Raw genomic sequence first — 114566 nt, forward strand, 5'->3', positions numbered from 1 at the left:
GGGGCGCCCCCGGGGGGCTTCGCCGGGGCCGCGGGCGCGGCGCACCCGCCGGCGGGGGGCCGCGGGACACCGACACCCCGGGGGGGGGGGCCCGCCCCCCCCCGCCCCCCCCCACCCCGGCGGCAACGTTTCTTCTCAGTTCTCCTCGTGAGCGACCGCGCGGCGCGCGTCCGCGTCGAGGACGCCCCAGCTGATCAGCTGCTCGGTCAGCACCGAGGGCGACTGGTCGTAGATGACCGCGAGCGTGCGCAGGTCGTCCTGGCGGATCGACAGCACCTTGCCGTTGTAGTCACCGCGCTGCGACTGGATCGTCGCCGCGTAGCGCTGCAGCGGGCCGGCCTTCTCCTGCGGGACGTGGGCAAGCCGCTCCAGGTCGAGGACGAGCTTCGGCGGCGGCTCGGCGGCCCCGCCCGGGGTCGTGCCCGGCAGGAGCTCCTGCACCGGGACGCCGTAGAAGTCCGCCAGCTCGGCGAGGCGCTGCACCGTCACGGCGCGGTCACCACGCTCGTACGAGCCGACCACGACGGCCTTCCAGCGGCCCTGGGACTTCTCTTCCACACCGTGGAGGGAAAGGCCCTGCTGGGTGCGGATGGCACGGAGCTTGGCCCCGAGCTGCTTTGCGTATTCGCTGGACATATAGCTCCCCGGACGCTGGACGCTGTAGACAACGTGCGGCTCCGCCGCCTGGCTGGTAACTCACTGTGAGGTTACGCAGCGTTACTCTCCTCCGTCAAGCCGAATGGTCCGTACCGCCCCCTCCCGGGGGACGGCGCCCGGAGTGGCGGCAGGGTGGTGAGCAGGGCAGTCACCCGCCCCTGGTAGAGTCGAGGGCGCAAATCCGACGTCCTTTAAGGTCCGTCCCGTGAGGCGGAGAAGGAGGTCCGTTTCATATGGACGCACAGCAGCACACCGATGCGGCACGCCCTGTTCTCGAGGGCCCCGACATCGCGCGGGTCCTGACCCGCATCGCCCACGAGATCGTCGAGCGCGCCAAGGGCGCCGACGACGTGGTCCTCCTCGGCATCCCGACGCGTGGCGTCTTCCTCGCCCGTCGACTGGCCGACAAGCTCGCCGAGATCACCGGACGCAAGATCCCGGTGGGCTCGCTCGACATCACCATGTACCGCGACGACCTGCGGATGAAGCCCGCCCGCGCCATCGGCCGCACCGAGATCCCCGGTGACGGCATCGACGGCCGGCTGGTCGTCCTCGTCGACGACGTGCTCTTCTCCGGCCGTACGATCCGCGCCGCGCTCGACGCGCTCGGCGACATCGGCCGCCCCAGGGCCGTCCAGCTCGCGGTCCTCGTCGACCGCGGCCACCGCGAACTTCCGATCCGCGCCGACTACGTCGGCAAGAACCTCCCCACGTCGCTGCGCGAGACGGTCAAGGTCCAGCTCGCCGAGGAGGACGGTCGCGACACCGTGCTGCTCGGCAGCAAGACCTCCGCCTAGCCGGTCCGGCTTTACGACGGGTCCAGGGCACACCCCTGCGCGCCCGCACCCGACGGGGTCTCCCGGAACACCCCCGGACCCCCCACCTCCCGACCACGGAGAACACCCCGATGATGCGCCACCTCATCTCGGCCGCCGACCTCACGCGCGACGACGCCGTCCTCATCCTCGACACCGCCGAGGAGATGGCGCGGGTCGCCGACCGGCCGATCAAGAAGCTGCCCACGCTGCGCGGCCGGACCATCTGCAACCTCTTCTTCGAGGACTCCACCCGTACCCGGATCTCCTTCGAGGCCGCCGAGAAGCGCCTCTCCGCCGACGTGATCAACTTCGCGGCCAAGGGCTCCAGCGTCTCCAAGGGCGAGTCCCTCAAGGACACCGCGCAGACCCTGGAGGCGATGGGCGTCGACGCCGTCGTCATCCGCCACGGCGCCTCCGGCGCCCCGTACCGGCTCGCCACCTCCGGCTGGATCGACGCCCCGGTCATCAACGCCGGCGACGGCACCCACCAGCACCCCACCCAGGCCCTGCTGGACGCCTTCACCATGCGCCGCCGCCTCGTCGGCCGCGACACCGGCCTCGGCCAGGACCTCGCGGGCAAGCGCATCACGCTCGTCGGCGACGTCCTGCACAGCCGGGTCGCCCGCTCCAACGTCGACCTGCTGCACACCCTCGGCGCCGAGGTCACCCTGGTGGCCCCGCCCACGCTCGTCCCCGTCGGCGTCGAGACCTGGCCCTGCGACATCAGCTACGACCTCGACAGCGTGCTGCCGAAGTCCGACGCCGTCATGATGCTGCGTGTGCAGCGCGAGCGGATGAACGCGGCCTTCTTCCCGACCGAGCGCGAGTACTCGCGGCGGTACGGGCTCGACGGCGACAGGATGGCGAGGATGCCCGAGCACGCCATCGTCATGCACCCCGGCCCGATGGTCCGCGGCATGGAGATCACCGCCGAGGTCGCCGACTCCGACCGCTGCACGGTCGTCGAGCAGGTCGCCAACGGCGTCTCCATCCGCATGGCCGTCCTCTACCTGCTTCTGGGCGGCAACGAGCCCGCCGTCAGTCACATGCGTACCGAGGAGAGCAAGTAACCATGAGCAAGATTCTTATCCGCGGTGCCAAGGTGCTGGGCGGCGAGGCGCAGGACGTCCTGATCGACGGCGAGACCATCGCCGAGGTCGGTACGGGCCTGTCCGCCGAGGGCGCGACGGTGATCGAGGCCGAGGGCCGGATCCTGCTGCCCGGCCTGGTCGACCTCCACACCCATCTGCGCGAGCCCGGCCGTGAGGACTCCGAGACCGTCCTCACCGGTACCCGGGCCGCCGCCTCCGGCGGCTACACCGCCGTCTTCGCGATGGCCAACACCTTCCCGGTCGCCGACACCGCCGGTGTCGTCGAGCAGGTCTACCGGCTCGGCAAGGAGTCCGGCTACTGCGACGTGCAGCCCATCGGCGCCGTCACCGTCGGCCTCGAGGGCAAGAAGCTCGCCGAGCTCGGCGCCATGCACGACTCCGCCGCCGGCGTCACGGTCTTCTCCGACGACGGCAAGTGCGTCGACGACGCCGTGATGATGCGCCGCGCCCTGGAGTACGTGAAGGCCTTCGGCGGCGTCGTCGCCCAGCACGCCCAGGAGCCCCGCCTCACCGAGGGCGCCCAGATGAACGAGGGCATCGTCTCCGCCGAACTCGGTCTCGGCGGCTGGCCGGCCGTCGCCGAGGAGTCGATCATCGCCCGCGACGTGCTCCTCGCCGAGCACGTCGGCTCCCGGGTCCACATCTGCCACCTCTCCACCGCCGGCTCCGTCGAGATCGTCCGCTGGGCCAAGTCCCGCGGCATCGACGTCACCGCCGAGGTCACCCCGCACCACCTCCTCCTCACCGACGAGCTGGTGCGCTCGTACAACCCGGTCTACAAGGTCAACCCGCCGCTGCGCACCGAGCGTGACGTGATGGCGCTGCGCGAGGCCCTGGCCGACGGCACCATCGACATCGTCGCCACCGACCACGCCCCGCACCCGCACGAGGACAAGGACTGCGAGTGGGCCGCGGCCGCCATGGGCATGGTCGGCCTGGAGACCGCGCTCTCCGTCGTCCAGCAGACGATGGTCGAGACCGGACTCCTCGACTGGGCCGGCGTCGCCGACCGGATGTCCGTCAAGCCTGCCGAGATCGGGCAGGCCAAGGGCCACGGACGCCCCGTCTCGGCAGGTGAGCCCGCCAACCTGACCCTGGTCGATCCGGCATACCGTGGACCCGTGGACCCCGCGGGCTTCGCCTCCCGCAGCCGCAACACCCCCTACGAGGGCCGCGAGCTGCCGGGACGTATCACCCACACCTTCCTGCGGGGCCGGGCAACGCTCGTCGACGGGAAGCTGGCGTGACACTCATCGAACTCGCCGCCGAGGCCGAGAAGAAGTCGGCGGAGGTGACCGACTGGGCCGGGCGGATCGGCTGGGTCGCGGGACTCCTGCTCTTCATCGCCTTCGTCTACTGGCTGATGCGCCAGGGATGGAAGTGGCGCGGCAGCCTCCAGTCGGACCTCCCCGAACTGCCGGGAATGCCCGAGACCGCCGGTGAGGCGACACTGAAGCTCACCGGTCGGTACCACGGCTCGACCACGGCCGGGCAGTGGCTCGACCGGATCGTCGCCCACGGCCTCGGCACCCGCAGCCGCGTCGAGCTCACTCTGACGGACGCGGGGATCGAGGTCGTACGCCCCGGGGCGAACGACTTCCTCATCCCGGCCGCGGCCCTGCGCGAGGCCCGGCTCGACAAGGGAATCGCGGGCAAGGTCCTCGCCGAGGGCGGGCTGCTGATCGTCACGTGGGCGCACGGCGAGAAGCTGCTCGACTCCGGCTTCCGGTCCGACCGGGCGGCGGAGCACGCCACCTGGGTCGAGACCCTGAACAGCATGATCAAGACGACGGAAGGCACCGCACGATGACGACCTCCACCCGGGGAACCGGCAAAGTTCCCGCCGTACTCGTCCTGGAGGACGGCCGCATCTTCCGCGGCCGCGCCTACGGGGCCGTGGGGGAGACCTTCGGCGAGGCCGTGTTCTCCACCGGCATGACCGGCTACCAGGAGACCCTGACCGACCCGTCGTACCACCGCCAGGTCGTCGTGATGACCGCGCCGCACGTCGGCAACACCGGCGTCAACGACGAGGACCCCGAGTCCTCCCGCATCTGGGTCTCCGGCTACGTCGTCCGCGACCCCGCGCGCGTCTCCTCCAACTGGCGCGCGAAGCGCTCGCTGGACGAGGAGCTCGCCGCCCAGGGCGTCGTCGGCATCTCCGGCATCGACACCCGCGCCCTCACCCGCCACCTGCGCGAGAGCGGCGCCATGCGCGTCGGCATCTTCTCCGGCAACGTGCTGCCCGACGAGGGCACCATGCTCGCCGAGGTCCGCCAGGCCCCCGAGATGACCGGCGCGAACCTCTCCGCCGAGGTCGCCACCAAGGAGACGTACGTCGTCCCCGCGATCGGCGAGAAGAAGTTCACCGTCGCCGCCGTCGACCTCGGCATCAAGGGCATGACCCCGCACCGCATGGCCGAGCGCGGCATCGAGGTGCACGTGCTGCCCGCCACCGCCACCGCCGAGGACGTCTACGCCGTCCAGCCCGACGGAGTCTTCTTCTCCAACGGCCCCGGCGACCCGGCCACCGCAGACGGCCCCGTCGCCGTCATGCAGGCCGTCCTGGAGCGAAAGACCCCGCTCTTCGGCATCTGCTTCGGCAACCAGATCCTCGGCCGCGCCCTCGGCTTCGGCACCTACAAGCTGAAGTACGGCCACCGCGGCATCAACCAGCCGGTGCAGGACCGTACGACCGGCAAGGTCGAGGTCACCGCGCACAACCACGGCTTCGCCGTCGACGCGCCCCTCGACAAGGTCTCCGAGACCCCCTACGGGCGTGCCGAGGTCTCGCACGTCTGCCTGAACGACAACGTGGTGGAAGGCCTCCAGCTGCTCGACCAGCCGGCCTTCTCCGTCCAGTACCACCCCGAGGCGGCCGCGGGCCCGCACGACGCCGCGTACCTCTTCGACCGTTTCGTATCCCTGATGGAGGCCGAGCGTGCCTAAGCGCACCGATATCCAGTCCGTCCTGGTCATCGGCTCCGGCCCGATCGTCATCGGCCAGGCCGCCGAGTTCGACTACTCCGGGACCCAGGCCTGCCGCATCCTCAAGGCCGAGGGCCTGCGGGTCATCCTGGTGAACTCCAACCCGGCGACGATCATGACCGACCCGGAGATCGCCGACGCCACCTACGTCGAGCCGATCACCCCCGAGTTCGTCGAGAAGATCATCGCGAAGGAGCGCCCCGACGCGCTCCTGCCCACCCTCGGCGGCCAGACCGCGCTCAACACCGCGATCTCCATGCACGAGCAGGGTGTCCTGGAGAAGTACGGCGTCGAGCTCATCGGCGCCAACGTGGAGGCCATCCACAAGGGCGAGGACCGCGACCTCTTCAAGGGCGTCGTCGAGGCCGTCAAGGCCAAGATCGGCTACGGCGAGTCCGCCCGCTCGGTCATCTGCCACTCCATGGACGACGTCCTCAAGGGCGTCGACACGCTCGGCGGCTACCCCGTCGTCGTGCGCCCCTCCTTCACCATGGGCGGCGCCGGCTCCGGCTTCGCCCACGACGAGGACGAGCTCCGCCGCATCGCCGGCCAGGGCCTCACGCTCTCTCCCACCACCGAGGTGCTCCTGGAGGAGTCCATCCTCGGCTGGAAGGAGTACGAGCTGGAGCTGATGCGCGACAAGAACGACAACGTCGTGGTCGTCTGCTCCATCGAGAACTTCGACCCGATGGGCGTCCACACCGGTGACTCGATCACCGTCGCCCCGGCGATGACCCTCACCGACCGCGAGTACCAGCGGCTGCGCGACATCGGCATCGCGATCATCCGCGAGGTCGGCGTCGACACCGGCGGCTGCAACATCCAGTTCGCGGTCAACCCGGACGACGGCCGGATCATCGTCATCGAGATGAACCCGCGCGTCTCCCGCTCCTCCGCTCTGGCCTCCAAGGCGACCGGTTTCCCGATCGCGAAGATCGCGGCGCGTCTCGCCGTCGGCTACACGCTGGACGAGATCCCCAACGACATCACGGAGAAGACCCCGGCGTCCTTCGAGCCCACGCTCGACTACGTCGTCGTCAAGGCCCCGCGATTCGCCTTCGAGAAGTTCCCGCAGGCCGACTCCACGCTGACCACGACCATGAAGTCCGTCGGCGAGGCCATGGCCATCGGCCGTAACTTCACCGAGGCGCTGCAGAAGGCCCTGCGCTCCCTGGAGAAGAAGGGCTCGCAGTTCACCTTCGTCGGCGAGCCCGGGGACAAGGCCGAGCTGCTGAGCGAGGCGGTCCGCCCGACCGACGGCCGCATCAACACCGTCATGCAGGCCATCCGCGCCGGGGCCACCCCCGAGGAGGTCTTCGAGGCCACGAAGATCGACCCCTGGTTCGTCGACCAGCTCTTCCTCATCAAGGAGATCGCCGACGAGCTCGTCGAGGCCGAGAAGCTCCACCCCGAGCTGCTCGCCGAGGCCAAGCGCCACGGCTTCTCCGACGTCCAGATCGCCGAGATCCGCGGCCTGCGCGAGGACGTCGTCCGTGAGGTCCGGCACGCGCTCGGCGTCCGCCCGGTCTACAAGACGGTCGACACCTGCGCCGCCGAGTTCGCCGCCAAGACCCCGTACTTCTACTCCTCGTACGACGAGGAGAGCGAGGTCGCGCCGCGCACCAAGCCCGCCGTGATCATCCTCGGCTCCGGCCCGAACCGCATCGGCCAGGGCATCGAGTTCGACTACTCCTGCGTCCACGCCTCCTTCGCCCTGAGCGACGCCGGCTACGAGACCGTGATGGTCAACTGCAACCCGGAGACCGTCTCCACCGACTACGACACCTCCGACCGCCTGTACTTCGAGCCGCTGACGCTCGAGGACGTCCTGGAGATCGTGCACGCCGAGACGCTGGCCGGCCCCGTCGCCGGTGTCGTCGTCCAGCTCGGCGGCCAGACCCCCCTGGGCCTCTCCCAGGCGCTCAAGGACAACGGCGTGCCGGTCGTCGGCACCTCCCCGGAGGCCATCCACGCCGCCGAGGACCGCGGCGCCTTCGGCCAGGTCCTCGCCGAGGCGGGCCTCCCGGCCCCCAAGCACGGCACCGCGACCACCTTCGCCGGCGCCAAGGCCATCGCCGACGAGATCGGCTACCCCGTCCTCGTACGCCCCTCGTACGTGCTCGGCGGCCGCGGCATGGAGATCGTCTACGACGAGACCCGCCTGGAGTCGTACATCGCCGAGTCCACCGAGATCAGCCCCACCCGGCCGGTCCTGGTCGACCGCTTCCTCGACGACGCCATCGAGATCGACGTCGACGCCCTCTACGACGGCCACGAGCTCTACCTCGGCGGCGTCATGGAGCACATCGAGGAAGCCGGCATCCACTCCGGCGACTCGGCCTGCGCCCTGCCCCCGATCACCCTCGGCGGCTTCGACATCAAGCGCCTGCGCGCCTCCACGGAGGCCATCGCCAAGGGCGTCGGCGTGCGCGGCCTGATCAACATCCAGTTCGCGATGGCCGGCGACATCCTGTACGTCCTCGAGGCCAACCCGCGCGCCTCCCGGACCGTCCCCTTCACCTCGAAGGCGACCGCCGTACCGCTGGCGAAGGCCGCCGCCCGCATCTCGCTCGGCGCCACCATCGCCGAGCTGCGCGAGGAGGGCCTGCTCCCGAAGACCGGCGACGGCGGCACCCTGCCGCTCGACGCGCCGATCTCCGTCAAGGAGGCCGTGATGCCGTGGACCCGCTTCCGCGACATCCAGGGCCGCGGCGTGGACACCGTCCTCGGCCCGGAGATGCGCTCCACCGGCGAGGTCATGGGCATCGACACCGTCTTCGGCACGGCGTACGCCAAGTCGCAGGCCGGCGCCTACGGCCCGCTGCCCACCAAGGGCCGCGCCTTCATCTCCGTCGCCAACCGCGACAAGCGCTCGATGATCTTCCCGGCGCGCGAGCTGGTCGCCCACGGCTTCGAGCTGATGGCCACCTCCGGCACGGCGGAGGTGCTCAAGCGCAACGGCATCAACGCCACGATCGTGCGCAAGCAGTCCGAGGGCGAGGGCCCGAACGGCGAGAAGACGATCGTCCAGCTCATCCACGACGGCCAGGTCGACCTGATCGTCAACACCCCGTACGGCACCGGTGGCCGCCTCGACGGCTACGACATCCGTACGGCGGCGGTCGCCCGCTCCGTCCCGTGCCTCACCACGGTCCAGGCGCTCGCCGCCGCCGTCCAGGGCATCGAGGCGCTGGGCCACGGCGACGTCGGCGTCCGCTCGCTCCAGGAACACGCGGAACACCTGACCGCGGCCCGCGACTAGCAACCCACGAGGGGGACACCGGAAACGGTGTCCCCCTCTTGCTGAGGACACCCACATGTACAAGTTCTTCTTCGACCTCGTCTTCAAGCGGATGGACCCGGAGCAGGCCCACCACCTGGCCTTCCGCTGGATCCGCCTGGCCGCCCGCGTCCCGGTGCTCCGCACCTTCGTCGCAGCCGTGCTCGCGCCCCGGTACAAGGAGCTGCGCACCGAGGCCCTCGGCCTGCGCATGCACGGCCCCTTCGGCCTCGCGGCCGGCTTCGACAAGAACGCCGTCGCCATCGACGGCATGTCGATGCTCGGCTTCGACCACATCGAGATCGGCACGGTCACCGGCGAGGCCCAGCCCGGCAACCCCAAGAAACGGCTCTTCCGGCTGGTCCCGGACCGCGCGCTCATCAACCGCATGGGATTCAACAACGAGGGCTCCGCCGCCGTCGCCGAACGCCTCCACGCGCGCGTGCCGGTCTTCAAGACCGTCGTGGGCGTCAACATCGGCAAGACCAAGGTCGTCCCGGAGGCCGAGGCCGCCGCCGACTACGTGAAGTCCACCGAGCGCCTCGCCCGGTACGCCGACTACCTGGTCGTCAACGTCTCCTCCCCTAACACCCCGGGCCTGCGCAACCTCCAGGCCACCGAGTCCCTGCGCCCGCTGCTCACCGCGGTACGCGAGGCGGCCGACCGCACGGTCACCGACCGCCGCGTCCCGCTCCTGGTCAAGATCGCCCCCGACCTGGCCGACGAGGACGTCGACGCCGTCGCCGACCTGGCCCTGGAGCTCGGCCTCGACGGCATCATCGCCACCAACACCACCATCGCCCGGGAGGGCCTCGGCCTGAAGTCCGACCCGGCTCTGGTGAAGGAGACCGGCGGTCTGTCCGGCGCCCCGGTCAAGGAGCGCTCCCTGGCCGTGCTCAGGCGCCTCCACGCGCGCGTGGGCGACCGCCTCGTCCTCGTGGGTGTCGGCGGCATCGAGAACGCCGAGGACGCCTGGCAGCGCATCCTGGCCGGCGCCACCCTGATCCAGGGCTACAGCGCCTTCATCTACGAGGGCCCGTTCTACGCCCGCGCGATCCACAAGGGCCTCGCCGCGCGCCTCGCCGCCTCCCCGTACGCCACCCTCGCCGAGGCCGTCGGCGCCGACAACCGAAAGGCCGTGAAGTGACCCTCTCCTTCGGAACCCGCCTGCGCTCGGCCATGGACGAGCGCGGCCCGCTCTGCGTCGGCATCGACCCGCACGCCGCCCTGCTGGCCTCCTGGGGCCTGGACGACGACATCGCGGGCCTGGAGCGCTTCACGTTCACGGTCGTCGAGGCGCTCGCGGAGAGCGTCGCCGTCTTCAAGCCGCAGTCCGCGTTCTTCGAGCGCTTCGGCTCGCGCGGTGTCGCCGTCCTGGAACGTGCCGTCGCCGAGCTGCGGGCCGCGGGCGGCCTGGTGGTCATGGACGCCAAGCGCGGGGACATCGGCTCCACCATGGCCGCGTACGCCGAGGCCTTCCTGCGCAAGGACTCCCCGCTCTTCTCGGACGCGCTCACGGTCTCGCCGTACCTCGGATACGGCTCCCTGCAGCCGGCCGTCGACCTGGCGAGGGAGTCCGGCGCGGGCCTCTTCGTCCTGGCCCTCACGTCCAACCCGGAGGGCGCCGAGGTCCAGCGGGCCGTCCGCGAGGACGGGCGCACCATCGGCGCCACCATGCTGGCCCACCTCGCCGAGGAGAACGCGGGGGAGACCCCCATGGGCTCCTTCGGCGCGGTGGTCGGCGCGACGCTGGGCGATCTCTCCTCGTTCGACCTGGACATCAACGGCCCGATCCTCGCCCCCGGCCTCGGTGCCCAGGGCGCGACCCCGGCCGACCTCCCCGCGGTCTTCGGTGCGGCGGTCCGCAACGTGGTCCCCAACGTCAGCCGGGGCGTCCTGAAGCACGGTCCGGACGCCGCCGCCCTGCGCGCCTCGGCGGAGCGCTACGCGACCGAGATCCGCGAGGCGGTCGCCGTCTGACGGCGACCGGTGCCGCCCACGCCGCGGCCGTCCGACGCCGCCGAAGCGGGCCGCCGGGCCAACCCGCAGGTGAGGGCCGTCTCAATACTTGACAAGATCCTTACCTAAAACCCGGTTGTTATGCCGGAAAAGTCCTGGTCGGTCGATGCTGACCAGGACTTTTCGCTTGTTCTCGCTGACTGGAGAGACATTGGCCGCTAGTCTCCGGGGCAGAGCCAGCGTTCGACGGCCACTTGCGTTGATCGCTGCTCCACTGGTGTGGGGCGACTAGGTCCTCACCGGTCCGTATCCGACAGTTCGACATCCGAGGTGACGTAGGCGTGGCTCTTCCGCCCCTTACCCCTGAACAGCGCGCAGCCGCGCTCGAAAAGGCCGCCGCGGCTCGCCGGGAGCGGGCCGAGGTCAAGAATCGACTCAAGCACTCCGGCGCCTCCCTCCACGAGGTCATCAAGCAGGGCCAGGAGAACGACGTCATCGGCAAGATGAAGGTCTCCGCGCTGCTCGAGTCCCTCCCCGGCGTGGGCAAGGTCCGCGCCAAGCAGATCATGGAGCGGCTCGGGATCTCCGAGAGCCGTCGTGTGCGCGGGCTCGGTTCCAACCAGATCGCCTCCCTGGAGCGCGAGTTCGGCAGCACCGGCGCCTGAGACGGGACCGCCGTCCCAGGCACCCCCGTAAAGCTGGAATAATCGCTGCATGGCAGCAGAGGTACGTCCGCGGCTGACCGTGCTCTCCGGCCCCTCCGGGGTGGGTAAGAGCACGGTCGTCGCTCATATGCGCAAGGTCCACCCCGAGGTCTGGCTCTCGGTGTCGGCCACGACACGAAAGCCGCGCCCCGGCGAGAAGCACGGCGTCCAGTACTTCTTCGTCACGGACGACGAATTCGACAAGCTGGTCGCCAACGGGGAACTCCTCGAATGGGCCGAGTTCGCGGGCAACCGCTACGGCACGCCGCGTCAGGCGGTTCTGGAGCGCCTGGAGGCCGGTGAGCCGGTCCTCCTGGAGATCGACCTCCAGGGCGCCCGGCAGGTCAAGGAGTCCATGCCGGACTCGCAGCTGGTCTTCCTGGCCCCGCCGAGCTGGGACGAGCTGGTCCGCCGGCTCACCGGCCGCGGCACCGAGTCGCCCGAGGTCATCGAGCGCCGGCTGGAGGCCGCGAAGATCGAACTGGCCGCCGAGACGGAGTTCGACACCACCCTGGTCAACACCTCCGTCGAGGACGTGGCGCGTGAGCTGCTAGCCTTGATGAACGTTGTTTGATCTTTTTCTGATCACCTGGATCTGATCATCCCGATCAGCTCACCCAGAAGTTTCTTCGGAAGGCTAGAGCGTGTCCTCTTCCATCACCGCGCCCGAGGGCATCATCAACCCGCCGATCGACGAGCTGCTCGAGGCCACCGACTCGAAGTACAGCCTCGTGATCTACGCGGCCAAGCGCGCGCGTCAGATCAACGCGTACTACTCGCAGCTCGGCGAGGGCCTGCTCGAGTACGTCGGTCCGCTCGTCGACACCCACGTCCACGAGAAGCCGCTCTCGATCGCCCTGCGCGAGATCAACGCGGGTCTGCTGACCTCCGAGGCCATCGAGGGCCCGGCGCAGTAAGCACGTACGAACGTAACGTTCGTCACCACAGGCCCGGCGGAACATCCGCCGGGCCTGTGGTGTCTCATGGAGTCGTACGCATCCGTACGCATCCGATGACGCATTCCGAGTGCGGGGAGTGGCAGTGGTGACCAAGCCGAAGGTCGTTCTGGGCGTCAGCGGCGGCATCGCCGCCTACAAGGCCTGTGAGCTGCTCCGGCGGCTGACCGAGTCGGGTCACGACGTCCGCGTCGTGCCGACGGCCTCCGCCCTGAACTTCGTGGGCGCGGCCACCTGGTCCGCCCTCTCCGGCAACCCCGTCTCCACCGAGGTGTGGGAGTCCGTCCACGAGGTCCCGCACGTACGGATCGGGCAGGGCGCCGACCTCGTCGTCGTGGCCCCCGCCACCGCCGACATGCTCGCCAAGGCCGCGCACGGCCTCGCCGACGACCTGCTGACGAACACGCTGCTCACCGCCCGCTGTCCGGTCGTCTTCGCCCCGGCGATGCACACCGAGATGTGGGAGCACCCCGCCACCCAGGAGAACGTGGCCACGCTGCGCCGGCGCGGCGCCGTCGTCATCGAGCCCGCCGTCGGCCGGCTGACCGGCGTCGACACCGGCAAAGGCCGGCTGCCGGACCCCGGCGAGATCTTCGAGGTCTGCCGTCGGATCCTCTCGCGCGGCACGGCAGCCCCCGACCTTGTCGGCCGCCATGTCGTGGTCAGCGCGGGCGGCACCCGCGAGCCCCTCGACCCGGTCCGCTACCTGGGCAACCGTTCCTCCGGCAAGCAGGGCTACGCCCTGGCCAAGGCCGCTGCCGCCCGCGGCGCCCGGGTCACGCTCGTCGAGGCCAACACCGGCATCCCCGACCCCGCCGGGGTCGACGTCGTCCACGTCGGCACCGCGGTCCAGCTGCGCGAGGCCGTCCTCAAGGCTGCGGCCGACGCCGACGCGGTGGTCATGGCCGCCGCCGTCGCCGACTTCCGCCCCGCCGTCTACGCCCCCGGCAAGATCAAGAAGCGGGACGACGTCGAGGCCCCGGTCGTCGAGCTGGTCCGCAACCCCGACATCCTCGCCGAGATCTCGGCCGACCGGGCCCTGCCGGGCCAGGTGGTCGTGGGCTTCGCCGCCGAGACGGACGACGTCCTGGCCAACGGCCGCGAGAAGCTCCGCCGCAAGGGCTGCGACCTGCTCGTGGTCAACGAGGTGGGCGAGCGCAAGACCTTCGGCTCCGAGGAGAACGAGGCCGTGATCCTCGCCACCGACGGCTCCGACACGCCCGTGCCGTACGGGCCGAAGGAAGCCCTCGCCGAGAAGGTCTGGGACCTCGTCGCACCCCGCCTGCGGTCCGTTCCCGGCGAGAATTCGGGGAAATCTCACTCGCGGCCGGATTTCACCGTCCCAGCCGAGTGAATTCCCCGGGAATCCGGTCCAAGCGGGCGATCCGAGCCGGTGGGAGCGGAGCGGACCGGACCGGAATCGGCGAGCGCGACGCTCCCATCTTCCGAGACACCTGGCCCAATGGCTGACGACGCCCGATAGACTGTTCTTGGTACGACGCGGGGCGCAGCCCCCTGCCGTCCGACATTGTTCAGCCAGCAGCCGCTGCAACCCCAGGGAGCATTGTGTCCCGTCGTCTGTTCACTTCGGAGTCCGTGACCGAAGGTCACCCCGACAAGATCGCTGACCAGATCAGCGACACCATTCTCGACGCGCTCCTCCGCGAGGACCCCACCTCCCGCGTGGCCGTCGAGACGCTGATCACCACCGGCCTCGTGCACGTCGCCGGTGAGGTCACCACGAAGGCGTGGGCCGACATCCCCACCCTCGTTCGGAACAAGATCCTCGAGATCGGGTACGACTCCTCGAAGAAGGGCTTCGACGGCGCCTCCTGCGGCGTCTCGGTCTCCATCGGGTCGCAGTCCCCGGACATCGCGCAGGGCGTCGACACGGCGTACGAGAAGCGCGTCGAGGGCGACGAGGACGAGCTGGACAAGCAGGGCGCCGGCGACCAGGGCCTGATGTTCGGCTACGCGTCGGACGAGACCCCGGAGCTGATGCCGCTCCCGATCTACCTCGCGCACCGGCTCTCCCGCCGCCTGACCGAGGTCCGCAAGAACGGGACGATCCCGTACCTGCGCCCCGACGGCAAGACCCAGGTCACCGTCGAGTACGACGGTGACAAGGCCGTCCGCCTCGACACGGTCGTGGTCTCCTCGCAGCACGCCTCGGACATCGACCTCGAGTCGCTGCTCGCGCCCGACATCCGTGAGTTCGTCGTCGAGCACGTCCTGAAGCAGCTCGTCGAGGACGGCATCAAGCTGGACGTCGACGGCTACCGCCTCCTGGTCAACCCGACCGGCCGCTTCGAGATCGGCGGTCCGATGGGCGACGCCGGCCTCACCGGTCGCAAGATCATCATCGACACGTACGGCGGCATGGCCCGCCACGGCGGCGGTGCCTTCTCCGGCAAGGACCCGTCCAAGGTCGACCGCTCGGCCGCCTACGCGATGCGCTGGGTCGCCAAGAACGTCGTGGCCGCCGGCCTCGCCTCGCGCTGCGAGGTCCAGGTCGCGTACGCGATCGGCAAGGCGGAGCCCGTCGGTCTCTTCGTGGAGACCTTCGGCACGAACACGATCGAGACCGAGAAGATCGAGAACGCCATCGGCGAGGTCTTCGACCTCCGCCCGGCCGCGATCATCCGCGACCTCGACCTGCTCCGCCCGATCTACGCCCAGACCGCGGCGTACGGCCACTTCGGCCGCGAGCTCCCCGACTTCACCTGGGAGCGCACGGACCGCGTGGACGCCCTCCGCAAGGCCGCGGGCCTGTAACCCGCGCCTCGGCACGACGCCACGGAAGCCCGGCACCCCTCGGGGGCGCCGGGCTTCCGTGCGTCCGGCCCCGTCACGGTTGTCAGTGCGGTCTGGTAGGTATGGGGCTGTGAGCAGCGAGAACGAGACGCCCGAGGGTGCGGCCGGTGATTCGCACGAGCAGCTCGCGCTCATTCGGGAGTCCGTGCGGAAGGCGAAGGTGCCGCGGGCCAAGCCGCGGACGTGGCGGGGGGCCACGCTGGCCAAGGAGCTGCCCGTCGCGCGGGTGGTGGTCAACAAGGGAGTGCTCCATCTCGACCAGTTCTTCGACTACGCCGTGCCCGAGGAGCTGGACGCCGTCGCGCAGCCCGGGGTGCGGGTGCGGGTGCGGTTCGGGGCCGGGGCGCATCAGGTCAGGGACGGGCGGCGCGAGGGCGGGCGGCTGATCGACGGGTTCCTCGTCGAGCGGCGGGCCGAATCGGACTACAAGGGCGCCCTTGCCGCGCTCGCCGACGTCGTGTCGCCCGAGCCGGTGCTGAGCGCCGAGCTCCTGGGGCTCGCCCGGGCCGTCGCCGACCGGTACGCGGGGAGCCTGGCGGACGTGCTCCAGCTCGCGATTCCGCCCCGGAGCGCGCGGGCCGAGGGGAAAGCCTCCCCGGAGCCACTGCCCCCGCCCGCAGCGCCCGAGGCGGGCACCTGGGCGCGGTACGAACGCGGACCGGGGTTCCTGGACGCCCTGGCCCGGGGTGGCGCGCCGCGCGCCGTGTGGAACGCTCTGCCGGGGCCGTACTGGGCCGAGGAGCTGGCCCGGGCCGTAGGAGCGACGCTCGCCTCCGGGCGGGGCGCGCTGGTCGTCGTACCCGACGGGCGGGCGGCCGCGCGCGTGGACGCGGCGCTGGCGGCCCTCCTGGGGCCCGGGCGGCACGCGCTGCTCACGGCGGAGACCGGACCGGAGAAGCGGTACGCCCAGTGGCTGGCGGTACGGCGGGGCTCCGTGCGGGCGGTCGTCGGTACGCGTGCGGCGATGTTCGCGCCCGTCCGCGACCTCGGGCTCGTCGCGATCTGGGACGACGGGGACGGCAGCCACAGCGAGCTCCACGCCCCGCAGCCCCACGCGCGCGACGTCCTGCTGCTGCGTGCCGCCCACGACAAGTGCGCGTTTCTGCTCGGCTCGACCAGCTGCACCGTCGAGGCCGCGCAGCTCGTGGAGTCCGGCTGGGCCTCGCCGATCGTCGCCGGCCGCGATCAGGTACGCGTCGCCGCCCCGCTGGTACGGACCGTGGGGGACGAACTGCTCGCCCGCGACGAGGCGGCGCGCGCCGCGCGGCTGCCGTCGCTGGCCTGGGAGACCGTACGGGAGGGCCTGAAGACCGGCCCCGTGCTCGTCCAGGTGCCGCGGCGGGGTTACGTACCGAGGCTGGCGTGCGAGCGCTGCCGGACGCCCGCCCGCTGCCGGCACTGCGCCGGACCCCTGGAGGCACCCGAGCAACAGGAGCTGCGGTGCGGCTGGTGCGGGCTCGGCGCGCCGGACTGGCACTGCGTGGCGTGCGGTGCGACGCGGCTGCGGGCCCAGATCGTGGGGGCGCGGCGTACGGCGGAGGAGCTGGGCCGGGCGTTCCCGGCCGTGCCGGTACGGACGTCGGGACGGGACCACGTCCTGGACACCGTGCCCGGACGCCCCGCGCTCGTGGTGTCCACACCGGGCGCGGAGCCGGTCGCCGAGGGTGGCTACGCGGCCGCGCTGCTCCTCGACGGCTGGGCGATGCTCGGCCGTCCCGATCTGCGGGCGGGGGAGGAGGCGCTGCGGCGCTGGATCGACGCGGCCTCGCTGGTACGGGGGCAGGGTGAAGGCGGCACGGTGGTGGTGGTCGCGGAGCCCACGCTGCGGCCGGTGCAGGCGCTGGTGCGGTGGGATCCCGTCGGCCACGCCCAGCGCGAGCTGGCGGAGCGGGCGGAGCTGGGCTTCCCGCCGGTGTCCCGGATGGCGGCGGTCTCCGGCCTGCCGGAGGCGGTCGCGGCGTTCCTCGCGGCGGCCGAACTGCCCGGCGACGCGGAGGTGTTGGGCCCGGTTCCGCTGCCCGTCGTACGGCCCGGGGGACCTCGCCGCCCGGGGGACACCCCGCCGGGCGAGCAGTGGGAACGTGCCCTGGTCCGCGTTCCCCCGGGCAACGGCGCGGCGTTGGCGGCGGCTCTGAAGAAGGCGCAGGCGGCGCGGCTGGCGCGAGGTGGGGGGGAACCGGTACGGGTGCGGGTGGACCCGCCGGACATCGGCTGAAGCGGGGCGGGCCGCGAGGGCCGGCGCCGCCGGCCCTGTCCACCCTCAACCCACGACGGCGCCGCACCTGGGGGCACCGCCAGGCACGGGGTGCCTGGGCCCGGCAAGGGCGCCGTCCCGTGTGCCCACCCGTCCCGCCCCAGCGGGACAGTTGCCCACACAACGGGGTGGGGGAGGGTGGGCACCGTCCCAGCGGGGCGGTTGCCCACACGGCAGGCGGGCGTGCCGGGTCAGCCGTTGCGGGGGCCCGGGAAGGCCGAGGTGCGGGAGTCCTCACGGAGGGACGGGGCCGCGGGCGTCGGCTGCGGCGGCATCGTGCGGGCCGGCGGCACCACCGGGAGCGTGCGCGTCGTTCCCGGCTCCGGGGTGCGCTCCTGCTCCACCACGGCCCCCGGCTGAGGCGCGCGACGGGAGCCGTAACGGCGGTGGACAGCCTGCTTCGTGACCCCGAGCGCCGAGCCCACCGCGTCCCACGAGAACCCCAGCGAGCGGTCGAAGTCGACCGCCGCCGTCACCAGCGTCTCGACGCTGTCCCGCAGCTCCTGGGCGAGCCGGACGGTCGGCGCGGGTGCCCGTCCGTAGACGACGAAGCCCGTCGACGGACCGGAGCGGCGCGGGCGGTAGACATTGCCCAACTGGGCCGTGAGCGTGCGCAGTGCGTCGACCTGGCGCCGGACCCGCTCGATGTCCCGCACCAACAGATGCAGACTTGCCCGGGCTTGGGCGTCGTGGGTTGCGTGGTCGGCCATGTCTAAGCCTCTCGAACCGGCGTGGAATAGGGTCGGGCCACGACGAGGGGGCGGGCCCGTTTCGGTCAATCTCTCTTGACCAACGCGCTACCACGGGTTGGGTCACGCTGCGGGGGCGTACACGCATATGCGCGGGGCGCTCGCCGTCACGTACGCCCCCTCGTGCCACGGCCTCTAGACTGGTGCGCTGCCCTCCCCCACGCTCTCGGCTGCGCTCGAGCAGGGGGGTACCCCCATCGCCCCGAGATGCGAGGTTTTCCGAGTGAAGCTGGTCTTCGCAGGCACCCCCGAGGTCGCCGTGCCCGCCCTGGATGCCCTGCTCGCCTCCGGCCGGCACGAGGTGGCTGCCGTCGTCACCCGCCCCGACGCCCCCGCCGGCCGCGGCCGGCGCCTGGTGGCGAGCCCGGTCGCCGAGCGGGCGGAGGAGGCCGGGATCGAGATCCTCAAGCCCACGCGGCCCCGGGACGAGGCGTTCCTCGCCCGGCTGCGGGAGATCGCCCCGGACTGCTGCCCAGTCGTGGCCTACGGCGCGCTGCTGCCCAAGGTCGCCCTCGACATCCCGGCCCACGGCTGGGTCAATCTGCACTTCTCGCTGCTGCCCGCGTGGCGCGGCGCGGCGCCCGTGCAGCACGCCGTCATGGCGGGTGACGAGGTGACGGGCGCGTCGACGTTCCAGATCGAGGAGGGGCTCGACTCCGGACCGGTCTACGGCGTGATCACCGAGGACGTCCGTCCCACCGACACCAGCGGCGACCTGCTCACCCGGCTCGCCTTCGCGGGCGCGGGCCTGCTCGCCGCGACGATGGACGGCATCGAGGACGGCACCCTGAAGGCCGTTGCGCAGCCGGCCGACGGCATCACCCTCGCGCCCAAGATCCAGGTCGAGGACGCTCACGTCGACTGGAAGACCCCGGCGCTGCGCGTGGACCGCGTCGTGCGCGGCTGCACGCCCGCCCCGGGCGCGTGGACCGTGTTCCGCGGCGAGCGCCTCAAGCTGATCCAGGCGGCGCTGGTCGCCGACCGTACGGACCTCACGCCCGGCGAGCTCGCGGCGGGCAAGAACAACGTGTACGTCGGCACCGGCTCGCACGCCGTCGAGCTGCTCTGGGTCCAGCCGCAGGGCAAGAAGCCGATGAAGGCCGCCGACTGGGCCCGCGGCGTCCGCATCGCCCCGGGCGAGCGCGTGGGCGTCTAGCGAGGGGGCGGCGAGCCGGCCTCGGGCCTGATCGCCGCCGAGGCGCCCGACGTCGGCATGGGGCATTTTCGGGGTGCGGGGGCGGCGGACGTAGGCTGAGAGGGTTCGACCTCGTCTTTTCTCACGCGGAGCACCTTTGAGCGAGCAGGCACGTCGCCGTCCCCCCAAGCCGTACCGGCGCCCCCAGAAGGATCCCGTGCGGATCCTCGCCTTCGAGGCGCTCAGGGCGGTCGACGAGCGGGACGCGTACGCGAACCTCGTGTTGCCGCCGCTGCTGAAGAAGGCCCGGGAGAAGGGCGACTTCGACGGACGTGACGCCGCGCTCGCGACCGAGCTGGTCTACGGCACGCTGCGGCGCCAGGGGACGTACGACGCCATCGTGTCCGCCTGCATCGACCGGCCGCTCCGCGAGGTCGACCCGCCGGTCCTGGACGTGCTGTCGCTCGGTGCCCACCAGCTGCTCGGTACGCGCATCCCGACGCACGCCGCCGTCTCCGCCAGCGTGGAGCTCGCGCGCGTGGTGCTCGGGGACGGGCGGGCCAAGTTCGTGAACGCCGTTCTGCGGAAGATCTCGCAGCACGACCTCGACACCTGGGTGGAACAGGTCGCGCCGCCCTACGAGGACGACGCCGAGGACCACCTCGCGGTCGTCCACTCGCACCCCCGCTGGGTCGTCTCCGCGCTCTGGGACGCTCTCGGCGGCGGCCGGGCCGGGATCGAGGACCTGCTCGAGGCCGACAACGAGCGCCCCGAGGTCACGCTGGTGGCCCGCCCCGGCCGCGCCACCACCGAGGAGCTCACCGGCGAGGACACCCTGCCCGGCCGCTGGTCGCCCTACGCGGTGCGGCTGGCCGAGGGCGGCGAGCCCGGGGCCATCGAGGCCGTCAAGGACGGGCGCGCGGGCGTCCAGGACGAGGGCAGCCAGCTCGTCGCCATCGCGCTCGCCAACGCGCCCCTGGAGGGCCGCGACGAGCGCTGGCTCGACGGCTGCGCGGGCCCCGGCGGCAAGGCGGCCCTCCTGGGCGCGCTGGCCGCCGAGCGCGGCGCCGCCCTGCTCGCCTCCGAGAAGCAGCCGCACCGCGCCCGACTCGTCGAACGGGCGCTGGCCGGCAACCCCGGCCCGTACCAGGTCATCGCCGCCGACGGCACCCGCCCGCCGTGGCGCCCCGGCTCCTTCGACCGCGTCCTCATGGACGTGCCCTGCTCGGGCCTCGGCGCCCTGCGCCGCCGCCCCGAGGCCCGCTGGCGCCGCCGCCCGCAGGACCTGGACGGCTTCGCCCCGCTCCAGCGCGGGCTGCTGCGCGAGGCGCTCTCGGCGGTCCGCGTCGGGGGAGTCGTCGGGTACGCGACCTGCTCGCCGCACCTGGCCGAGACCCGTGTCGTCGTCGAGGACGTCCTCAAGGGCCGCGGCGGCCCGGCGGTCGAGGCGGAGTGGATCGACGTACGCCCGCTGATGCCCGGCGTCCCCGCGCTCGGTGAGGGGCCGGACGTCCAGCTGTGGCCGCACCTCCACGGCACGGACGCGATGTATCTGGCGCTGCTTCGCCGTACGGCCTGACGGGCGGATCCGCGTCCGTCCGGCATATGGACAGGGGGCGAACCCGGAATCGGGTCCGAATCCGGTCCGAATCCGTACCGAACCCGCGCGGATCCCGGTCCGAAACCGCTCCGCGGCAAAGAAGTGCCCAAGAACATGGCAGGCTTGGCACATGGCGCAGATCAACCCCAGCATCCTGTCCGCAGACTTCGCCCGCCTCGCCGATGAGGCGAAGGCCGTCGCCGGTGCCGACTGGCTGCATGTCGATGTCATGGACAACCACTTCGTGCCCAACCTGACGCTCGGCGTGCCGATCGTCGAGTCGCTCGCCCGGGCCACGGACACCCCGCTGGACTGCCACCTCATGATCGAGGACCCGGACCGCTGGGCCCCGCAGTACGTCGAGGCCGGCGCCGGGTCCGTCACCTTCCACGTCGAGGCGGCGGCCGCCCCCGTGCGGCTGGCGCGCGAGATCCGGGCCAAGGGGGCGCGTGCCTCGATGGCCCTGAAGCCCGCCACCCCCATCGAGCCGTACGAGGACCTGCTCCCCGAGCTGGACATGCTGCTGATCATGACCGTCGAGCCGGGCTTCGGCGGGCAGGCCTTCCTCGACATCATGCTGCCCAAGATCCGTCGCACCCGTGAGCTCATCTCCAAGCACGGACTGGAGCTGTGGCTGCAGGTCGACGGCGGGGTGGCCGAATCCACCATCGAGCGGTGCGCCGAGGCCGGCGCCGACGTCTTCGTCGCCGGGTCGGCGGTCTACGGCGCCCAGGACCCGGCCGAGGCCGTCCGTTCCCTCCGCGCACAGGCCGAGTCCGCGACCGCGACGGCGGCGTGGGCGTGTGGCCACTGAGCCTCCGGCAGATGAACGCGGTCCGTCGGAGCGCCGACAGGACCGATCGTGACCCGCCGGATCTGACAGGATGAACGGCGAGTCCAGAGTGTGAACGACAGCAGGACGACAGCAGCACGACGCGGCACGTGGGCAGCGGTACGTGAACAGAGCTAAGGAGATCGCGGTGGCGGGAATCTCGGCGGGACGGTCAGCCCTGCGGATGGGACCCGCGGAGCTGGTGCAGGCGGCGGCCATGGCGCGCCGTTTCTACCTCGAGGGCAAGTCCAAGATCCAGATCGCCGAGGAGTTCGGCGTGAGCCGCTTCAAGGTGGCCCGGGTCCTGGAGACCGCGCTCGAACGCGACCTCGTACGGATCGAGATCCGCGTCCCGGCCGAGCTGGACGCGGAGCGCTCGGACGCGCTCCGCGCCCGGTACGGGCTCCGCCACGCCGTCGTCGTCGAGTCCCCGGCGGAGGGCGAGGACGAGTCGCCCGACCCGGAGAACCTCGGCGAGGTCGCGGCCGACCTGCTCGGCGAGCTGGTCAACGAGGGTGACGTCCTGGGCCTTGCCTGGGGCCGCTCGACCATCCACATGGCTGCCGCCCTCGACCGGCTGCCCCCGTGCACGGTCGTCCAGCTCACCGGCGTGTACGACGCCGGGACCGCCGAGCGCGGCTCGGTCGAGGCGGTACGGCGTGCGGCCCAGGTCTCGGGCGGCGAGGCGCACCCCATCTACGCGCCGATGCTGCTGCCCGACCCGGCCACGGCGGCCGCGCTGCGCAACCAGACGGGCATCGCGCGCGCCTTCGAGTACTTCGACAAGGTCACCGTCGCCTGTGTGTCCATCGGTTCCTGGGAGCCGGGCATCTCGACCGTGCACGACATGCTCACGGACGAGGAGCGCGCCCACTACGCCTCCCTCGGCGTCGCCGCCGAGATGTCCGCGCACCTCTTCGACGCCGAGGGGCGCCGGGTGGGCCGTGACCTGGGAGAGCGCTGCATCACGGTCGAGGCGGACCGGCTGCGCCGGATCCCCGAGGTCGTGGCGATCGCGGGCGGCCAGCGCAAGGCGGCGGCGATCGGCGCGGTGCTCCGCTCCGGGCTCGTCACCAGCCTCGTGACCGACCGCGCCGCGGCCGACTACCTCCTCACCGAGTCCGTCCCGGGCCCGCGCCCGGCGCTGGAGCGGAAGGACCCGGACGGCGTCTGACGCCGCGGGACGAGGACCGCGCGGGGCGGCCTCGGACCGGGTGACCCGCGGAGCGGGCCGCCTCTGACGGGGCGGCCATCGCGCGGGCGGCCTTCGGGCCGGGGCCTCACCGTCGACCGCGCTCTCCGGGAGGCCGAGGGTCTTGGCCACCTGACGCGGGCAGCCTCGCACCGGGCAGCTCGCACCGCCCGGCCCGGGCCGCCCGGACGGGTTGGCCGCACCGGGCTCCGGGCCCGCGCGGGACCCGGGCCGTCGGCCCTCGCGCCGGTATCGTCGGCACATGTTGCCCCGGACCCTCCGCGCGCTGCTCGCGCTCGTGCTGTGCGTCACGGCACTCGCCGGCTGCTCCACCGCCGCCGTCGACGGCGCCCCCGCCCCCACCGGATCCTCCGGACTCGTGACCGTTCAGGCCGGCGACCTGCCGGCCGAGGCGCGGGCCACCCTGGAGCTCATCGAGCGCGGCGGGCCCTTCCCGTACGAGAAGGACGGCGCGACCTTCTCCAACTTCGAGCGGATCCTGCCGGAGCACAAGCGCGGCTACTACCGCGAGTACACCGTCCGAACCCCCGGCGAACGCGACCGAGGCCCACGGCGCCTCGTCACCGGGCAGGGCGGCGAGGTCTACTACACCGACGACCACTACGAGACCTTCCGGGAAGTGGTGCTCGATGACGCTCGATGACGCGCTCGTCCTCGACCTGAACGGGATCGTGGACAAGGCGGGGTTCATGGACCGCTGCGCCGGCACCCTCGGGCTCCCCGCCTGGTTCGGACGGAACTGGGACGCCCTCGCCGACTGCCTGACGGACCTCCCCGAGCCGGTGGCCCTGGTCGTCACCGGCTGGAGGTCGTACGCCGAGGCCCGGCCGAGCGACTGGGAGACCGCCCAGGACGTCTTCGCCACAGCGGCCGACACCAGCCCCACCGGCCTCACCGTTCTCCTCGCTCTTGGAGGAATCGACAAGAGGGGTGTCGCAAGCCTCGGATGAAATGCCCGGGACTGGTATGTGTACGGGCGTGGGACAATGAACTACGTGCTTTTTCCCCTGGCTGAAATGCCTAGGGGCCGATCCGAACGACTGGGATGTCAGCACGTGCGTTTCCTCAATGACGTCAAGCCGCCCTACGACCTGACGTACGACGATGTCTTCATGGTGCCGAGCCGCTCGGCCGTGGGTTCCCGCCAGGCCGTGGACCTCGCCTCGCCGGACGGTACCGGCACGACGATCCCTCTGGTCGTCGCCAACATGACCGCGATCGCCGGCCGCCGCATGGCCGAGACCGTCGCCCGCCGCGGTGGCCTCGTCGTCATCCCCCAGGACATTCCGATCGAGGTCGTCACCGACGTCATCTCGTGGGTGAAGAGCCGCCACCACGTCCTGGACACCCCCATCGTCCTCGCGCCCCACCAGACCGTCGCCGACGCGCTCTCGCTGCTGCCCAAGCGGTCGCACGACGCCGGTGTCGTCGTCGACGAGGACCGCCGTCCGGTCGGCGTCGTCACCGACGCGGACCTGTCCGGCGTGGACCGCTTCACCCAGCTCTCCGAGGTCATGTCGAAGGACCTGCTGCTCCTCGACGCCGACATCGAGCCGCGCGACGCGTTCAACACGCTCGACCACGCCAACCGCCGCTACGCCCCGGCCGTGGACAAGGACGGCCGTCTGGTCGGCATCCTGACCCGCAAGGGCGCGCTCCGCGCGACCCTGTACACCCCGGCCGTCGACGCGAACGGCAAGCTGCGCATCGCCGCCGCCGTCGGCATCAACGGCGACTTCGTGGGCAAGGCCAAGCAGCTCCTCGACGCGGGCGTCGACACGCTCGTCATCGACACGGCCCACGGCCACCAGGAGTCGATGGTCGCCGCGATCAAGGCCGTGCGCGCCCTCGACCCGCAGGTCCCGATCGTCGCCGGCAACATCGTCGCCGCCGAGGGCGTGCGTGACCTCATCGAGGCCGGCGCGGACATCATCAAGGTCGGCGTGGGCCCCGGCGCCATGTGCACCACGCGCATGATGACCGGTGTCGGCCGCCCGCAGTTCTCCGCCGTCCTGGAGTGCGCCGCCGAGGCGAAGAAGTACGGCAAGCACGTCTGGGCCGACGGTGGCGTCCGGCACCCGCGTGACGTCGCCATGGCGCTCGCCGCCGGTGCGTCCAACGTCATGATCGGCTCGTGGTTCGCCGGGACGTACGAGTCCCCCGGCGACCTCCAGCACACCGCCGACGGGCGTCCGTACAAGGAGTCCTTCGGCATGGCCTCGGCCCGCGCCGTGCAGAACCGCACGAGCGAGGAGTCGGCCTACGACCGTGCCCGCAAGGGCCTCTTCGAGGAGGGCATCTCGACCTCCCGGATGTTCCTCGACCCGGCCCGCCCGGGCGTCGAGGACCTGATCGACTCGATCATCGCGGGCGTCCGCTCCTCCTGCACCTACGCGGGCGCGGCCTCGCTGGCCGAGTTCGAGGAAAAGGCCGTGGTCGGCATCCAGAGTGCCGCCGGTTACGCCGAGGGCAAGCCGCTGCACGCCAGCTGGAACTAGTCCGTCGTACGAAGGCCCCCGCGAGGCGACTCGCGGGGGCCTTCGTCGTTTCCGCGCCCAGGTCACGCGGGCGTACGCAGCCCCCGCACATGCGGCCTCAGCGCGTCCGCGACAGCCGCCGCCATCCGGGCGTGGCCGCGGTCGTTGGGGTGCAGGCCGTCCGCCAGGTCCTCGGGGTCGAGCAGGGGGCGGCCCGAGAGCACGATCAGCCCTCTGTCGCCCTCCGCCGCCAGGTCGTGCCCCGCGGCCTCCATGGCCGTCCGCAGGTCCACCAGCGTGGCCCCCAGGGCGTTGGGGGCGGTCTCGGCCTCCGGGCGCACCACGGGGGAGAGGATCAGCAGCGGGATGTCCGGGTGGCGCCGGCGCACCAGGCCCACGTAGGCCCGTACCGTCTCGTACAGCCATCCCGCCGAACAGGGCGCCTTGGACCAGCAGTTGGTGCCGAAGGCCAGGGTGACGAGCTCACCGGGGAGGCTCGCGAGCTGCTCGGCGAGGGGGAGTTCCCCGCGCGCCCCGCCCGCGAAGCCGAGGTTGACCGTGTCCAGGCCGAGCATCCGCCCCGCCGTCGCGGGCCAGGAGTGGGCGGGCCGTGTGGACCACCAGCCCTCGGTGATCGAGTCGCCGTGCACGAGCCAGCGCGGCCGCCGCGGGGCGGGGGAGAGGGAGCCGTCGCACGCCCGGAGGCCGAGCACCACCGGCGCCTGGCTCTCCGGCAGATGGACCGCGAACGTCCCGCCGTCGGGCGGGAGTTCGAGCGCGACGGTGGCCTCCTCGGCCGGCGCCGTGAAGCTCTCGCCCACGCACCGGTCGTCCCGCCACAGCGCGAAGCAGTGCCGCAGGGCCCGCATCGCGTCCCCCGTGCCCGGCACGGCGGCGCGGTAGCGCAGCTCGACCGCCCGGGTTCCGGGCTCGGCGGCGAACTCGACCCGTACGCCGATGGGCAGCGCGGCGCGCTCGGCCGTGTCCCAGGGGAGCCGGGCCAGGTCGGCGGGGTCGGCGCGGACCGCACGGCCGCCGTCGAGCCAGGCCGTGCCGCGCAGATAGGGAGTGGGGTCCAGCCAACCCACCGAAGCCTCCGATCGAGGTGACGCAGCGGGCTCGCAGAGTCGGTCATCCGGCACAAGGAGTCAATGCGCACGTGGTGTGTGCTTCACACCCCGCTTATCGCCCCAATGTGCCGATTCATGCGAGGGGGCGCAATGTTTCCTCGCCTGGGCTCCAAGTGCGCAATGATCATCTGCGGGTGCGCAACAACCCTGCATTACGAGCGCGAAGCATGGGGGCTTAGGCTCATGCCTCGTACCAGGAGTGGCGGCGACCGCCTGCTCGGCGGTTCCCCCTTCCCTCGCGGGCCCTTTCGTCATGCCCGCGTACCGCCGTGGTCGTCGCATTTCGACAGGCAGCGATCAAGGAGCCTTCGCAGTGCTGGATCAAGGCACGGCCTCACCGGCCACCGAGCCGACCGTCCCCAAGAGCTCGGTGCTCTCCGCCCTCACCCGGCGTAAGCCGGTAGAACAGCTGGTCGCAGAGGGTGGACAGGGTGAGGGCGGAAGTCTTCGCCGCACACTCTCGATGTGGCAGCTGACCATGATCAGCATCGGTGCCACGCTCGGCACCGGCATCTTCGTCGTTCTCGGCGAAGCCGTTCCGCTGGCGGGTCCCGCCGTCACCATCGCCTTCGTCTTCGCGGGCCTCACGGCGCTGTTCTCGGCCCTCTCGTACGCGGAACTGGCCGGAACAATCCCCGTCGCCGGCTCTTCCTACTCGTATGCGTACGCAACGATGGGTGAAGTCGTCGCCTGGATCTGCGGCTGGTGCCTGCTCCTGGAGTACGGCGTCTCCGTCGCCGCCGTGGCCGTCGGCTGGGGTGACTACCTCAACGAGCTGCTCGACGGCACCATCGGCGTGACCCTGCCCGCGGCGCTCACCGCACCCCCCGGCGACGGTGGCATATTCAACCTGCCCGCACTGATCGTCGTGATGCTGGCCATGGTGTTCCTGCTCGGCGGCGCCAAGGAGTCCGCCCGCGCCAACACGATCATGGTGTTCGTCAAGATCGCCTCGCTGGCCCTGTTCTGCGCGGTCGGCTTCATCGGCTTCAAGTCCGGCAACTACGCGGACTTCATGCCGCTGGGCGTCGAGAGCATCGGTGCCGCCGGCGCCATCCTCTTCTTCTCGTACATCGGCTTCGACGCCGCCTCCACCGCCGGCGAAGAGGCGAAGAACCCCAAGCGTGACCTGCCGCGGGCGATCATGCTCTCCCTGATCATCGTCACCGCCCTGTACGTGCTGGTGGCCGCGGTCGCCGTGGGCGCCTGGGACTGGACGAAGTTCGCGGACACCGATGCGTCGCTCGCCGCGATCATGAACGATGTCACCGGGCAGAGCTTCTGGGGCACCCTGCTCGCCGCGGGCGCGGTCATCTCCATCGCCAGCGTCGTCCTCACCGTGCTCTACGGCCAGACCCGCATCCTCTTCGCGATGTCCCGCGACCGCCTGGTGCCCAAGGTCTTCGGCAAGGTGAACCCGAAGACCGGGACCCCGCGCGTCAACACGGTGATCGTCTCGCTCTTCTGCGGCATCCTCGCCGCGGCCGTGCCGCTCGGTGAGCTGGTGAACGCCACCAGCATCGGCACCCTCTTCGCGTTCGCCCTGGTCAACATCGCGGTCGTGGTGCTCCGTTACCGTCGCCCCGAGATGGACCGCTCCTTCAAGGTGCCCTTCGGCCCGCTCTTCCCCGTGCTCGGGTTCATCTGCTGCGGGTACAGCATGTACAGCCTCGACCTGATCACCTGGGCGTACTTCGGTGCATGGATGGCCGCGGGCCTCGTGTTCTACTTCCTGTACGGCATGCGCCGCTCCCGCCTGGCCACCGAACCCCTGGTGGTCACCGACGCAGAGAAGTGATCCACCCGTAGTGCGACTCAACGACCTCGACGAACGCATCGTCCACGCCCTCGCGGAGGACGCCCGCCGCTCGTACGCCGACATCGGCTCCCTCGTCGGCCTGTCCGCGCCCGCCGTCAAGCGGCGCGTGGACCGGCTGCGGGCCGAGGGCGCCATCACCGGATTCACCGTACGGGTGGACCCGGCGGCGCTCGGCTGGGAGACCGAGGGGTTCGTCGAGATCTACTGTCGCCACAACACGTCGCCGGACGACATCCGGCGAGGTCTGGAGCGCTACCCCGAGGTGGTGTCCGCGTCGACCGTCACCGGCGACGCGGACGCCGTCGTCCAGGTCTTCGCCTCCGACATGCGCCACTTCGAGCGCGTCCTGGAACGGATCGCGGGCGAGCCGTTCGTGGAGCGCACCAAGTCGGTCCTGGTGCTCTCGCCGCTGCTGCGGCGCTTCTCCTCCGGCTCGCCCGCCTAGGCCGTTTGGCTGGATCACCGCGCAGACCGGAGTGGCCTGCCGCCCCGGCTGCGCCGCAGCCGGTGGCCGCGCCAGGACCTCGCCCGGCCTGGTGAGCATCGGCTCCCAGGTGCCGTCGCCGGCCCACGCCCGCAGCCGGTTGTAGAGCCTCGCCGGTTGCCGCATTTCTCGCAACGACCGGCGTGCTGGTCGGAACGGCGCCGCTGTCACGCGGTCGGCCCCGTGCGCAGCCCGACCACTGCCCACAGATCGTCGTCGACTTCCCACGGCTCTTGCCGAGCCACCCCATGCCCCTATGACCGAGTGCTTCAGTTGCCCGCTCTAGCGAGAAGCTCTCGGAGATCACGTTGCCTCATGACGCTGCGGGCGTACGAGGGACACGCGGCTGCCGCCGCGGTCTTCGGGGTGGCCACCAGGCTTCAACACCGCTGTCCCGGCCCGATGACCGCGAGTCCCACCTGCCTGGCGAGCCAGTGCGCGTACGGCTCCCTCCGCTGGCGGCCGTCGATGACGACGCTCCGCACGTGGACGAGGACGGTGTGGTCGCCGGCGGGCTCGCCGTACGCGCGGGTGCGGGTGTTGAAGAGGAGCGTCACCTCTGCGTGCTTCGACTCGCCCAGAAAACCCACCTCGGGAGCGTCCGGCCAGTACAGGTCCTGCCAGTTGATCTCGCCGACGCTCGGACCGATCCCCGCCATGAAGGCGTCCTCGACGCTGCCGACCGCCTCGTCGAGCAACTCGTAATCCACCGGCAGCCGACCTTCGTACGCGGCCGGGTCGGCCGGGAGGCCTGACCCCTGGATGCCTACGAGCCATGCGGGAAGGTCCTCGAACGGCACCCTCCGGTCGAACTCCCCGTCCAGTTCCTGTCCCCGGAACCACCCCTCCGGCAGTTCCTTCGCCGCCCGCCGCGCCTCGTCGACCGAGCGGAACTCCGCGTAGAGGGAGACGTTGGTGTACTCGCATCGGCCGAACTCCATGAGGCGGCGCGCGGTGCTCAGGGCGAGTATGGGGTCGGGGGTACGGAAGACGGGGTAGGCGATGTCGTTGGACATGCGGAGACTGTGCCACGGTCCGTCACCACAGGTCATCGCAGTTCCGGCCCAGCCTGCGCACACATCCGCCTGCGAGGTGAACGCTGGGAGGGCAGAGGCAGGGCTACCTCTGGCCAGTTCACCAGATCAGTTGCTCCGAGTGCCAACCTCCCACCGGCCTCGACGTCGGTCAGGGGCGTAAGGCCGACCGACGCGAGCGTCAGGCCCGGCACGATCAGGCCGTGGGGTGCCGGTCGGGCTGCAGGCGAGCGGAGGCCTGGCGGAGGCGTTCCTGTCATCGGCAGCAGGCCAGGCCGATCCGGGCCGGGGCAGCCGAGGGCGTCCACCCGGCCACGGCGTCGGCCCGCCCGGCGCATTCGCCGGACCGGTCGTGCCGAGAGGCCTGCGCGGCCCCAAGGGGGCCGAGACTCACCCGTGACCTGCGGAAAGATCCACGACGGGGTTACCGCGGGTTTCGTCGCCACGCGCACAGGATCGTCACCGAACCGACATACCAAGCGGTCGGAAACCCCTTACGCAAGGGCTATACCCATGAGTAACGTACGCGGACCACCAGCGCCACCCGCCCGTTCCCCGGGGCGGCAAGGAGCGAGACCGATGTCGTACCACCAGCCTTTCCCCGGCCCACCGCCCGTACCGCAGCACCGGAATGCCGGGCGGCACCGCCAAGAGGCGGCGTCGCAGTCCTGGGAGGGTGGATCGCCGTCCTGGGACACCGATCCACAGGCAGCCCGGGACTCGTCCCCGCGAGCGTGGGACTCCTCGCCGCAGGGCTGGGACTCCCCACAGCAGCCCTGGGAAGCGTCCCCGCAGCCGCAGCCGCAGCCGCAGCCGCAGCCGCAGCCGCAGCCGCCCGCCGCCACCCACGATCGTGATGATCTGCACCGGCTCGGATCGGCCTACCGCAAGCTCCGCCGCGTCGCCACCTTCACCGCGCTCGGCTACTTCGTCATCTTCCTTTTCCTGTCCGGCTACGCCCCCTCGATGATGACCAGCAGCATCAGCGGTGGTCTCACCACCGGTCTGGTCCTGGGACTCCTCCAGCTGCCCGTGGCGCTGGCCGCGATCGCGCTGTACGAGCGGATCGCACGCAACCGCGTCGACCCGCTCGCCGCGGCGATCCGCGAACGCGCCGAGCAGGCGGCCGCGGCGGCCGCGCCCCGGCCGGAACGCCAGAGCCGCTCCGGACGTCCCGTGTGGCAGCAGCCCGGCGGAGGTGCGCGCGCATGACCAGCTTCAGCTCCGAGGCCCAGACCATGTCGCTGATGGCGTTCATCGCCGTCATCACGGTCACGCTGCTGCTGTGCGTGATGACCGGCCCCGACCGTGACGACCTGGGCGACTTCTACACCGGCTACCGCTCGCTCTCCCCCATGCAGAGCGGCCTCGCGATCGCCGGCGACTACATCTCCGCCGGCACCGTGCTCGGCACCATCGGCATCATCGCGCTCGTCGGCTACGACGGCGTCACGCTCGCCCTGAGCACCGTGCTCTCGCTGGTCCTGATGATGTTCCTGCTCGCCGAACCGCTGCGCAACGCCGGCCGGTTCACGATCGGCGACGTCTTCACCCGGCGTCTCCCCGGCCCGGCCGTACGGATCACCACGGCCGCGGTCACCCTGACCGCACTGCTGCCGCTGGTGATCTTCCAGCTCGCGGGCGCCGGCGATCTCCTCTCCGTCGTCCTCGGCTTCGACGCCGACGGCTTCAAGACCGGGGCGATCGTGTTCCTGGGGCTGCTGATGATCGCGTACGCGGCGATCGGCGGCATGAAGGGCACCGCCTTCATCCAGATCGTCAAGACCGTCGCGCTGCTCGGGGCGTCCCTCGCGATCGCCGCGCTCATCCTCAACCGCTTCGACTTCAGCCTGCCCTCGCTGCTGGACGCCGCCAAGCGCGGCAGCGGGGCGGGAGACGCCTATCTCGCCTCCGGTCTGCAGTTCGGCGGCAACGAACTCGACATGATCAGCACGCAGTTGACGGTCGTGCTCGGCGCCGCGGTGCTGCCGCAGATCACCATGCGCATGTTCAGCGCGCGCAGCGCGGCAGCCGTGCGGCGCTCGATGTCCTGGGCCGTGTCGACCGTCGTCGTGACCTGTCTGCTGATCGCCGTCATCGGCTTCGGCGCGGCGGCGATCGTCGGCCACCAGGGGATCGTCGCCGGCGACCCGCAGGGCAAGACAGCGTTCCTCATGGTCAGCCAGGCCGTCATGGGCACGGACCAGACGACCGTCGAGACACTCCTGTTCACGGCCGTGGCGACAGCCATCTTCCTCACCCTGCTGGCCTCGGTCGCCGGGATCACCCTCGCCTGCGCCAACACCCTGGCGCACGACCTCATCACGCACGGGCTGCGCCGCAAGGCGCAGCTGAAGCCCTCCGCGGAGATGGCCATCGCCCGGAGCGCCGCGGCGGTCGTCGGGCTCGGGGCGATCGCGATCGCCGCCGGTGCACGGCATCTGAACCTCCAGGCACTGCTCACCCTGTCGTTCTGCATCGGCGCGTCCGCGGTCGCACCGGCCCTCATCTACAGCCTCTTCTGGCGCCGCTACTCCCGTACGGGACTGCTCTGCACCCTCATCGTGGGCAGCGCCTCCGCGTTCATCCTCATGACCGGCAGCAACCTGGTGTCCGGATCGCCCCAGGCGATCTTCCCGGACCAGGACTTCAACTGGTTCCCGTTCACCACGTCGGGCATCCTCTCGGCCCCGCTGGGCTTCCTCGCGGGCTGGCTCGGCACGGTGCTCCACGAACGTGACCCGGCCGGCCAGCGCATGCGGTACGAAGCGGTGGAGGAGACGATCCTGGCCGGCACACCCGCGGCGAACAGCGCCCCCGCGTCCTGACGCGCACGCCCCGACGAAAGGGCGCCCGGCCTGACGTTCCAGGCCGGGCGCCCTTTCGGCTGTCCCGAGGTGTGCAGCCCTTGCGGGCAGCGGGACGAAGGACGGTGCGGGCCGTGGTTCCCGCCCCGCCCTTCGGGCTTTCCGTCGGGTACTCCGGCTGCCAGGGCAGCACCTTGAAGTCACCCGTGCCGGCCTTCGTCCTCTCGAACGGCGCCGGGCTGTGGCACGGGGGCACGTCGCCCTGCTCCGGGTCCTGGGTCAGCCAGCTGTAGCCCAGCCGGTCGTGCTTGCCCAGGTCGTGGACGGAGACCCCGACGCGCCGCTCGGCGAACTCCTTCACGTCGGTCTCGGTGACCTTGCCCGTCACCGTGGCCACCTTCCCGCCCGTGACGAGGCAGTCCACCGTCACCACGGCGTAGCCGCCCTTGCCGTTCTTGTAGTGGCTGAACCGGAAGGTGCCGGTCGCCGCCTGCGGGTTCATGTTGTCCTTCGCCGCGAGATGGGCGTCGAAGGAGAACGTGATGTCGTCGCTCGCCACCCGGTAGATCTTCGCGCTCCCGATCAGCCCGGCGGCCTCCCGGCTGCCGCCCCTCCCGTCCCCGGAGGCGACCGCGGAGCCCGCGGCTCCCGCGCTGATCGTCAGGGCGGCTGCGAGAGCGGCGATCTTCGTACGGCGGTTCATGGAATGTCGGTCCTTTCGGCAGGTCAACCGGACGACCACCACTCTTCCGCGAGGCCCCGCGCACGGCGTCGGGCCGCGGGACGGTTCTCCCTCCGCCGCGCGGCGGGGGAGCCCTGCGACCGTGGTCGGAGCGGCGCACAACGAATCGCCGCCGCACCGTCCGATCGCGCAATGGTTCGACGGTCGGTCCGCAACGGTCGCGTCTTGTCCCGATCGAGCGCGAAACCGTACCGTTTCTGAGGTCTTTCCCTCCCCCTTCCGACCCCCGAGGATCGCCGATGCCCGCGCTGCGCACCGCCCTGCTCCAGAGCTCCGGACAGCCCGGTGATGTGGCCGCCAATCTGAAGATCCTCGACGAGGCCGCCGCCCGCGCGGCCGAGGCCGGAGCCGGGCTGCTGCTCGCCCCCGAGCTCTTCCTGACCGGCTACGCGATCGGCGCCGACATGGCGCGCCTGGCCGAGCCGGCCGACGGCCCCTCCGCCCGTGCTGTCGCGGCCGTCGCCGCGCGCCACGGCCTCGCCGTCGGCTACGGCTACCCGGAGCGGGACACCGAGCAGCACGGCGTCCTGTACAACGCCGCGCAGCTCATCGGCGCCGACGGCGCCACCCTCCTGCGCTACCGCAAGACCCACCTGTTCGGCGACTTCGAGCACCACTGGTTCACGCCCGGTGAGGACGCCGTCGTCCAGGCGGAGCTCGGCGGCCTCACCGTGTCGATGATGATCTGCTATGACGTCGAGTTCCCCGAGAACGTGCGGGCGCAGGCCCTGGCCGGTACGGACCTCCTCCTCGTACCGACCGCGCTGATGCATCCCGCCGAGGTGGTGCCCGAGTCCGTCGTCCCCGTGCGCGCGTTCGAGAACCAGATCTACATCGCGTACGCCAACCGGACCGGCCCGGAGGGCGACTTCGAGTTCGTCGGCCTCTCCACGCTCGCCGCCCCCGACGGCACCGCCCGGGCCCGCGCGGGCCGTGGCGAGGACCTCGTCCTCGGCGACGTGGACCCCGCCCTCCTCGCCGCCTCCCGCAAGGACAACCCCTACCTCCGCGACCGGCGTCCCGGCCTCTACGGCTCCCTCGTCTGAGCCGCCCTTCCCCTCGAACCGCCCCCGATCTTTTCCGTGCAAGGAGTCCGTACCCCATGACGTCCACGGTGCCCACGACCGCCGTCCCGCACAGCGACGGCCAGCCGCCGATCACCATGTTCGGTCCGGACTTCCCGTACGCCTACGACGACTTCCTGGCTCACCCGGCCGGGCTCGGCCAGATACCCGCGACCGAGCACGGCACCGAGGTCGCCGTCATCGGTGGCGGTCTCTCGGGCGTCATCGCGGCCTACGAGCTGATGAAGATGGGCCTCAAGCCCGTCGTCTACGAGGCCGACCAGATCGGCGGCCGGCTGCGCACCGTCGGCTTCGAGGGCACCGGGAACGAGGGGCTGACGGCGGAGATGGGCGCCATGCGCTTCCCGCCCTCCTCCACCGCCTTCCAGCACTACATCGACCTGGTGGGCCTGGAGACGCAGCCGTTCCCCAACCCGCTCGCCGAGTCCACCCCGTCGACCGTCGTCGACCTCAAGGGCGAGTCGCACTACGCGCAGACCGTCGACGACCTCCCGCAGGTCTACCGCGACGTGATGAACGCGTGGAACGCCTGTCTCGAGGAGGGCGCCGACTTCTCCGACATGAACCAGGCCATGCGTGAGCGGGACGTCCCGCGCATCCGCGAGATCTGGTCGAAGCTCGTCGAGAAGCTCGACAACCAGACCTTCTACGGCTTCCTGTGCGAGTCGGAGTCGTTCAAGTCCTTCCGGCACCGGGAGATCTTCGGCCAGGTCGGCTTCGGCACCGGCGGCTGGGACACCGACTTCCCCAACTCCATCCTGGAGATCCTCCGGGTCGTCTACACCGAGGCCGACGACCACCACCGCGGCATCGTGGGCGGCTCGCAGCAGCTGCCGCTGCGCCTGTGGGAGCGCGAGCCGGAGAAGATCGTCCACTGGGCGCAGGGCACCTCGCTGATGTCCCTGCACGAGGGCGACCCGAGGCCGGCCGTCACGCGCCTGAACCGCACAGCCGGCAACCGGATCACCGTCACGGACGCCTCCGGCGACATCCGTACGTACAAGGCGGCGATCTTCACCGCCCAGTCCTGGATGCTGCTCTCCAAGATCGCCTGCGACGACTCGCTCTTCCCGATCGACCACTGGACCGCCATCGAGCGCACCCACTACATGGAGAGCTCGAAGCTCTTCGTGCCGGTGGACCGGCCGTTCTGGCTGGACAAGGACGAGGAGACCGGCCGGGACGTCATGTCGATGACGCTGACCGACCGGATGACCCGCGGTACGTACCTCCTGGACGACGGCCCGGACAAGCCCGCCACGATCTGCCTCTCGTACACCTGGTGCGACGACAGCCTGAAGTGGCTGCCGCTGTCCGCGAACGAGCGGATGGAGGTCATGCTGAAGTCGCTCGGCGAGATCTACCCGAAGGTCGACATCCGGAAGCACATCATCGGCAACCCGGTGACGGTCTCCTGGGAGAACGAGCCCTACTTCATGGGCGCCTTCAAGGCGAACCTGCCGGGCCACTACCGCTACCAGCGCCGCCTGTTCACCCACTTCATGCAGGACAGGCTGCCCGAGGACAAGCGGGGCATCTTCCTCGCCGGCGACGACATCTCCTGGACGGCCGGCTGGGCCGAGGGCGCCGTGCAGACCGCGCTCAACGCGGTGTGGGGCGTGATGCACCACTTCGGCGGTTCGACCGACGCCACCAACCCGGGCCCGGGCGACGTGTACGACGAGATCGCCCCGGTGGAGCTCCCCGAGGACTGAGCGTACCGAGGCGCCCGCCGCGCGGAGGGCGGACCGAGTTCACCGAGCGGGACCGCTCGTCAGCCGCGCACGGACAGCGGGGTGAGCAGCATCCGCCCCACCAGTCCCACCGACCGGTCGAGGCGTTCCCTGAACTCCTCGGCCAGGTCGGGCAGTTCGCCCAGTTCCCAGAGGGAGCGGGCGGAGAGCCAGGCCCCGTCACGGGCCCGGTCCAGGCTCCAGCAGCCCAGCAGATGCGTCAGCGGGTCCGCGACCTCCAGGAGGTCCGGGCCCGGCATCAGTTCCTCGCGGATCCGCTCCTCCAGGAGGACGAGGATGTCGCCGACCCGGTCGAACTCGTCCTCGAGGTCGCGCGGCGCGCACTCCAGGGTCCGGCAGGTGTCGACCACGGCGAGTGCCAGGTCGTGGCCGATGTGCGCGTTGATCCCGGCGAGCGCGAACTGGAGCGGCCGTACGCCGGGATGGCGGCGGTAGTGGAAGAGCGGCCGCCAGCAGGCCGGGGCGGGGCCGTCGGCGGCGACGGTGTCGACGACCGCGAGGTAGCGCTCGGCGAAGCGGACGTCGAGAGTCGCGGCGGCCCGGCGGTCGGCGAAGGTGCCGGAGTCGATGGCCCGGCCGATCTCCTCCGTCACGGTCAGATAGACCCGGTTGAAGACGGCGACGCCGTCGGCCGGATGCCAGGCCGAGCGAATTCTCCGCATCCGCTCCACCACCGGGTCGACCGCGGTGAACTGCCCGATCTGCGTGGTCTGCGCCATGGGGGCAGCGTCCCAGCAGCCGGGCCCGGGAGGGAACTCCCGCGGCCCGGCTTCCCCAGAACGGGCGAATATGCCTACGACTTGTCGGCCGACTCGCGGTCCTCCGTGCTCTCGTACGAGCTGGTGCCGGAGTCGAGCAGGGGCTCCTGCTGCTTCAGGTGCGCGGGGGCGAACGCCCGCAGGACGTGGTAGCCGGTGATCACGACGAGCGTGCCGAGCGCGATACCGCCGAGCTCGAAGGTGTCGGTGAAGGTCAGCTTCACACCGCCGACGCCGATGATGATGCCCGCCGCGGCCGGCACCAGGTTGAGCGGGTTACGGAGATCCACCTTGGCGTTGATCCAGATCTGGGCGCCGAGCAGGCCGATCATGCCGTAGAGGATCACCGTGATGCCGCCGAGTACACCGCCCGGGATCGCGGCGACGACCGCGCCGAACTTCGGGCAGAGGCCGAAGAGCAGCGCGAAGCCGGCCGCGGCCCAGTAGGCGGCGGTGGAGTAGACGCGGGTGGCCGCCATGACGCCGATGTTCTCAGAGTACGTGGTGTTCGGCGGGCCGCCCACGGCGGTCGACAGCATCGAGGCGGCGCCGTCCGCCGCGATCGCGGTGCCGAGCTTGTCGTCGAGCGGGTCGCCGGTCATCTCGCCGACTGCCTTGACGTGCCCGGCGTTCTCCGCGATCAGGGCGATCACCACGGGCAGCGCCACTAGGACGGCCGACCACTCGAAGCTGGGGCCGTGGAAGGACGGGAGACCGATCCAGTCGGCCTGGGAGACACCGGACAGGTCGAGCCGCCAGTGGTCGGTGACCTGACCGCCGGGAGACATGGAGTGGATCTTGCCGAAGACCAGGTCGAAGACCCAGGAGATGGCGTAACCGAAGATCAGGCCGAGGAAGATCGCGATGCGCGACCAGAAGCCCCGCAGACAGACCACGGCGAGGCCGGTGAACAGCATGACGAGCAGCGCCGTCCACTGGTCCTGCGGCCAGTAGGTGGCGGCGGTGACCGGGGCGAGGTTGAAGCCGATCAGCATCACGACGGCGCCGGTGACGATCGGGGGCATCGCCGCGTGGATGATCCGCGCGCCGAACTTCCGTACGGCGAGACCCGCCAGGAACAGCACGCCACCGACGACGAACACGGCGCCGGTGACGGTCGCGCTGGTGCCGCCGGAGGCCCGGATCGCCGCGGCGACACCGACGAACGAGAGCGAGCAGCCCAGATAGCTGGGGACCGTGCCCCGCGTCGCGAGCAGGAAGATCACGGTCGCGACGCCGGACATCATGATCGCGAGGTTGGGGTCGAGACCCATGAGGACGGGGGCCACGAAGGACGCGCCGAACATCGCCACCACATGCTGGGCGCCGAGGCCGGCCGTACGGGGCCAGGAGAGTCGCTCGTCCGGCCGGACGACGGCTCCTGGAGCGGGTGTTCGTCCGTCGCCGTGCAGGGTCCAGCGCACGCCGAGGTTCATGTGGTCGCTCCAGTTCTCCGATGACGGTGGCCGGTCCGCCGCGCGAAACATCAGCCGAAAAGATCAGCCATATGGTAATGCGCCGCAGGTCACCGGGGTCGCGACGCGATGCCTACGAGACCTGGCCCGAGCTCGCCGTGGCGCTCTTGCCCGTGGCCGCGGCGCTGCTCGTGGGGCGGTCGCCCTGGCGGAGCACACCGGCGCCCAGCACCAGACCGAAGGTCAGCAGCGTGACCAGGCCGAAGGAGAACATGAGCGAGGTCGCGTCGGCGATGCCGCCGATCGCCGAGGGGGCGATGAGCCCCGAGGTGTACGTGATGGTGGCGACGCCCGCGATGGCCTGGCTGGGGTTCGGGCCGCTGCGCCCGGCCGCCGCGAAGGCCAGCGGGACGACGACGGCGACCCCGAGGCCGATGAGTCCGAAACCGGTCATCGCCACGACGGCGTGCGGGGCGAGGACCACGAGCACGCCGCCGACCGTCGCGGCGACGCCACCGACCCGTACCGTCCGCACCGCGCCGAACCGGTCCACCACCCGGTCGCCGACCAGCCGGGCGATCGCCATCGTCAGTGCGAAGGCGGTGGTGGAGGCGGCCGCGACACCGGCCGAGGAGCCGAGTTCGTCCTTCAGGTAGACCGCCGACCAGTCCAGGCTCGCGCCCTCGGCGAACACCCCGCAGAAGCCGATGGCGCCGATGACCAGGGCGGACTTCGGAGGCAGCGAGAAGCGCGGCGGCGCCTCGTCCTCGGGGGCGCTCTGCAGATCGAGCACGCCCTGGCAGAAGAAGAGACCGAGCGCGGTCAGGACGAGGGCCGCGACGAGGTGGTGGAGGCGTGCGTCCGTGCCGAAATGCGCGGCGACGGTACCGGCGGCGGAGCCGATCAGCGCGCCCACGCTCCACATGCCGTGCAGGCTGGACATGATCGACTTGTCCATGCGGGTCTCGACCTCGACGCCGAGGGCGTTCATAGCCACGTCGGACATGCCGGCGGTGGCGCCGTAGACGAAGAGCGCTGCGCAGAGCCCGTAGATGTTCGGGGCGAGGGACGGGAGGATCAGGGCCAGCGTCCACAGGGCGAGCAGTCCGCGCAGCGCGGTGCGGGCGCCGTAGCGGTAGCTGATCGCCCCGGCCAGCGGCATGGCCAGCGAGGCGCCGATGGCCGGGAAGGCCAGGGCGAGTCCGAGCTGGCCCGCGCTGACGTCCGCGTGGTCCTGGATCCACGGGATGCGGGTCGCGAAGCTGCCGGTGACCGCGCCATGGACGCAGAAGACGGCGGCGACGGCGAACCGGGCCCGCCGCAGTCGCTCGGTACTGAAGACGGTCTCGCCCGCCATGTGTGCCCTCCCTCGGTGTGGTGGGCGGTAAACTATCAGGAACCCTGCCTGATAAATAGGGTAGGAGAGCAGGGACCGTCCCGCACACGTCTGAGAGGATCCGGGCATGGCCGCATCCCCGAGTACCGCCCGGGCCCTCAACGACCGGCTCGCCCTGCGACTGCTCCAGGACGAGGGGCCCTTGACGGCGACTCAGCTGAAGACGCTGACCGGACTCTCCCGCCCCACCGTCGCCGACCTCGTCGAACGGCTCCAGGGCTCCGGGCTCGTCCGCATCGTGGGGGAGTCCGGCGCGGAGCGCCGCGGGCCCAACGCCAAGCTCTACGGGATCGCCGCCGACCGCGCCCATCTCGCGGCGCTCGACGTCCGCACCACGTCCGTCTCGCTCACCGTCGCCGACCTGCTGGGCACCACGCTCGCCGAGGCCTCGGCCCCGATCGGCGGGGAGGACGGCACCGGACCCGCCGTCGAGAAGGCCGTCGCGCTCCTGGAGCGGACGGCCAAGGAGGCCGGCGTGGAGACGCTCCACAGCGTCGTCGTCGGCGCCCCCGGGCTGATCGACCCGGCCACCGGGGAGCTGCGGAACTCGACGGGCCTGCCGGAGTGGCACCGGCGGCTGATGGCCGCGCTCCAGGAGCGGCTGCCCGCGACCGTGCTCGTCGAGAACGAGACCAACCTCGCGGCCGTCGCGGAGCAGCGGGTCGGCGCGGCTCGCGACCACGAGACGTTCGTCCTGCTCTGGCTGGGCCAGGGCGTCGGCGCGGCCGTCGTCCTGGACGGGCGGCTGCGCCGAGGGGCCTCGGGCGGGGCGGGCGAGCTCGGCTTCCTGCCGGTGCCGGGCACCTCCGGTCTGCCCTCGGCGACCGGCTGCGACGGCGGCTTCCACGAGCTGGCCTGCGCGGCCGCGGTGGAGGCCCTCGCCGTGGAGCACGGCCTGGACCCGGTGAGTGCGCTCGGCTCCGGACACGGCCCCTTCCTCGACGTCCTGGCCCGGCGCCTCGCGGTCGGCGCGGCGGCCGTTGCCTCCGTCCTCGATCCGGGCTGCGTGGTCCTCGGCGGCGAGACCGGCCACCGGGGCGGCCCGGAACTCGCGGCCCGCGTCGAGGCCGAACTCGCCGCGCTCTCCCCGCTCCGTACGGAGGTCCGCGCCACCACCCTCGGCGACACGGCGGTCCTGCGCGGCGCGCTCCTGGCCGCCCGCTACGCGGCCCAGGACGTGCTCTTCCCGTAACCGCCGGGCCGGCGCCGGCCAGCCCTGTGCGCTCCCCTGACCCTTCGGCGCCGGCCGGCGTCACGCGCTCCCCTGACCGCTTCGGCGCCCGCCTGCCCTCCGCGCTCCCCTGACCGCCTCGGCGCCGGCTAGCCCTATGCGCCCGGCTCGGCTGCGAACCGGCCGGTCAGGAACTCCTCGAACGTCACCCGGCCCACCGCCTGCTCGGGGGCGAGGTGACCGCCGTGGCGCAGACCCCGGTAGGCCTTGCCCGGGAGCGGGACCTGCACGACACGGCGGCGCTTCCCGCTCGCCCGCAGATACGCGTCCGCCAGCTCGGCGAACGTATGGATCCGAGGGCCGCCCATGTCCGCCACCCGGCCGGCCGGGTCGCCCGCCGCCAGCTCCGCGAGACGCACGGCGGCCTCGGTGACCTCCAGGGGCTGGTCCCGGACGGCCTTCGGGACGCACATCACCGGCGGCTTCGACAGCCCCTCCAGGAGCGTCAGGATCAGGTCGTGGAACTGCGTGGTCCGCAGCAGGGTCCAGTCGATGCCCGACTGCTGGATCAGCCGTTCCACGGCGTACTTCCTGCGGTAGTAGCCGAGCGGCACCCGGTCCACGCCGACGATCGAGATGTACAGCAGATGCGGGACCCCGGCCCGCCGGGCGGCCTCGATCAGCACACGGGCGGCCTGCTCGTCGCCCTTCATGATGTTCGTGCAGTGGACGATCGCGTCCACGTTCCGCACCGCCCGGTCGAGGAGCGGCCCGCCCTTGCGCAGATCGACCGCGAACGGCGGGGAGTGGCGGCTCAGGACGCGCACCTCGTGGCCCGCCGCGCGCAGCCGTTCGCAGACCGGGCGGCCGAGCGTGCCCGTGCCCCCGGTCACCAGGATGGTGGTCATGTGTCCAGCGTGAACGCCTTCGCCGCGGCCCGCACATGCGGACCGCGGCGAAGGAGGGGAGACCCGGCGGCGGCAAGGGCCGTGAATCCCGCCGCCGGGCGTTCTTCCGAGGCCGGAGCGACTCGGAGGTCAGAGGGTCAGCAGGCCCCCAGGTCCTTCCAGACGCCCCACTCGCCGGTCGTGCCCGGCTCCTCGTTCTGCGTCCACCACTGGGCCTTCCACTTGCGGCCCTTGTGGGAGACCTCGGTGCCCCCGTTGTAGACCGTGCCGGCCACGTACGCCGGGGCGGTGCAGGTGCCACCCGGCGGCGTCGTCGGCGGCGTGGTCGGGGGAGTCGTCGGCGGGGTGGTGGGCGGCGTGGTCGGCGGGGTCGTGGGCGGGGTGGTCGTCCCCGGCTCCACCACCGTCGTACCGCGCGCCAGGTCACCGGCGAGCGCGTACGTCGTGCCGCTGATGTTCACCGTCCAGTTCGACGGCGTCGAGACCGGCAGGTAGTAGTTGAACGCCAGGTCCACGGACGCGCCCGGGGCCAGCGACTGCCAGGCCGGAAGCTTCAGCGACACCCGGTGGAAGTCGCCCTTCAGACCGCCCACGTTGTTGCCGGTGTGGTCGCTGCTGATCACCTTCGTGCCGAAACCGGACTGGTCGGAGGCGTTGCCCGGCGCGGCCGTCGCGTAGTCGAACTGGAACTCCGTGCCGCCCGGCAGCGCGGTCGCCGTGTTGTTGGTGATCTTGATCTTCGGGGTGATCGGGTAGTTGGAGTCGCCCAGCTTGAACTCGGTGAACTCCACGCCCACGTTCACGGCCTTCGTCGGCAGCGTGGCGTTCGACTTCTTCGCGCCGTACGGGGTGGCCGCCTTGAACTTGTCGTACATCAGTGAGGTGAGCGTGGAGCCCATCTCGTACTGTCCCTTGCCCGCGTTCCAGTCGTAGTCGCCGGCCATCTCCCAGACCATCGTGCCGCCGATGCCCTTGCTGACCACGTAGTCGGCCTTGGCTGCCACCGACTGCTCGTCCTCGGTGGAGAGGAAGACCTTCTTCTGCGCGTTCCACAGCCACGGCGCGACGAGCGTCGAGTCGTACTTGCGGGCGTAGGTGCCGGTCAGGGTGGTGTTCGCCGGGAAGCCGTACCGCGTGACGTAGTCGCCGACGATCCCCTTCTCCAGGTTCTTGGCGTGCCACATCGGGTTGGACCCGGCCGGCGACTCGGCTCCGTTGGTGTCCTTGTCGTGCCACAGGTTGTCGATGCCGACGGCGCCGTCACCGCACTTGGTCAGACCCGCGCCAGCCGGGCAGGTGGTCGCGGAGGCCTTGCCCCACAGTCCGTCCGTACCGCCCTGCACGTTCTTGTGGCCGCGCGTGTAGTACGGCAGGCCGATGTTGATCCGGCCGGCCGGCATCGAGCCGCGGAAGTAGTGGTACGCCCAGTCGGTGTTGAGGTAGCCGATGCCTCCGTACTGCGAGGAGCCGTAGACGTTGGCGGCGGCCAGCTCGGCGTCCTTGCCGTCGTCGAAGAGCGAGGCGTTGGGGCCGACGTACTCGTTCCAGGCGCCGTGCAGGTCGTACGACATGATGTTGACGTAGTCCAGGTACTTCTGGCTCTGGTACGTCTCCATGCCGCGCAGCAGGTAGCCCGAGGAGGGTGCGGCGACGGTGAGCAGGTAGTGCTTGCCGTCGGCTGCGCCGGCGCGGTCGAGCTTCTCGCGCAGGCTCTTCATCAGGGCGTCGTAGCCCTTCACCAGTCCGGCGCGGCGGGCGTTGGAGAGCTGCCAGTCGAGCGGGTTGCCCGCGTCCTTCATCGTCGTCGGGTACTCGTAGTCGATGTCGACGCCGTTGAACCCGTACTTCTTGATGAAGGCGACGGCCGAGTCCGCGAAGGTGTTGATCCCGGCCTGGTTGACCGAGCCGTCGGCGTTGGTGGCCATCGAGTAGAAGCCGCCGGAGTCGACCCGGGTGCCGTTGTCGTCGAAGTAGCCGCCGGTCTCCGCCCAGCCGCCGACCGAGATCAGCGTCTTGACGTCCGGGTGCTGCTTCTTGAACTTGTTCAGCAGGTTGAAGTGGCCCTTGTAGGCGAAGCCCGGGTCCATCTCGGCGCCCGCGACACCGGGCCAGGTCATCCCGGTGGCCGCGTTGTTCGGCCCGTCCGTGCCGACGGACAGCTTGTTGTCGGAACCGATGTGTCCGAAGGCGTAGTTGATGTGGGTGATCTTGTCCCACGGGATGTTGTTGGCGAGGTAGGCGGGTTCGCCGTTCTTGCCGGTGCGCCAGCCGGTGAAGTAGCCGATGACCCGGCGCTGGTGGTCCGCGCCCATCTTCTCGCGGCCCTCGGTGTCGTAGACCGAGCAGTACGGGACGTCGACGCCGGGGGTCTTGTACAGCCCGTCCGGGCGACAGCTCTCGTTGTCGGCGGCGTACGAGACACCGCCCGCGAGGGAGCTGATCAGCAGCCCGGCGACGGCCGCGCCGGACGCGAGCAGCGAGACCCTCGTCTTCGTGGGGGACAACACGATCGGTTCCTCCTGGGGAGGTGTAAGAACACAACGAACAAAGGGGTGGGTCGTGTTGGGCCCGTGGAGTGCGCACACCGCGGGCCGTACCTCGGAGGTGACACGGAGATTAAGAGGACTAGACCAGTGCGTCAATAGGTCTGGACCAACGAAAGTGGCCGCGGGGTGCTGTGAGCCAGCCCACAGGACACCGCGCGCATGGCCGACGGCCGTCCGTGGCACACTGGCCCTGTATCAGCAGCAGCGCACTCCGGGGTCGGTGTAATTCCGAACCGGCGGTATAGTCCGCGACCCGTCCGCAGCCAGCGGCCGGTTGACCAGGTGAAATTCCTGGACCGACGGTGAAAGTCCGGATGGGAGGCAGTGCGCGGCGGGCGACCTCATCAAGGGGCGCTGTCGGCCGTATCGCCGCTGGTCGCCGTCCTCGGCGACCGGTGTCTCCGGCCTCGGCACCCCTGTGCGAAGCGTCGTACCCGCTCTCTGTCGTCATCGACAGGCCCCGGAGTCCGTGCCCGAAGAGGCAGGAGGACCCGGTGGCAGAGCCGACCGACATCACCGTCATGCGACGCGCCATCGCGCTCGCCGCCCGTGGTCTCGGCTCCACCAGCCCCAACCCCGTCGTCGGCTGCGTCGTCCTCGACGCCTCCGGAGACCCGGTCGGCGAGGGCTTCCACCAGCGCGCCGGCGGACCGCACGCCGAGATCCACGCCCTGCGCGCGGCCGGCGAGCGCGCCCGCGGCGGAACGGCCTACGTCACCCTCGAACCCTGCAACCACACCGGCCGCACCGGCCCCTGCGCGCAGGCGCTCGTCGAGGCCGGAGTCAGCCGCGTCGTGTACGCGGTCGGCGACCCGAACCCGCAGGCCACAGGCGGTGCGGACACCCTGCGCGCGGCCGGTGTCGAGGTCGTGCAGGGCCTCCTGGCGGAGGAGGCGGAGGCGGGCAACATCGCGTGGCTCACCTCCGTACGTCTCGGCCGCCCCTTCGTCCGCTGGAAGTACGCCGCCACCCTCGACGGCCGGATCGCCGCCGCCGACGGGACCTCCCGCTGGATCACTTCGGCCGAGTCCCGCTCCGACGTCCACCGGCTGCGCGCCGAGGCCGACGCCGTCGTCGTCGGCTCCGGCACCGCCCGTACCGACGACCCCCACCTGGCCGTACGGGGCATCGAAGGCGCCGGCCAGCCGCTGCGGGTCGTCGTCGACACCGAGGCGAGCGCCGTGAAGCCGGGGGCCCGGGTCCTCGACGACGCGGCCCGCACCGTGGTCGCTGTGGCCGAGGACGTCCCCCTGGAGGACACCGCGCACTTCCCCGAGACGTGGCGGCTGTCCCGCGCGCCCGGCGGCGGCCTCGACCTCCCGGAACTCCTCGCGGCGCTCCACCGGCACGGCGTCCGTTCCGTCCTCCTCGAAGGCGGGCCGACCCTGGCCGGCGCCTTCGTCGCCGCGGGAGCCGTCGACCAGGTCGTCGGCTACCTCGCCCCGGTCCTTCTCGGGGCGGGTCCGAACGCCCTCGCCGCCGCCGGAATCACCACCATCACCGACGCGTTGCGCCTCGACGTGACCGAGACCGTGCGCATCGGCCCCGATCTTCGTATCACTGCCACTCCCAAGGAGCGTTGAGCGTGTTCACCGGAATCGTCGAAGAACTGGGTGAGGTCACCGCCGTCGAGAAGCTGGCCGATGCCTCCCGCTTCCGCCTGCGCGGCCCCCTGGTCACGGAAGGCGCCAAGCACGGCGACTCCATCGCCGTCAACGGTGTCTGTCTCACGGTCGTCGAGTTCGGGGACGGCGAGTTCACGGCCGACGTGATGGAGGAGACGCTTCTGCGCTCCTCGCTCGGCGCCCTCGAGGTCGGCTCCCGCGTCAACCTGGAGCGCCCGATGGCGGTCGGCGACCGCCTCGGCGGACACATCGTCCAGGGCCACGTGGACGGTACGGGGACGATCCTCGACCGGACCCCGTCCGAGAACTGGGAGATCGTCAAGATCGGCCTGCCCGCACACCTCTCCCGGTACGTCGTCGAGAAGGGCTCGATCACGGTCGACGGCGTCAGCCTCACCGTCGTCGAGGTCGCCGACGACTGGTTCACCATCAGCCTCATCCCCACCACCCTCGCGCTGACCACGCTCGGCATCAAGCAGAGCGGCGACCCGGTCAACCTCGAAGTGGACGTCATCGCCAAGTACGTCGAGCGGCTGCTCGGCCCGACCGCCGGGGAGAACGTCAAGTGAACTGGCTCAACTCCGAGGCCTTCACCGTCCTCGACCAGCACATCATGTGGTCCGACATGATCGGCAACACGATCGGTCTGATCGCCCTCGCGCTCGGCTGGCGCCGCTCCATCCTCACCTGGCCCGCGCAGCTGCTCTCCGGCGTCATCCTCGTCGGGGCCTACGCCTCCGCCCACCTCAGCGGCGGCGTGGGCAAGCAGCTCCTGGTCATAGGCGTCGCCGCCTGGGGCTGGTGGCAGTGGAACCGCGGCCGGCAGCAGGCCCAGGACGGCTCCATCGCCGTCCGCTTCGCGAGCTGGAAGGAACGCGCCTTCCTTCTCGGCGGAGCCGTGCTCGGCACCCTCGCGGTCGGCGGCCTGTTCACGCTCTACCCGTCGCTCTCCTGGTCCCCGTGGGCCGACGCGTACATCTTCGTCGGCACCCTCGTCGCCATGGTCGCCCAGGCCCGCGGCCTGGTCGAGTTCTGGTTCGCCTGGCTCCTGGTCGACCTGGTCGGTGTCCCCCTCGCCTTCAACAGCGGCCTGGCCTTCTCCGGCCTGGTCTACGTCATCTACTTCGCCCTCGTCATCTGGGGCATGCGCGACTGGTGGCTCCGGACGCGCACCACCGCTCTGGAAGGAGCTACGGCATGAGCGCGCTGCCGATCTGGGACGTCACCGACCTCTCCCTCGACCCCGTCGAGCAGGCCATCCGCGACATCGCCGCGGGCCGCCCCGTCGTGGTCGTCGACGACGAGGACCGCGAGAACGAGGGCGACCTCGTCATCGCCGCCGAGAAGGCCACCCCCGAGGTCGTCGCCTTCATGATGAGCGAGTGCCGCGGGCTGATCTGCGCACCCATGGAGAGCGACGAGCTGGAGCGCCTCGAACTCCCGCAGATGGTCGAGCACAACACCGAGTCGATGCGGACGGCCTTCACCGTCTCCGTCGACGCGGCCCCCGCCCACGGCGTCACGACGGGCATCTCCGCCGCCGACCGCGCCACCACCCTGCGGATGCTGGCGAGCGGCCGGCACGAGCCCGGCGACTTCGTCCGCCCCGGCCACATCTTCCCGCTGCGCGCCAAGCCCGGCGGCGTCCTCGCCCGCAACGGCCACACCGAGGCCGCGGTCGATCTCGCCCGCCTCGCGGGTCTGCGCCCGGCCGGCGCGATCGTCGAGATCGCGGGCGAGGACGGCGTCATGCTGCGCCTGCCCGAGCTCGTCCCCTTCGCCCGCAAGCACGGCCTCACGATCATCTCGATCGAGGACCTCATCGCGTACCGCCGCTCCTCCGAGCCGACGGTCCGCCGTGAGGCCGAGGTCCAGCTGCCCACGGCCCACGGCGAGTTCACCGCGTACGGCTACCGCTCCACCGTCGACGGCGTCGAGCACGTCGCCCTCGTGCACGGCGAGATCGGAGACGGCGAGGACGTCCTCGTCCGGGTCCACTCCGAGTGCCTGACCGGCGACATCTTCCACTCGCTGCGCTGCGACTGCGGCCCGCAGCTCCAGGCCTCCATGGACCGCATCACCGAGGCCGGCCGGGGCGTGGTGGTCTACCTCCGCGGCCACGAGGGCCGGGGCATCGGCCTGCTGTCCAAGCTGCGCGCGTACGAGCTCCAGGAGCGCGGCCGTGACACCCTCGACGCCAACCTGGAACTCGGGCTGCCCGCCGACGCCCGCGACTACGCGGCCGGCGCCCAGATCCTCGGCGACCTCGGCGTCCGCAGCATGCGGCTGATGACCAACAACCCCGACAAGATCTCCGCCCTCACCCAGCACGGCCTCAGGGTCGAGGGCCGCGAGCCCATGGCCGTCCAGGCGGGCGAGCACAACCTCCGCTACCTGCGCACCAAGCGGGACCGGATGGGTCACGACCTGCCCTGGCTGGACGCCGAAGCCGCGTCCACCTGCGGCAACCAGTAAGTCAGCGATCAGTACGGAGCTAGGAGAGACATGAGCGGCAAGGGCGCACCCGTCCTCAGCGTGAAGAACTGCGGCGACCTCCGGGTGGCCGTGATCGCGGCCCAGTGGCACGAGAAGATCATGGACGGACTCGTCGACGGTGCCCTGCGGGCCCTGCACGAGCTCGGCATCGACGAGCCGACCCTGCTCCGCGTCCCCGGCAGCTTCGAGCTGCCGGTCGTGGCGAAGGTCCTCGCCGGGCGCGGCTACGATGCCATCGTGGCGCTCGGCGTCGTCATCCGCGGCGGAACGCCGCACTTCGAGTACGTGTGCCAGGGCGTCACCCACGGCCTCACCCAGGTCTCGATCGACACCGGCGTACCCGTCGGCTTCGGCGTCCTGACCGTGGACAACGAGGAGCAGGCCCTCGACCGGGCAGGCCTCGAAGGATCCAGCGAGGACAAGGGCCACGAGGCCGTCACCGCCGCCGTCGCCACCGCGACCACGCTGCGCACGGTCAGCGAACCCTGGCGCTGAGTGGAGATCCTCACCCCGTACTCTTAGGACCATCATGGCGAACAAAACCTTCGAAGAGCTCTTCGCCGAGCTCAAGCTCAAGGCCGAGAACGGCGACCCGGCCACCTCCCGCACCGCGGAGCTGGTGGAGAAGGGTGTCCATGCCATCGGCAAGAAGGTCGTCGAAGAGGCCGCCGAGGTCTGGATGGCCGCGGAGTACGAGGGCAAGGAAGCCGCCGCCGAGGAGATCTCGCAGCTGCTGTACCACGTCCAGGTGATGATGGTCGCCCGCGGGATCTCGCTCGACGACGTCTACGCCCATCTCTGATGTCCGTACACCCGTACATCCGTACACGCCCCACGCGACACCTCTGAGCGCACCGAACACCCTCCCGAAAACTCCCAGGCAAAGGAAGCTCATCCCATGCTGCGCATCGCCGTCCCCAACAAGGGTTCACTGTCCGGACCTGCGTCGGCGATGCTCCATGAGGCCGGCTACCGCCAGCGCAAGGAGTCCAAGGAGCTCGTGGTCATCGACCCCGAGAACGAGGTCGAGTTCTTCTACCTGCGCCCGAAGGACATCGCGATCTACGTCGCCTCCGGGAAGCTGGACATCGGCATCACCGGTCGTGACCTGCTGCTCGACTCCGGCGCCAACGCGGCGGAGATCCTCCCGCTGAACTTCGGCCGGTCGACCTTCCGCTACGCCACCCGACCCGGCACCGCGAAGGGCCCCGAGGACTTCAACGGCATGACGATCGCCACCTCGTACGAGGGCATCGTCGCCAAGCACCTCGCCGACCAGGGCATCGACGCCTCCGTCGTCCACCTCGACGGTGCCGTCGAGACCGCGATCAAGCTCGGCGTCGCCCAGATCATCGCGGACGTCGTCGAGACCGGCACCAGCCTGCGCAACGCCGGCCTCGAGGTCATCGGCGAGCCGATCCTCACCTCCGAGGCCGTGGTGATCCGGCAGGCAGGCGCCGACACCGAGGACGCCCGCGTCCAGACGTTCCTGCGCCGCCTCCAGGGTGTCCTCGTGGCCCGCAGCTACGTGATGATGGACTATGACTGCCGCGCCGAGCACCTGGAGCAGGCCGTCGCCCTCACCCCGGGTCTGGAGTCGCCCACGATCTCGCCCCTGCACAACGAGGGCTGGGTCGCGGTCCGGGCCATGGTTCCGGCCAAGGAGGCGCAGCGGATCATGGACGACCTGTACGAGCTGGGTGCCCGCGCCATCCTGACGACGGCCATCCACGCCTGCCGTCTCTGACGGCCCGGCACGACCCACCGAGGAACACCGATGTCCGAGTCGCCGACGCCTGCCCTCCCGGTCACCTTCAGGCCGGGCCGCACCCGTGCTGTGCTGCTCACCGTGGGGGCGGTGATGTTCGTCGTCATCACCGCCGTCGCGCTGATGCTGGAGAAGCTCGGCCCCGGCGAACGGGCCAGCTTCATCTTCACCGCGATGCTCTTCCTCGGCATCCTGATGCTGCTCAGCCGGCCCAAGGTCGTCGCGGACGACGAGGGCGTCACCGTCGTCAACATCACCCGGACACGCCGACTGGCGTGGGCCGAAATCCTCCGGGTCAACCTGCGGCCCGGCGACCCCTGGGTCTTCCTCGACCTGAGCGACGGCACCAGCCTGCCCGCGCTGGGCATCCAGCCCGGAATCGCCAAGGAGCAGGCCATCCGCGACGCCCGCGCGCTGCGGGCCCTGGCCGACAGCCGCGGCACCGGCCCGGACGGCGGCTGAGTCCCCCATACGGGGGCCGACCCCCTGCCCTACGCACGGTGTGCGTGACTACTCTGGAGGCGGTGGTGCCGAGCGGCACCACCGCCTCGCGTGTGCAGGGCCGCTGCCGCGGTCCGCGAGGCCTCCCTGCGACCCGAGGAGTGACTCCCTCCGGCAATGGACGGATCGTCCGGTAGTACCTGCGCCGCCCCCTCCGCGGAGGCGGCGGCATGATCATCCCGCTTCTGCTGCTCGCCGCAGCCTTCCTCCTGATCCTCGCCAACGGCTTCTTCGTGGCGGCCGAATTCGGTCTCGTCACCGTGGAACGCCCCGAGGCCGAACGGGCCGCGGCCGCCGGCGACCGGCGCGCCCGCACCGTCGTCAAGGCGCTCGGCGAGCTGTCCTTCCAGCTCTCCGGCACCCAGCTCGGCATCACGATCACCTCCCTCGTCGTCGGCATGCTCGCCGAGCCCGCGCTGGCTCAGCTCCTCGACGGCCCCCTCACCGCCACCGGACTCCCCGAGGGCGCCGTCCCCGGGGTCGCGGTGGCGATCGGGATGCTGCTCGCCTCCGCCGTGCAGATGGTGGTGGGCGAACTCGTCCCGAAGAACTGGGCGGTCTCGCGGCCGCTCCAGGTGGCGCGGTTCGTGGCGGGCCCGCAGCACCTCTTCGCCTCCCTGTTCCGTCCCGTCATCACCCTCCTGAACCGGGTCGCCAACAGGCTCGTCCGGCTCCTGGGCGTCGAGCCCACCGAGGAGCTCGACTCCGTCCGTACCCCCGGCGAGCTGGTCTCGCTGGCCCGGCACTCCGCCCGTGCGGGCGCGCTGGAACAGGACACCGCCGACCTCTTCGTACGGACCCTGACACTCGGCGGACTCACCGCTCAGCAGGCCATGACACCGCGGGTACGGATGAGCGCCCTGCAGTCGGACGCCACCGCGGCCGACGTCCTCAACCTCACCCGGGCGACGGGCCTCTCCCGCTTCCCCGTCTACCGCGAGCGCATCGACGAGATCGTCGGCATGGTCCACCTCAAGGACGCGCTCGCCGTGCCTCCGCACGAACGGCAGCGCACCCCGGTCGGGAGGATCGCCGTCCCCCCGCTCCTCGTCCCCGAGACCCTGCCGGCGCAGGCGCTCCTGGAGCGGCTGCGCCGCGAGCAGCCCATCGCCGTGGTCGTCGACGAGTACGGCGGTACGGCCGGGGTCGTCACCCTGGAGGACATCGTGGAGGAGCTCGTCGGCGAGGTCCGCGACGAGCACGACACGGCCGCCGACGAGCGGCCCGAGCTGGCCGCCGTGGCCGCCGAGGACGGCAACCCCGCCTGGGAGGCGGACGGCTCCTGCCGGGTGCACACCCTGCACCGGATAGGCCTCGACGTGCCCGACGGCCCGTACGAGACGGTCGCCGGCCTCGTCGCCGACCTCCTCGGCCGCATCCCGGCCCCCGGCGACCGGGCGGAGCTCCCCGGCTGGCGGCTCCTGGTGCGACAGGTCGACCGCTACCGCGCCGAGCGGGTGCGGATCGTGCGGACGGCCGAGGTGCCCGCGGTGCCGGAGGCGGTCCGATGAGCCTGCTCCAACTGCTGTTCGCCCTCCTCCTCGTGGTGGCCAACGGCTTCTTCGTCGGCGCCGAGTTCGCGCTCGTCTCCGTACGCCGCAGCCAGATCGAGCCGCTCGGCGGCACACGGGCGCGCCAGGTCCTGTACGGCCTGGAGAACCTGCCGCAGATGATGGCGGCCGCGCAGTTCGGCATCACCGTCTGCTCCCTGACCCTGGGCGCGGTCGCCGAGCCGACCGTGGCGCGTCTCCTCGAACCGGTCTTCCACGCCGTCGGCGTGCCGGCCGGACTCATCCATCCGCTGGGGTACGTCGTGGCGCTCGCCGCGGTCGTCTTCCTCCATCTCGTGATCGGCGAGATGGTCCCGAAGAACCTCGCGATGGCCGCACCCGAGCGGACCGCGCTCTGGCTCAGCCCCGCCCTCGTCGGCTTCGCCCGGCTGTGCCGACCGGTGACGCGGGCGCTGGGCGCCTGCGCCCGACTCGTGCTGCGGGCGTTCCACGTCGAGCCGAAGGACGAGGTGGAGGCGGTCTTCACCAGCGCCCAGCTCGGCCGGCTCGTGGAGGACGCGGGCCAGGCCGGACTGCTCGACCCGGTCGAGCAGGAGCGCCTGGAGGACGCCCTGGAGCTGGGCAGCCGTCCGGTGACGGACGTGCTCATCGCCCCGTCGGCGCTGGTGACGGTTCTGCCGTCCGTGACGCCCCGGGAGATCGAGGAGCTCACCGTGCGCACCGGCTACTCGCGCTTCCCGGTGTGTGCCGAGGGGCGCGGGACGTACATGGGGTTCGTGCACGTCAAGGACGTCCTGGACCTGGAGGAGCGGGAGCGGGCGGTGCCGCAGCACATCTGGCGCCCGATGGCGACGGTCCGGGCCGAGCTGCCGCTCGACGACGCGCTCACCGTGATGCGCCGCGCGGCGACCCATCTCGCCCAGGTCTCCGACGGCTCGGGCCGGGTGCTGGGGCTCGTGGCCCTGGAGGACGTCCTGGAGATGCTGGTGGGCGAGGTCCGGGACCCGGCCCACCGCCTGCCCGTGCCGTCACCCCCGGCGCGCCTGCTCAGGAGCCCCCGCCCGGACCGTACGGACGAAGCCCTGACGGCCTGAGCGGCGAGGCCGCGGGACTCGGCGGTCGCCCGCCGGGCCCCGCGGCGGGCCGGGTGCGGGCCTTCACATGCCCCCGGGGTCCTGTTGGGGGCCCCGGGGGGACGGGCCGCGGCCGGAGAGGACTTCGCCGTAGGCCTGCATCAGGTCGGCCAGGCGCAGGGTCGCCAGGTCGTCGCGCGTGGGTGTGCCCGGGTAGCCCGCGAGGCGGAGGTCGCGGTACGCGCAGGACTTCTCGTACAGCGTGCGCAGGAAGCGTCCGTTGCCGAGCTCGTCGATCCACCCCTGGTCCACGACATGGCCGCTGATCGAGCGCAGCTCGTCCAGCGACTCCTCGTCCCAGCAGTCCCCGTTCGTCGCCGCGAGCACCTCGCCGATGGCGGTGAGTTCGAGCGGGCGGTACGACGGGAAGTCGACCCGGGTCGTGAAGCGGGACGAGAGCCCCGGATTGGTGGCCAGCAGCCGGTCCATGCCCTCGGGGTAGCCGGCGAGGATCACCACCAGGTGGTCCCGGTTGTCCTCCGCGCGCTTGAGGAGGACCTGGAGCGCCTCGTCGCCGTAGGCGTCGCCCTTGCTGTAGCCGGTGTTGGAGAGCGAGTACGCCTCGTCCACGAAGAGGACCCCGCCGATCGCCGAGTCGATCAGCTCGTTCGCCTTGACGGCGGTCTGGCCCAGGAACTCGCCCACGAGATCCGCCCGTTGGGCCTCGACCAGATGGTCGCCGCCGAGCAGCCCGAGCGCGTAGAAGACCCGGCCGAGGATGCGGGCCACGGTGGTCTTCCCGGTGCCCGAGGGGCCGGAGAAGACAAAGTGACGTTTCGGTGGCTGGACGGGGAGGCCCTGCCCGGCCCGTAGCCGTGCCATCTCCAGCTGCGCCGACAGTGCCTTGACCTGCCGCTTCACCGGCTCCATCCCGACCATGCGCTCCAGCTCGGCGAGCGCCTCGGCCAGCAGGGCCGGGTCGGTCGGGCTGGCGGGGAAGCGCGGCGGCGACGGCTGCGCGGGGACGGGCGCCTTCTGCCGTACGTCGGGCGGCTCGGGCGGTCCCGCGGGGGGTGGCGGGGTCCCGGGCTCGGCACCGAGCCCGGGTTCGGTGCCGAGACCCGGCTCGCTGCCGAGGCGAAGCCCGTCGGAGGCCGGGCCGTCGAGGTCGGTCTGCGTCGCGTCGGCGGAGGCGTCCTGCCCGACCCCGCCCAGGGCGACCGTCGCGAGCCCCGCCGTGTCGTCCGGTCCCTCGAACCCGTCGTACTCGGTGATCGCCGCGAGCCGGGCCGCCGTGTCCATGAACGCCGGGTCGATCCGGTGCACCGCCCGGTAGAGCGGTAAGGCAGCCGCGCTCCGCCCGGTGCCTTCGTGGGCCCTGGCCAGCCAGTAGCGCAGCTCCTTGCGCTGCGGCTGTTCGCTGCGGCAGCGCATCAAGGCCGCCGAGAGCAGCGGCTCCGCCTGGCCGTACATCTCCAGTCGGACCCGGGCCATCCCGCCGAAGAGCCCGGCCTCGATCCCGAGCAGGGGATCGTCCACCAGGGTCTCGGTGTGCCGGACCAGCTGGTCCCAGTCCTTGACGAGATACGACCGGCAGGCGTGCAGAAAGCGGACCTGCGGATCGGTGTCGACCGGCGGCAGCCCGGCCAGCGCCCGGTCCAGCTCCGGCACATGGCGGCCGTCGAGCCAGTGCGAGGCGTGCGCGAGGAGGAGGTCGCGCGGGCTCTCCAGCACGGGCTGGACCCACCAGCCCAGCCAGTACCAGGAGTTCAGGGTCCGGCGGTGGCGTGCGCGCTGTTCGCCGAACCGGTCGCGGTTGCGGTACATCCTGAGCAGCGCGGTGGTGGTGTCCACCCGGAGCGCGTGCAGCCCGAGCCAGGCGTCCGCCATACCGGGATCGATCCGTACGGCCGTACGGAACTCCTCCTCGGCCTGCGGATAGGCGCCCATCGTGTAGGCGTCGACTCCCCGCAGCCAGGCGAGCTCGGCCGGGGCCGTTCCGCCCTGCGTGCCGATGTCCATCGGGTCCCCCACAAAACGTGCCCCCGTTGCTGTCCCGGCAGGCGGGCACCCGCCGGAAGCCGTACAGAACCGCCTTCTCGTGGACGGGAATTGACCCCACCGAAGGGCATCGTACCTGCGCAGAGGGGGCGCGACGAAGGAGTAGTGCATGATCCGATGACCGTAACCCTGGGTAAGCATCAAGGTCGTCTACGGGCCGGAGAAAGGGATGATCAGGGCAGAACGAAGCCCCCGATCACGGGGGAACAACCGGGGGCTTCGTGTCCGCGACGGCTTCGGAAAGCCGCACATTGAGAACGTAAGACCTGTACGCCCCTTGGGTCAAGCGGAGTTGAGGCACTTGCGGAAGTGGGATTCCGCCTACTCATTTACGTGGTGGCGCGGCTTCACTCTCCGTGATGATCTGGTTCGGGCCCGCGGTCACGGACGGCCCAGGAAGCCACTCGTACCCCTCAGGGCACTCCCGTACCAGGGTGTCGGCGAAGGGGCGCGAAGGGTCCGCGGAGAAATGGCGAGTCTCCGCCACCGTCCAGCCGTCCCAGAACTCCGACTGCGCAGGTCCGTCCCGGTGCCGGCCGCGCGCCCAGGACTCCTCGGGGGCCCGTTCCATCCAGAGGAGCGCGGCGAGAAAGGGGCGCAGTGCCCGCCGCCCCGCGCCGACGCCCTCGACCAGGACGACCGGGGCGGGCGGCAGGGGGCGGGGTGCGCCGAAGGTCCGCAGATTCCAGTCGTACGGGTGATAGTGCGCGACCTCGCCCCGGGAGAGGGGCATGATCACCTGGTCCCGCATCCGCCCCGTCCACGCGAACAGCTCCTCATGGCTGGCGAGGTCGTCGAGGTGGAGGACGGGCGCGGCGAGGCGGGCGGCGAGGTGCCCGGCGAGGGTCGACTTGCCCGAGCCCGCGTGACCGTCGACGGCGATCAGCCGGACCGGTCCGCAGGACGGCGGCAGGCCGCGCAGCGCATCGGCGGCGCGGTCGAGGTCGGTTCCGGCGGTCCCTTCGGTCATGGGGCAAGCGTAGCGATCCCGCCCGTAGGCGCTGCAGGTCAGGGGCCCGGCGGCGCCAGTGGTGCAGACCAATATTGGTGCGGCGACGCGTGCCGAATCGCTGGCAGAACCGCTCCGCGAGCCGCGATAGTGGTCCCCACTTCCCGCCCGTCGCCGTCGTTCGCCGCTCTCGACCGGGGGTCATCGCCCATGGCCAGTTCCACTCCCCGCAGAACCGTCCTCGCCGCGGCACTCGCCGCCGTCGCCGGTACGTCCGTGGCCTCCACCGCGCCGGCCACGGCCGCCCCCGCCGGCGCCCGCGGCCGTGCGCCGGAACCCGCGCTCGTCGACAACCGCTTCTGGGTCTCCCTCACCGACTGGCGCGGCGGCGACCGGGCCGGCACCAGGGTCGTCACCGGGCGCCGTCCCGGCCTGGTGATCGGTACGCCCCTCGGCGTCACCGACTACGCCGACCCGCACACCGGCACGACCTCCACCTGGGAGTACGCGAGCTGGACCTCCCCGGTTCACCACTCCACCGTCCCCGCCACCGAGGTCATCGCCTCCTGGAACGCCGATACCCCGCCCGGCACCTGGATCCAGATCGAGCTGCGCGGCACCTACAACGACGCCGGCGCCACCCCCTGGTACGTGATGGGCCGCTGGGCCGCCGGCGACGGCGACATCCGGCGTACCTCGGTCGACGGCCAGAAGGACGGCAAGAGCTCGGTCTGGACCGACACCTTCGCCGTCGACGACGCCACGAGCGGGCTCCGCCTGGACGCGTACCGGCTGAGGCTGACCCTCTACCGCGCCCCCGGTACCGACCTCACCCCCACCGTGTGGCGGCTCGGCGCGATGGCCTCCGACATTCCCGACCGCTTCACCGTGCCGGCCTCGACGCCATGCCTCGCCCGCGAGCTGGCCGTGCCGCGCTACTCGCAGAACACCCATGTCGGCCAGTACCCCGAGTACGACAACGGGGGCGAGGCGTGGTGCAGCCCGACCTCCTCGCAGATGATCGTCGAGTACTGGGGCCGCCGGCCGAGCGCCGAGGACCTCTCCTGGGTCGACCCGGCGTTCGAGGACCCCCAGGTCTGCCACGCGGCCCGGTTCACCTTCGACCACCAGTACGACGGCTGCGGCAACTGGCCCTTCAACGCCGCCTACGCCGCCACGTACCCCGACATGAACGCGGTCGTGACCCGGCTGCGCTCGCTGACGGAGCTGGAGGCCCTGATCCATGCGGGCATTCCGGTCATAACGTCACAGTCCTTCCACAAGGAGGAACTGACCGGCGCCGGCTACGGCACCTCCGGCCACCTGATGACCGTGGTCGGCTTCACCGAGGACGGCGACGTGATCGCCAACGACCCGGCCTCACCCAGCAACGAGGCGGTGCGCCGGATCTACCGGCGGCGCGAATGGGAGAACATCTGGCTCCGCACGAAGCGCTACGACGCGAACGGCAAGGTCAGAAGCGGTACGGGCGGTGTCTGCTACATCTTCTGGCCGGACAGGCCGACACCGGGCCGGAAGCGCGCGTTGCGGTCGCTCGGCCTGCTGTGAGCGTGGACGGCCCCATGGCCCCACGGCCCCCACGGCCCCCATGGCCCCACGGCCCACGGTCGTCGGGGGAGTGGGTGCGCCTGCGCACGCCGTACGGTCCCGGGACCGTGATCCGCGTCCTACTCCGGGGCCGTCCTCGGCTGGCACTGTGGCTGCCATGACCGCCACCACCCACTCCGCCGCCCGCTCCCGTGCCCGCACCGGGGGCCCCAAGGACAACGGACCGAAGATCCTCGAGCACGTCCTCGGCTGGACCCTCGTCGTCGTCCTCGCCATGTTCGTCACCCAGGCCGGCCTGATGTGACCCCGCCCCGGGGGCCCGGTTCCTGAGGCGGCCCCCCTGGGCCCGCTCCCTGGGCCCGGATCCAGGGGCGCCCGGCCTGTGTGACCGGGGCCGCCGAACGGGCATACTCCCTGCGCCACGGGCGCCGGGCGCCCCCGCGCGCGAACCGCCGGGGGCAGCATCGGCGCAGCAGTGACCGACGGCGGCGCCGCGTCACCCGCGCGCACCGCCGCAGCGCCCGAGAGGGAGGATGCGCCGCCATGCCCGACCGCGCCCCGCAGACCGTGGAACGCCGGCTGCCCACCGAGGAGGCCCGGGAGCTGCTCGCCCTGGTCCGTGAGATCGCCGAGCGGGAGATCGCGCCCCGCGCCGCCGAGGAGGAGGCCGAGGGCCGCTTCCCGCGCGAACTCTTCTCCCTGCTCTCCTCCTCCGGCCTGCTCGGACTTCCGTACGACTCCGAGTACGGCGGCGGTGACCAGCCCTACGCGGTCCACCTCCAGGTCCTCGAAGAGCTCGCCGCCGCCCGGCTGACCGTCGGTCTCGGTGTCAGCGTCCACTCGCTCTCCTGCCACGCCCTGGCGAACTTCGGGACCGAGGAGCAGCGGGCCGCCCATCTGCCCGCGATGCTGGGCGGCGGTCTCCTCGGCGCGTACTGCCTCTCCGAGCCGGCCTCCGGTTCCGACGCCGCCTCGCTGAGGACGAAGGCCGTCCGGGACGGCGACCACTGGGTACTCACCGGCACCAAGGCGTGGATCACCCACGGCGGGATCGCCGACTTCTGCACGGTCATGGCACGCACGGGCGGCGACGGTCCGAAGGGGATCACCGCGTTCCTGGTGCCCGGCGACGCGGAGGGCCTGAGCGCGGCCGCGCCCGAGCGGAAGATGGGCATGAAGGGCTCGCCCACCGCCCAGATCCACCTCGACGGGGTGCGGATCCCCGACGCGCGCCGGATCGGCGAGGAAGGGCAGGGGTTCGCGATCGCGCTGTCCGCCCTGGACTCCGGGCGGCTCGGGATCGCCGCCTGCGCCGTGGGCGTCGCGCAGGCCGCGCTCGACGTCGCCGTCTCGTACGCCCGGGAACGTCGGCAGTTCGGCCGTCCGCTCGCGGACTTCCAGGGGCTCCGCTTCCTGCTCGCGGACATGGCCACCGGGGTCGAGGCGGGCCGGGCGCTCTACCTGGAGGCGGCGCGCCTGCGCGACGAGGGTCGGCCCTTCGGGCGGCAGGCGGCCATGGCGAAGCTCTTCTGCACGGACGCGGCCATGCGGATCACGACGGACGCGGTGCAGGTGCTCGGCGGCTACGGCTACACGGCGGACTTCCCCGCCGAGCGGTACATGCGGGAGGCGAAGGTGCTGCAGATCGTCGAGGGCACGAATCAGATCCAGCGGATGGTCATCGCCCGCCACCTTGTCGGACCAGAGTCCCGCTGACGCCGCTCACGCGGACGGTCCGGTCCGCCCACACCGGGGCGGCGGTCAGCCGGTTCCACTCCTGGTCGGTGCGGCCAGGCAGCGTGCGGCCGTGGCTGGCCCACTGGCTGATCAGCGCCTTGTAGATGGGCGGGTCGGAGAGGTGCGGGGGCGGCTGCGGAACCGATTCTTCAAAGCGAGGCTCGGCGAGGCGCCGCCGTCCGCTGCCGATGGGGGCGGTGTACAGCGATGTCATGCCTGTCCCAACGCGACCCGCCGGGCCGGGGTCACCGCCGGACGGATTCGAGGAGGCGTTCGGACGCTACCCGGGAGCCGGGCCGGAGCCGGGGGACACCCGCCCTGTGCTCTCCCCGCTCGATCGGTCACCGCACGACTCTGGCCCCCGGCGGGGATTCTGACTTACCGTCAGATCTCGCTGTCGACCAGGAGGTCACACGTGTCAGAGGACCGGCCCGTCGCGCTCGACGAGTACCCCGTGCACCAGGCGCCGCTCTCGATGAAGCACCACGTCAGCGGCGATCGCAACGTCTACGACCGATGCATCTTCCATGTCTTCGACCACCAGGGCCGCGCCCTGCTCATCGCGGGGCTGGGCGTCTACCCCAACACCGGGGTCGTCGACGCCTACGCCACCCTCCGCGTCGGCGACCGGCTCCACGCCGTCCGTGCCTCCGACGCCCTCGGCGACGACCGGATGAACCTCGCCGTCGGTCCGCTCCGCATCACCGTCGACGAACCCCTGAAGAAGCTCACCCTGCACTGCGACGCCGACCCGGCCGACCCCGGAGGGCTCTCCTTCGACCTGGCCTGGACCGGTGACTTCCCGGCCGTCTGGGAGCCGCACCACACCCAGCGCCGCGGCGACCGGCTCACCCTCGAAGGGCGCCGCTTCGTCCAGGCCGGCCACTGCACCGGCACCATCAGGGGCGGCGGCGAGGAGTTCACCGTCACCGCGGGGGAGTGGACCGGCACCCGCGACCGCAGCTGGGGCGTACGGCCGATCCCCGGCGAGGAACCCGGCCGCGCCGACGAGTTCCGGCCCGACGGCTTCCACTGGCTCTGGATACCCATGCGTTTCGACGACCGCTTCCTCATGGTCATCGCCCAGGAGGACGCCGACGGGTACCGCACCCTCAGCGAGGCCCTGCTCGTCCGCGAAGGGCGGCGCGACGTGCAACTCGGCTGGCCCCGTACCGACATCACGTACCGCACGGGCACCCGCCACCCCGAGCGGGCCGTCGTCCATCTCACCGACCCGGCCGGCAAGCCCCTGGAGGTCGACGTGGAGATCCTCGCCTCCTCCCCGCTCGCCGTCGGCGCCGGCTACCCGCCCGCCGCCGACTGGCAGCACGGCACCTGGCAGGGCCGCGACTGGACCGACCGCAGGGTCTACGACCTCTCCGACCCGGCGGCGCACCCCATGGCCGCGTTCGGCGTCACCGACCACGCGGCCCGCTTCACGCTCGAAGGGCGCACCGGCTACGGGATCTTCGAGCACGGCTCCTTCGGCCGCCACGACCCCAGCGGCTTCGCCGACTACACCTCCACGGCCGACTGACCCACGGCGAACCGAGCCGCGAAGAAGAGGAGTGTCCATGGCCACCGCCCCCCGTCCGCGCACCACGACCCGTGACCCCGAGGAGCTGGGCCGCCGCCTCACCGGCTGGCTCGACCACCACCTCCCGGGCGCCCGTGTCACCGGACTCGCCGTACCCGGCTCCAACGGCATGTCCAGCGAGACCCTGCTCTTCGACATCGAGCACCCCGACGCCCCCGTGCGCGGCTGCGCCCTGCGGCTCGCCGCCGACCCCGCCGCGTACACGATCTTCCCGGTCTACGACATGGAGCGGCAGCACCGGGTGATGCGCCTGGTCGGGGAGCACACCGACATCCCCGTCCCGCGCGTCCTCTGGCTGGAGAGCGACCCGGGGCCGCTCGGCGCCCCGTTCTTCGTGATGGCCCGGGCCGAGGGACGTGTCCCGCCGGACGTCATGCCGTACACGTACGAGGGGAACTGGCTGCACTCCGCGACCGACTCCGAACGGGCCCGGCTGGAGGCCGAATCCGTCTCCGTACTTGCCCGGCTGCACGACCAGTTCCCATCCAAGGAGGCCGAGTTCCTGCTCCCCGAGGGCGCGGGCAGTCCGCTGCGGCGCCATGTCGACGCCCAACGCGCCTACTACACCTGGGTCGTGAAGGGGCTCGCGCCGTCCCCGCTCATCGAGTCGGCCTTCGACTGGCTGGACGCGCACTGGCCCGCCGACGAGGGACCCGCCGTCCTGAACTGGGGCGACGCGCGCATCGGGAACATCGTCTACGACGGATTCGAGCCCGCGGCGGTCCTCGACTGGGAGATGGCAGGCTACGCCCCGCGCGAGGTCGACCTCGGCTGGACCGTCTACCTGCACCGCTTCTTCCAGGACCTGACGGTCGGCTTCGGTCAGCCGGGGCTGCCCGGATTCCTCCGCCGCGACGCGGTCGAACGGCGCTACGCCGCCCTCACCGGACACACACCACGCGACATGGAGTTCCACACCCTCTACGCGGCGCTGCGGCACGCGATCGTGATGCTCAGGGTCGCGTACCGCCAGGCGCACTTCGGAGAGGTGAAGGTGCCGGAGAATCCGGACAGCCTGATCCTGCACCACGCCACGCTCGCGGCGATGGTGCGGGGAAGCTACTGGTAGGCGTCGTTACGCCGCGCGCCGCATCTGCGGCACCTTGATCGGACGCGAGCCCGGACCGCCGACGTGCGAGAAGGGCTGCGTCCGCCAGTCGAGACCCTGAGGCAGCGTCAGCAGGAGCGCGGTGTCCTGCTCCTGGACCTCGAGCGTCTCGTCGGCGGGGCGCGCGTCCGACGCGGCCCGGCCGGTGCCGGGGCAGACCGTCAGCACGAACGGGTTCCAGGGCGTCGGGCACAGCGCGTGCTCCGGCAGCACGTCCTCGTCCGCGAGCAGTGCGATCGGCTGGACGCAGTCCGGGCAGATCACCCGGTACATCTCGAAGGTGTCGTAGGCGTCGAGCTCGTCGGTCGTCTCGACCGAATCAACAGGCTCCTGCATGGTGAATCTCCCCCTCGGGTGGGTCGACCGAAGTACGTATGGCCTCGACCACAGCAAGCAATTCCCATACGGCCGCCCGCATAACCGTGAGGTCTCTGATCGAGCTGCCCACAAACCTGTGGCGTTCGTCACATGCCCCTCGCAGGTGCCTCGCCGATGCCCATAGGCGTCTATAGCGACAGGGCCCCCGGCTGTGCCGATGGTCTCCCGGGGCAATAGGTTGACCGCATGGAGGAGCTGGATCGTCAGATCGTCGAGTTGCTCGTCAAGGACGGGCGCATGAGCTACACCGACCTGGGCAAGGCCACCGGCCTGTCCACCTCGGCCGTACATCAGCGCGTCCGCCGTCTGGAGCAGCGTGGGGTCATCCGCGGCTACGCCGCCGTCGTCGACCCGGAAGCCGTCGGACTGCCGCTGACCGCTTTCATCTCGGTCAAACCCTTCGACCCCAGCGCCCCGGACGACACGCCGGACCGGCTCGCGGACATCCCGGAGATCGAGGCCTGTCACAGCGTCGCCGGCGACGAGAACTACATCCTCAAGGTGCGCGTCGCGACCCCGCTGGAGCTGGAACACCTGCTCACCCGCATCCGTACCCAGGCGGGCGTCTCCAGCCGCACCACGGTCGTCCTGTCGACCCCGTACGAAGCCAGGCCGCCGCGCATCTAGGCGTCCGGGAGGATCGGGCGGCGGGCCCGGCGTCCATCCGGGTGCCGCCGCGCATCTAGCCTGGTCACCATGAGCGAGACCCGTATCGACAGCGCGCACCGCACCGTCCTGCTGCGCGGCGGAGAAGTCCACAGCCCCGCCGACCCCTTCGCCACCGCCATGGTGGTCGAACGGGGACATGTCGCCTGGGTGGGCTCCGAGGGGGCGGCCGACGCCTTCGCCTCCGGCGTGGACGAGGTCGTCGACCTCGAAGGCGCGCTCGTCACCCCCGCGTTCGTCGACGCCCATGTGCACACCACGGCGACCGGTCTCGCGCTGACCGGCCTCGACCTGTCCTCCGCCGCCTCGCTCACCGAGGCGGCGGAGCTGATCCGCCGTTACGCCGCCGCCCGCCCCGCCGACCGGATCCTCATCGGACACGGCTGGGACGCGGCCCGCTGGCCCGAGCGCCGGGCTCCGCGCCGCGACGAACTGGACGAACTGACCGGCGGCCGCCCGCTCTACCTCACGCGGATCGACGTCCACTCGGCCGTCGTCACCACGGCCCTGCTCGATCTCGTCCCCGGCATCCGCGAGCTCACCGGCTTCCGCGACGGCGAACCGCTGACCGCCGACGCCCACCACGCCGTCCGTGCCGCCGCCTATGCGGCCCTCTCGCCCCAGCAGCGCACCGAGGCCCAGCGCGCGGCCCGCCGGCACGCCGCCTCGCTCGGTATCGGCACCCTGCACGAGTGCGGCGGACCGGAGATCTCCTCCGAGGGCGACTTCACCGGCCTGCTCGACCTCGCCCGTGAGGAAGCCGGGCCGCGCGTCGTCGGCTACTGGGCCGACCTCGACGTCGAGCGGGCCCGCGCCCTCGGCGCCGTCGGCGCGGCCGGCGACCTGTTCGCCGACGGCTCGCTCGGCTCCCACACGGCCTGCCTGCACGAGACGTACGCGGACGCCGCCCACACCGGCGTCTCCCACCTCGACGCGGCCACCGTCGCCGCCCATGTCGTCGCCGCCACCGAGGCCGGCCTCCAGGCCGGCTTCCACGCCATCGGCGACGCGGCCGTCACGGCCGTCGTCGACGGCGTCCGGGCCGCCTCGGAGAAGCTCGGCCTCGCCCGGATCCGCGCCGCCCGCCACCGTGTCGAGCACGCCGAGATGCTCACCCCCGAGACGATCGCCGCCTTCGCCGAACTCGGCCTGACCGCATCCGTGCAGCCGGCCTTCGACGCGGCCTGGGGCGGTGAGGACGGCATGTACACCGACCGCCTCGGTGCCGAGCGCGCCCGCACCCTCAACCCGTACGCCGCCCTGCTCCGGGCCGGTGTGCCGCTGGCCTTCGGCTCGGACAGCCCGGTCACCCCGCTGGACCCCTGGGGCACCGTCCGTGCCGCGGCCTTCCATCGCACCCCCGAGCACCGGATCTCCGTCCGCGCCGCCTTCACCGCCCACACACGGGGCGGCTGGCGTGCCGTCGGGCGCGATGACGCCGGCACGCTCGTCCCCGGCGCCCCGGCCGACTACGCGGTCTGGCGCGCCGAGGAGCTCGTGGTCCAGGCCCCGGACGACCGGGTGGCCCGCTGGTCGACCGACCCCCGCTCCGGAACGCCCGGTCTGCCCGATCTGACCCCCGGCGGTGACCTTCCGGTCTGCCTGCGCACGGTGGTGTTCGGACAAACGGTCTTCGACCGGCTGAACGGGTGACGTCGGGATATTTCGTACCGCCGATCGATGATCAACCGGCTCGGCGACGACCTGCGGATCTTCCCCACTGACCTGGCAGTATCGGTCATCTCCGCAGGTCAAACGGGTGTTGACAGCGAGCCGCCAGGGGCCGGTAGGTTCTCCCGCGTCCACCACAGGACGTCCGACCGGTTCCAAACCTCAGGTTCCGCGCCCGTGCCTCGGGGGCGAGGGAAGGTTTTTCCCGGCGGAGGGTGCGACCCGGGTGGGGCCCGGACGTTCAGTAGACAACGGCTCTCGGTCGACCCGCAGCCAGCGGGTTCCAGGTCGGCCCGAAGGGCGCCGGGCCCCGATCCGCACACCATGCGTGCTGTCCTGCGCGACGCCCCGCCCGCAATCAGCCACGCCGCGACGGAGTCGTGTGCGGGGATCGCTATGGTGGGGGTTCGCGTATGTATCCGAAGGGGCAGCAGTGAACGACGGTGGCCAGAGGCGTTACGGCCCGCTCGGCAGAGCCTTGGTGATCATTCCGACCTACAACGAGGCGGAGAACATCAAGCCGATCGTCTCGCGTGTACGGGCGGCCGTACCGGAGGCGCACATCCTCGTCGCCGACGACAACAGCCCCGACGGCACGGGCAAGTTCGCCGACGAGATCTCCGCCGAGGACGACCATGTCCACGTCCTGCACCGCAAGGGCAAGGAGGGACTCGGCGCCGCGTACCTCGCCGGCTTCCGCTGGGGCATCGAGCACGGCTACGGCGTCCTGGTCGAGATGGACGCCGACGGCTCGCACCAGCCCGAGGAGCTGCCCCGGCTGCTGACCGCCCTCAAGGGCGCCGACCTCGTGCTCGGCTCGCGCTGGGTCCCCGGCGGCCGCATCGTGAACTGGCCCAAGTCCCGAGAGTTCATCTCCCGCGGCGGCAGCCTCTACTCGCGCGTCATGCTCGACGTCCCGATCCGTGACGTCACCGGCGGATACCGGGCCTTCCGCAAGGAGACCCTGGAAGGCCTGGGCCTGGAGGACGTCGCCTCGGCCGGCTACTGCTTCCAGGTCGACCTGGCCCGCCGCGCCGTCGCCGCGGGCTTCCATGTCGTCGAGGTCCCGATCACCTTCGTGGAGCGCGAGATCGGCGACTCGAAGATGAGCCGCAACATCGTCGTCGAGGCCCTGTGGCGGGTCACCGGCTGGGGTCTGACGGCCCGTGCGAACAAGGTCGGCAAGCTGCTCGGCCGTAAGCCCGCGAGCTGACGGCCGCCGGTCGGGACTGATCCCTCCTTTACGACGTTCCTGCGAGGGGCCAGGCACACTGGGGGGCATGACGACCGGCGCCACGCCTCCCCTCGCCCCGAAGCGCTCACGCGCGCGTACGTTTCTCCCGCCGGCACTCGCCGCCTGGCTGGTCCTCGAGATCTGGCTGCTCATCGTGGTGGCGGACGCGGCCGGCGGACTCACGGTCTTCGGCCTGCTGCTCGGCGGAGCCGTTCTCGGCGCCGTGGTGATCAAGCGGGCCGGCCGCCGTGCCTTCAAGAACCTCACCGAGACCTTCCAGCAGGCCCAGGCGGCGGCGCAGAACGGCGTCCCGCCGACCGGCACCGAGCGGGTCGGCGCGGGCGACCGCAACGGCTTCCTGATGCTCGGCGGCCTGCTCCTGATGATCCCCGGCCTGATCTCCGACGCGGCCGGTCTGCTGCTGCTCGTGCCGCCGGTCCGCTCCCTCCTCGGCAGGTACGCCGACAAGGTCGCCGAGCGCAGGATGAGTGCCGCTCCTCCGGGCAGCCTCCAGGACGCCTTCCAGCAGGCCCGGATGCACCGGCCCGACGGAAAGGTCGTGCAGGGTGAGGTCATCCGCGACGACGCCCCTCAGGGCCCGCAGCGGGTCCAGGAGCCCCGTCCGCCCCTGACCCCGTAGGACGGACCCCGAGGGTGCCCGGCTCGTGAGGGTGCCCTCCCGGAGAGACGACAACGCCGTGGGGCCCGGTACACACAAGGTGTACCGGGCCCCACGGCGTTGCTCAGGCCGTGCCGTCCGTCAGGCGGACTTGCGGCTGTCACGCGGATGTACGGCGATGTTCATGGCACCGGAACGAAGGACTGCCAGCCTCTCGGCCAGGACCTCCTCCAGCTCCTCGCGGGTGCGCCGCTCCATGAGCATGTCCCAGTGCGTACGCGCCGGCTTGCCCTTCTTCTCCTCGGGGCCGTCCCCGTCCACCAGGAGTGCCTGGCTGCCGCAGACCTTGCACTCCCACTCCGGCGGAATTTCCGCTTCCACCGAGAAGGGCATCTCAAAACGATGGCCCTTCTCGCATGCGTACTCCACGGCCTGGCGCGGGGCCAGATCGATGCCGCGGTCGGTCTCGTAGCTGGTCACCACGAGGCGCGTGCCGCGAAGAGCTCGCTCACTCATGAATCGTGCCTCCCGGGCTTGTCGCCCACAGGACAGGTGTCGCTGTCGTCGTCATCCGGTCAACGTCCGGTCGGCGGTAAAGATTCCCGTTCCGGGTCATGCGTCGCCCGTCGTGCCGCCCCTTGTTCTACCCACCAGTGCCCGGTTTGTCACATCTGGCAGCAGATGTCACCCAGCGTCTTCACCAAAGCAGCACGCAGTAACGGTCCGCCTGGCAGGCCAAAGGCGTACACTACCGGCCTTTCACTGCCGCGTCTAAATCCGCTCCGGAACCGGGTTCCCCGCGGCGGCCACGGCACGCCGTACCGGTACCCGCGCGAGCAGGAGAAAACCGGCCGCGAAGAAGATCACCAGAGAGATGATGGCATCCCGATAGCTCCCGGTCAGCTGATACGCGAGTCCGAACACCAGTGGGCCCAGCCAGCTCAGGCCCCGGTCGCTCATCTCGTAGGCCGAGAAGTACTCCGCCTCCTTGCCGCGCGGGACCAGATGTGAGAACAGCGACCGCGACAGCGCCTGGCTCCCGCCGAGCACCAGCCCGATCGCCGCCGCCAGACAGAAGAACGCCACCGGCGCGCCGGCCGGCAGGAAGTACCCCGCGCCCAGGATCAGCGTCCAGATCGCCAGCGATCCCAGGATCGTGCGCTTGGCACCGTACGAACGCGCGAGCCGCCCCATGCCGAGAGCGCCCGCGACCGCGAGTACCTGCACCAGCAGGACAGCGGTGATCAGCGTCGTCTGGTCGAGCCCCAGTTCCTTGGAGCCGTAGATCGACGCCTGGGAGATCACGGTCTGCACCCCGTCGTTGTAGACGAGGTACGCCAGCAGGAACGACAGCGTCAGCGGATACCGCCGCATGTCCTTCAGCGTCGCCACCAGCTGCCGCCAGCCCCCGCCCACCGTCCCCTCGCTCTGCGGCTGGACGTGCCGGTCGCGCAGCCGCCGCAGCGGTACGAGGGTGAACGCGCCCCACCACAGTCCGGCCGAGGCCAGACAGATCCGCACCGCCGTCCCCTCGGAGAGCCCGAAGGACTCGTGTCCCGAGTACAGGACGAGATTGAGCACGAGGACCAGCGCCCCCGATGTGTAGCCGAACGCCCAGCCGCGTGAGGAGACCGCGTCCCGCTCGTCCGGCTCGGCTATCTGCGGCAGATAGGCGTTGTAGAGCACCATCGAGACCGCCAGCGAGGCGTTCGCCACGATGAGCAGGAACGCGCCGAGCAGATAGCGGTCGCCGCTCAGGAAGAACATGCCCCCGGTGGCCGCGGCGCCGGTGTACGCGGCGGCGGCGAGCAGCGGCTTCTTGCGGCCCGTGCGGTCCGCCACCGCGCCCACCAGCGGCATCACCACGACCGCCAGCAGGATCGAGGCGGAGACGGCGTACGCGAACAGAGAGCCGGCCCGCACCGGAATGCCCAGCGGGTGGACGAAGCCGTCCCCGTCCGCGGCCGCCTCGGCGACCGCCGTCAGATAGGGGCCGAGGAAGACCGTGACCACGCTCGTCGAGTACACCGAGCAGGCGAAGTCGTAGAAGTACCAGCCGCGCTGCTCGCGTCTGCGTTCGGCCGGATCGACGGCGGGCCGCTCCGGCTCGGTGATGTCGGCAGTCAAGACCGCGGCCCCCTCGTTCGTCCCCGTGGCGGGACGGGCGCTCAGACCCACACGCCCCGGTCGGTCAGCACTGCGCGCAGCGTCTCCAGATGATCGGTCATGATGCCATCCACTCCCAGGTCGAGGAGAGAGTTCATCCGCTCCGGATCGTTGACCGTCCACACATGGACCTGGAGCCCCCGGGCGTGCGCCTCACGGACGAAGCGCCGGTCCACCACCGTGATGCCGCCCTGGCGCTCCGGGACCTGCGCCGCGACCGCGCCCGCGCGCAGCGCCGCCGGGATGCCGAGGGAGCGCAGCCGCAGGGCGGCGACGCCCTTGACGCCGTAGGAGGTCGCGAGCTGCGGTCCTGCCAGGCGCTGCGCCCGGGCCACCCGGCTCTCGGTGAAGGAGCCGACGCAGATCCGGTCCCACGCCTTGGTCCTGCGGATCAGGTCGACCAGCGGGACCAGGGAGGACTCGGCCTTGAGGTCCACGTTCCAGCGGGCCTCGGGGAACTCCTCGAGCAGCTCCTCGAAGAGCGGCAGAGGCTCCTTCCCGGCCACGCGCGCCTCGCGGACGGCGGCCCACGGAAGGTCGCGTATCCGCCCGGCGGTGTCCGTCACGCGGTCGAGTGTCGAGTCGTGGAACGCGACGAGCGCACCGTCCGCGGTGGTGTGCACATCGGTCTCGAAGTAGCGGTATCCGGCCGCCGCGGCCCGGCGGAAGGCCGCCGCGGTGTTCTCGAGGCCGTCCGCCGTGCCGCCGCGATGGGCGAACGGGATGGGGGACGGGTGGTCCAGGTAGGGGTGGCGTACGCGAGTCACGGCCGCAGTATCGCCTGTTTCGGTGTCCCGGAGGCGACCACGGTGCTGCTCGATTCCTGCTCGGGGATGGCGAAGCGGCGCAGGAAGAACTGGGCGAGCGGGCCGATGCTCAGTGCGTAGAGGACCGTGCCGGCGCCGACCGAGCCGCCGAGCAGGAATCCCGTGGCGACGACTGCGATCTCGATCGCCGTACGGACCAGCCGGATCGAGCGGCCGGTGAGCCGGTGCAGCCCGGTCATCAGACCGTCGCGCGGCCCCGGGCCGAACCGGGCGGCGATGTACAGGCCGGTCGCCGCCCCGTTGAGGACGATCCCGAGGAAGAGAAGCGCGATCCGCGGGGCGAGCCCCTGGACCTCCGGCACCAGGGCGAGGGTTCCGTCCATGGCCACACCGATGACGAAGACGTTCGACACCGTGCCGAGGCCCGGCTTCTGCCGGATCGGGATCCACAGCAGCAGAACGGCCGCCCCGACGATGATCGAGACGACGCCGATGGTCAGTCCGGTCTTCTCGGCCAGCCCCTGATGAAGGACGCCCCAGGGCTCCAGACCGAGCCCGCCGCGCACCAGGAGCGCCGAGCTGATCCCGTACAGCGCCAGTCCGACGTACAGCTGCGTGAGCCGACGGGGCAGATGGCGACCGGTGAGCCGCCCGCGGAGGCCGGTGGCGATGGACAAGGTGGTGCTCCCTGCGTGGTGGTGGTGGACTGACTTATGACACTCTGTGGCGGGGGATCGGACGCCAACCATGGCCAATTCGAGGAAGGTGGACTGAATTCCATGGCTAAGTGGACCTCGGCCGTCGGGCCGGCTCAGCTCGCCCGGCAGCTTCAGACGCAGCAGCCCCGTCCGGCCGGGCCGGGCACGCGCAAGCCGCCCGCCTACCGCGCGCTGGCCGACGGGATCCGGCTCCTCGTCCTGGAGGGCCGGGTGCCGGTCGCGGCCCGGCTGCCCGCCGAGCGTGAACTCGCGGTGGCGCTGACCGTGAGCCGTACGACGGTGGCGGCGGCGTACGAGGCGTTGCGCGCCGAAGGGTTCCTGGAGTCGCGGCGCGGGGCCGGAAGCTGGACGTCCGTTCCGGCCGGGAATCCGCTGCCCGCGCGCGGGCTCGAACCGCTGCCGCCGGAGTCGCTCGGCTCGATGATCGACCTCGGCTGCGCGGCGCTGCCCGCACCCGAGCCGTGGCTCACCCGCAGCGTCCAGGGCGCGCTGGAGGAACTGGCGCCGTACGCCCATACGCACGGGGACTACCCGGCGGGGCTGCCCGCGCTGCGCCAGATGCTCGCCGACCGGTACACCGAGCGCGGCATCCCGACGATGCCCGAGCAGATCATGGTCACCACCGGCGCGATGGGCGCGATCGACGCCATCTGCCACCTCTTCGCCGGGCGCGGCGAGCGGATCGCCGTCGAGTCGCCCTCGTACGCCAACATCCTCCAGCTCATGCGGGAGGCGGGTGCCCGGCTGGTGCCGGTGGCCATGGCCGAGGGGCTCGCGGGCTGGGACCTGAACCGCTGGCGCCAGGTGCTGCGCGACGCGGCGCCCCGTCTCGCGTACGTCGTCGCCGACTTCCACAACCCGACCGGCGCGCTGGCCGACGAGGACCAGCGGCGTCAGCTGGTGGACGCGGCCCGTTCGGCGGGCACGGTGCTCGTCGTCGACGAGACGATGTCCGAGCTGTACCTGGACGAGCGCACGGAGATGCCCCGGCCGGTCTGCGCCTTCGACCCGGCCGGCGCGACCGTGCTCACGGTCGGCTCCGCGAGCAAGGCGTTCTGGGCGGGCATGCGGATCGGCTGGGTCCGGGCCGCGCCCGACGTGATCCGTTCGCTGGTGGCCGCGCGGGCCTACGCGGACCTCGGGACGCCCGTCCTGGAGCAGCTCGGTGTCAACTGGCTGATGCGGACGGGCGGCTGGGAGCAGGCGGTCACCATCCGCCGCACCCAGGCGCGCGAGAACCGCGACGCGCTGGTCGCGGCGGTGCGGGCGCAGCTTCCGGAGTGGGAGTTCGACGTCCCGGCCGGGGGCCTGACGCTCTGGGTCCGCACGGGCGGCCTCTCCGGCTCGCGGATCGCGGAGGTCGGCGAGCGCGTCGGCGTACGGGTCCCGTCGGGGCCGCGCTTCGGTGTCGACGGCGCCTTCGAGGGGTACGTGCGGCTGCCGTTCACCGTGGGCGGCCCGGTCGCCGAGGAAGCGGCGTCCCGTCTCGCGGCCGCGGCCCGCCTGGTGGAGTCGGGCGCGGGCACGGGCAACGAACAGCCGAGGGCGTTCGTGGCGTAGGGGCCGCGGCGCGCGCCCCGTAAGGGCATACGCCCCGCCCCCGGCGGAACGTATGCCCACGACGGGGGCAGCGCCTACACGGGGAGGTCAGCCCTCGGCCGGGACCGGGGCGTGGCGCGGCGGCGGACCGGGGTCCGGCGAGGGTGAGGGCGCGGGCGGGGACGGGGGCGCCGGCGAAGGTGCGGGGCCGAGGTCCAGGGCCGGGCCCGGGCCCGGGTCCGGGTCCGGGTCCGGGGCCGAGCCGGGGGCCGCCGGGACCGCAGTCGTCGTCGCGTCCTGCCGGTCCGGCAGCAGCGCGAGCACCGCCTGCCGGTGCGCCTCGCTCGTCGCGTCGTCGTACGGATCCGGCGTCGCCGGCACCTGGAGCCGCAGGACCGGCCCCGTGCCGAGGCGGGCGTAGCCACGGCCCGGCGGGACGGCCGGGATCGGCGTCGTGTGCGGCGCGACACCGAGGACCGACTCGATCTGAGCGGGCGACGCGGGGCCGAGCACGACCCGTGCGCGCGTGTGCGTCCGTACCGTCTCGCTCAGCGCGTCCACGCTGTCGAACTGCTCCGCCACCACCACCGTCACCTGCGCGGCCCGTCCGTGCCGCAGCGGCACCTGGAGGAGCTCCTGCGGGTCGCGGCGCCCGTCGGCCGCCGCCAGGTGACCGAGGATGCTCGGCCGGTCGAGCAGGATCCACAGCGGGCGCCGGGTGTCGTCGGGGGCGGGACGGCCCGCCTGACGGGCCCGGTTCGCCGCGATGAGCCGCCGCTCCGTCTCGTGCGCGGCCCACTCCAGGCTCGCCAGCGCGCCCGCGAGGCCGCACTCGACGGCCAGGACGCCCGCGCGGCCGGTCAGGCATGCGTACTCGCCGGTGCCGCTGCCCTCGACGATCAGGACGTCGCCGTACGGCAGGGCCTGCAGGGCGATGGAGCGCAGGAGCGAGGTCGTGCCGCTGCCGGGCTGGCCGACGGCGAGCAGGTGCGGCTCGGTGGAGCGCGGGCCCGTCCGCCAGATCACGGAGGGCGCGTCCTCCTCCCCGTCGGCGGCGAGCACCGGGACGGTCCGCTGCACGGCGTCGGCGTCGGTGAAGCCGAGGACGGTCTCGCCGGGCACGGTGACGAAACGCTGGGCGGCGATCGTGGTGGGCAGGGCGGGCAGCACGCTCATGACGAGCTGGTTGCCCTCCTCGTCCCAGTCGAAGAGGTACTCGCGGCCGCGCCCCGACTTGGCGTGCAGCAGCTGTTCGATCCGGGCACGGGAGGCGGCCTCACCGTCGGTGAAGTACGCCGGGTACTTGATCCGCAGGCGCGTGAGGCGCCCGCGGTCGTCGAAGGCGTGGTCCCCGAAGGCGCCGCTCCAGTCGCCTCCGTGGGCGAAGAGGGGAGCGGGGTCCTCGGGGACCGAGAAGTACGGCACCAGAGCCTCGTAGAGGCCCTTGAGGCGCTCGATCTCCGAGTCGTCGGGCCCGGTCTTGACGACCGGGCGCTCACGGCCCGTCCACGCGGCCGCGCCCATCACCGAGACAAGGGCGAGCAGCGGACCGTACGGGACGAGCGCGACGACCAGGACGCAGGCCGCGACCAGGAGCAGCGTGGGACCGCGCCGCTCCTTGGGGGTCGCGGCCCACTTGGCGCGCGCGGTCGCGGCCAGCCTCCGCAGACCACGTGTGATGGTGATCAGCGGATGGAGCACATCGGTGGCGCTGTCGGCGGCCGTGCGCGCGATCTCTCGACTGCGAGCGATCCGGTCGCTGCCGCTGCTCAGAATGCGGGGGAGTGGTCGCCGGGCCACGTCGTACTCCTGGAGTTGTGGAAGGGACTGTCGGGCGTCAGAACTTGATCCCGCCCAAGAGGCTGGCGAGGCTCTGGCCGCCCGCGGTGATGCTCGGGGCGATGGCGGTGCCCGCGAGGTAGAAGCCGAACAGCGCGCTGACGAGGGCGTGGGAGGCCTTCATCCCGTCCTTCTTGAAGAACAGGAAGCAGATGATGCCGAGCAGGACCACGCCTGAGATGGACAGGATCATGAGGTGTTCTCCTGGTTGAGGGGACAGTCACCATGAGTCCTTCCAGGTTCACAGCAAGTATCTATGCGATTAAAGGTGCATATGGGTGAATGTCGGGCGATTTCACTTGACTGGCGGATGGAGAGGCCTCGCCCGGGTGGCGAAACGCGCGGAGCGCGCTAGCGCGGGAGGCGCTCGCGTCCCGGATGAGCTGCGGTGATCCTTGCCGTGGACGCCCCGCGTCATGTCGCCTGACGGGCAGTACCCTGTCGATTCACTCGTACGGCGGCGGTTGCCGTGCGCACGTCACAGATCCGGGAAATGAAAGGCGGGCACGTCCGATGAGCGAGACTCCGGACCCTGAGGTCATCGAGCTGGCGAGCAAGGTCTTCGACCTGGCGCGCACAGGGGACGCCGAGACGCTGGCCGCCTACCTCGACGCCGGCGTCCCCGCGAACCTCACCAACGACAGGGGCGACTCGCTCGTCATGCTCGCCGCCTACCACGGGCACGCCGACGCGGTCACGGCCCTGCTGGCGCGGGGTGCCGACGGCGACCGCGCCAACGACCGGGGGCAGACCCCGCTCGCGGGCGCCGTCTTCAAGGGCGAGGACGCCGTCGTCCGCGCGCTGCTGGCCGGCGGCGCAAATCCGGAAGCGGGGACTCCGTCTGCCGTGGATACTGCTCGGATGTTTGGGAAGGCAGAACTCCTGGAGCTGTTCGGCGCCCGGTGACCCCCCGGTGAAGATCGGGGGCGAGATCCGGATGAACGGACACTGAACCCCAGGTGGGAGCGGTGTCGTAAATGTGGTCGCGGTGGCGAAATGGCTGGGTCATCATGACGACGGGCCCGCAAGGGGCCACCGACGAGAGGCAGAGGAAGATGGTCAACACCAAGCGAAGGACGACGGGCGGCTCGACATGTTGCTGCGCGGCCTAGGCGATCACCAGTGCCCCGTAGTTCCGGTCGTGTCGACAGCTTGATGTGAGGCGTCTTCCATGTTCGAACCAGTCATAGCGCCGAGCGGCACCCTGCTCGGCCTGCTGCAGAGGGGCCGCGGCGACGGCACCCTGCACGCGCTCGCCGCCCCCCGTGCCGAGGCCCTCGCGGCCCTGAACCACTGCGTTCTCAGCGACCCCCGCCACGACTGGCAGGTCGAGAACCGGTCCCTCTACTACGCACGGCTCTACCTCGATCTCGACGGCGGACTCGAGGAGATCGAGGCCCACCTCTTCGGCGCCGAGGACCACTTCGACACCGAGGAGAACCGGACCGGGCTCGCGCTCGCCGTCCTCGGGCACCTCGCCTCCTACGGCCGCCAGGACGCCCTGGTGCTGCTCCGGCGGTACGCCGCGACCGGTACCAACTGGGCGTGGGCGCTCGACGAGCTCGCGCTGCGCGACGACGACGCTGGCCTCCGCTCGCTCGCCCTGCCCGTCCTCGCCCGCTTCCCGGCCGGCCCGGAGGGCGACGCCGAGCTGTCGAGCGCCGTACGGGACGCCTTCGAGCCCCGTCCGTGGCGGCTGTGGGCCGAGGACCGGCGTGAGACCGTGGGCGCCCGGGTCAGGGCCGCCCAGGAACGAGGCTCCTTCGACCGCTGGCAGCGCCAGATGCGGCCGAGCGGGCCCCGCCCCGGCTGGAGCGTCCAGGCGGTCTTCGACTGGGCCCAGGAGGGTCTGGAGCGCGGCGCCGTGCTGCACGGGCCCGCCGCCCGCTGCCTCACCGCCGTCGCCGGCCCCGAGGACAGGCCGCTGATCGTCGAGGCCGCCCGCAGCGGACCCGACGGTGCGCGCTGCGCCGCCCTTCACTACCTCGCCGAATCACGCGACCCCGCCGTCCTCGACCTGATCGAGGGCGCGGCCGGCAGTGACTCCCGTACCGTCGCCGATGCCGCCGTCGCCGCCTTCGAGCGGATGTGCGGCGAGGCCGCCGTCGACCGCGCCCGCGGCTGGGTCCACCGGCCCGACGCGCTCGGCACCGCCGCCGCGGGCGTCCTCGCCTGCCGGGGCGGGGCCCAGGACGCCACACTCGTCCTCGGAGCCCTGCGCGAGACCGTCCGGTCCGCGGGCCCCGACGCGACCGCTCTCTACACCCTCGTCGACGGCGCCGGGCGCCTCGGCATCGCCTGCGCCGCGCCCGTGCTGCGCCACGTCTACCGAGAGACCGCCTCCTCCCAGCTCCGCGGCCGAACCGCCCGCGCCCTCGCGGCCACCGACCCGACCTTTCCGACGGGCTTCGCCGTCGAATGCCTCTGGGACTGCGAGGAGACCACGCGCGAAGTAGCGGCGCTGCACGCCGAGACCGGCGACGTCCGCGTCGCGGAGCGCTTGCGGCGGCTGGCCGTCGACCCGGCCGAGGAGGCCGAGGTCCAGACGGCGGTCCGTAACCGGATAGGGCCCGACCTCCAGGTCTGACCCCGGCACTCGTCCCTGCGGCTCCCGGCCTCGGCGCCCCCAAGGGCGGTCGCCGAGGAGCCGGGCCCGGACGGCTGTGAGCGGTGGGTGCCGGCCGCGGCGGCGGCTGGCCGGGGGTGCGTTTGAAGGGCTGGCGATAGGCGGCGGCTCACCAGGAGTGTGTCCGCAGGGCTGGCGCTGACGACCCTGGCGACTGCTCGCCAGGGTGCGGCCGCAGGACGGCGGCGGCGCGGCCGCCAAGGGTGGGCCAGGTGGCCGTGACACGTCCGTCCGGCCGCCCCCGGGCCCAGGGGGCAAACGCTCATGGGACGTTCCCCAGGCGTCCAGATGCATGTCGGCGGGAACACGCCGGGCGCGACGACAACACCGGTATGCGTGTCGTCATCGTCACCGAATCCTTCCCTCCCGATGTCAATGGTGTGGCGCACTGCGCCCAGCAGACCGCGCGCCACCTCGTCCGCCGCGGCCATGACCCGCTCGTCGTCGCCCCGGCCGTCGCCGGAGCCACCGACACCCACCCGGACACCGACGCGCCGTGCCCGGTCGTGCGCGTACCGTCCCTGCCCCTGCCCGGCTACCCCCAGGTGCGCGTCGCCCTCCCCAGCCGCCGCCTCGCCACGGCCATCGCCGCCCACCGGGCCGATGTCGTCCACCTGGCAAGCCCCTTCGTGCTCGGCGTACGCGGCATGGCCGCCGCGACCCGACTCGGACTGCCCGCCGTCGCCGTCTACCAGACCGACCTCGCCGGATACGCCCGCACCTACATGGGCGCCGGAGAAGGCGCCGCCTGGCGCCGGCTGCGGGCCGTCCACGGCGCCGCCGACCGCACCCTCGCGCCGTCCACCGCCGCCGCGCGCGACCTGGAGACGCACGGCATCGGCCGCGTACGGCTCTGGCGGCGCGGCGTCGACACCGTCCGCTTCCGCCCCGACCTGCGCGACGACACCCTGCGCCGCGAGCTCGCGCCCGACGGCGAACTCGTCGTCGGTTACATCGGCCGCCTCGCCCCCGAGAAGCGGGTCGAACTGCTCTCCGGTGTGTGCGGACTGCCCGGCATACGGGTCGTGGTCGTCGGAGACGGACCCAGCGAGCCGGCCCTGCGCGCCGACCTGCCCGGCGCCCGGTTCCTCGGCCGACGCACGGGCGACGACCTGGCCAGGATCTTCGCCTCGCTGGACGTGTTCGCGCACACCGGCCCGTACGAGACGTTCTGCCAGACCGTTCAGGAGGCGATGGCCAGCGGAGTCCCGGTCGTCGCCCCCGCCGCGGGCGGCCCGCTGGACCTCGTCGACCACCGCCGGACCGGTCTCCTCGTCCCGCCGGACGACACCACCGCACTGCGCGGCGCCGTCGCTTCGCTCGCCGAGGCACCGGCCCTGCGCGCCGCCTACGGGCGGGCGGGCCGCGCGGCCGTCGAGGGCCGGACCTGGGAGGCCGTCGGCGACGAGCTGATCGGGCACTACCTGGAGGTCCTGCGCGAGCGAACGGCGGTGGCGGCATGAGAGGCCCCGCGATACCGCGGCCGCTGCGCATAGTCCGGCTCGCCAACTTCGTCACGCCCACCTCGGGGGGCCTGCGCACGGCCCTCGAACAGCTCGGCCGCGGCTACCTCGCCGCCGGGCACGAGCCCGTCCTGATCGTCCCCGGCGACGTGGAGAGCGACCAGGCCACCGTCCAGGGACGCATCATCACTCTCCCCGGCCCCGTGCTTCCCGGCACCGGCGGCTACCGCGTCCTCGCCGACCGGCGCCGCGTGCGCCGGATCCTGGAGGAGCTCGCCCCGGACCGCATCGAGGTCTCCGACCGCACGACCCTGCGCTGGACGGGGGAGTGGGCGCGACGGGCCCGGGTGCCCTCGATGATGGTCTCCCACGAGACCGCGGACGGCGTTCTGCGGACCTGGGGCGTGCCCCCGGCCGCCGCGGCCCGCGCCGCGGACCGGCTCAACCGCCGTACGGCGTGGGCGTACTCGCGGATCGTCTGCACGACCGAATGGGCGGAGCGGGAGTTCGTACGGATCGGGGCCCGCAACGTGCTGCGCGCGCCGCTCGGCGTCGACCTGGACCGTTGCCGCCCGGGGCGGCGCAGCACCGTCCTGAGGGCCAAGCACGCGGACGGCGAGCGGGTGCTGCTGCTGATGTGCTCGCGGCTCTCCGTGGAGAAGAGGCCCGGAACGGCCCTGGACGCGCTCGCGCACCTGCGCGGCCAGGGGGTGCGGGCGGCGCTCGCCGTGGCGGGTGAAGGGCCGCTGCGAGGCGCTCTGGAGCGGCGAGCGCGGGAGGAGCGGCTCCCGGTGCGCTTCCTGGGGCACGTCGCCGACCGCGAGACCCTGGCCGACCTCCAGGCCTCCGCCGACCTGTGCCTGGCCCCAGGGCCCGCCGAGACGTTCGGGCTCTCGGCCCTGGAGGCACTCGCCTGCGGGACCCCCGTGGTCGCCAGCGCCTCCTCCGCGCTCCCCGAAATCATCGGAGACGCGGGCGCCTGCGCCACGGACGACCCGGCCTCTTTCGCGGAGGCGGTCCGCTCGGTGCTCGCCCGGCCGGAGCCGTCCCGCCGCGCGGCGGCACGCGCGCGTGCCGAACTCTTCGGCTGGGACCGCTCCATCGCCGCGTTCCTCGCCGCCCACGAGGCGGCCCCGACCACGATCCGCGTCCCGCCGCAGGGGGTGCGCACATGACGACCGCTCTGCCTTCGACGGCGAACGAGCCGGAGTTCCTCCGCAAGCCGACGGGGTCAGCGGCGCCGGACGCGCCGGACTGTGCTCCCGCATCGGGCGCCGCTCGGATATCGGATCCAATCGCCCGGACATCGGATCCAGAAGCCCCGCGATCGGATACGACCGCCTGGACATCGGATCCAATGTTCCCGACGTCGGATCAAGCGGCCTGGACATCGGATCCAATGTCCCCCACATCGGATCCCGCGGCCTGGACATCGGATCCGACCGCCCTGACATCGGCTCCCATCGCCGATCCCGCCCCCGCCATCCTCCCCGAGACCCGACCCGCGCGCCTGAACGCCATCCCCGAGCCCCGTCGCGAACCCGGTGCCGGCCCCGTGACCCCCGCGTCGGCCGCCGTGCTCGTGCCCGCTCCGCTCCGCTTCGCCGTCCTCGGGGACTCTCTCAGCGAGGGCGTCGGCGACCGCGTCGACGGCACCTGGCGCGGCTGGGCCGCTCTGCTCGCCACCGGGCTCGCGGGACCCGGCCGGCGGCTCGATTTCCGTAACTTCGCCGTCAGCGGCGCCCAGAGCCGGGAGGTCGCCGAGCGACAGGCACCCGAGGCCGTGGCGTTCCGCCCGCACCTCGCCTCCGTCGTCGTCGGCGTCAACGACACGCTGCGCCACACCTTCGACATCGAACAGCTCGCCCGCCGGCTCGACGGGGTCTGTGCGGACCTCACTGCGAGCGGAGCCGTCATCCTCACCGCGTGCCTCCCCGACCCCGGCCGGATGCTCGGCCTCCCGCCGCCGCTCGCCCGCCCGCTCGCCAGGCGCCAGAAGGCCGTCAACACCCTGGTCCACGCGCTCTCCGCCCGGTACGACGCCGTCCACCTCCACCTCGACGACAGCGCCTGGACCGACGACCGGGCCCTGTGGAGCGCCGACCGCCTCCACCCCGGCGAGCGCGGCCATCGGGCGATCGCCGCGCGGTTCCACGCGCTCCTCGCCGACCGGGGCCTCGCCCACGGCACCGCGCCCTCGCCCGATCCCGAGCAGCCTCCGCCCACCCGGACGGAGGCGGTGCTCTGGCTCGCCACCGCCGGCACCGGATGGGTGCTCCGGCGCTGCCACGACCTCCTGCCCCAGCTGCTGCACCTGGCGGGCTCGGAGCTGCGGCACTGGGCGGGCGGCACCGACGCCCGGCTCGACCGGCGGGCCGAACACGCCCTGGCCGCCGCGCTCGCGGCCGTGTCCCTGGACGCCACGGTGGCCACAATGGGGGAATGACAGGGCGCTGGGAGTTCTGGATCGACCGTGGCGGCACCTTCACCGACGTCGTGGGCCGGCGGCCCGACGGGCGGCTGGTCACCCGCAAGATCCTCTCCCACGACCCCGCCCGCCCCCACGACGCGGCCGTCGCCGGGATCCGCCTCCTCCTCGGGCTCGGCCCCGACGAGCCGGTGCCCCCCGACCGGGTCGCCGTCGTGAAGATGGGTACGACCGTCGCCACCAACGCCCTCCTGGAGCGGCGCGGCGAGCCGACGGTCCTCCTCGTCACCGAGGGCTTCCGCGACGCCCTGCGGATCGCCTACCAGAACCGGCCCCGGCTCTTCGACCGCCACATCGTGCTCCCCGAGGCCGTCTACGAGCGCGTCATCGAGGTCCCCGAGCGGGTCGACGCCCAGGGCCGGGTGGTGCGGCCGCTCGACGAGGACGCCGTCGCCGAGGAGTTGCGGGCCGCGCACCGCGACGGTTACCGCTCCGCCGCCGTCGTCCTCATGCACGGCTACCGCAGCCCCGAGCACGAGAGCCGGATCGCCGACCGCGCACGCGCCCTCGGCTTCACCCAGGTCAGCTGCTCCCACGAGGTCAGCCCGCTGATCAAGCTCGTGCCCCGCGGCGACACCACCGTCGTCGACGCCTATCTCTCCCCGATCCTGCGCCGCTACGTCGACGAGGTGGCCCGCGAACTCGCCGGGATCCGGCTGATGTTCATGCAGTCCAACGGCGGCCTGCGGGAGGCCGCCCACTTCCGTGGCAAGGACGCCGTTCTCTCGGGACCGGCCGGCGGCGTCGTCGGCATGGCCCGTACCGCGGGGCAGGCGGGGTTCGACCGGGTCATCGGCTTCGACATGGGCGGCACCTCCACCGATGTGTCCCACTACGCGGGCGAGTTCGAGCGTGAACTGGGTACACAGGTCGCGGGTGTACGAATGCGCGCCCCGATGATGAACATCCACACCGTCGCCGCGGGCGGCGGCTCCGTCCTGCACTACGACGGCCAGCGCTACCGCGTCGGCCCCGACTCCGCGGGCGCCGTCCCCGGCCCCGCCTGCTACCGCCGCGGCGGCCCGCTGACCGTCACCGACGCCAACCTGATGCTCGGCCGGGTCCAGCCCGACCACTTCCCCGCCGTCTTCGGCCCTGACGGCGACCAGCCGCTGGACGCGGACGTCGTACGGGAGAAGTTCACCGCCCTCGCCGAGGACATCGGCGGCGGCCGCACCCCCGAGGAGGTCGCCGCGGGATTCCTGGAGATCGCCGTACTCAGCATGGCCAACGCGGTCAAGAAGATCTCCGTCCAGCGCGGCCACGACGTCACCCGCTATGCACTCACCAGTTTCGGCGGCGCGGGCGGCCAGCACGCCTGCGCCGTCGCCGACGCCCTGGGCGTCGACACCGTCCTCGTACCGCCGCTGGCCGGTGTCCTCTCCGCGTACGGCATCGGGCTCGCCGACGCCACGGCCATGCGCGAACAGTCCGTCGAGGCCGAACTCGACGTGGAGGGGACGCACGCGCGTGTGACGGGGCTCTGCGACGAACTCGCCGAGCGCACCACGGAGGAGCTGCGCGCCGACGGACTGCCCGACTCCGCGATCACCACCCACGCGCGCGTGCTGCTGCGCTACGCCGGCACCGACGCGAGCCTCCAGGTGGACCTCGCCCCCGCCGAGGAGATGCGCGAGGCGTTCACGGCCGTCCACCGCACGCGGTACGCCTTCACCATGGACCGGCCCCTGGTCGTCGAGGCCGTCTCCGTCGAGGCCGTGGGACTCGCCGGGCCCCACGGTCCCGTGGCCGTCGAGGCGGGCGAGCCCACCGGGGAACGCCCCGCCGAACTCGCGCCCCGGGCGACCGTACGGATGTACAGCGGTCACGCCGCCGCCGACACCCCCCTCCACCGCCGGGAGGACCTGCGGCCGGGCGACACCGTCACGGGACCGGCGATCCTCGCCGAGGCCGACGCCACCACCGTCGTCGACGCGGGCTGGCGGGCCGCGGCCGGTGACGGCGGACACCTCGTCCTGACCCGTGCGACACCTCGCCCCGCGCGCGTGGCGGTCGGCACGGACGTCGACCCGGTCCTCCTGGAGGTCTTCAACAACCTCTTCATGGCGATCGCCGAGCAGATGGGCGTACGCCTGGAGAACACCGCTCACTCCGTCAACATCAAGGAGCGACTCGACTTCTCCTGCGCCCTGTTCGACCCCGAGGGCAACCTCATCGCCAACGCGCCCCACATCCCGGTCCACCTCGGCTCCATGGGGGAGTCCATCAAGGAGGTCCTGCGGCGCGGTGGTGACTCCCTGCGCCCGGGCGACGTCTACGCGATCAACGACCCGTACCACGGCGGCACCCACCTGCCGGACGTGACCGTGGTGACCCCGGTCTTCGCCGACTCCGGCGACCGGCTGCTCTTCCTCGTCGCCTCACGCGGCCACCACGCCGAGATCGGCGGCATCACTCCCGGCTCCATGCCCGCCTTCAGCCGGACCGTCGACGAGGAGGGCGTCCTCTTCGACAACTGGCTGCTCGTACGGGACGGCCGGCTGCGCGAGGAGGAGACGCGCGCGCTCCTCACCGGGGCCCCCTACCCGTCCCGCGACCCGGACACCAACCTCGCCGACCTCCGCGCCCAGATCGCCGCCAACGAGAAGGGCGTCGAGGAACTGCGCAAAATGGTCGAACAGTTCGGGCTCGACGTCGTCCACGCCTACATGCGGCACGTGCGTGCCAACGCGGAGGAGTCCGTCCGGCGGATCGTCGCCGGTCTGCGGGACGGTTCGTACCGATACGAGACGGACAGCGGCGCCGTCATCCAGGTGGCGGTCCGCGTCGACCGCGAACGGCGCTCCGCCGTCATCGACTTCACCGGCACGTCACCCCAGCAGGACGGCAACGCCAACGCGCCCACCTCCGTCGTGACGGCGGCCGTGCTGTACGTCTTCCGCACCCTCGTCGACGACGACATCCCTCTCAACAGCGGCTGCCTGGAGCCGTTGGAGGTCCGCGTGCCGCCCGGCTCCATGCTCGCGCCCTCCTACCCGGCCGCGACCGTCGCCGGAAACGTGGAGACGTCCCAGGCGGTCACCGGCGCCCTCTACGCGGCCCTGGGCGTCCAGGCCGAGGGCTCGGGCACGATGAACAACCTCACCTTCGGCAACGCGCGCGTGCAGTACTACGAGACGGTGGCGAGCGGCTCGGGCGCGGGTGACGGCTTCGACGGGGCCGACGCCGTCCAGACCCACATGACCAACTCCCGGCTCACCGACCCCGAGATCCTGGAGTGGCGCTACCCGGTCCGGGTGGACTCCTTCGCGCTGCGGCAGGACAGCGGAGGGCGCGGCCGATGGCGCGGAGGGCAGGGCGTCGAACGCCGGATCCGCTTCCTCGAACCGATGACCGTGGCCCTGCTGACGGGCCACCGCCGGATCCCGCCGTACGGCATGGCGCACGGGGATCCGGGGGCGCTCGGGGAGAACCAGGTCCAGCGCGCCGACGGCACCGTCGAGCACCTCGACGGGGTCGACACCACCGACGTCGGTCCGGACGACGTCCTGATCCTGCGGACCCCGGGCGGCGGAGGGTTCGGCACGCCCTGAACCGGCGCCGTCCCCTCAGCCCGCCGGCACGAAGCGCACCACCGTCCCCGGCGCGGCCTGCGCGGCCGCGGCCAGGTCGGCCTCCCGGACCACCGCCACCACCGGATAGCCGCCGGTGGTCGGATGGTCGGCGAGGAAGACCACGGGCCGCCCGTCCGGGGGCACCTGCACCGCGCCCAGGACCATGCCCTCGCTGGGGAGTTCGGCCGTGATCGCCCGCTCCAGGGGCGGTCCCTCGGTCCGCAGGCCGATGCGGTTGGAGGCGGCGGACACCCGGTACGCGCGCGTGGCCAGGGTGCGGAGCGCCCCCTCGGTGAACCAGTCGTCGCGCGGCCCCAGCCGGACCCGCAGGACGAGTTCGTCCGACGGGCCCGGCCAGGGAGGGGCGTCGAGCGGCCCCCGTACGGCCGGTTCCGCTCCCAGCGGCAGCACGGCCCCGTCCGCCAGCGGCGCCGGGCCGAGTCCGGACAGCAGGTCGGTGGAGCGGCTTCCGAGGACGGGTTCGACGGCGATCCCGCCGCCGAACCCCACGTACGCCCGCAGGCCGTGGGTGGCCGCCCCGATGTCGAGGAGCGCGCCCGCCGGCACCCGTACGGCCGCGCCCCAGGCGACCGGCCGTCCGTCGACGGTGACCGGGCACGGCGCGCCGCCCACGGCGACGGTGACCGCGCACCGGGGCCGCACCGCGCACCCCACGACCGTGGTCTCCAGGACCGCAGCGCCCTCCGGATTGCCCAGCAGACGGTTCACCAGTCGCGCCGCGCCGGGATCCAGCGCCCCCGAGCGGGGCACGCCCAGATGCGCGTGCCCGGACCGCCCGAGGTCCTGGACGGTGGTCAGCGCTCCGGCCCGTACGACGGCGAAAGCACGATCGGTCACCGGCTCTCCACCACGAAACGCACCAGGGCGCCGGGCGCCAGCAGCGCGGCGGGCTCACGCGCCGCGTCCCAGAGCACGGCGTCCGTGGAGCCGATCAACTGCCAGCCACCCGGGGAGGAGCGGGGATACACGCCCGTGTACGGCCCCGCGAGCGCGACCGAACCGGCCGGGACGGACGTGCGCGGGGTGGCCCGGCGCGGCACCTGGTACGGCTCGCCGAGACCGGTCAGATAGCCGAAGCCCGGCGCGAACCCGCAGAACGCGACCCGGAACTCGGTGGCCGAGTGGATCCGAACCGCCGTCTCCACGGACACCCCCCAGAGCGCGGCGACATCCGCCAGATCAGGACCGTCGTAGCGGACCGGTACCTCCACGGCCCGCTCCACGCGCGCGTGAAGCGGCGGAATCGTCCACTCCCGCAACTGGTCCGCCACCAGGTCCGGAGCGTCGACCCCGTCGAGCAGCACCGTCCGCGCCGCCGGGACGATCTCCCGTACGGAAGGCAGCGCACCGCCCGCGCGCCGGCGCAGCAGCTCGGCGTGGAACGCCTCGGTCTCCGTGCCGCTCCCCAACTCGACGAGCAGAGCCCGTTCGCCCACCCGGAACACGCGCCGCGCCTTCACGCGAACGCCTCGACCCTGACTCCGGTCGCCTCCAGCTCGGCCCGCACCCGCCGGGCGAGGCCCACCGCGCCCGGGGTGTCCCCGTGCAGGCAGAGCGAGCGCGCCCGCACGGCGACGGACGTCCCGCAGTGCGCGGTCACGACCCCGAACCGGGCCATGGAGACCGACCGTTCGACGACCTCCGCCGGATCGGTGACGACCGCCCCCTCCTGCCCCCGTGGCAGCAGGGAGCCGTCCGCCGTGTACGCCCGGTCGCCGAAGGCCTCGGCGACCACCGGCAGCCCGGCCTTCGCGGCCGTCTCGTGGAGCCGGGAGCCGGGCAGGCCGAGCACGGGCAGCCCGCCGCCCGCGAGAAGTACCCCGTCGACGACCGCCGCCGCCTGCTCCTCGTCGCGGACCACCCGGTTGTAGAGCGCGCCATGGGGTTTGACGTAGGAGACCCGCGAACCTGCCGCGCGGGCGAAGACGTCCAGCGCACCGATCTGGTACGCGACCTCGGCCGCCAGCTCGTCCGCCGGGACGTCCATCGAGCGGCGCCCGAACCCGGCCAGATCGCGGTACGAGACCTGGGCACCGATCCGTACGCCCCGCGCGGCCGCCAGTTCGCAGACGCGGCGCATGGTGACCGCGTCCCCGGCATGGAAGCCGCAGGCCACGTTGGCGCTGGTGACGACGGTGAGCAGCTCCTCGTCGTCGGTGAGCGTCCAGCGGCCGAAGCCCTCTCCGAGGTCGGCGTTGAGGTCGATCGAGGCCCAGGTCATGGCCGTTCCTTTCTTCCCCGGCGGCCCGGTGCATGCGGGCCGCCGGTGTCATACGAGTTCCCGGCCGCGGGTCTCCGGGAGGCCGAGCAGGGCGATAACCGCGAGGCCGTAGCCGATGGCCCCGAAGACCAGCGCGCCGCCGACACCCCAGCTCTCGGCGAGGAAGCCCACCAGGGTCGGGAAGACCGCGCCCACCGCGCGGCCGGTGTTGTACGTGAAGCCCTGCCCCGTGCCCCGTACCGCCGTCGGGTACAGCTCGGCGAGGAAGGAGCCGAAGCCGCTGAAGATCGCCGACATGCAGAAGCCGAGCGGGAAGCCGAGCACGAGGAGGAGCGTGTTCGCCCCGGAGGGGATGTTCGTGTACGCGAGGACGGAGAGCGCCGAAAGGGCGGCGAAGAGCGCGATGTTCTTCTTCCTGCCGAGGACGTCCGTGAGGTAGCCCCCGGTCAGATAACCGATGAAGGCCCCGGAGATCAGGAACGTCAGATAGCCGCCGGTTCCGACGACCGTCAGCCCCCGCTCGGTCTTCAGGAAGGTCGGGACCCAGGTGGCGAGGGTGTAGTAGCCGCCCTGGACGCCGGTCGACAGCAGCACCGCGAAGAGCGTCGTGCGCAGCAGGTCCGGCTTGAAGATGGCGGCGAACGAGCCGCGTCCGGTCGCGGAGCGCCGGATCTCGGCCGCCTGCGGGGCGTCCTCGACGTTCCGCCGGACGTAGACGACGAGCAGCGCGGGCAGGGCGCCGGTCCAGAACATGACCCGCCACGCCAGGTCGGCGTCGACGAACGCGAAGACCAGGGTGTACACGATCACCGCGAGCGCCCAGCCGACCGCCCACGCGCTCTGGATGCCGCCGAGCGTACGGCCGCGGTGCCTGGCCGAGGCGTACTCGGCGACCAGGATCGCGCCGACCGCCCACTCGCCGCCGAAGCCGAGGCCCTGGAGGGCGCGGAAGACCATCAGCGTCTCGTAGTTGGGCGCGAAGCCGCAGAGGACGGTGAAGAGCGCATAGGTGATCACGGTGATCATCAGCGCCTTCACGCGGCCGATACGGTCCGCCAGGATGCCGGCCAGCGCGCCGCCGATCGCCGAGACGACCAGGGTGACCGTGGTCAGCAGACCGGTCTGACCCTTGTCCAGACTGAAGTAGGCGGCGATGGCCACCATCGAGAGCGGCAGCGTGAAGAAGTCGTAGGAATCCAGGGCGTATCCGCCGAACGCGCCGCCGAAGGCGCGCCGGCCGCGCGGCCCGAGGGCCCGCAGCCAGGCGAACGCGCCCGTGCCGTCGGGCCGTTCGCCCTGGGTGTGCTGCTTGGTCTGTGCCGTGCTCATGTGCACCTCGCGGAGGGGGAGGAGGCGTGCTGAGTGACGTACTCGAGGACCGTGCGGTGTCGTCAACGTAGGGGATCGTTCAACGATCCGACAAGAGGTATGTCGTCACGTTCTTGTTTCCGCGCAGGACCTGGTATTGACTCGGCCGCGGACGACGAATGAATCGAGGCGCGGTGGGCGGAATCGGCGGACTCGCGGACGACCGGGCGCTGCTCGGGCGGACCAGCACGGCGGAGAGGGTCGCGGACATCCTGCGCACCCGGATCGCCGAGGGCTTCTTCCTGCCCGGCACCCGGCTCTCCGAGGACAGCATCGGCGGCGCGCTCGGTGTGTCCCGGAACACACTGCGCGAGGCGTTCCGCCTGCTGACCCACGAACGGCTGCTCGTCCACGAGCTCAACCGGGGCGTCTTCGTCCGGGTCCTGGCCGTCGAGGACGTCGCCGACATCTACCGCACCCGCCGCCTCGTCGAATGTGCCGTCGTCCGCGGCCTGGGGCAGCCGCCCTACGCCCTGGACGGTCTCGTCGCGGCGGTCGAGGAGGGCGTGGAGGCGGCGCGTGCGGAGGACTGGAAGGGCGTCTCCACCGCGAACATCCACTTCCACCGGGAACTGGTCGCCCTGGCCGGCAGCGCGCGCACCGACGAGCTGATGCGGAGCGTCCTCGCCGAACTCCGCCTCGCCTTCCACACCGTGGACGACGCCCGAGGTCTCCACGAGCCTTATCTCATACGAAACCGGGAAATTCTGGACGCCTTGCACGCCGGTGAACGCGGGACGGCGGAACGCCTCCTGGCCCGCTACCTCGACGACTCCCGCACTCGGATCGTCGAGGCGTACGCCAAGGCGGTCGAGCAGCCGGAGCGCCCGGACGCCTGAGCGGGCTCGTGTCCCCGTGGGTCGCCGCGCGCTACCACGTCCCGCCGGCCGGCGGGGTCGCATCTGCGCCGTTTCGACCGTTGTCAGTTCGAGGACCTAATCTGTGCACCGTGACTTCGCCTGCCTCGACGGACTTCGTTCCGCCCCAGCTCAGCGCGGGGCCGCGGCCCGCGCAGGGCCCGGCCGCCGACGAAGGGCTCGCGCGGCGACTTCGCGCGCTCGCGTGCACGGCCCCGCTGCACGACCTGGACACGCGCAAGGCGAACCTGGCCGGCGAGTACTCGGTCTACGCGATGGCCGAGGTCGCCCTCGCCGCCATCGACCTCGTCACACTCAACATGGACTTCGACACGGGCGCCGACCACGAGCAGATCGTCGCCCGCCTCCTGCCCCGCGTCGGCGCCCAGGCCCCCGCCCGCCCCGCCGCCGAGCACGAGCGCGTGGCCCGCTGGGTCCTGGAGAACCTGATCAACGTCGGCAGCGTGGACCGCGGCTTCCGCGCCGTGTACGGCACATTCGGCGCCGACGGCGTCTACATCCGCCGCGACTACGACTTCAAGCTGATCGAAGAGGTCCCCGGCTACGGCGGCGGGGTCTATCTCCGTACGACGGACGAAGCCGTCAACGTCCTCGTCGGCGCTCTCGACACCGACGTCACCAGCGCCCAGATCGCCGCCGAGGTCAAGCTGGAGGTCCTGATCAGCCGGGGCCGGCTCGCCGACGCCCAGCTCGCCGCCGAGCAGGCGCGGTACCGGACCGTGCAGTACGCCGAGACCCTCCGCAAGACCCTGGAGGCGACCCGGCGCAACGTACGCGCGGTGGACTGGCTGCAGGCCGTCCCGGACATGATCGCCGAGGCGCTCGACCACGTCGCCGACCGCTACCGCCACGAGAACGCGATCCTCACCAACATCCGCAAGGCCCGCGACGAGGCCGAGGACCCGGAGCACAAGCGCCGCGCCGCCGAGCTCGTCGACATCGTCAAGGACTGCATCCGCCGCCACACCCAGCTCCAGTCCCGGCTCCTCGAGGCGGGCCCGCTCTTCCGCGCGGAGCAGGACCGGCAGGCCTTCGCCGCCCCCACCTCGTACACCGGCATAGACCTCTACGGGCAGCTGGTCGCGCCCATCCTGCCGCTCCCCGTCGAGCAGGCGACCAGGGTCACGGACGCGTTCTTCGCCCGGGGCACCGGCCTGCGCACCCCGGCGTCCGTGCGCGTCGGCGACCTCGTCGAGATGCTCCTCACCCCGCCCGTCGAGCGCGAGCACCTCGGCGCGGAGATGCCCGAGCCGGACCTGATCGCCACTCCCGACGACAGCCGCTTCAGCGAGGAGCAGCTGGCGAGCGCGATGGAGCTGCTCGACCTGGAGCACGACGCCCCGCGCCGGCTCTCCGGGCTGCTCGCCGAGGCCCGTCTGCGCGACCCGGACCTCCCGTACCTGGTCGCCCTCCTCGCCGTCCACGCGGCGAGCCCGCCGGTCGGCACGGCGTACCGCCAGGGCGAGGAGCGGCTGCTCTTCGCGGTCGACGACGGTACGCAGCTCGACGACCCGGAGTTCGGCGGCGCCGACCTGATAGTGGGTACGGCGCTCCTCGACGCGCTGGGTATGGCGGCGGACCGCTCGGAGGCCTCATGACCACCGACCGGTCGCCGCGGCCCGAGGCGCTGCCCGGGCCACCGCCCGACTCGACACCGGACGCGCTGCCTGAGGGCGCGCCCGCGGCGGAGACCCCCGCGGAAGCGAGGACGCTTCCGGGCGAGGCTCCCGCGGAAGCGAGGGAACTCCCGGACGCGGCCTCCGCGGACGTGAGGACGCTTCCGGGCGAGGCTCCCGCGGAAGCGAGGGAACTTCCGGACGCGGCCTCCGCGGACGTGAGGACGCTTCCGGGCGAGGCCTCCGCCCCGGACCCTGACCCGACCGTGGCCGTATGCCCGCCCGCCACCGGCCGGCGGAGCCCCGCCCCGTACGTGCGCGCCGTCCGGCTGGCCCCGGCCCGCGCGCCCGAGCCCGGTGTCCGGACCCCGCCCCGGCGGCGCGCCGTGAGCGTGACGCCCGTGCGCCTGCCGCTGCCCCGCCCCGAACCCACCGCACCACCGACCCCCAGCCGTCCCGAGGAGCCCCAGCCGTGAGCGAACACCACGCCGAGCACGCCGCCGCGTGGAGCGAGCCGGAGCCCCCGCACACCGCTGCCGCACCGCACACCGCTGCCGCACCGCACGCCGTCGCCGCGCCCGTCACGCCCGCCGACGCGGCCGACGCCGCGCGGCTCGTCTCGTTCGGGCTGCAGCCCAAGCTGCTGCCCGCCCGGGACGCGGAGTACACCGAGCTGCTCCGCCGCTACCGCGAGGACCCCGCCTTCGCGCGCCTCGCCGACGCCGTCGCCACCGGGCTCGGACTCGTCGTCCTGGAGGTCTCCCCGCGCGCGGGCATGGCCGTCACCGCCGGCGAGGACTCCGTCTTCGCCGTCCGCATGGGCGACTACGCCCGCCGCGCCTCCACCGACTCCGCCGACCGCTTCCTGCACGGTCTCGCCCACCTTGCCGTCGCCGCCATGGCGTTCCCCCGGCCCGAGGACCTCGCCGACGACGGGTACATCGGCCGCCTCACCGTGAACGGCGTCGACGCTTTCGTACGCCAGGCCTGCCACCGCCTCGAAGAGCGCGCCGAGCGGCAGGGCGAGAACACCGACCCCGCCTCCGACGCCCCCGGCCTGGAGGCCGCCTGGCGGATCTACGCCCGCCGCAGCTCCACCGGCGCCACCAAGGACGCCCGTCGTCTCGCCGGCTCCACCACCGGCATCGTCGGCAAGGCCGTCGCCTTCCTCACCGACTCGGGCTTCCTCCAGCGCACCGGCGACGACGCGGGCGGCGCCTACCGCACCACTGCCCGCTACCAGCTCCAGGTCCGCGACATGGCCGGCAGCGCCGCCATGGCCGAGCTGCTCGACCTCGGCGTCGTCCCGGTCAGCGACGGCTCCGCGACCCTCCTGCCGCCGCCCGACGGCGACGACCTGGAGCTCGCCGCCGACGCCGGCCTCCCGTTCCATGCGTAACCGCCCCGCGTAATCACAGAACCAGTCGACGAGAGTCCGCCGCCATGTACGAGTTGTCCCGGGTCCGCCTCTACTCCATCGGTCCCGCCGGTGCGCGTTACGCCGACACCGTCCTGGACCTGCGCGGAGTCGGCGCGCCCGTGCCCCACCCCGCCCCCACCCAGGCGGAGTTCTTCGAGGACGAGCCGGTCGGTCCGCCGCGCCGGCCCGCCCCCGCGGGCGTGCTCTTCCTGGAGAACGGCGGCGGCAAGTCCGTACTGCTCAAGCTGATCTTCTCGGTCATGCTCCCCGGCCACCGCAACACCCTCGGCGGCGCCAGCTCCGGCGTGCTGCGCAAGTTCCTCCTCGCCGACGACTGCGGCCATGTCGCCCTGGAGTGGCAGCACACCCTCACCGGTGAGCTGGTCGTCGTCGGCAAGGCCAGCGAGTGGCGCGGACGGCAGGTCTCCAACGACCCGCGGAAGTTCGCCGAGGCCTGGTACTCCTTCCGCCCCGGCCCGGGCCTGAGCCTGGACAACCTGCCCGTCGCGGAGGCCACGTCCGTCCGCCCGCCCGTCGAGGGCGCGTCCGGCGCGCAGGGCCGCCGGCGCACCATGAAGGGCTTCCGGGACGCCCTCACGGACGCGGGCAAGGCGTACCCGCACCTGGAGGTCTACTGGGAGGAGATCCACGACCGCTGGAACGAGCACCTCGGCGACCTGGGCCTCGACCCCGAACTCTTCCGCTACCAGCGCGAGATGAACGCCGACGAGGGCGAGGCCGCCGGCCTCTTCGCGGTCAAGAAGGACTCCGACTTCACCGACCTGCTGCTCCGGGCCGTCACGGACACCCGCGACACTGACGGGCTCGCGGACCTCGTCAGCGGCTTCGGCAACAAGCTCGGACGGCGTGCCGAGCTCACCGCGGAACGCGACTTCACCGCCGGTTCCGTCGACCTCCTCGGCCGCATCGTCGAGGCCGCCGAGACCCGGGCACGCGCGCGTGACATCCACGCCGGGGCCGAGCGCCGCACCCGTACGCTCGCCCGCCGTCTCTCCGCCCGCGCCACCGAGGAGCGCTCGCGCGCCGGCGAACTCGCCCAGCAGGTCACCTCCGCCGCGCACGCCGTCTCCGAGGCCGAGACGGGCCGTGGCCGCAGCTCCCTCATCGCGGCCGAACTGGCCTACCGGCACGCCTCCCTGGCCCTGACCGTCGCCGAGAAGGGCGCCGCCTCCCAGCGGCGCGAACTCACCGACGCCCGTACGCTCCACTCCGCCTGGCAGGCCGCCGAAGCCGTGCTCCGCCACCGGGCCGCGGGCGACCGCTCCGCGCGCGTGGCCGCCGCGATCCGCGATGCCGAGCGCGATGCCGCCCCTGCGCTCGCCGCCCGCGCCAAGGCCGCCGCCGATCTCGTACGGGCCCTGCACGCCGCCGCGGAGGACGGCGAGCGTCACGCCGCCGAGGAGGAGGAGCGTTCGGCGGCCCTCCAGGAGACCGGCGAGACCGCCCACCGCGACGCCACCGTCGCTGCCACCGAGGCCCAGCGCGCCCGCAGCGAGGCCGGACACCTGCGCCAGCGCCTAGCCGAGGTCGAGCAGGAGACCGCGGAGGCCGTACGGGCGGGCTGGCTCGACGACTCCGCCCCGGACGCCGACCCGGCCCGCGCGGCCCTCGCCGCGAGCGACGCCGAGAAGACCACGGTCGCCGCCTGGGACGCGGCCCGCGACGTCGCCCGCGCCGCGGCCGACCGCGCCCGCGAGGCCGCCGCGGCCGAGTCCCGCGCCGAACTCGCCGCGGCCCGCGCCACGGACGCCGCCGAGGCCGCCGAGAACGCGTACGACGCGGAGCGCCGCGCCGCCGAGTCCCTAGCGACCGACGACCGCCTCGCCGAACTCCTGAGCCTGCCGCCCCGGCCGACGACCCCGCTGCCGGGCCAGCGTGCGGGGGAGACCGGCACGGGCGCGGCCGCCGAGGACCAGACCGCAGGTGGGTCCCGGGGCGCGGACGCCCCGAGCGAGCCCGGCACCGACGCGGACGCCGCCCCCGGTGCCACGTTCGGCCCCTCCGGGTCGACCGGTCCCGAAGGGACCCACGGCCCGCTCACCGTCACCGAGTTCGACCGGAACGCCGACGAACTACGCCGGCTGCTCGACCAGTCCATCGCCTCCGCCGAGCGCCAGCTCTTCGATCTGCGCACCGCCGCCGCCGACGACTCCCGCATCCTCGGCGCGCTCGGTGACGGCGGACTGCTTCCGCCAGGACCGGACGTGCTCGCCACCGTCGAGTACCTCGGTGAGCAGGGCATCCCGGCGCTCCCCGGCTGGCGCTACCTCGCCCAGGCCGTCGACCCCGCCGACCACGCCGCCGTCCTCGCCGCCCGCCCCGAGCTGGTCGACGGCGTCGTGATCACCGACCCCGTCTCGTACACCCGCGCCCGCGAGGTGCTGAGCACGGCCGCCCTGCTGCCGCGCTCCACCGTCGCCGTCGGCACGGCCGCCGCGCTCCTCGCGCCCGTACCGAGCCCGGAATCCGGCGAGGACCAGGGCGTCTTCCTCGTCCCGCCGAACCCGGCGATGCACGACGAGCACGCCGCCGACGAGGAGCGGCACGCCCTGCGCGCCCGGGCCGCCGCGCGCGACGAGGAGATCCGTACGCTCGCCGCCCGGCTCACCGGCGACCGCTCCCTCGCCGCCCGGATCGGCTCCTGGCGGGCCGACTGCCCGCCCGGCATGCTCGCCGAGCTGGCCGCGGTCGCCACCACCGCCCGCGAGACCGCCGAGGCCGCGGCGGAGACCCTCGCCGAAGCCCGTACGGTACGGGCCGAGGCCGACGAGGCCGCCGCCGACGCCGCTCGCGTACGGGACGAGCGCCAGGAGGCCGCCCAGCGGGCCCGCCGGGTCGCCGACGCCCTCGCGGGTCTCGCCTTCCGGCTGCGCGAGCGTTCCGCCTGGCAGGCCAAGCTCCGTGAACTGGCCGACGACGCCGCCGAGTCCGAGGCCCATGCCCAGACCTGTCTGGAACGCGCCCGCGCCGCCGACGAGGACCGCCGGGCCGCCCAGCGGGCCGCCGACGACGCGCACCGCACCGCCCGGGCTCTGCGCGCCGAGCGCGCCGAGATCGCCGGGGCGCCCGACCAGCTTCCCGAGGAGGACCCGGCCGCGCCCCGTACCGCGCTCCCCACCCTCCGCGAGGCGTACCGCGCCGCGTCCCAGCTGTACGAGAAGGTCGGCGTCGGCGCCGACCTCCGCGCCGAGCAGGCGCGCGCGGAGAGCGACGAGTCCGCGGCGCTCGCCGAGCTGGACCGCCTCACCAACAAGGTCCGCACCCGCGCCGAGCAGCTCCTGGAGTCGACCGACGGCGCCGACGGCCCGTCCCGCCAGGCCGCTGCCGCGCGCGCCGAGGCCCTCGTCCAGATGCTGGAGACCCGCGCGTCCGAGGCGAGCGAGAAACTCGGCCGGCTGCGCGGCGAGGCCGAGCGGCTGGCCCCCGAGGACGGCGCGTCGCACACCGAGCTCCCCGAGGAGCTGGTCCCCGCCGACGCCGAGCAGGCCCAGACTCTGCTCCGTACCGCGACCACCGAACTCGCCTCCCGCAGCGACGCCCTGGAAGCCGCGCGCACCGCGCACGCGAGCCTCCTGCGGGCCCACCGCGCCTCCGAGGGCGCGGCCGGCGGCTTCGACGAGTCCGCGGCGCTCCTGCGCGACCTCCTTCGTGACCACACGGAGGACGAGGAGGACGGGCCCGAGACCTACCCAGGCACGCTGGAGGAGGCCCGGCAGACGGCCGCCGAGGCCCGCCGATCCCTGCGCGCCTGCTCCGCCGAGCTCTCCGCGGCCGACGCGGCCGTCCGCGAGGCGAGCGACATCCTCGTCCGGCACGCCAACTCGACCCGCTACGAGCAGGTCCGCACCCCCGCGCGCCAGCAGATCCGCGAACTGCCCGCCGCCGCGCTCCCCGAGCACGCCGCGAAGTGGGCCGAGGCCTTCGCGCCCCGCCTCCGCGTCCTCACCGACGAACTGGAGCAGCTGGAGCGCAACCGCGACTCCATCGTCGACCGGCTGCGCGGCCTGGTGGAGTCCGCGCTGACCACGCTCCGCTCCGCGCAGCGGCTGTCCCGGCTGCCCGAGGGGCTCGGCGAGTGGTCGGGCCAGGAGTTCCTGCGCATCCGCTTCGAGGAGCCGGACCAGGCGACCCTCACCGAGCGGCTGGGCGAGGTCATCGACGAGGCCACCCGCGCCGCCGTCAAGAAGAACTCCGACCTGCGCCGCGACGGCATGTCCCTGCTTCTGCGGGGCGTTCAGGCGGCACTGGAGCCACGCGGCATCGCGGTGGAGATCCTCAAGCCGGACGCCGTGCTGCGGGCCGAGCGCGTACCCGTCGGACAGATGGGCGACGTCTTCTCCGGCGGCCAGCTCCTCACCGCCGCCATCGCGCTCTACTGCACGATGGCCGCGCTGCGCTCCAACGACCGGGGCCGCGACAAGCACCGCCACGCGGGCACGCTGTTCCTGGACAATCCGATCGGCCGCGCCAACGCCACGTACCTCCTCGAACTTCAGCGGGCCGTCTCGGACGCCCTCGGCGTCCAGCTGCTGTACACGACCGGACTCTTCGACACGACCGCGCTGGCAGAGTTCCCCCTGGTCATCCGGTTGCGCAACGACGCGGACCTGCGGGCGGGCCTGAAGTACATCAGCGTGGAGGAGCATCTGCGCCCGGGTCTTCCGCAGCCCACCGCGGAGGACGGGGCCGTGCACGGCGAGATCACCGCGACCCGGATGTTCCGGCGCTCCTCGGTGGAGGAACCCGTCACGCAGTGAGGACGGCGAACGGCCCGGACCCCTGGTGGGTCCGGGCCGTTCGCCGTCCTCCCGTGCCCGGGGCCCGCTCAGCGGCCCCGTGGTTCACGGTCCGTGCCTCAGGCCGCGTTGGACAGCGCCGGCGCCTCCGCACGTCGTACCGCCGCGGCACCCTGACCGGGATCGGCCTCCGCCGCCCGTGTGGCCTTCTGGGCCCGGCGCCGCTCGCGCCGCGACATACGAACCGCACTGCTCGGCTCGGACACCACACCGTTGCGCTGCCGCCAGACCTGACGCGTCACCCACACATCGAGCACGCTCCAGGTCGCCACGACCGTACTGCCGACCGTGGTCAGCAGCATCGGAAACGCGAGCCACGAACTCGTGACCGCGCAGAAGAAGGCCACCACCGCCTGTATCAGTGTCACCGACGTGATCATCACGGCTCGTACGGCGGCGGTACGCACGGGGTCCGGCAACCTGCGCCGACCCTTCTCGTCCTCCACCCACAACTGCCGCGCGGACCGCGCCTCGTGCTCCATCGTCTCGTCACTCCCCACCGGTGAACGTCCTCAGGGGTGGCTGCCCGTCTTTTGTGGCTTTACACGGACACACCCCTCCCCGCACACAATGACGCTCGACGAGGGCAAAAGGTTTCCCCACCTTCGTACCGGAACGAACACTTCCAGCCATCCCCCGCAGGTCGCCCACACCGTGGAGCCGAGTGTCCTGCGCCACAGCGCCGAAGCCCAACTCCCCGAATACCAGGACATCTCCTGATCAACGCTCACTCGGGAGGCTGAAAATCGCCCGGATGCGCCTTCGAGTTGGCTGTGATGCAGTAGTAGGCTCGCGCCGCCGTTTGTTGAAGCTGATGGTTGACGCCATGTGTTGACGCTGTGTGTTGACGCCGCGCGTCGCAAGGGAGGACCTCCGCGCCGGGCGGAGGCCGGCCGAACTGGGGGAGGCCATGCGCTTTCGCGGGAAGTCCATCCGCCGGAAGATCGTGGCGTTGCTGCTCGTACCGCTCATCTCCCTCACCGGACTCTGGGGTTTCGCGACCGTCCTCACCAGCCGCGAGGCCGACCAACTCCTCGACGTGGGCTACATCGTCGACAAGGTCGGCTACCCGATCGAGGACACCGCGCGCGTCCTGCAGAAGGAACGCCGCCAGTCGCTGGTCTACCTCGCCGATCCGCGCGCCTCGGACGCCCTCACCACGCTGCGCACCCAGCGCGAGGCGACCGACCGTCAGCTCGCGGTCATCCGGCGGAACGCCGCCGAGTCCGGCGTACGGAGCGAGATGCGGCCCGTCGCCTCGCAGCGCCTCGACTCCCTGCTCACGGCGCTAGACGGACTGGACGCGCTGCGCCGCTCCGTGGAGAACCGCAGCATCGACCGGATCCAGGCCCTCACCTTCTACAACCGCCTCGTCGACCCCTGCTACAGCTTCCTCACCACCCTCCACGCGCTCGAGAACGTCGAGATGGACAAGCAGGGCCGCGCCCTCGTCGGCGTCGTCCGCGGCCGCGAGATGCTCGCACGCGAAGACGCGCTGGTCGTCTCCGCGCTCATCTCCGAACGCGTCACGGCAGAGGAGATCCGCGCGATCGCCGATCTCATCGCCCAGCGCGATCTCTTCTACGACATGAACCTCGAAGTCCTGCCCGCCGCCGAGCGCGAGAGGTTCGAGAGGTACTGGGCCAGCCCCGGCACCCAGACGCTGCGCCGAGCCGAGGAGGACCTGATCGCGGCGGGACCCACCCGGGACCCGCGCGTCGTCACCGCCGACAGGTGGGAGCAATGGGCGACCCCGGTCCTCGACGACCTCGCGCGGGAGAACACCGCGGCCGGTGACCGCTACCAGGACCGCGTCCAGCCCGCCGCCTACAGCGTGCTGCTCAAGGCCGGTGTCGCCGGAGTCCTCGGCTTCCTCGCCGTGGTCGTCTCCGTCGTCGTCTCCATCCGCATCGGCCGAGCCCTCGTCCGCGACCTGCGCCGGCTCCGCAAGGAGGCCCAGGAGGTCTCCGGCGTACGCCTGCCCAGCGTGATGCGCCGGCTCGCGGCCGGAGAGCTCGTCGACGTCGAGACGGAGGTACCGCATCTGCGGTACGAGGACGACGAGGTCGGCCAGGTCGGTCAGGCCCTCAACACGCTCCAGCGGGCCGCCGTCGAGGCCGCCGTCAAGCAGTCCGAACTCCGCCGCGGTGTCTCGGAGGTCTTCGTCAACCTCGCGCGCCGCAACCAGGTACTGCTGCACCGCCAGTTGACGCTCCTCGACACCATGGAACGGCGCACCGAGGACACCGAGGAACTGGCCGATCTGTTCCGCCTCGACCACATGACCACCCGTATGCGCCGCCACGCCGAAGGCCTGGTGATCCTCTCCGGCGCAGCGCCCTCCCGCCAGTGGCGCAAGCCCGTCCAGCTGATGGACGTGGTGCGCGCGGCGGTCGCCGAGGTCGAGGACTACGAGCGGATCGAGGTACGCCGACTGCCCCGGCTCGGGGTCGGCGGCCCCGCCGTCGCCGACCTCACCCACCTCATCGCCGAACTCCTCGAGAACGCCACCGTGTTCTCGCCCCCGCACACCGCCGTGCAGGTCCTCGGCGAACGGGTCGCCAACGGCTTCACCCTGGAGATCCACGACCGCGGCCTCGGCATGAACCCCGACCTGCTGCTCGACGCCAACCTCCGGCTCGCCGAGACACCCGAGTTCGAGCTCTCCGACACCGACCGCCTCGGCCTCTTCGTGGTCAGCCGGCTCGCCCAGCGCCAGAACGTGCGGGTCTCGCTCCAGCCCTCGCCGTACGGAGGGACCACCGCGGTCGTCTTCATCCCGGCAGCCCTGCTCACCGACGCCCCCGAGACCGAGGGCGCGGGCTTCCGTCTGGACCGGGCGTCCGCGGACCGGCCGCCCCTGGAGCGCGGACCCCACGGCCGGTCGAGCGGCGCCGGCGACCAGCCGGGCCGCCGCCCCGCGCTCACCAAGGTGCCGGGCGGCGCGTCCACGGCCGGCGGCTCCCGGCGCTCCGCGGGCTCCTCGCTGCTGGACGGACCGCTCGACGACTCGCTCGACGTCCCCCTCGACGGACCCGTCGAGCTCGAAGCGCCCCTCGGCGCCTCCGGTTTCGACGAACTGCTCGGCCCGTCGGCCGCGGACCTGGAGGACACCGAGAGCGAGCGCGGGGGTCTGTTCCGGCCCCGTGGCAACCGTCGAGGGCTCGCCCCCGCCCCGGGCGGCGAGCAGCACCAGCAGGCGCCGGACCAGTCTCCCGACCGGGCCCGCGACCGGAGCGGTCCCGTACCGCTGCCCCGGCGCCGACCGCCGACGCTCGTCGTCGACCACGGCCGCCGGGTCGACGAGCCGGGCCGCGCCCACCCGACCTCGACCCCGGACACCGGGACACCGGGCACCCCGCCCACCCTGGTGCCCGTACCGCCCGCCACGCCGGCGCCGCCTGCCGGCGCCGTACCGCCGGTGGGTCCCGTACCGCCTACCGGTTCCGGTACCGGTTCCGGTCCCGTACCGCCCGCCGGGCGCGTGTCGCCGGACGGCCCCGCGCCGTTCGGCGGACTGCCCCGCCGGGTCCGTCAGGCGAGCCTCGCGCCCCAGCTGCGCGACACGGGCGACCGCCCCGACTCCGAGGCGACCGGCGGCTCCGGCGCCCCGGCCGCCGCAGACTTCGAGCGAGACGCCGAGGAAGTGCGCAACCGCATGGCTTCGATGCAACGCGGCTGGCAGCGCGGACGACAGCAGAACGCCGAGACCACAGCACCAGGAACGACACCCGAGGGGGACGGTCGATGACCGCACCGAACGCCGCAGCAACCCACACCTCCGGATACGGCGACGGCGAGTTGAACTGGCTCCTCGACGAGCTGGTCCAGCGGGTCGGATCCATCCGCAAGGCCCTGGTGCTCTCCAGCGACGGACTCGCCACCGGTGCCTCCGCCGATCTGACCCGGGAGGACGGCGAACACCTGGCCGCCGTCGCCTCCGGCTTCCACAGCCTCGCCAAGGGCGTCGGCCGTCACTTCGAGGCGGGCAAGGTCCGCCAGACCGTCGTGGAACTGGAGGACGCGTTCCTCTTCGTCACGGCGGCGGGCGACGGCAGCTGCCTCGCCGTCCTCGCGGACGCCGACTCGGACGTCGGCCAGGTCGCCTACGAGATGACGCTGATGGTCAAGCGGGTCGGCATCCACCTGGGGACGGCGCCTCGCTCCGGCCTGTCCACCGGAGGGTGAGTGGGGGAACTCGATGACTGACGGCACGACTGAGGGCATGACCGCGGGGACGGCCGAGGACACGGCCGGGCGCACCACCGAGGACATCCGCGCCGCGGAATCCTGGGACCAGGCGCCGCAGCCGGCCCACCACTGGTTCGACGACGAAGCCGGGCCGGTGGTCCGTCCTTACGCGATGACCCGTGGCCGTACCAGCGCCGCCACCCGGCACCGCCTCGACCTGATCGCCGTGGTGGTGCCCGAGCCCGCCGCCGACGACCCCGGCCGCGACCAGACGCTCTCCCCGGAACACGTGGAGATCGTCGAGCGCTGCTCGGACACGCCCCAGTCGATCGCCGAACTCGCCGCCGGACTCGACCTCCCGGTCGGGGTCGTCCGCGTCCTCGTCGGAGATCTCGTCGAGGACGAACTCGTCCATGTGACCCGCCCCGTTCCGCCGGCCGAGCTGCCGGACGTGAGCATTCTCCGCGAGGTGATCAATGGCCTTCGGGCGCTCTAGCCGCACCAAGCCGTTCGTCGAACCGGTGACCTTGAAGATCCTGGTCGCGGGCGGTTTCGGGGTGGGCAAGACGACACTGGTCGGCGCCGTCAGCGAGATCAGACCGCTGCGCACCGAGGAGATCCTCAGCGAGGCCGGCCGGCCCGTCGACGATCTGCACGGGGTGGAGAACAAGTCGACCACCACGGTCGCCATGGACTTCGGCCGGATCACCCTCCGCGAGGACCTCGTCCTCTACCTGTTCGGCACGCCCGGACAGGACCGCTTCTGGTTCCTCTGGGACGAGCTGGCACAGGGGGCGCTCGGCGCGATCGTACTGGCGGACACCCGCCGCCTGGAGGACAGCTTCGCGGCGATCGACTACTTCGAGCGGCGCGGCATCCCGTTCACGGTGGCGGTCAACTGCTTCGAGGGCGCGCGGCGGTTCCCCGCCGAGACCGTCCGCGGGGCCCTCGACCTCGACCCCGAGGTCGAGCTGCTGATGTGCGACGCCCGCGACCGCGAGTCGGTGAAGAACGTCCTCGTGGCCGTCGTCCAGCACGCCCTGGTCCTCGCGGACCAGGGAACGCCCGTGACCACCTGACACCCGGCCGCACCGGACGCCACGCGGTGGCGGTGCCGCTGCTCAGCGCACCGCCACGACCGCCGATCCGTGCCCGAACAGCCCCTGGTTCGCGGTGATCCCGACCCGCGCTCCGGGCACCTGCCGGTCTCCCGCCGAGCCCCGCAACTGCCAGGTCAGCTCGCAGACCTGCGCGATGGCCTGGGCGGGCACGGCCTCGCCGAACGACCCCAGACCGCCGCTGGTGTTGACCGGCACGCGTCCGCCGAGGGCCGTGGCCCCCTCCCGTACGAGCTTCGCGCCCTCACCGGCCCCGCACAGACCGATGTCCTCGTACCACTCCAGCTCCAGCGCGGTGGACAGGTCGTACACCTCCGCCAGCGACAGATCCTCGGGCCCGATCCCCGCCTCCTCGTACGCCGCACGTGCGATCGACGCGCGGAAGGAGCGGGGCGAGGGGGAGGCGGCGACCGCCGAGTCGGTCGCGATGTCGGGCAGGTCGAGGACCGCCTTCGGGTACGTCGGTGTGACGGTCGAGACGGCCCGGATACGGACGGGGTCCCGGTGCCCACGCCGACGGGCGAACTCCAGGCTGGAGAGGACCAGCGCCGCGCCTCCGTCCGAGGTCGCGCAGATGTCGAGCAGCCGCAGCGGATCGGCGACGACGGCCGAGGCCGCGACCTCCTCCGCGCTCACCGCCTTGCGGTAGCGCGCCAGCGGATTGAGGGCCCCGGCCGCCGCGTTCTTCACCTTCACCTGGGCGAAGTCGTCGGCCGTGTCCCCGTACAGGGCCATGCGGCGACGGGCGTAGAGCGCGAAGTACGCGGGGTTGGTCGCCCCGAGGACCCGGAAGCGCAGCCAGTCGGGGTCGTCGGGCCGCTCCCCGCCCGCGGGGGCGAAGAAGCCCTTGGGGGCCGAGTCCGCGCCGACGACGAGCACCACGTCCGCCAGGCCGGCGAGGATCTGGGCCCGCGCGGTGGAGACGGCCTGCGCGCCGGACGCGCAGGCCGCGTACACGCTGGTGACGCGCGCGCCCTGCCAGCCGAGGGCCTGCGCGAACGTCGCCCCCGCCACATGACCCGGGTAGCCGCACCGCATGGTGTTCGCGCCGACCACCGAACCGACGTCCCGCCAGTCGAGCCCGGCCTCCGCGAGCGCGGCCCGCGCCGCCGCCGTACCGTACTCGACGAAGCTGCGGCCCCACTTGCCCCACGGGTGCATTCCGGCACCCAGCACGGCGATGTCGTTCATGACCGCTCCTCCGCCTTCTCCGCCACGCGCGCGTGCACGGGCCGCCAGTGCCAGGTGGTCCAGGTGTGTGCGTCGTCCTCGTTGAGGACGCCCGGCACCACCTCGACCTCCATGCCGACGGCGAGGTCCCCGGTCCGCACCCCGGGCGCCCCCTGCCCGAGGACGACCATCGCCTCGGCCGCCAGCTCGACCGCGATCAGGGTGTACGGGACCCAGGGCGCGTCGGGGTCGGAGACGTAGGGCGCGGGAGGGCGGTAGCGGCCGTCGGTGAACGACCACACGCGGCCCCGGCGCGAGAGCGGGGTCTCGACGAGTTCACCCCCGCCGGGGCAGCCGGGGTTGCGGCACCAGGCGTCCTCGCGGGGGAAGAAGACCGAGGTGCAGGCCGTACAGCGGGTGCCGAGGAGCCGGAACTCGCTCGCGCCGCCGGCTCCGTGACCGGCGGCTCCGTCACCGCCGGCCGTGCCTCCGCCGCTGTCTTCCGTGAACCATGCGGCCACCACCGGCCTGCGCGTCCGTGCCACGACGGTCCTCCCCGACCCGAGACCACCTTCATCTGACGAAGCGTCAGAAAGTCTGCCACGGATACCGCGAGCTGAGAACCGTACGGGCCCTTATCGCGTCCCTACATACGAACGGGCGGCCGGGACCCACGGGGGTGGTCCCGGCCGCTCGTCACGCTCCGGGTGTCAGTGCCCGGCCACCGACCGCCGCGCCACCGGGAAGTCGAAGAAGGTGCTGGGGAACGGCTCCGGCTTGAAGGTGAAGTGCCACCACTCCTCGGGCAGATTCACGAAACCCTGCTCGGCCAGCGTCCCCTTCAGCAGCTGCCGGTTGGCCCGCTGCACGCCCTGGATCCGCGGATCGTCGGTGTGGGAGAGCGTGTCGAAGCAGTCGAATCCCGTGCCCATGTCGACGGAGTTGTCCGGGAACCGCTGGTCGCGCGGGGCGGAGCAGTCCACGAGGGTCTCTCCCGGCATGTACGGACGGGTGGGCGCGGCGGGCAGCCGCACGATCGTCACGTCGAGAGTCGAACCACGGCTGTGCCCGGACTTCTCGGCGATGTAACCGTCCTCGAACAGCCTCGACTTGTCGACCCGGGGATAGAACTCCTTCTTCATCCGCTCGTCGGCCAGATCCTGAGCCCAGCGGACGAAGTGGTCGACGGCGCGCTGCGGCCGGTAGCAGTCGTAGACCTTCAGCGAGTAGCCGCGCGCGAGGAGTTTCAGCTGCGCGCGGTGCAGCGCCTCGGCGGCGGGACGCGTCAGGATGCACAGCGGCTGCCGGTAGCCGTCGACCCGCTCGCCCACGAAGTTGTGCTCCGTGGTGTAGCGCATCTCCTGAATGATCGTCCGGTCCACCGAGCTCAGCGCCACGAACTCCTTCGGCGCCTTCGGCTCCGGTCTGGCCTGTGCGGACGGTACGGCGGCGGTGGCGGCCAGCAGCCCGGCGGCCGCCGACACGGCGAGTCCACGGAAAACGGAAGCAAGTCCTGTCATGTGCACCGTCTATCAGGTTCACGGGGCACGGGAAAGGGTGATCGCATACGGTCCTGACGTGAAGGACTCCTACTGCTCCAGCTGCGGCACCCGTTACGCCGAGGCCGCCGACTGGCCCCGCACCTGCGCCGCGTGCCGCGCCGTCGCCTACCGCAACCCGCTGCCCGTCGCCGTCACCCTGCTCCCCGTCACGGACGACCGGGGGATCGGCCTCGTCGTCATCACCCGCACGATCGAGCCCGCCCGGGGCGAGGTCGCCCTCCCGGGGGGCTTCATCGACCACGCAGAGGACTGGCGGGACGCCGTCGTCCGTGAACTGCGCGAGGAGACCGGGATCGAGGCGCCCGCCGAGGACGTCCGGCTCGCCGACGCCCTCAGCTCCACGGGCGGTCACCTGCTCCTCTTCGGCCTGCTCCCGGCCCGCCCGGCCGCCGAACTCCCGCCCTCCGTCCCCACGGACGAGACGACCGGCTGGCACGTTCTCCACGCGCCGGCGGACCTGGGGTTCCCCCTGCACACGGAGGCGGTACGGCGCTGGTTCGCGGGGGCGTACGCCTGAGGGGAACGCGGACGGGTCCGGGATCACGGAGGTTGGATCCAACATCCAACATCCAACATCCAACATCCGAGATCCAGGATCCGGCAGCCCGTCCGCCTACCCCACCCCTACCCCTCCACCCCCCGCACCCGCACCGGAAGACCCGCCTCGACCGATCCCTCGTCCGTCACGCGCTCCACCACCACCCGGCCGTCCACGAGCCGTGACGCGTACCGCTCGATCTCGGCCGCCTCCCATCCGTCACCGGTGTCCCGTACGACGAGCCCACCGCCGGACCGCCCGGCGGCCGGCGCCCACACCTCCAACTCCAGCCCGCCGTCCTCACCCTGGACCGGCACGACCGCCCCCGCCCGGGCGAGCACCGGGATGCGGGAGAGCGGCGCGTCGAGAAGGACCTGCCCCGGCCCGTCGTAGGCCCGCCCCGTCGCCGTGTCGTACCAGCGGCCGCGCGGGAGCCGTACCGCCCGCCGGTCGGCGCCCCGTGCGAGCACCGGCGCGACCAGCAGGGCGTCGCCCACCAGGAACGCGTCCTCGCAGTCCCGTAGCGCCCGGTCCTCCGGCGCTCCCCACCACACGGGCCGGACGTACGGCGCCCCGGTCAGCCGCGCGAGCTGGGAGAGGGTGACGAAGTAGGGCCGCAACCGCTCCCGCTCGGCGAGCGCCACGCGCGCGTGCTCCAGAACCTCGGGGCCGAACTCCCACGGCTCGCGCCGCCCCGCGCCGATCGCCGCGTGCGTACGGAACAGAGGCATCCACGCCCCGAGCTGGAACCAGCGCAGGAACAGCTCGGGCGACGGACTCCCGTCGAAACCGCCCACGTCCGGCCCCGAGTACGGCACCCCGCACAGCCCCAGGCCGAGGACCAGCGAGAGGGACGCCCGCAGCCCGGGCCACCCGCTCGACACGTCGCCCGACCAGGTCCCGCCGTACCGCTGCATGCCCGCCCACCCCGAGCGGGAGAAGAGGAACGGCCGCTCGTCCGGCCGCAGCCGGCGCAGCCCCTCGTAGCCCGCCTTCGCCATCGCCAGCCCGTACACGTTGTGCGCCTCGCGGTGGTCCCCGCCCCGCCCCTCAAGGGCGTGCCGTGCCGAGCGCGGCAGCGTCATGTCCCCGAAGGGGGAGAAGGAGACCGGCTCGTTCATGTCGTGCCAGATCCCCGAGAAGCCCTGCGCGAGCCGCTCCTCGTACAGCCCGCCCCACCACTCCCGTACCGCCGCGTCCGTGAAGTCCGGATAGGCGCACTCGCCCGGCCAGACCACCCCGTGGACCTCGTTGCCCCGCCCGTCGCGGACGAACGCGCCCGCTGCGGCCCCGGAGTCGTAGACGGCGTTCCCCGGCTCCGCCTTCACCGCGGGATCGACGATCGACACCAGCCGTACGCCCTGCTCGCGCAGCTCCTCCGCGAGCCCCGGAAGATCGGGGAACCGCTCGCCGTCCACCGTGAACACCTGGTGCGCGTCGTAGTGGTCGATGTCCAGGTGCAGCACGGACAGCGGCAGACCGCGCTCGCGGTACCCGCCCACCACACGCCGTACCTCCTTCGCGCTGCCGAACCCCCACCGCGCGTGCTGCGGACCCAGCGCCCAGGACGGCGGAAGCGCCGGAGCCCCCGTCAGCGCCGCCCAGCCGTGGAGCACGCGCGCGGGGGTACCGACCACCACCCAGCAGCGCAGCGGCCCGCCGCCCATACGGACCTCGCTGGTCCCCGGCCGGTCGTGCCCGGACCCGGCCCCCTCCTCGCCTTCCGTGAGGGTGACCCGGCCGTCCCAGGAGTTGTCGTGGAACGCCAGGTGCGTCCCCGCGTCCGCGACGACGAACTGCACCGGCATCGTGATGTACAGCGGATCGTCACCGGGGGAGAAGCTCCCCTTGGGGTCGGTGTTCCACAGCCGGTACGTACCGTTCCGCAGACGCGGCCCCGACGCCCGCCCGCCGAGGCCGAAGAACCGCGCGTCCGCCGGCACCTCGCTGCGCTGCACCCACCGCGCGGGACCCCCGGACACGGGCTCCCACCAGCGCGGCGGCAGATCCCGGCGCAGCACCACACCCCCGGGCGTACGGATCTCCACCGCCCCGTGCCGGGAGACAGCCACCGTCACCCGCTCCGAGACCACCCGCCATCCGCCGTCGGTGTCCGGCTCCAGCTCGGCCCGTGGATCGGGCTCGGGCGCCTCGCCGACCAACGCGTACGACGGGAGCGCCTCGGCACCGTCCCAGCCCCAGAAGACCGTGCCCCCGGCCGACACACAGATCCTCAGCTCGGACCGGGCGAAACGGACGATCCCTCCACCCGGCATCGGCTTCGCCTCGCCCACCGGCCCCGGCACCCTGGCCCGCTCCGCGCCTCTCGGCGGCAACCCCCACGCATCCGTCCGACGCTGCCGCCACGCCGAACGCACCGCCCGCAACCCCTGCACCGATCCGAACACCCTCACCGAACGCACCAGCTCACGACCGTCCATGCAGCTCACCCTGCCAGTCGCCAGGGCCCGTGCGCGGTTCGTTCAGCTGCCGTTCACCCGTGGTGGGAGCACATATTCAGCCGTCCGACCATGGGCGGGGAACCCTGGTGCGAAAGACGATCACATGGCATCGTCCCTGTCAGCCGCGTCACGCGCACACCCCAGCACGTGCGCGCGACACACGCAGACCCGCGTACGCCCAGGGAGAGCCGTTCCATGACATCAGCGCACACCGAGCCGCTCTGGCAGCCGGACGAGGAACGCATCGCCGCCGCCGCGGTGACCCGTTTCCAGTCCTGGGCCGCCGAGCGGCACGGAGCCCCGTCCGAGGGCGGGTACCCGGCCCTGCACCGGTGGTCGGTCGACGAGCTGGAGTCGTTCTGGCAGGCCGTCGCCGAGTGGTTCGACATCCGCTTCGCCACGCCGTACGAGCGTGTCCTCGGCGACCGCTCGATGCCCGGCGCCGCGTGGTTCCCCGGAGCGACCCTCAACTACGCCGAGCACGCCCTGCGCGCCGCCGAGGAGCGCCCCCACGACACGGCTCTGCTCCATGTGGACGAGACACATGAGCCGCGCCCCATCAGCTGGGCCGAGCTGCGCCGGCAGGTCGGCTCGCTCGCCGCCGAGCTCCGCGCCCTGGGCGTGCGCCCCGGCGACCGCGTCAGCGGATACCTGCCCAACATCCCCGAGGCCGTCGTCGCCCTCCTCGCCACGGCAGCCGTCGGCGGTGTCTGGACCTCCTGCGCGCCCGACTTCGGCGCGCGCAGCGTCCTGGACCGCTTCCAGCAGGTCGAGCCGGTCGTCCTGTTCACGGTCGACGGCTACCGCTACGGCGGCAAGCAGCACGACCGCCGCGACACCGTGACCGAGCTGCGCGCCGAGCTCCCGACGCTCCGTGCCGTGGTCCATATCCCGCTCCTCGGCACCGAGGCCCCCGAAGGGGCTCTCACCTGGGCCGACCTGACGGCGGCCGACGTGGAGCCGGTCTTCGAGCAGGTCGACTTCTCCCACCCCCTGTGGGTGCTGTACTCCTCCGGCACCACCGGCCTGCCCAAGGCGATCGTGCAGTCCCAGGGCGGGATCCTGATCGAGCACCTGAAGCAGCTGGGTCTCCACTGCGACCTCGGCTCCGAGGATGTGTTCTTCTGGTACACCTCCACGGGCTGGATGATGTGGAACTTCCTCGTCTCCGGCCTGCTGACGGGCACCACGGTCGTCATCTACGACGGCAGCCCCGGCTACCCCGACACCGGCGCCCAGTGGCGCGTCGCCGAACGGACCCGGGCCACGCTCTACGGCACCTCCGCCGCGTACGTCATGGCGTGCGCCAAGGCGGACGTCCACCCGGGCCGGGACTTCGACCTCTCGGCGATCAAGTGCGTCGCGACGACCGGTTCCCCGCTCCCGCCGGACGGCTTCCGCTGGCTCCACGACGAGGTGCGCGAGGACCTCTGGATCGCCTCGGTCAGCGGCGGCACGGACGTCTGCTCCTGCTTCGCGGGAGCGGTCCCCACCCTCCCCGTCCACATCGGCGAGCTCCAGGCGGCCGGCCTGGGCACGGACCTCCAGTCCTGGGACCCCTCCGGCAAGCCGCTGATCGGCGAGGTCGGCGAACTCGTCGTCACCAACCCGATGCCGTCCATGCCGATCCACTTCTGGAACGACCCGGACGGCAGCCGCTACCGCGACAGCTACTTCGAGATGTTCCCGGGCGTCTGGCGCCACGGCGACTGGATCACGATCACCGACCACGGCTCGGTCGTCATCCACGGCCGCTCCGACTCCACCCTGAACCGGCAGGGCGTACGGATGGGCAGCGCGGACATCTACGAGGCCGTCGAACGCCTCCCGGAGATCCGTGAATCCCTCGTCATCGGCCTCGAAGAGCCCGACGGCGGCTACTGGATGCCGCTCTTCGTCCACCTCGCGGACGGCGCGACCCTGGACGAGGCACTGATCGGCCGCATCAAGCAGACGATCCGTACCGAACTCTCCCCGCGCCACGTCCCCGACGACATCATCGAGGTGCCCGGCGTCCCGCACACCCTCACGGGCAAGCGCATCGAGGTCCCCGTCAAGCGCCTCCTCCAGGGCACCCCGATGGCCAAGGCGGTCAACCCGGGCTCGGTCGACAACCTCGATCTGCTGCACTTCTACGAAGAGGTGGCCCGCAAGCGGAAGCATTGAGACACGCCGCGGGGGAGCGGCCAGGCGGCCCGGCTCCCCCGCCCGTCACCCGAGTCCTACCCCTCGTACGTCGCCTGTGCCTCTCCCAGCACCTCCGCGAAGTCCGCCGCAAGCCGCCGAGCGGCCGCCACGTCCAGGGCCGACGTCGTGATCCGCACCGCCGTCGGTGACGCGATCCGGAAGCGCGCCCCGGCCGCGACCCACCACCCGCGCGTCCGCAGCCCGTTGACCACCGCCGACTCGTCCCGTACGGGCACCCACACATTGAGCCCGTTCGCCCCGGCCGACCGGATGCCGTACGAGCCGAGCGCGCCGATCAGCGCCTGCCGCCGCTCCGCGTACGCGACTTCCCCGGCCGCCACCAGCCGGGCGACCGCAGGGTCGGAGAACAGCCCGACGACCGTCTCCTGAAGGATGTGGCTGACCCAGCCGGAGGTCATCAGCATCCGGCCGTCGTGGCGCGCCAGCGTCACCGGATCGCCGGCGAGTCCCGCCCATCGCAGGTCGACGCCCAGCCGCTTGGAGACCGTCCGCACCTGTGCCCACCGCTCGAGCCCCGAGGCGGCCAGCGTGGGTGCCTCAGGGCCGGCGAGCTGTGCGTTGTAGTCGTCCTCGACGACCAGAACCTCGGGGAACTCCCTCACCATCGCGGCCAGTTCGTCGCGCCGCCGGGGCGTGAAGGACGCCCCGGTCGGGCACTGGGCGCGTGGGCTGCAGACCAACGCCCGCACCCCGGCCCGCAGCGCCGTCCGCAGGGCGTCCGGGGTCATTCCCTCCTCGTCCACGGCGACCGGCACCATCCTCAGGCCCAAGGCCGTCACCAGGTCGAGGAGATGGTGGAACCCTGGGTCCTCCACGGCCACCGCGTCACCCGGCCGCAGCTCGACGGAGAGCAGCCGGGCGATGCAGTCGAGCGCCCCGTGGGCGAAGGTCACCCGCTCCGCCGGTACGCCGTCCCGGGCGAACCAGGCGCGGGTCAGGTCTTCGAGCGTCGTGAGCCGGGGCGCGGCGCGGTGTGAGCCGTACACCGGCCGAATCTCCGACGGGGGGCGCAGGACCGGCAGGAAGGCGGGGTCGGGCAGGCCGCTGGCCAGGTCCACCAAGCCTGGCGGAACCCTCGGCGGTCGCCTCGAGGCAGCCGATGCCGCCTCCGCCACCACCGTGCCGCCCCGGCCGTGCGTGACCACCAGGCCCCGCCGCCGCAGCTCCTTGTACGCCGTCGCGACCGTGCCGGCACTGACCCCCAGCTCGTCCGCGAGCCGGCGCACGGGAGGCAGCGCGACGCCCGGGGCGAGCTCGCCCTCCGTCACGCCGCGTTCGACGGACGCGGCGATCCCCTTGGCCGTCGTCCCCTGAATCGAATATTGTGTTGCCACGTACTGAACTATGTATCAATACAAAACTCAGGTCAAGGGGGGAACCGAGTGAGCCGCCGGACTTCGTGGCACCGCACCGTCCTCAAGCGCATACCGGGCGGCCGCGACGGCCGCCGCATGCTCCTCGTCAGCATCATCGACAAGACCGGCACCGGCCTCTGGGCCGCCTGCACCGTCCTCTACTTCACCTACGTCTCCGGCCTCGGCCTCGGCCAGGTAGGCCTCCTCATGACGGTCTCCGGCGGCGTCGGCATCGCGGGCGCCCCGATCGCCGGCCGCCTCGCCGACCGCTTCCCCCTCGTCCGCCTCATCGCCGGCGCCCAACTCGTACGCGGCGGCGCGCTCCTCGCCCTCCTCACCACCGACAACTTCCTCCTGCTGACGCTCTACTCCGCGCTCGGCGCCCTCCCCGACCGCGCCGGCAGCGTCCTCATCAAGCTGTACGCGGCCCGCCAGGCCGGACCCGACCGCGTCCGCTACCAGGCCATCCAACGCACCACCGTCAACATCGGCTGGTCCATCGGCGGCCTGGGCGCCGCCGCCGCACTCGCCACCGGCAGCACCCGCGCCTACGCACTGCTCCTCGTGGGCAATGTCGTCTCGTACCTCGTCATCGCCGTCCTCACCCTGCGCTGCGCCGAACCCCCCGCCCCCTCCCGGACCGCCGCCACCTCCCGAACCGCCGAGGACCGGGCACCCGCCTCACCGGCGAGCCCCTGGCGCGACCGCACCTTCCTCGCCTACACGGCCACCGACGCCGCACTCTTCCTCGACGACACGATCCTCCAGGTCGCCGTCCCGCTCTGGATCGTCCACGCCACCACCGCACCCGTCGGGATGGCCCCGCTGCTGCTGGTCCTCAACACCGTCCTGGTCGTTCTCTTCCAGGTCCCGCTCGCCCGCTTCGGCGCCACCAGCCGGGCTGCCCGGCGCCTCCTCGTCCCCCTCACCGGCCTCTTCGTCGTCGGCACCCTCGCGCTCGCGGCCTCCGCAGCCGGGGACCGCGCCCTCGCCATCACGGCGCTCGTCGCCGCCGTCGTCGCCTTCACCTTCGCCGAGATCATCCACGCGACCGCATCCTGGGAACTCTCCGTCGCCCTCGCCCCTGCGGAAGCACAGGGCGCCTACCTCGGCGTCCACGGACTCGCCCAGTCCACCCAGCGTTTCGCAGGCCCCCTCCTCGTCACCGGCGTCATCTCCGCCGGCGCTCTCGCCTGGCCCCTCCTCGGCCTCGGCCTCGTCGCCGCGGGCGCGGCACAGCACCGCGTGATCCGCGACCGCCTCGCCGAACCGTCACTGTCAGTGCCGACAGTTACGGTGAGTGAGCAGTGATCGACAGCGCTCAGGGGGAGACATGACCAAGCCCGGCACCACCACATCCATGCGCCGCGCCCTGCGCCGCGAAGTCCCCAGCACCGTCGGCCTCCTCGCCGACGCGGACGACTTCACGGCCATGCGCCGATACGCCACCTTCGCCTTCGACGACCACCCGGACTACCTCCGGCAGGTCGAAGGCCTCCTCAAGTCCCTCGCCAACCAGGGCGGACACACCACGGTCGCCCTCTTCGACCCCGAGGAGTACGCGCAGTACTGCGAGGACACCGGCCTCGACCCCGACCGGCCCGCCAACCGCAGCCGCTACACCGCCGAACTGGCCGCTACCGGCGCCCTCGTCGCGTACACCGGGCAACCCATGACCACCCTCGTCCCCACCCTCATCGACACCACCGTCCGCCACGCCACCTGGGAGTACGCCTCCACACTCCTCGCCGACACCGGAGACTGCGCCTCCTGCGGAAAGGACATCGGCCGAGCCGCCTTCGCCCACGCCTCACGCCTGCTCACACGGCTCCTCGAAGCCGCCGGCCCCGGCAGCCACCACCTCGTCTGCAGCGTCCCCGCGGACGACGAACACCTCGTCGCCGTACTCCACGCCACCCGCGACGGGGCAGGCCCCACCCACCTCGACAGCGGCGAAGGAGCCGAATTCGCCACCGTCCTCGCCGCCGGAATCGCCCTCGACAGCTTCGGGGGAGTGGTCCTGCGCACCCAACGCCCGGGAACACCCGACCGTCTCCACGGCTGGCGCCTCACAGGAGGGACCCTGCAACCCCTCACCGAAGCCGAGGTCTTCAGCGCCTACTGCACCGACGCCCACACCGGCGAACCGGTCGCCCCGGAACCCGGCGTCGACTACCGGGCCGGCTTCCCCCTCACCCCCGACGAGGACGACTGGCCCTCCCACCACTGACGCCGAAGGGGCTCCCCGCCACATCCGTGACGGGAAGCCCCTTCGACACCTACGAACGAACCGGGATCACTCCCCGGACAGCACCGCCTGCGCGGCCACCCGGGCCTCCTCGGCCGTGTCGGCGGCCCGAGCCGCCGCAGCGGCCCGCTCGCACTGAGCCAGCGTGTACTTCGCCAGCGTCGCCCGCACATAGGGGATCGACGCAGCACCCATGGACAGAGAGGTGACACCCAGACCCGTCAGCACACAGGCCAGCAGCGGATCCGAAGCGGCCTCACCACAGACACCACAGCTCTTGCCCTCGGCCTTGGCCGCCTCGGCGGACAGCGCCACCAGGTCGAGCAGCGCCGGCTGCCACGGATCCTGCAGCCGCGACACGGCACCGACCTGACGGTCGGCGGCGAAGGTGTACTGCGCCAGGTCGTTGGTACCGAGCGACAGGAACTCCACCTCCTGCAGGATCGAACGAGCCCGCAGAGCGGCCGAGGGGATCTCCACCATCGCACCGAACTTCGCCTGCAGCCCCGCCTCACGGCACGCGTCGGCGAACGCCTTCGCATCCGTACGGTCGGCCACCATCGGCGCCATCACCTCGAGGTACACCGGCAGACCCTCGACGGCCTTCGCCAGCGCGGTCAGCTGCGTCCGCAGCACCTCCGGGTGGTCGAGCAGCGACCGCAGACCCCGCACACCCAGCGCCGGGTTCGGCTCGTCCGCCGGAGTCAGGAAGTCGAGCGGCTTGTCCGCCCCGGCGTCCAGCACACGCACGACCACCCGGCCCTCGGGGAAGGCCTCGAGCACCTTGCGGTACGCCTCGACCTGCTTCTCCTCCGACGGCGCCTTCTTGCTGTCGTCCAGGAAGAGGAACTCCGTACGGAACAGGCCGACACCCTCAGCGCCGGCCTCCACCGCGGCCGGCACGTCCGCCGGACCACCGACGTTGGCGAGCAGCGGCACCTTGTGCCCGTCCGAGGTCGCGCCCGGACCACTGGAAGCGGCCAGCGCGGCCTTCCGCGCGGCGGCGGCCTCGGTCAGCCGCGCCTTCCGCT

General features: G+C 72.2%; 97 protein-coding genes and 1 riboswitch (1 of these 98 only partly in view). Of the genes, 67 read left to right on the top strand and 30 right to left on the bottom strand.

Going from position 1 to position 114566, the window contains the following annotated elements:
- Positions 1–135: 135 nt before the first annotated feature.
- Positions 136–636 carry a transcriptional regulator BldD gene (bldD, locus tag ACFY8U_RS29620; protein ID WP_015032294.1) on the bottom strand — a complete coding sequence of 167 codons (501 nt, stop codon included), beginning with the start codon at positions 634–636 and terminating at the stop codon, positions 136–138.
- A gap of 254 nt (positions 637–890) precedes the next feature.
- On the opposite strand from bldD, the gene pyrR reads away from it, so the two are divergent.
- From pyrR to ACFY8U_RS29690, 14 genes are all read left to right on the top strand, one after another.
- Complete coding sequence (gene pyrR / locus ACFY8U_RS29625; protein ID WP_361445175.1) at positions 891–1454, top strand: bifunctional pyr operon transcriptional regulator/uracil phosphoribosyltransferase PyrR; 564 nt, start codon at positions 891–893, stop codon at positions 1452–1454.
- A gap of 110 nt (positions 1455–1564) precedes the next feature.
- A complete protein-coding gene (locus ACFY8U_RS29630) occupies positions 1565–2545 on the top strand; it encodes an aspartate carbamoyltransferase catalytic subunit (RefSeq protein ID WP_361604709.1) in 981 nt (326 codons plus the stop codon).
- Between the two features lie 2 nt (positions 2546–2547).
- Complete coding sequence (locus ACFY8U_RS29635; RefSeq protein WP_361767271.1) at positions 2548–3834, top strand: dihydroorotase; 1287 nt, start codon at positions 2548–2550, stop codon at positions 3832–3834.
- Complete coding sequence (locus ACFY8U_RS29640) at positions 3831–4397, top strand: hypothetical protein (protein ID WP_361767269.1); 567 nt, start codon at positions 3831–3833, stop codon at positions 4395–4397. Before ACFY8U_RS29635 ends, ACFY8U_RS29640 begins: the two co-directional genes overlap by 4 nt.
- On the top strand, positions 4394–5536 hold the full coding sequence (gene carA, locus ACFY8U_RS29645; RefSeq protein WP_361604701.1) for a glutamine-hydrolyzing carbamoyl-phosphate synthase small subunit: 1143 nt from the start codon (positions 4394–4396) through the stop codon (positions 5534–5536). Before ACFY8U_RS29640 ends, carA begins: the two co-directional genes overlap by 4 nt.
- On the top strand, positions 5529–8837 hold the full coding sequence (gene carB, locus ACFY8U_RS29650; RefSeq protein ID WP_389575342.1) for a carbamoyl-phosphate synthase large subunit: 3309 nt from the start codon (positions 5529–5531) through the stop codon (positions 8835–8837). The genes carA and carB overlap by 8 nt, the downstream gene beginning before the upstream one ends.
- A 55-nt stretch (positions 8838–8892) precedes the next feature.
- Positions 8893–10002: a quinone-dependent dihydroorotate dehydrogenase gene (locus tag ACFY8U_RS29655; RefSeq protein WP_389575343.1), complete on the top strand. Its 1110-nt coding sequence runs from the start codon at positions 8893–8895 to the stop codon at positions 10000–10002.
- Positions 9999–10835 carry an orotidine-5'-phosphate decarboxylase gene (gene pyrF, locus ACFY8U_RS29660; RefSeq protein ID WP_389575344.1) on the top strand — a complete coding sequence of 279 codons (837 nt, stop codon included), beginning with the start codon at positions 9999–10001 and terminating at the stop codon, positions 10833–10835. The genes ACFY8U_RS29655 and pyrF overlap by 4 nt, the downstream gene beginning before the upstream one ends.
- Before the next feature lie 320 nt (positions 10836–11155).
- Positions 11156–11479: an integration host factor gene (locus ACFY8U_RS29665; protein ID WP_026246651.1), complete on the top strand. Its 324-nt coding sequence runs from the start codon at positions 11156–11158 to the stop codon at positions 11477–11479.
- A gap of 49 nt (positions 11480–11528) precedes the next feature.
- A complete protein-coding gene (gene gmk / locus ACFY8U_RS29670; RefSeq protein ID WP_361604689.1) occupies positions 11529–12092 on the top strand; it encodes a guanylate kinase in 564 nt (187 codons plus the stop codon).
- Positions 12093–12162: 70 nt separating this feature from the next.
- On the top strand, positions 12163–12435 hold the full coding sequence (gene rpoZ / locus ACFY8U_RS29675; RefSeq protein ID WP_005319902.1) for a DNA-directed RNA polymerase subunit omega: 273 nt from the start codon (positions 12163–12165) through the stop codon (positions 12433–12435).
- A 127-nt stretch (positions 12436–12562) separates the two neighbouring features.
- Positions 12563–13828, top strand: a complete 1266-nt coding sequence (gene coaBC / locus ACFY8U_RS29680; protein ID WP_389575345.1) for a bifunctional phosphopantothenoylcysteine decarboxylase/phosphopantothenate--cysteine ligase CoaBC — start codon at positions 12563–12565, stop codon at positions 13826–13828.
- 212 nt (positions 13829–14040) lie between these two features.
- Positions 14041–15249 (top strand): methionine adenosyltransferase, encoded by a 1209-nt coding sequence (gene metK / locus ACFY8U_RS29685; RefSeq protein ID WP_389575346.1) that lies wholly within the window; start codon positions 14041–14043, stop codon positions 15247–15249.
- Between the two features lie 109 nt (positions 15250–15358).
- Positions 15359–17503 carry a primosomal protein N' gene (locus ACFY8U_RS29690; RefSeq protein WP_389575347.1) on the top strand — a complete coding sequence of 715 codons (2145 nt, stop codon included), beginning with the start codon at positions 15359–15361 and terminating at the stop codon, positions 17501–17503.
- 230 nt (positions 17504–17733) lie between these two features.
- On the opposite strand, the gene ACFY8U_RS29695 is transcribed toward ACFY8U_RS29690, so the two are convergent.
- Positions 17734–18252, bottom strand: a complete 519-nt coding sequence (locus ACFY8U_RS29695; protein ID WP_389575348.1) for a hypothetical protein — start codon at positions 18250–18252, stop codon at positions 17734–17736.
- Positions 18253–18514: 262 nt separating this feature from the next.
- On the opposite strand from ACFY8U_RS29695, the gene fmt reads away from it, so the two are divergent.
- From fmt to ACFY8U_RS29730, 7 genes are all read left to right on the top strand, one after another.
- On the top strand, positions 18515–19447 hold the full coding sequence (gene fmt, locus ACFY8U_RS29700) for a methionyl-tRNA formyltransferase (RefSeq protein WP_361445136.1): 933 nt from the start codon (positions 18515–18517) through the stop codon (positions 19445–19447).
- A gap of 136 nt (positions 19448–19583) precedes the next feature.
- Positions 19584–21005, top strand: a complete 1422-nt coding sequence (locus tag ACFY8U_RS29705; protein ID WP_361445133.1) for a transcription antitermination factor NusB — start codon at positions 19584–19586, stop codon at positions 21003–21005.
- A 151-nt stretch (positions 21006–21156) separates the two neighbouring features.
- A complete protein-coding gene (gene rpe / locus ACFY8U_RS29710; protein ID WP_361445130.1) occupies positions 21157–21840 on the top strand; it encodes a ribulose-phosphate 3-epimerase in 684 nt (227 codons plus the stop codon).
- A 142-nt stretch (positions 21841–21982) separates the two neighbouring features.
- A complete protein-coding gene (locus tag ACFY8U_RS29715) occupies positions 21983–23032 on the top strand; it encodes a sugar-binding domain-containing protein (RefSeq protein ID WP_361445127.1) in 1050 nt (349 codons plus the stop codon).
- A 280-nt stretch (positions 23033–23312) separates the two neighbouring features.
- Positions 23313–23714, top strand: coding sequence for a ribonuclease domain-containing protein (locus tag ACFY8U_RS29720; RefSeq protein WP_389575349.1), 402 nt, complete (start codon positions 23313–23315; stop codon positions 23712–23714).
- On the top strand, positions 23701–24021 hold the full coding sequence (locus tag ACFY8U_RS29725; RefSeq protein ID WP_361604668.1) for a barstar family protein: 321 nt from the start codon (positions 23701–23703) through the stop codon (positions 24019–24021). The genes ACFY8U_RS29720 and ACFY8U_RS29725 overlap by 14 nt, the downstream gene beginning before the upstream one ends.
- Before the next feature lie 105 nt (positions 24022–24126).
- On the top strand, positions 24127–25569 hold the full coding sequence (locus ACFY8U_RS29730; RefSeq protein ID WP_389575350.1) for a GuaB1 family IMP dehydrogenase-related protein: 1443 nt from the start codon (positions 24127–24129) through the stop codon (positions 25567–25569).
- A 62-nt stretch (positions 25570–25631) separates the two neighbouring features.
- On the opposite strand, the gene ACFY8U_RS29735 is transcribed toward ACFY8U_RS29730, so the two are convergent.
- Complete coding sequence (locus tag ACFY8U_RS29735; RefSeq protein ID WP_389575351.1) at positions 25632–26636, bottom strand: GDSL-type esterase/lipase family protein; 1005 nt, start codon at positions 26634–26636, stop codon at positions 25632–25634.
- Positions 26637–26991: 355 nt separating this feature from the next.
- Here ACFY8U_RS29735 and ACFY8U_RS29740 point away from each other — a divergent pair, with 355 nt between their 5' ends.
- Together ACFY8U_RS29740 and ACFY8U_RS29745 are read left to right on the top strand one after the other, a co-directional pair.
- Positions 26992–28476, top strand: a complete 1485-nt coding sequence (locus ACFY8U_RS29740) for an amino acid permease (protein ID WP_389575352.1) — start codon at positions 26992–26994, stop codon at positions 28474–28476.
- 10 nt (positions 28477–28486) lie between these two features.
- The gene (locus ACFY8U_RS29745) at positions 28487–28942 is read left to right on the top strand and encodes an Lrp/AsnC family transcriptional regulator (protein ID WP_015032260.1); all 456 of its coding nucleotides are present in this window, start codon (positions 28487–28489) and stop codon (positions 28940–28942) included.
- A gap of 419 nt (positions 28943–29361) precedes the next feature.
- Here the strand turns inward: ACFY8U_RS29745 and ACFY8U_RS29750 are convergent, their stop codons facing one another.
- Positions 29362–29997 (bottom strand): hypothetical protein, encoded by a 636-nt coding sequence (locus tag ACFY8U_RS29750; protein ID WP_389575353.1) that lies wholly within the window; start codon positions 29995–29997, stop codon positions 29362–29364.
- 597 nt (positions 29998–30594) lie between these two features.
- Between ACFY8U_RS29750 and ACFY8U_RS29755 the strand changes: the two genes are divergently transcribed.
- The 4 genes from ACFY8U_RS29755 (at position 30595) to ACFY8U_RS29770 (ending at position 36364) form a co-directional block, all read left to right on the top strand.
- Positions 30595–31227 (top strand): DUF485 domain-containing protein, encoded by a 633-nt coding sequence (locus tag ACFY8U_RS29755; protein WP_389575354.1) that lies wholly within the window; start codon positions 30595–30597, stop codon positions 31225–31227.
- Positions 31224–32843: a cation acetate symporter gene (locus ACFY8U_RS29760; RefSeq protein ID WP_389575355.1), complete on the top strand. Its 1620-nt coding sequence runs from the start codon at positions 31224–31226 to the stop codon at positions 32841–32843. Before ACFY8U_RS29755 ends, ACFY8U_RS29760 begins: the two co-directional genes overlap by 4 nt.
- Positions 32844–33803: 960 nt before the next feature.
- Positions 33804–34610: a carbon-nitrogen hydrolase family protein gene (locus tag ACFY8U_RS29765; protein ID WP_361445100.1), complete on the top strand. Its 807-nt coding sequence runs from the start codon at positions 33804–33806 to the stop codon at positions 34608–34610.
- A 56-nt stretch (positions 34611–34666) separates the two neighbouring features.
- Entirely contained in the window at positions 34667–36364 is a 1698-nt protein-coding gene (locus ACFY8U_RS29770) for a flavin monoamine oxidase family protein (protein WP_389575356.1), read from the top strand.
- Positions 36365–36423: 59 nt separating this feature from the next.
- Here the strand turns inward: ACFY8U_RS29770 and ACFY8U_RS29775 are convergent, their stop codons facing one another.
- The 3 genes from ACFY8U_RS29775 to ACFY8U_RS29785 all read right to left on the bottom strand — a co-directional run bounded on the left by ACFY8U_RS29775 (position 36424) and on the right by ACFY8U_RS29785 (position 39933).
- On the bottom strand, positions 36424–37122 hold the full coding sequence (locus tag ACFY8U_RS29775; protein WP_361604639.1) for a DUF5995 family protein: 699 nt from the start codon (positions 37120–37122) through the stop codon (positions 36424–36426).
- A gap of 74 nt (positions 37123–37196) precedes the next feature.
- Positions 37197–38597, bottom strand: coding sequence for a uracil-xanthine permease family protein (locus tag ACFY8U_RS29780; protein WP_389575357.1), 1401 nt, complete (start codon positions 38595–38597; stop codon positions 37197–37199).
- Between the two features lie 112 nt (positions 38598–38709).
- Positions 38710–39933 carry an MFS transporter gene (locus tag ACFY8U_RS29785; protein WP_389575358.1) on the bottom strand — a complete coding sequence of 408 codons (1224 nt, stop codon included), beginning with the start codon at positions 39931–39933 and terminating at the stop codon, positions 38710–38712.
- A 106-nt stretch (positions 39934–40039) separates the two neighbouring features.
- Here ACFY8U_RS29785 and ACFY8U_RS29790 point away from each other — a divergent pair, with 106 nt between their 5' ends.
- Entirely contained in the window at positions 40040–41164 is a 1125-nt protein-coding gene (locus ACFY8U_RS29790; RefSeq protein WP_389575359.1) for an ROK family transcriptional regulator, read from the top strand.
- A 134-nt stretch (positions 41165–41298) separates the two neighbouring features.
- On the opposite strand, the gene ACFY8U_RS29795 is transcribed toward ACFY8U_RS29790, so the two are convergent.
- Together ACFY8U_RS29795 and ACFY8U_RS29800 are read right to left on the bottom strand one after the other, a co-directional pair.
- Positions 41299–42051, bottom strand: a complete 753-nt coding sequence (locus tag ACFY8U_RS29795; protein WP_389575360.1) for an SDR family oxidoreductase — start codon at positions 42049–42051, stop codon at positions 41299–41301.
- 137 nt (positions 42052–42188) lie between these two features.
- Positions 42189–44558: a chitinase C-terminal domain-containing protein gene (locus ACFY8U_RS29800; RefSeq protein WP_389575361.1), complete on the bottom strand. Its 2370-nt coding sequence runs from the start codon at positions 44556–44558 to the stop codon at positions 42189–42191.
- 241 nt (positions 44559–44799) lie between these two features.
- Positions 44800–44929: riboswitch (FMN riboswitch) on the top strand.
- A gap of 189 nt (positions 44930–45118) precedes the next feature.
- On the opposite strand from ACFY8U_RS29800, the gene ribD reads away from it, so the two are divergent.
- The 10 genes from ribD (at position 45119) to ACFY8U_RS29850 (ending at position 53592) form a co-directional block, all read left to right on the top strand.
- A complete protein-coding gene (gene ribD, locus ACFY8U_RS29805; protein ID WP_389575420.1) occupies positions 45119–46180 on the top strand; it encodes a bifunctional diaminohydroxyphosphoribosylaminopyrimidine deaminase/5-amino-6-(5-phosphoribosylamino)uracil reductase RibD in 1062 nt (353 codons plus the stop codon).
- A 2-nt stretch (positions 46181–46182) separates the two neighbouring features.
- A complete protein-coding gene (locus tag ACFY8U_RS29810) occupies positions 46183–46791 on the top strand; it encodes a riboflavin synthase (protein ID WP_361445076.1) in 609 nt (202 codons plus the stop codon).
- 44 nt (positions 46792–46835) lie between these two features.
- Positions 46836–47423, top strand: a complete 588-nt coding sequence (locus ACFY8U_RS29815) for a nicotinamide mononucleotide transporter family protein (RefSeq protein WP_361649579.1) — start codon at positions 46836–46838, stop codon at positions 47421–47423.
- Positions 47420–48697, top strand: coding sequence for a bifunctional 3,4-dihydroxy-2-butanone-4-phosphate synthase/GTP cyclohydrolase II (locus ACFY8U_RS29820; RefSeq protein WP_361766300.1), 1278 nt, complete (start codon positions 47420–47422; stop codon positions 48695–48697). Before ACFY8U_RS29815 ends, ACFY8U_RS29820 begins: the two co-directional genes overlap by 4 nt.
- A 30-nt stretch (positions 48698–48727) precedes the next feature.
- Entirely contained in the window at positions 48728–49213 is a 486-nt protein-coding gene (gene ribH, locus ACFY8U_RS29825; protein ID WP_215071932.1) for a 6,7-dimethyl-8-ribityllumazine synthase, read from the top strand.
- A gap of 34 nt (positions 49214–49247) precedes the next feature.
- Positions 49248–49520, top strand: a complete 273-nt coding sequence (locus ACFY8U_RS29830; RefSeq protein WP_260231097.1) for a phosphoribosyl-ATP diphosphatase — start codon at positions 49248–49250, stop codon at positions 49518–49520.
- Between the two features lie 96 nt (positions 49521–49616).
- A complete protein-coding gene (gene hisG / locus ACFY8U_RS29835) occupies positions 49617–50465 on the top strand; it encodes an ATP phosphoribosyltransferase (RefSeq protein WP_361604619.1) in 849 nt (282 codons plus the stop codon).
- Between the two features lie 30 nt (positions 50466–50495).
- Positions 50496–50948: a PH domain-containing protein gene (locus ACFY8U_RS29840; protein ID WP_389575362.1), complete on the top strand. Its 453-nt coding sequence runs from the start codon at positions 50496–50498 to the stop codon at positions 50946–50948.
- A gap of 209 nt (positions 50949–51157) precedes the next feature.
- Positions 51158–52498: a hemolysin family protein gene (locus ACFY8U_RS29845; protein ID WP_361604613.1), complete on the top strand. Its 1341-nt coding sequence runs from the start codon at positions 51158–51160 to the stop codon at positions 52496–52498.
- Positions 52495–53592: a hemolysin family protein gene (locus ACFY8U_RS29850; RefSeq protein ID WP_389575363.1), complete on the top strand. Its 1098-nt coding sequence runs from the start codon at positions 52495–52497 to the stop codon at positions 53590–53592. Before ACFY8U_RS29845 ends, ACFY8U_RS29850 begins: the two co-directional genes overlap by 4 nt.
- Positions 53593–53655: 63 nt before the next feature.
- Here ACFY8U_RS29850 and ACFY8U_RS29855 read toward each other — a convergent pair whose 3' ends face one another.
- Positions 53656–55593: an AAA family ATPase gene (locus tag ACFY8U_RS29855; RefSeq protein ID WP_361604607.1), complete on the bottom strand. Its 1938-nt coding sequence runs from the start codon at positions 55591–55593 to the stop codon at positions 53656–53658.
- 364 nt (positions 55594–55957) lie between these two features.
- Complete coding sequence (locus ACFY8U_RS29860; RefSeq protein WP_389575364.1) at positions 55958–56602, bottom strand: uridine kinase; 645 nt, start codon at positions 56600–56602, stop codon at positions 55958–55960.
- Positions 56603–56791: 189 nt separating this feature from the next.
- Between ACFY8U_RS29860 and ACFY8U_RS29865 the strand changes: the two genes are divergently transcribed.
- The 3 genes from ACFY8U_RS29865 (at position 56792) to ACFY8U_RS29875 (ending at position 59866) form a co-directional block, all read left to right on the top strand.
- Positions 56792–58150 carry a peptidase C39 family protein gene (locus tag ACFY8U_RS29865; protein ID WP_389575365.1) on the top strand — a complete coding sequence of 453 codons (1359 nt, stop codon included), beginning with the start codon at positions 56792–56794 and terminating at the stop codon, positions 58148–58150.
- Positions 58151–58307: 157 nt separating this feature from the next.
- On the top strand, positions 58308–58454 hold the full coding sequence (locus ACFY8U_RS29870; RefSeq protein WP_361445051.1) for an SCO1431 family membrane protein: 147 nt from the start codon (positions 58308–58310) through the stop codon (positions 58452–58454).
- A 239-nt stretch (positions 58455–58693) separates the two neighbouring features.
- Complete coding sequence (locus ACFY8U_RS29875) at positions 58694–59866, top strand: acyl-CoA dehydrogenase family protein (protein ID WP_389575366.1); 1173 nt, start codon at positions 58694–58696, stop codon at positions 59864–59866.
- On the opposite strand, the gene ACFY8U_RS29880 is transcribed toward ACFY8U_RS29875, so the two are convergent.
- On the bottom strand, positions 59829–60101 hold the full coding sequence (locus tag ACFY8U_RS29880) for a hypothetical protein (protein ID WP_361445045.1): 273 nt from the start codon (positions 60099–60101) through the stop codon (positions 59829–59831). The two genes, ACFY8U_RS29875 and ACFY8U_RS29880, sit on opposite strands and share 38 nt — an antisense overlap.
- Before the next feature lie 201 nt (positions 60102–60302).
- On the opposite strand from ACFY8U_RS29880, the gene ACFY8U_RS29885 reads away from it, so the two are divergent.
- Positions 60303–61424 carry a hypothetical protein gene (locus ACFY8U_RS29885; RefSeq protein WP_389575367.1) on the top strand — a complete coding sequence of 374 codons (1122 nt, stop codon included), beginning with the start codon at positions 60303–60305 and terminating at the stop codon, positions 61422–61424.
- Positions 61425–61461: 37 nt separating this feature from the next.
- Positions 61462–62553, top strand: a complete 1092-nt coding sequence (locus ACFY8U_RS29890; RefSeq protein WP_389575368.1) for a phosphotransferase family protein — start codon at positions 61462–61464, stop codon at positions 62551–62553.
- Between the two features lie 6 nt (positions 62554–62559).
- On the opposite strand, the gene ACFY8U_RS29895 is transcribed toward ACFY8U_RS29890, so the two are convergent.
- Entirely contained in the window at positions 62560–62928 is a 369-nt protein-coding gene (locus ACFY8U_RS29895; protein WP_352186610.1) for a hypothetical protein, read from the bottom strand.
- Positions 62929–63156: 228 nt separating this feature from the next.
- Between ACFY8U_RS29895 and ACFY8U_RS29900 the strand changes: the two genes are divergently transcribed.
- From ACFY8U_RS29900 to fxsA, 4 genes are all read left to right on the top strand, one after another.
- Positions 63157–63597 carry an Lrp/AsnC family transcriptional regulator gene (locus ACFY8U_RS29900; RefSeq protein ID WP_116162068.1) on the top strand — a complete coding sequence of 147 codons (441 nt, stop codon included), beginning with the start codon at positions 63157–63159 and terminating at the stop codon, positions 63595–63597.
- A 69-nt stretch (positions 63598–63666) separates the two neighbouring features.
- A complete protein-coding gene (locus ACFY8U_RS29905; protein WP_389575369.1) occupies positions 63667–65289 on the top strand; it encodes an amidohydrolase in 1623 nt (540 codons plus the stop codon).
- Positions 65290–65740: 451 nt separating this feature from the next.
- Positions 65741–66520, top strand: a complete 780-nt coding sequence (locus ACFY8U_RS29910) for a polyprenol monophosphomannose synthase (RefSeq protein WP_389575370.1) — start codon at positions 65741–65743, stop codon at positions 66518–66520.
- Positions 66521–66587: 67 nt separating this feature from the next.
- A complete protein-coding gene (fxsA, locus tag ACFY8U_RS29915) occupies positions 66588–67181 on the top strand; it encodes an FxsA family membrane protein (protein ID WP_389575371.1) in 594 nt (197 codons plus the stop codon).
- 120 nt (positions 67182–67301) lie between these two features.
- Here the strand turns inward: fxsA and ACFY8U_RS29920 are convergent, their stop codons facing one another.
- From ACFY8U_RS29920 to ACFY8U_RS29935, 4 genes are all read right to left on the bottom strand, one after another.
- Entirely contained in the window at positions 67302–67676 is a 375-nt protein-coding gene (locus ACFY8U_RS29920; protein WP_026278069.1) for an RNA polymerase-binding protein RbpA, read from the bottom strand.
- Positions 67677–67931: 255 nt separating this feature from the next.
- Positions 67932–69287, bottom strand: a complete 1356-nt coding sequence (locus ACFY8U_RS29925) for an MFS transporter (RefSeq protein ID WP_389575372.1) — start codon at positions 69285–69287, stop codon at positions 67932–67934.
- 41 nt (positions 69288–69328) lie between these two features.
- Positions 69329–70093 carry a glycerophosphodiester phosphodiesterase family protein gene (locus ACFY8U_RS29930; protein WP_389575373.1) on the bottom strand — a complete coding sequence of 255 codons (765 nt, stop codon included), beginning with the start codon at positions 70091–70093 and terminating at the stop codon, positions 69329–69331.
- Entirely contained in the window at positions 70090–70770 is a 681-nt protein-coding gene (locus ACFY8U_RS29935; protein WP_389575374.1) for a YitT family protein, read from the bottom strand. Before ACFY8U_RS29935 ends, ACFY8U_RS29930 begins: the two co-directional genes overlap by 4 nt.
- A gap of 102 nt (positions 70771–70872) precedes the next feature.
- Between ACFY8U_RS29935 and ACFY8U_RS29940 the strand changes: the two genes are divergently transcribed.
- Positions 70873–72372 (top strand): PLP-dependent aminotransferase family protein, encoded by a 1500-nt coding sequence (locus ACFY8U_RS29940; RefSeq protein WP_389575375.1) that lies wholly within the window; start codon positions 70873–70875, stop codon positions 72370–72372.
- An 87-nt stretch (positions 72373–72459) separates the two neighbouring features.
- Here the strand turns inward: ACFY8U_RS29940 and ACFY8U_RS29945 are convergent, their stop codons facing one another.
- Positions 72460–74151: a hypothetical protein gene (locus tag ACFY8U_RS29945; RefSeq protein WP_389575376.1), complete on the bottom strand. Its 1692-nt coding sequence runs from the start codon at positions 74149–74151 to the stop codon at positions 72460–72462.
- A gap of 37 nt (positions 74152–74188) precedes the next feature.
- The gene (locus ACFY8U_RS29950; protein WP_046907412.1) at positions 74189–74383 is read right to left on the bottom strand and encodes a hypothetical protein; all 195 of its coding nucleotides are present in this window, start codon (positions 74381–74383) and stop codon (positions 74189–74191) included.
- A 320-nt stretch (positions 74384–74703) separates the two neighbouring features.
- On the opposite strand from ACFY8U_RS29950, the gene ACFY8U_RS29955 reads away from it, so the two are divergent.
- From ACFY8U_RS29955 to ACFY8U_RS29980, 6 genes are all read left to right on the top strand, one after another.
- Positions 74704–75096 carry an ankyrin repeat domain-containing protein gene (locus ACFY8U_RS29955; protein ID WP_361604553.1) on the top strand — a complete coding sequence of 131 codons (393 nt, stop codon included), beginning with the start codon at positions 74704–74706 and terminating at the stop codon, positions 75094–75096.
- A gap of 265 nt (positions 75097–75361) precedes the next feature.
- Positions 75362–76777: a HEAT repeat domain-containing protein gene (locus ACFY8U_RS29960; RefSeq protein ID WP_389575377.1), complete on the top strand. Its 1416-nt coding sequence runs from the start codon at positions 75362–75364 to the stop codon at positions 76775–76777.
- Between the two features lie 371 nt (positions 76778–77148).
- Complete coding sequence (locus ACFY8U_RS29965) at positions 77149–78279, top strand: glycosyltransferase family 4 protein (RefSeq protein ID WP_389575378.1); 1131 nt, start codon at positions 77149–77151, stop codon at positions 78277–78279.
- A complete protein-coding gene (locus ACFY8U_RS29970; protein ID WP_389575379.1) occupies positions 78276–79454 on the top strand; it encodes a glycosyltransferase in 1179 nt (392 codons plus the stop codon). Before ACFY8U_RS29965 ends, ACFY8U_RS29970 begins: the two co-directional genes overlap by 4 nt.
- 380 nt (positions 79455–79834) lie before the next feature.
- A complete protein-coding gene (locus ACFY8U_RS29975; protein ID WP_389575380.1) occupies positions 79835–80725 on the top strand; it encodes an SGNH/GDSL hydrolase family protein in 891 nt (296 codons plus the stop codon).
- Positions 80722–84321, top strand: a complete 3600-nt coding sequence (locus tag ACFY8U_RS29980; protein WP_389575381.1) for a hydantoinase B/oxoprolinase family protein — start codon at positions 80722–80724, stop codon at positions 84319–84321. The genes ACFY8U_RS29975 and ACFY8U_RS29980 overlap by 4 nt, the downstream gene beginning before the upstream one ends.
- A 15-nt stretch (positions 84322–84336) precedes the next feature.
- On the opposite strand, the gene ACFY8U_RS29985 is transcribed toward ACFY8U_RS29980, so the two are convergent.
- From ACFY8U_RS29985 to ACFY8U_RS30000, 4 genes are read right to left on the bottom strand one after another with little or no spacing between them, the layout of a single operon-like run.
- Entirely contained in the window at positions 84337–85200 is an 864-nt protein-coding gene (locus tag ACFY8U_RS29985) for a biotin-dependent carboxyltransferase family protein (protein WP_389575382.1), read from the bottom strand.
- Positions 85197–85823, bottom strand: coding sequence for a 5-oxoprolinase subunit PxpB (gene pxpB, locus ACFY8U_RS29990; RefSeq protein WP_389575383.1), 627 nt, complete (start codon positions 85821–85823; stop codon positions 85197–85199). The genes ACFY8U_RS29985 and pxpB overlap by 4 nt, the downstream gene beginning before the upstream one ends.
- On the bottom strand, positions 85820–86584 hold the full coding sequence (locus tag ACFY8U_RS29995) for a LamB/YcsF family protein (RefSeq protein WP_389575384.1): 765 nt from the start codon (positions 86582–86584) through the stop codon (positions 85820–85822). Before ACFY8U_RS29995 ends, pxpB begins: the two co-directional genes overlap by 4 nt.
- Positions 86585–86632: 48 nt before the next feature.
- Positions 86633–87913 carry an MFS transporter gene (locus tag ACFY8U_RS30000; protein WP_389575385.1) on the bottom strand — a complete coding sequence of 427 codons (1281 nt, stop codon included), beginning with the start codon at positions 87911–87913 and terminating at the stop codon, positions 86633–86635.
- Between the two features lie 158 nt (positions 87914–88071).
- On the opposite strand from ACFY8U_RS30000, the gene ACFY8U_RS30005 reads away from it, so the two are divergent.
- The 5 genes from ACFY8U_RS30005 to ACFY8U_RS30025 all read left to right on the top strand — a co-directional run bounded on the left by ACFY8U_RS30005 (position 88072) and on the right by ACFY8U_RS30025 (position 96644).
- Positions 88072–88791, top strand: coding sequence for a GntR family transcriptional regulator (locus ACFY8U_RS30005; protein WP_389575386.1), 720 nt, complete (start codon positions 88072–88074; stop codon positions 88789–88791).
- A 110-nt stretch (positions 88792–88901) separates the two neighbouring features.
- Positions 88902–90428 (top strand): hypothetical protein, encoded by a 1527-nt coding sequence (locus ACFY8U_RS30010; protein WP_389575387.1) that lies wholly within the window; start codon positions 88902–88904, stop codon positions 90426–90428.
- On the top strand, positions 90425–90922 hold the full coding sequence (locus tag ACFY8U_RS30015) for a hypothetical protein (protein ID WP_389575388.1): 498 nt from the start codon (positions 90425–90427) through the stop codon (positions 90920–90922). The genes ACFY8U_RS30010 and ACFY8U_RS30015 overlap by 4 nt, the downstream gene beginning before the upstream one ends.
- Positions 90919–91845, top strand: coding sequence for a hypothetical protein (locus tag ACFY8U_RS30020; protein WP_389575389.1), 927 nt, complete (start codon positions 90919–90921; stop codon positions 91843–91845). The genes ACFY8U_RS30015 and ACFY8U_RS30020 overlap by 4 nt, the downstream gene beginning before the upstream one ends.
- 44 nt (positions 91846–91889) lie before the next feature.
- Entirely contained in the window at positions 91890–96644 is a 4755-nt protein-coding gene (locus ACFY8U_RS30025) for a hypothetical protein (protein ID WP_389575390.1), read from the top strand.
- A 98-nt stretch (positions 96645–96742) separates the two neighbouring features.
- On the opposite strand, the gene ACFY8U_RS30030 is transcribed toward ACFY8U_RS30025, so the two are convergent.
- Positions 96743–97165 carry a hypothetical protein gene (locus ACFY8U_RS30030; protein WP_389575421.1) on the bottom strand — a complete coding sequence of 141 codons (423 nt, stop codon included), beginning with the start codon at positions 97163–97165 and terminating at the stop codon, positions 96743–96745.
- 428 nt (positions 97166–97593) lie between these two features.
- On the opposite strand from ACFY8U_RS30030, the gene ACFY8U_RS30035 reads away from it, so the two are divergent.
- The 4 genes from ACFY8U_RS30035 to ACFY8U_RS30050 are packed head-to-tail and all read left to right on the top strand — an operon-like array spanning position 97594 to position 101953.
- A complete protein-coding gene (locus tag ACFY8U_RS30035; RefSeq protein ID WP_389575391.1) occupies positions 97594–100434 on the top strand; it encodes a nitrate- and nitrite sensing domain-containing protein in 2841 nt (946 codons plus the stop codon).
- Positions 100431–100871 carry a roadblock/LC7 domain-containing protein gene (locus tag ACFY8U_RS30040; RefSeq protein WP_389575392.1) on the top strand — a complete coding sequence of 147 codons (441 nt, stop codon included), beginning with the start codon at positions 100431–100433 and terminating at the stop codon, positions 100869–100871. Before ACFY8U_RS30035 ends, ACFY8U_RS30040 begins: the two co-directional genes overlap by 4 nt.
- A 37-nt stretch (positions 100872–100908) precedes the next feature.
- Positions 100909–101370: a DUF742 domain-containing protein gene (locus ACFY8U_RS30045; RefSeq protein ID WP_389575393.1), complete on the top strand. Its 462-nt coding sequence runs from the start codon at positions 100909–100911 to the stop codon at positions 101368–101370.
- Positions 101351–101953: an ATP/GTP-binding protein gene (locus ACFY8U_RS30050; RefSeq protein ID WP_361604505.1), complete on the top strand. Its 603-nt coding sequence runs from the start codon at positions 101351–101353 to the stop codon at positions 101951–101953. The genes ACFY8U_RS30045 and ACFY8U_RS30050 overlap by 20 nt, the downstream gene beginning before the upstream one ends.
- Before the next feature lie 42 nt (positions 101954–101995).
- Here the strand turns inward: ACFY8U_RS30050 and ACFY8U_RS30055 are convergent, their stop codons facing one another.
- From ACFY8U_RS30055 to ACFY8U_RS30065, 3 genes are all read right to left on the bottom strand, one after another.
- A complete protein-coding gene (locus tag ACFY8U_RS30055; RefSeq protein ID WP_389575394.1) occupies positions 101996–103183 on the bottom strand; it encodes a lipid-transfer protein in 1188 nt (395 codons plus the stop codon).
- The gene (locus ACFY8U_RS30060; protein ID WP_389575395.1) at positions 103180–103707 is read right to left on the bottom strand and encodes a Zn-ribbon domain-containing OB-fold protein; all 528 of its coding nucleotides are present in this window, start codon (positions 103705–103707) and stop codon (positions 103180–103182) included. The genes ACFY8U_RS30055 and ACFY8U_RS30060 overlap by 4 nt, the downstream gene beginning before the upstream one ends.
- A gap of 165 nt (positions 103708–103872) precedes the next feature.
- Positions 103873–104682, bottom strand: a complete 810-nt coding sequence (locus ACFY8U_RS30065; protein WP_389575396.1) for a M15 family metallopeptidase — start codon at positions 104680–104682, stop codon at positions 103873–103875.
- Here ACFY8U_RS30065 and ACFY8U_RS30070 point away from each other — a divergent pair.
- Entirely contained in the window at positions 104681–105241 is a 561-nt protein-coding gene (locus tag ACFY8U_RS30070; protein WP_389575397.1) for an NUDIX domain-containing protein, read from the top strand. The two genes, ACFY8U_RS30065 and ACFY8U_RS30070, sit on opposite strands and share 2 nt — an antisense overlap.
- Before the next feature lie 107 nt (positions 105242–105348).
- Here the strand turns inward: ACFY8U_RS30070 and ACFY8U_RS30075 are convergent, their stop codons facing one another.
- On the bottom strand, positions 105349–107703 hold the full coding sequence (locus ACFY8U_RS30075) for a TIM-barrel domain-containing protein (protein WP_389575398.1): 2355 nt from the start codon (positions 107701–107703) through the stop codon (positions 105349–105351).
- A gap of 216 nt (positions 107704–107919) precedes the next feature.
- Between ACFY8U_RS30075 and ACFY8U_RS30080 the strand changes: the two genes are divergently transcribed.
- Entirely contained in the window at positions 107920–109890 is a 1971-nt protein-coding gene (locus ACFY8U_RS30080; RefSeq protein ID WP_389575399.1) for an acetoacetate--CoA ligase, read from the top strand.
- A gap of 56 nt (positions 109891–109946) precedes the next feature.
- Here the strand turns inward: ACFY8U_RS30080 and ACFY8U_RS30085 are convergent, their stop codons facing one another.
- The gene (locus tag ACFY8U_RS30085; protein ID WP_389575400.1) at positions 109947–111266 is read right to left on the bottom strand and encodes an aminotransferase class I/II-fold pyridoxal phosphate-dependent enzyme; all 1320 of its coding nucleotides are present in this window, start codon (positions 111264–111266) and stop codon (positions 109947–109949) included.
- Between the two features lie 48 nt (positions 111267–111314).
- Here ACFY8U_RS30085 and ACFY8U_RS30090 point away from each other — a divergent pair, with 48 nt between their 5' ends.
- Complete coding sequence (locus tag ACFY8U_RS30090; protein WP_389575401.1) at positions 111315–112598, top strand: MFS transporter; 1284 nt, start codon at positions 111315–111317, stop codon at positions 112596–112598.
- Positions 112599–112620: 22 nt separating this feature from the next.
- Positions 112621–113517, top strand: coding sequence for a hypothetical protein (locus ACFY8U_RS30095; RefSeq protein WP_389575402.1), 897 nt, complete (start codon positions 112621–112623; stop codon positions 113515–113517).
- 66 nt (positions 113518–113583) lie between these two features.
- On the opposite strand, the gene ptsP is transcribed toward ACFY8U_RS30095, so the two are convergent.
- Positions 113584–114566 carry the 3' portion of a phosphoenolpyruvate--protein phosphotransferase gene (gene ptsP / locus ACFY8U_RS30100; RefSeq protein WP_389575403.1) on the bottom strand. The gene runs 688 nt beyond the window's last position, so 983 of the gene's 1671 nt are visible here — the last part of the coding sequence; its start codon lies beyond the right edge, outside the window; the stop codon is at positions 113584–113586.

This window comes from Streptomyces sp. NPDC012508, assembly GCF_042902595.1.
In the GTDB taxonomy this organism is placed as follows: Bacteria; Actinomycetota; Actinomycetes; order Streptomycetales; family Streptomycetaceae; genus Streptomyces.

What these genes read in the sequence shown, in the direction of transcription:
- bldD (WP_015032294.1), bottom strand. Translation starts at nt 636, where the DNA reads ATGTCCAGCGAATACGCAAAGCAGCTCGGGGCCAAGCTCCGTGCCATC.
- pyrR (WP_361445175.1), top strand. Translation starts at nt 891, where the DNA reads ATGGACGCACAGCAGCACACCGATGCGGCACGCCCTGTTCTCGAGGGC.
- ACFY8U_RS29630 (WP_361604709.1), top strand. Translation starts at nt 1,565, where the DNA reads ATGATGCGCCACCTCATCTCGGCCGCCGACCTCACGCGCGACGACGCC.
- ACFY8U_RS29635 (WP_361767271.1), top strand. Translation starts at nt 2,548, where the DNA reads ATGAGCAAGATTCTTATCCGCGGTGCCAAGGTGCTGGGCGGCGAGGCG.
- carA (WP_361604701.1), top strand. Translation starts at nt 4,394, where the DNA reads ATGACGACCTCCACCCGGGGAACCGGCAAAGTTCCCGCCGTACTCGTC.
- ACFY8U_RS29655 (WP_389575343.1), top strand. Translation starts at nt 8,893, where the DNA reads ATGTACAAGTTCTTCTTCGACCTCGTCTTCAAGCGGATGGACCCGGAG.
- gmk (WP_361604689.1), top strand. Translation starts at nt 11,529, where the DNA reads ATGGCAGCAGAGGTACGTCCGCGGCTGACCGTGCTCTCCGGCCCCTCC.
- ACFY8U_RS29695 (WP_389575348.1), bottom strand. Translation starts at nt 18,252, where the DNA reads ATGGCCGACCACGCAACCCACGACGCCCAAGCCCGGGCAAGTCTGCAT.
- rpe (WP_361445130.1), top strand. Translation starts at nt 21,157, where the DNA reads ATGGCGCAGATCAACCCCAGCATCCTGTCCGCAGACTTCGCCCGCCTC.
- ACFY8U_RS29720 (WP_389575349.1), top strand. Translation starts at nt 23,313, where the DNA reads ATGTTGCCCCGGACCCTCCGCGCGCTGCTCGCGCTCGTGCTGTGCGTC.
- ACFY8U_RS29725 (WP_361604668.1), top strand. Translation starts at nt 23,701, where the DNA reads ATGACGCTCGATGACGCGCTCGTCCTCGACCTGAACGGGATCGTGGAC.
- ACFY8U_RS29750 (WP_389575353.1), bottom strand. Translation starts at nt 29,997, where the DNA reads ATGTCCAACGACATCGCCTACCCCGTCTTCCGTACCCCCGACCCCATA.
- ACFY8U_RS29755 (WP_389575354.1), top strand. Translation starts at nt 30,595, where the DNA reads ATGTCGTACCACCAGCCTTTCCCCGGCCCACCGCCCGTACCGCAGCAC.
- ACFY8U_RS29760 (WP_389575355.1), top strand. Translation starts at nt 31,224, where the DNA reads ATGACCAGCTTCAGCTCCGAGGCCCAGACCATGTCGCTGATGGCGTTC.
- ACFY8U_RS29765 (WP_361445100.1), top strand. Translation starts at nt 33,804, where the DNA reads ATGCCCGCGCTGCGCACCGCCCTGCTCCAGAGCTCCGGACAGCCCGGT.
- ACFY8U_RS29770 (WP_389575356.1), top strand. Translation starts at nt 34,667, where the DNA reads ATGACGTCCACGGTGCCCACGACCGCCGTCCCGCACAGCGACGGCCAG.
- ACFY8U_RS29775 (WP_361604639.1), bottom strand. Translation starts at nt 37,122, where the DNA reads ATGGCGCAGACCACGCAGATCGGGCAGTTCACCGCGGTCGACCCGGTG.
- ACFY8U_RS29780 (WP_389575357.1), bottom strand. Translation starts at nt 38,597, where the DNA reads ATGAACCTCGGCGTGCGCTGGACCCTGCACGGCGACGGACGAACACCC.
- ACFY8U_RS29785 (WP_389575358.1), bottom strand. Translation starts at nt 39,933, where the DNA reads ATGGCGGGCGAGACCGTCTTCAGTACCGAGCGACTGCGGCGGGCCCGG.
- ACFY8U_RS29790 (WP_389575359.1), top strand. Translation starts at nt 40,040, where the DNA reads ATGGCCGCATCCCCGAGTACCGCCCGGGCCCTCAACGACCGGCTCGCC.
- ACFY8U_RS29795 (WP_389575360.1), bottom strand. Translation starts at nt 42,051, where the DNA reads ATGACCACCATCCTGGTGACCGGGGGCACGGGCACGCTCGGCCGCCCG.
- ribD (WP_389575420.1), top strand. Translation starts at nt 45,119, where the DNA reads ATGCGACGCGCCATCGCGCTCGCCGCCCGTGGTCTCGGCTCCACCAGC.
- ACFY8U_RS29815 (WP_361649579.1), top strand. Translation starts at nt 46,836, where the DNA reads ATGTGGTCCGACATGATCGGCAACACGATCGGTCTGATCGCCCTCGCG.
- ACFY8U_RS29820 (WP_361766300.1), top strand. Translation starts at nt 47,420, where the DNA reads ATGAGCGCGCTGCCGATCTGGGACGTCACCGACCTCTCCCTCGACCCC.
- ribH (WP_215071932.1), top strand. Translation starts at nt 48,728, where the DNA reads ATGAGCGGCAAGGGCGCACCCGTCCTCAGCGTGAAGAACTGCGGCGAC.
- ACFY8U_RS29830 (WP_260231097.1), top strand. Translation starts at nt 49,248, where the DNA reads ATGGCGAACAAAACCTTCGAAGAGCTCTTCGCCGAGCTCAAGCTCAAG.
- hisG (WP_361604619.1), top strand. Translation starts at nt 49,617, where the DNA reads ATGCTGCGCATCGCCGTCCCCAACAAGGGTTCACTGTCCGGACCTGCG.
- ACFY8U_RS29840 (WP_389575362.1), top strand. Translation starts at nt 50,496, where the DNA reads ATGTCCGAGTCGCCGACGCCTGCCCTCCCGGTCACCTTCAGGCCGGGC.
- ACFY8U_RS29845 (WP_361604613.1), top strand. Translation starts at nt 51,158, where the DNA reads ATGATCATCCCGCTTCTGCTGCTCGCCGCAGCCTTCCTCCTGATCCTC.
- ACFY8U_RS29850 (WP_389575363.1), top strand. Translation starts at nt 52,495, where the DNA reads ATGAGCCTGCTCCAACTGCTGTTCGCCCTCCTCCTCGTGGTGGCCAAC.
- ACFY8U_RS29855 (WP_361604607.1), bottom strand. Translation starts at nt 55,593, where the DNA reads ATGGACATCGGCACGCAGGGCGGAACGGCCCCGGCCGAGCTCGCCTGG.
- ACFY8U_RS29860 (WP_389575364.1), bottom strand. Translation starts at nt 56,602, where the DNA reads ATGACCGAAGGGACCGCCGGAACCGACCTCGACCGCGCCGCCGATGCG.
- ACFY8U_RS29865 (WP_389575365.1), top strand. Translation starts at nt 56,792, where the DNA reads ATGGCCAGTTCCACTCCCCGCAGAACCGTCCTCGCCGCGGCACTCGCC.
- ACFY8U_RS29870 (WP_361445051.1), top strand. Translation starts at nt 58,308, where the DNA reads ATGACCGCCACCACCCACTCCGCCGCCCGCTCCCGTGCCCGCACCGGG.
- ACFY8U_RS29875 (WP_389575366.1), top strand. Translation starts at nt 58,694, where the DNA reads ATGCCCGACCGCGCCCCGCAGACCGTGGAACGCCGGCTGCCCACCGAG.
- ACFY8U_RS29880 (WP_361445045.1), bottom strand. Translation starts at nt 60,101, where the DNA reads ATGACATCGCTGTACACCGCCCCCATCGGCAGCGGACGGCGGCGCCTC.
- ACFY8U_RS29890 (WP_389575368.1), top strand. Translation starts at nt 61,462, where the DNA reads ATGGCCACCGCCCCCCGTCCGCGCACCACGACCCGTGACCCCGAGGAG.
- ACFY8U_RS29895 (WP_352186610.1), bottom strand. Translation starts at nt 62,928, where the DNA reads ATGCAGGAGCCTGTTGATTCGGTCGAGACGACCGACGAGCTCGACGCC.
- ACFY8U_RS29900 (WP_116162068.1), top strand. Translation starts at nt 63,157, where the DNA reads ATGGAGGAGCTGGATCGTCAGATCGTCGAGTTGCTCGTCAAGGACGGG.
- ACFY8U_RS29905 (WP_389575369.1), top strand. Translation starts at nt 63,667, where the DNA reads ATGAGCGAGACCCGTATCGACAGCGCGCACCGCACCGTCCTGCTGCGC.
- fxsA (WP_389575371.1), top strand. Translation starts at nt 66,588, where the DNA reads ATGACGACCGGCGCCACGCCTCCCCTCGCCCCGAAGCGCTCACGCGCG.
- ACFY8U_RS29920 (WP_026278069.1), bottom strand. Translation starts at nt 67,676, where the DNA reads ATGAGTGAGCGAGCTCTTCGCGGCACGCGCCTCGTGGTGACCAGCTAC.
- ACFY8U_RS29940 (WP_389575375.1), top strand. Translation starts at nt 70,873, where the DNA reads ATGGCTAAGTGGACCTCGGCCGTCGGGCCGGCTCAGCTCGCCCGGCAG.
- ACFY8U_RS29950 (WP_046907412.1), bottom strand. Translation starts at nt 74,383, where the DNA reads ATGATCCTGTCCATCTCAGGCGTGGTCCTGCTCGGCATCATCTGCTTC.
- ACFY8U_RS29955 (WP_361604553.1), top strand. Translation starts at nt 74,704, where the DNA reads ATGAGCGAGACTCCGGACCCTGAGGTCATCGAGCTGGCGAGCAAGGTC.
- ACFY8U_RS29960 (WP_389575377.1), top strand. Translation starts at nt 75,362, where the DNA reads ATGTTCGAACCAGTCATAGCGCCGAGCGGCACCCTGCTCGGCCTGCTG.
- ACFY8U_RS29965 (WP_389575378.1), top strand. Translation starts at nt 77,149, where the DNA reads ATGCGTGTCGTCATCGTCACCGAATCCTTCCCTCCCGATGTCAATGGT.
- ACFY8U_RS29970 (WP_389575379.1), top strand. Translation starts at nt 78,276, where the DNA reads ATGAGAGGCCCCGCGATACCGCGGCCGCTGCGCATAGTCCGGCTCGCC.
- ACFY8U_RS29980 (WP_389575381.1), top strand. Translation starts at nt 80,722, where the DNA reads ATGACAGGGCGCTGGGAGTTCTGGATCGACCGTGGCGGCACCTTCACC.
- ACFY8U_RS29995 (WP_389575384.1), bottom strand. Translation starts at nt 86,584, where the DNA reads ATGACCTGGGCCTCGATCGACCTCAACGCCGACCTCGGAGAGGGCTTC.
- ACFY8U_RS30000 (WP_389575385.1), bottom strand. Translation starts at nt 87,913, where the DNA reads ATGAGCACGGCACAGACCAAGCAGCACACCCAGGGCGAACGGCCCGAC.
- ACFY8U_RS30005 (WP_389575386.1), top strand. Translation starts at nt 88,072, where the DNA reads ATGAATCGAGGCGCGGTGGGCGGAATCGGCGGACTCGCGGACGACCGG.
- ACFY8U_RS30015 (WP_389575388.1), top strand. Translation starts at nt 90,425, where the DNA reads ATGACCACCGACCGGTCGCCGCGGCCCGAGGCGCTGCCCGGGCCACCG.
- ACFY8U_RS30025 (WP_389575390.1), top strand. Translation starts at nt 91,890, where the DNA reads ATGTACGAGTTGTCCCGGGTCCGCCTCTACTCCATCGGTCCCGCCGGT.
- ACFY8U_RS30030 (WP_389575421.1), bottom strand. Translation starts at nt 97,165, where the DNA reads ATGGAGCACGAGGCGCGGTCCGCGCGGCAGTTGTGGGTGGAGGACGAG.
- ACFY8U_RS30035 (WP_389575391.1), top strand. Translation starts at nt 97,594, where the DNA reads ATGCGCTTTCGCGGGAAGTCCATCCGCCGGAAGATCGTGGCGTTGCTG.
- ACFY8U_RS30040 (WP_389575392.1), top strand. Translation starts at nt 100,431, where the DNA reads ATGACCGCACCGAACGCCGCAGCAACCCACACCTCCGGATACGGCGAC.
- ACFY8U_RS30045 (WP_389575393.1), top strand. Translation starts at nt 100,909, where the DNA reads ATGACCGCGGGGACGGCCGAGGACACGGCCGGGCGCACCACCGAGGAC.
- ACFY8U_RS30050 (WP_361604505.1), top strand. Translation starts at nt 101,351, where the DNA reads ATGGCCTTCGGGCGCTCTAGCCGCACCAAGCCGTTCGTCGAACCGGTG.
- ACFY8U_RS30055 (WP_389575394.1), bottom strand. Translation starts at nt 103,183, where the DNA reads ATGAACGACATCGCCGTGCTGGGTGCCGGAATGCACCCGTGGGGCAAG.
- ACFY8U_RS30070 (WP_389575397.1), top strand. Translation starts at nt 104,681, where the DNA reads ATGTGCACCGTCTATCAGGTTCACGGGGCACGGGAAAGGGTGATCGCA.
- ACFY8U_RS30065 (WP_389575396.1), bottom strand. Translation starts at nt 104,682, where the DNA reads ATGACAGGACTTGCTTCCGTTTTCCGTGGACTCGCCGTGTCGGCGGCC.
- ACFY8U_RS30075 (WP_389575398.1), bottom strand. Translation starts at nt 107,703, where the DNA reads ATGGACGGTCGTGAGCTGGTGCGTTCGGTGAGGGTGTTCGGATCGGTG.
- ACFY8U_RS30080 (WP_389575399.1), top strand. Translation starts at nt 107,920, where the DNA reads ATGACATCAGCGCACACCGAGCCGCTCTGGCAGCCGGACGAGGAACGC.
- ACFY8U_RS30095 (WP_389575402.1), top strand. Translation starts at nt 112,621, where the DNA reads ATGACCAAGCCCGGCACCACCACATCCATGCGCCGCGCCCTGCGCCGC.